Genomic DNA, 115343 nt, shown 5'->3' with positions numbered 1-115343 from the left:
CTTCACCATGGACGCTCTGCCAGGCACGCCGCAGATCCAGAACATTATTCCGACTAGCTTCTTTGGAACTAACGCCTGGGCCGCTCCCTGGCTGGGTTTGATCGGCTCTCTGTTTATCATCGTTGTCGGTCTGGTTTATCTCGAGCGCCAGCGTCGTAAAGCGCAGGCAAAGAATGAAGGGTACGGCACTGAACTGTTAAACGAGCCGGAAACGCCGGATAACATTAACCTGCCGAACCCGATAATTGCTATCTCTCCGCTGATCCTGGTTGGCGTTTTTAACCTACTATTTACCCACTGGATCCCGCAATGGTATGGCGCTACGCATCAACTGGAACTTCCGGGCCTTGCCAAACCGATTACCACCGAAGTCGGTAAAATCACCGCTATCTGGGCGGTAGAAGCGGCGCTGATTTCTGGGATCCTGCTGGTGGTGCTCTTCGGCTATCGCAACATTAAAGGTCGCCTGGCGGAAGGGAGCCGAACGGCGGTTGGCGGCGCGATCCTCGCGGCCATGAACACCGCATCAGAATACGGTTTTGGCGCAGTGATCGCCGCCCTGCCAGGTTTCCTCGTGCTGTCAAAAGCGCTGGCGGCCATTCCCGACCCACTGCTCAATGAGGCTATCAGCATCACCACGCTTGCCGGGATCACCGGCTCGGCGTCTGGCGGGATGAGTATTGCCCTCGCCGCCATGTCTGACACTTTTATTGCCGCCGCCCATGCCGCCAATATTCCCCTCGAGGTCTTCCACCGCGTGGCGTCAATGGCCAGTGGTGGTATGGATACCCTGCCACATAACGGTGCGGTCATTACCCTGCTGGCCATAACCGGTCTTAGCCATCGTCAGGCGTACGGCGGGATATTCGCCATTACCGTAATTAAAAGTCTGGCCGTGCTGTTTGTTATCGGCGTCTTCTACACCACCGGAATTGTTTAAGGAGAATCATCATGAACTTAACGGGAAAAACCGCTCTGGTTACCGGCTCTACCAGCGGTATTGGATTAGGCATCGCACAGGTGCTGGCGCAAGCGGGCGCTACCCTGATCCTTAACGGATTTGGTGATGTGGAAGCCGCCAAAGATGCCATTGCACAATATGGCAAAACGCCAGGCTATCATGGCGCGGACCTGAGCGATGAAGCGCAAATTGCCGACATGATGCGCTATGCCGATAGCGAATTTGGCGGTGTGGATATTCTGGTCAACAATGCCGGGATCCAGCATGTTTCACCGGTGGAGACCTTCCCGGTTGATAAATGGAACGCGATTATCGCCATTAACCTCTCTTCTGTCTTTCACACCACGCGCCTGGCGCTTGCCGGCATGCGTACGCGTAACTGGGGACGCATCATCAATATCGCTTCTGTTCATGGCCTGGTGGCCTCAAAAGAGAAATCCGCCTATGTGGCGGCGAAGCACGGCGTGGTGGGATTAACCAAAACCATTGCGCTGGAGACCGCGCAGACGGGTATTACCTGCAATGCGCTGTGCCCCGGTTGGGTGCTTACGCCGTTGGTCCAGCAGCAAATCGATAAACGTATTGCCGAAGGCGCTGAGCCTGACGCCGCGCGTGACGCCCTGCTGGCGGAAAAACAGCCGTCGCGCGAATTCGTCACGCCGCAACAGTTGGGTGAGCTTGCGCTATTTTTGTGCTCAGACGGGGCGTCGCAGGTGCGTGGTGTGGCGTGGAATATGGATGGCGGCTGGGTGGCGCAATAAAGATATCTGGTGCCGGATAAGACCCCGTCGCATCCGGCACACCTTCTTTACGATTTTAACTGATAATCCAGCGTGATTTCCGCGTTCAGTACCTGTGATACCGGGCAGCCGGCTTTTGCTTTCTGGATGATGCCGTCAAACGTGGCGGCATCTATCCCCGGGACGCTCACCTGACTGTGGAGCGCGACTTTGGTGATAGCAAATCCGGCATCCACTTTATCCAGAGAAACATCGGCAGTGGTATCAATGGCATCTGGGGTAAAACCCGCTTCGCCCAGCATGAGCGAAAGCGCCATTGAGAAGCAGGCTGCATGCGCCGCGCCAATCAACTCTTCAGGATTGGTGCCTTTCGCCCCTTCAAATCGGGTGTTAAACCCATAGGGTTGCTGATTCAACACCCCACTTTCGGTCGATACGGTACCTTTACCGTGCTTAATGTCGCCTTCCCAGTGTGCCTGACCTTTCTTATGGATAGTCATTACCGTTCTCCTGTGTTGTCGTTGGAGTTACAAGTATAGGACGGCTGAGAAAAAGCATGGCACATACGGGATAGTTCTCATTTGCCGCTTAAGCATTGACCTTTCAGCTTAAATGACCGACCATCCAGAAAGCCGCTATTTTCAACATCGGCTTTCTATCAGGTTGTATTTCGTCCGTTCTCATACGGACTCGCCCTTGAAACCAGTAACAGGATTAAGGAGTTAGAATGAAATCGAACCGTCAGGCCCGTCATATTCTCGGACTGGACCACAAAATCTCAAATCAACGTAAAGTCGTGACCGAAGGTGACAAAACCAACGTGGTCAATAATCCTACCGGAAGAAAGCGCCGCGCTGACGCCAAATAGCCTTTCGCACGTCTGACTGAATAACGAGATAAACACCATTGCAACCGCAGTGGTGTTTTTGCTTATAAAACCCCTTAACCCATTCACAATGCTTTATACTTCGGCCGTTTCCCTGGCGGACAGGCCACATACGATCATAAAGAGTGCCAGGGACGGTTATTCAAAAAAGAGTGAGTGACATGGAAAACGAAACTAAAAAACTGCGTTCCCTTTACATCCCCTACGCTGGCCCGGTTCTGCTGGAATTCCCTTTACTGAATAAAGGGAGTGCTTTCAGTGCGGAAGAACGCCGTAACTTCAACCTGCTGGGGTTACTGCCGGAAGTGGTCGAGACGATTGAAGAACAGGCTGAACGCGCCTGGATCCAATATCAGGGATTCAAAACCGAAATCGATAAACATATTTACCTGCGCAACATCCAGGACACCAACGAAACCCTGTTTTACCGCCTGGTGCATAATCACCTTGATGAGATGATGCCAGTTATCTATACCCCAACGGTCGGCGCGGCCTGTGAGCGTTTCTCCGAGATTTATCGTCGCGCGCGCGGCGTGTTTATCTCTTATCAGAACCGCCACAATATGGACGATATCCTGCAAAACGTTCCTAACCACAATATCAAGGTCATCGTTGTCACCGATGGGGAACGTATTTTGGGTCTTGGCGATCAGGGGATCGGCGGGATGGGTATTCCAATCGGTAAACTGTCGCTGTATACCGCGTGTGGTGGGATCAGTCCGGCCTACACCCTGCCGGTGGTACTGGACGTCGGAACCAACAACCAGCAACTGCTCAACGATCCGCTGTATATGGGCTGGCGTAATCCGCGTATCACCGATGATGAATACTACGAATTTGTCGATGAATTCATCCAGGCCGTGAAGCATCGCTGGCCGGACGTGCTGTTGCAGTTTGAAGACTTCGCACAGAAAAACGCCATGCCGCTGTTGACCCGCTATCGCGATGAAATTTGCTCGTTTAACGACGATATTCAGGGTACCGCTGCGGTAACCGTTGGCACGCTGATTGCGGCCAGCCGTGCGGCCGGTAGCCAGTTAAGCGAACAGAACATTGTCTTCCTCGGGGCAGGTTCCGCCGGTTGCGGAATTGCCGAGCAGATCATCGCGCAAATCCAGCGTGAAGGTTTAAGCGAAGAAGCGGCGCGTCAACGCGTGTTTATGGTCGATCGCTTCGGCCTGTTAACCGATAAGATGCCGAACCTGCTCTCTTTCCAGACCAAACTGGTGCAAAAACGCGAAAATCTGCAGCACTGGGATACGCAAGAAGATGTGCTGTCGTTACTCGATGTGGTACGCAACGTTAAGCCGGACATCCTGATTGGTGTTTCCGGACAGACTGGCCTGTTTACCGAAGAGATCATTCGCGAAATGCATAAGCATTGCCCGCGTCCGATCGTCATGCCGCTGTCTAACCCGACTTCCCGCGTAGAAGCCACGCCACAGGATATTATCGCCTGGACCGAGGGTAACGCGCTGGTTGCGACCGGTAGCCCGTTCGCACCGGTACTGTGGAAAGAGAAAATCTATCCCATTGCCCAATGTAACAATGCCTATATCTTCCCGGGAATTGGTCTGGGGGTAATTGCTTCTGGCGCATCGCGTATCACCGATGAAATGCTGATGTCGGCCAGTGAAACGCTGGCGCAGTATTCACCGCTGGTGCTTAACGGCGAAGGACTGGTGTTACCTGAGCTGAAAGATATTCAGACCGTTTCCCGCGCCATCGCGTTTGCCGTCGGTAAAATGGCCCAGCAGCAAGGCGTGGCGGTGAAAACCTCCGCCGAAGCGCTGCAACAGGCGATTGACGATAACTTCTGGCAGGCAGAATACCGCGACTACCGTCGTACCTCTATCTGACGGTTTGCCCGGCGGCACTCTGCTGCCGGGCGCTCAGAACTTGCGTGACTGCGTGACTTACGATTACACTTTCACCATCGATTAACATTTGGAAAATAATAAGGAGGATACTTATGCTGTACTGTGAACGTTTTATCGTTTCACATGCTTTTGGCGATCGCCAGTGCTCAAGCGTTATCGGTATCGTGCTGCGATAACTTCTGCTTGAGCGAAGCTAACTTCTAAATCCCCTTCTCTCGGGCTTACCGGGTTATCGTCAGCGATGTTTGACGAGGCGTTTTTACGCCTGTAACTCTTGAGTAAGCAACAATGAGCACATTACTAACCGCACAATCCTTACACGTTGATACGGCATTCGGCACGCTATTCGACGATCTTTCCTTTACCCTGAAAAAAGGCGACCGCATCGGGCTTATCGGTTACAACGGCTGCGGCAAAAGCACGCTGTTAAAACTGCTCGATGGCACAATTTCGCCGACCAGTGGGGTTATCGCGCAGGCAAATCACTGCCATCTCGCCCGTGTAGAACAACATCTGCCTGACGAAATATTGCCACTCACGCTGCAGGAAGCCGTTCTGGCTCAACTGCCCGAGCATGAACGCGCAGGTCAGCAGTGGCGAGTTGAAGCACTGCTCGCCGAAATGGGGTTCACGCCGGAGAATTTATCTCTGACAGCACACACGCTGAGCGGCGGCCAACACACGCGTCTGTTATTGGCGCGGGCGCTGATGCGAAACCCTGACCTGCTGCTGCTGGATGAGCCGGGTAACCACCTGGATCTGCCAACATTACTGTGGCTGGAACAGTTCTTACAAAACTGGTCTGGCAGTTTTGTGGTGGTTTCCCACGACCCGCAGCTGTTAGACGCGGTGACTCACGGAACCTGGATCCTGCGCGATCGAACTCTCCATGCCTTCGATCTGCCCTGTAGCGCGGCGCGTCAGGCTCTGGCAGAAAGAGACATCAGCGATGCTCTGCGCCATAAGGCTGAGCAAAAGGAGATAGACCGGGTGACCGCCAGCGCCAAACGGCTGGCTACCTGGGGGCGGGTCTACGACAACGAAGATCTTTCCCGCAAGGCCAAGCAGATGGAAAAGCAGGTACAGCGCCTGAAAGAGGTACAGACTGAAGTGACGTCAGGAAGTCAGTGGACACTAACATTGCAGGGAGATGCCCTGCGTGCGGATCGTTTGCTGGAGATGACTAATCTGTCCGTGGCCCCTGCTCCCGACGCCGATACGCTGTTTTCCATTGCCGGTCTCCGGTTAAAAAGCGGCGATCGCGTGGCGATTGTCGGGCGCAACGGTTGTGGGAAATCATCGTTGTTAAGGCTTATCTGGCAACAGTTTCACTCACAACTGGCATCACCTTCACTGGTGTTGCACCCGCGCGTTACGTTGGGGTATTACGACCAGACGCTGCACCAACTCGCAGATAACGATTCGTTATTTGACGCGCTGGAGCCGTTTGCTCCGCAGCCTGATATCCGCAAAATGGCGCTGATTAGCGCGGGTTTTCCGTGGGTTCGTCACGCGCAGCGGATCAGTTCCCTAAGCGGCGGTGAGCGCTCCCGGCTGCTGTTTGTTGGGCTAACGCTTGCGCGCTACAGCCTGCTGATGCTCGATGAACCGACCAACCATCTGGATCTGGAAGGTAAAGAGGCGTTGGCAGAAACGCTGCAAAGCTATAACGGCGGCGTGTTGTTGGTCAGTCACGACCGTCAGCTTATTAGCCAAAGCTGTAACCGGTTTTGGTTGATCGACAACGGCGAACTCAGTGAATGGCACGATCTGGACGCGGTCAATGCGCGTATTCGGGAAACATCCTCGGAGATAACCGTTCCCAAAACGGTGGTCGATGCGAGAGCCGAAATAAACGGTGACAGCGATGGATTGCTGGAACAACTTCTTGAGCTGGAGCAGCGTCTGGCTGACGATCTTGCCCGCAAGCCGAAACATCAAAAGCCGCTGTTACAGGCGCAATGGCGTGAGGAGATTGAGCGCCTGAACTCACAACTGGAGTAAACCGTATTGCCGGATGGCAGGCCTACATCAGCAAAATGCGCGTGTAGGCCCGTCATCCGGCTTATCAAAACATGACATTTTTTTGGCAAAAAAATGGCGCTACTGGTGTAGCGCCATTACGATCAGGGCACGTCAGGAGTTAGTTAACCCCTTCCTCGCTCTCTTTTTTCGCTTCTTGTCGTTCAACTTCGCGATACCAGCGTGGGTGATGTTTCTTCGCCCAGCGACGGCTCACTTTCCCTTCGACCATGCCTTTAATCGATCCTTTCACCCAGAATGCCATATACATGTGGATGAGGATGGCGTGCATCAGGATAATCCCCGCAGCCGCATGGATAAGCAGGCTATAGCGCACGACCTGCATCGGGAAGAACTGCGCAAAGTACGGACGCCAGATAATGATGCCGGTAATCAGCAGCACGAAAATCATGCTCATGATCGACCAGAACATCATTTTCTGTCCGGCATTGTACTTACCCACGTCCGCCACTTTGTGTTCATTGCCTTTCAGCACTTCCACAATATTTTTCAGCCACGGGATATCTTTTTTATCCGGGATGTTGTGGTGAACAAAGCGTACAAACATGAACATCAGCGCCACGAAGATCAGCAGTCCGAAGAACGGGTGCAAAATGCGCCCCATCTGCGGCGTACCGAAGGTCTGCGTCAGCCATTGCAGAGTCGGGAAGAAAAACGAAATCCCCGACAACGCCACCAGGAAGAAGCAGATCACCACCGTCCAGTGACAGGCGCGGTCGATAAACTTCGTGCGCACAATCATTTTCGACTTACTCATGATGATCCTCCTCGTCGTCGTCCACTTCCTTATTCGGACCGATACCAATGTAGTGGTAAATCAGTCCGGCGAAGGTGGCGATAAATCCGGCAGCGGCCAGCGGTTTCAGCGCCCCTTTCCACAGATTGATAGAGGTATCGATCTGCGGTTCTTTCGGCAGGCCGTGATACAGCTCCGGCTGGTTGGCATGATGCAGAACGTACATCACGTGCGTGCCACCCACACCTTCCGGGTTGTAAACACCGGCATGTTCATAACCACGTGCTTTCAGTTTTGCCACTCGCTGTTCGCCCATTTCCAGCATTTCCTGCTTGGTACCGAAATGGATTGCCCCGGTCGGACAGGTCTTCACGCAGGCAGGTTCCTGCCCGACGCTGACGCGGTCCACACACAGCGTACATTTATACACGCGGTTATCCTCTTTATTGAGGCGCGGAATATTAAATGGACACCCGGCAATACAGTAGCCGCAGCCAATGCAGTGCTCTGACTGAAAATCAACAATCCCGTTGGCGTACTGGATGATAGCCCCGGCAGACGGGCATGCCTTCAGGCAGCCCGGATCTTCACAGTGCATACAGCCGTCTTTACGAATCAACCACTCGAGCTTGCCGTTCTGTTCGGTTTCGGTAAACCGCATCACCGTCCAGGACTTGGCGCTAAGATCGGCAGGGTTGTCATACACCCCGACGCAGTGGCCGACTTCATCGCGGATATCATTCCACTCTGAGCATGCCACCTGACAGGCCTTACAGCCTATACAGGTGGAAACGTCGATCAGCTTTGCGACCTCAGCTTTGTAATCACGGGCCTGAGGCGGCGGCGTGATGGCGTTTGTTGCGGACCGTTTGATGATGTCCTGCGTTTCCATAGACATATGTTCGCCTCCCTTACGCCTTCTCGATGTTAACTAAAAACGCTTTGTATTCCGGCGTTTGCGAGTTTGCATCACCGACATTCGGCGTCAGGGTGTTGGCGATATAGCCTTTACGCGCGACTCCTTCAAAGCCCCAGTGGATCGGGATCCCAACCGTTTCAACCTGCTGACCGTTGACGTGCAGAGTACGCAGACGACGGGTAACCACGGCAACTGCGCGAATAAATCCACGCTTGCTGCTAACTTTGACGTGATCGCCGTTGGAGATCCCCTTCGCTGCCGCCAGCGTTTCGCTGATTTCCACAAACTGCTCTGGCTGGGCAATCGCATTCAGCAAAGCGTGCTTGGTCCAGGTATGGAAATGTTCGGTCAGACGATAGGTCGTCCCGACGTACGGGAAGTCCTGTTTCGTGCCCATGCGTAACTTATCCGCTTCGTACAGACGCGCTGCCGGGTTGGAGATCACGTTCGGATGCAGCGGGTTCGTACCCAGCGGCGTTTCCATCGGCTCGTAGTGTTCCGGGAACGGACCTTCCGCCATCTTATCGATAGCGAACAGACGACCCAGCCCTTCCGGCTGCATAATAAACGGATTGGTGCCACTGCCCGGTGCTGCGGTGTTGAAGTCCGGGATATCGTTCCCCGTCCACTTCGTGCCGTTCCACTGGATCAGCATGCGTTTTGGATCCCATGGTTTACCTTGCGGGTCCGCCGAAGCGCGGTTATACAACACGCGACGGTTTAACGGCCATGCCCAGGCCCAGCCCAGCGTATTACCGAGACCTGACGGGTCGGCGTTATCGCGATTGGCCATCTGGTTGCCCTGCTCGGTCCAGCTACCGGTATAAATCCAGCAGGACGATGACGTAGACCCATCATCGCGCAGAAGCGCAAAGCTGCTGAGTAACTGGCCTTTCTTCGCAACCAGCACACCGTTGGCATCATAGAGGTCTTCCAGCGCATAGCCGTTGTTCTCTTTTGCCACTTCCTCGGAGTGCGGTTCGTCCGGCTGCTTATAGTTCCAGCTCATTTTCAGCACGGGTTCAACGGCTTTACCACCTTCAGTGCGATACATGTCGCGCAGACGGTGATAAATACCTGCCAGAATTTCGCCGTCGTTGCGGGCTTCACCCGGGGCATCCTGACCTTTCCAGTGCCACTGCAGCCAGCGACCGGAGTTGGCGATGGAGCCGTCCTCTTCCGCAAAGCAGGTGGATGGCAAACGGAAGACTTCGGTCTGAATAGAAGCCGGATCAACGTCGTTTGATTCGCCGTGGTTCTGCCAGAACGTTGAGGTTTCAGTCACCAGCGGATCGATAACCACCAGATACTTCAGTTTGCTCAGGCACTGCACCACTTTGTTTTTGTCCGGGAAGGACGCGACCGGGTTAAAGCCCTGGCAGATGTAGCCGGTGACTTTCCCGCTATCCATCATGTTGAAGTATTTGATGACGTCGTAGGACTGATCCCACTTCGGCAGCCACTCAAAGCCCCAGTCGTTTTCTTTCTGCGCGGCATTGCCGTAGAAAGATTTCATCAGGCTGACGAAGAATTTCGGGTAGTTGCCCCAGTAGTTCACCTGATCGGCCAACGTCGCTTTTGGCGTGTTAGCGGCCAGATAGGTTTGCAGATCGGCCTGTTTCTCTGACGGCAGCGTCAGGTAGCCTGGCAGACTGGTAGAGAGCAGCCCTAAGTCGGTTAAACCCTGAATGTTGGAGTGACCGCGTAAAGCGTTGACCCCGCCACCTGCCATCCCCATGTTGCCGAGCAGCAACTGGATCATCGCCATGGTACGGATGTTCTGCGCCCCGACGGTATGCTGTGTCCAGCCCAGCGCATACAGGAACGTGGTGGTGCGGTCCGCTGCGCTGGTGGAAGCCAGCACTTCGCAAACTTTCAGGAAGTCTTCTTTTGGCGTACCGCAGATGTTTTCCACCACATCCGGCGTGTAGCGGGAAACGTGCTGTTTTAGCAGATTCCAGACACAACGGGGATGGCTTAACGTTTCATCGCGTTTCGCGTAGCCGTTTTCATCGAACTGGTAGTTCCAGGACGATTTATCGTATTGGCGTTTTTTCGCGTCGTAACCGCTGAACAGACCGTCTTCGAAAGCAAAATCATCCCGCACCAGCAGGCTGGCGTTGGTGTAATGCTTAACGTATTCAGCGTTGATTTTGTTGTTTTCAATCAGATACAGCAAGACGCCGGACAGGAACGTAATGTCCGTGCCGGAACGAATTGGCGCGTAAATATCCGCTACCGAGGCTGTACGTGTAAAACGGGGGTCAACAACAATTAGCGTGGCATCATTGTTGTTTTTAGCTTCCATCGCCCAGCGGAATCCCACCGGATGTGCTTCAGCGGCGTTACCGCCCATCACCATCACGACGTTGGCGTTTTTAATATCAACCCAGTGGTTGGTCATCGCACCGCGACCAAATGTTGGAGCAAGACTTGCTACCGTTGGTCCGTGTCAGACGCGCGCCTGGTTGTCTACTGCCAGCATGCCGAGTGAGCGCACAAATTTTTGCGTCAGCATGCCGGTTTCATTACTTGCCGCAGATGCGCACAGCATCCCGGTAGAAAGCCAGCGGTTTACCGTTACGCCCTGCTCATTCTTCTCAATAAAGTTGGCGTCGCGGTCAGTTTTCATCAGCTTCGCGATACGGGTGAAAGCCTCATCCCAGCTGATACGCTGCCATTTGTCGGAGCCTGGAGCGCGATATTCCGGGTAACGCAGACGGTTTTCACTGTGCACGTAATCCAGTAATCCTGCGCCCTTAGGGCATAATGCCCCACGGCTCACCGGATGATCCGGATCCCCTTCAATATGGTAAATCGACTCTTTGGCGTTTTTTGCTCCATCTCCCAGGCTATACATTAATAGCCCGCAACCTACGGAACAGTATGTGCAGGTGTTTCGGATCTCTTTGGCGCGCAACAGCTTATAGTTTCGCGCCTGAGCCAGTGCCATTTTGGGTGCAAAACCCAGAGCGGCTACTGTTGTTCCCGCCATACCGCCCGCGCAGATTTTAAAAAATTGTCTGCGGCTGACGTCCATTGCTTTCCTCTTTTTTGCAGGGATTCGTACAGGAAATCTCTCAAATTGCGCCAGCGCGGCATGATTGAAAGATGACATGTACAACTTCGCGACGAAACTATCAGCTATATCCATATTTTTTTTGCGTCAAATCAATAACGAAACGGTTCCGCTACTAAATAGTGCACTTCGCTTAACCTTTGTACCCATAAGGGAGTAGACAAAAGGGAATTAATTAGCGCGCTACGGTGTAAAGGTGCTATACATTTCAGCTTAATTTTTGCCAGTACCATGGACAGACAATCAGCATGACAAAACAAAAAGCAACGTTAATTGGGCTTATTGCCATCGTGCTCTGGAGCACGATGGTCGGGCTTATTCGTGGGGTAAGCGAAGGACTGGGGCCGGCAGGCGGCGCGGCGATGATTTTTACATTAAGCGGCCTGTTGCTGATATTTACCGTCGGATTCCCAAATATCAGAAAAATTCCTGTGCGATATTTAATCGCCGGTAGCGTGCTTTTTGTTAGCTATGAAATATGCTTAGCGCTGGCCCTGGGCTATGCCGCCACTCGTCACCAGGCTATTGAAGTCGGTATGGTCAATTATCTCTGGCCAAGTCTGACAATATTATTCGCCATCTTATTTAATGGCCAAAAAACAACCTGGTTGGTGATTCCCGGATTAATCATCGCATTGACCGGGGTTTGTTGGGTGTTGGGGGGCGAAAACGGCCTGAATCCTGGAGAAATTATCAGTAATGTTGCCAGCAGCCCGCTTAGCTATTTCCTCGCCTTTCTCGGCGCTTTTATCTGGGCAACGTATTGCACGGTGACTAATAAATATGCAAAAGGTTTTAACGGCATCACCGTGTTCGTTTTACTAACGGCGGCAAGTTTGTGGGTTTACTATTTTATTACGCCTCAACCGGAAATGGTTTTCAGCACTTCGGTGACGATTAAAATGTTCACTGCAGCATTAACGTTAGGATTTGCCTATGCCGCGTGGAATATTGGCATTTTGCATGGCAACGTGACCGTTATGGCCGTCGGGTCTTATTTTACTCCGGTGCTCTCCTCTGCGCTGGCCGCAGTGTTGCTCAGCGCCCCGCTGTCACTATCCTTCTGGCAAGGAGCGCTGATGGTCTGCGCGGGGTCTCTGCTTTGCTGGCTGGCAACGCGCCGTGCCTGAAAAAAAGTCGGGTTTTATCACAAACAAATAAAATCCGGCTATACTTTAGACAATTTAATGAATAATAATTGTTCATTCCACTGCGGTTTATGTTTATATTTGTTTAATTAAATGTTAAATATATGAAAATTAATTAACACCCGAAAGTATTACTCGGTCATCTATATCTCTTCACATGTATATATTACACCTGAGAAACTAACGCCATTTAAATCATAGCCTGCACAATAGTTCCCCATGTAAATATACCCATTCCGATCTGTCACATATTAAGATTAATACAATCAGCTATATTATGTAGATCTGGATCACACAACTTCAAATATTTCGCAATATTATGAAACTTATTATTGAACTTATACCACTGCGTCATTTAAAAATGGTTTGCCATTGACGAACCCCTTCGTTTAGCAATGGTTTAGGAAACACACCAAGAAATAATTATAAGGATTATTTAGAATGAAACTTAAATTAGTTGCAGTGGCAGTGACTAGCCTGTTGGCGGCAGGTGCGGTAAACGCAGCTGAGGTATATAACAAAGACGCAAACAAACTGGACCTGTACGGTAAAGTTCACGCTCAGCACTACTTCTCTGACGATACCGGCAGCGATGGCGACAAAACTTACGCGCGTCTGGGCTTCAAAGGCGAAACTCAGATCAACGACCAACTGGTTGGTTTCGGTCAGTGGGAATATGAATTTAAAGGCAACCGTTCTGAAAATCAGGGTTCCGACAAAGATAAAACCCGTCTGGCATTCGCTGGTCTGAAATTCGCTGAATACGGTTCTTTCGACTACGGTCGTAACTACGGCGTAGCTTACGACATCGGCGCATGGACCGACGTCCTGCCAGAGTTCGGTGGCGATACCTGGACCCAGAGTGATGTCTTCATGACTGGCCGTACTACTGGCGTTGCAACCTACCGTAACACCGACTTCTTCGGTCTGGTCGAAGGTCTGAACTTTGCCCTGCAGTACCAGGGTAAAAACGATCGTAGCGACGACAAAGAAGCTAACGGCGACGGCTTCGGTCTGTCTACTACCTATGAGTACGAAGGCTTCGGCGTAGGTGCAGCCTATGCGAAATCTGACCGTACTGACTCCCAGAACAACCACAGCGGTCAGTTCAAAGCTGACGGTAAGAACGCTGAAGTTTGGGCTGCTGGCCTGAAATACGATGCGAACAACATCTACCTGGCAACCACCTACTCCGAAACCCGTAACATGACTACCTTTGGTGGTACTGTTAACGGTACTGAGATCATCGGTATTGCAAATAAAGCACAGAACTTTGAAGCTGTTGCTCAGTACCAGTTCGACTTCGGTCTGCGTCCGTCCGTTGCTTACCTGAAGTCTAAAGGTAAAGACATCAACGGTTACGGCGACCAGGATCTGGTTGAATACGTAGACCTGGGTGCTACCTACTACTTCAACAAAAACATGTCCACCTTCGTTGATTACAAAATCAACCTGCTGGATGACAACAACTTCACAAAAGCTGCCGGTGTAAGCACCGACAACATCGTTGCTGTTGGTCTGAACTACCAGTTCTAATTTTGTTGTAGTCTGAATACAAAGCCAGTCCTTCCAGGGCTGGCTTTTTCTCTTAATGTAGACTCGGTCATAAGGAGTATGCCGTGCAGACATTCACTGGTCGTTGTCTTTGCGGGCAGAGTCATTTTACCGTCGACGTCGAAATGCTGGATGTCTATGCCTGTCATTGTACGCTGTGCCAGAAGTGGTCAGGTGGCATCGCTATGTATCTGGAAGCCAGCGCTCAGCCGCTGATGTCGCCAGATTCAGCAGAACCTTCGCACTTCCCATCTTCAAATCGTGGTGAACGTTTCTTCTGTTCCGGTTGCGGGTGCCCGCTGTGGTTTACCCTAACGGGCAGCGATCGTTATTTTGTGCCGTGGACGCTACTGGAACTGAATGAGGTGGATCGCCGCCGCCTGGTTTTAGCGGCAGAGATCTATACGGAAACACAGCCTGCGTTCTGGAGGCTGACGGGGCAATACGCTCGACTGAGTGGGAAAGAAGTCGAAGAGATGGATTACCCCTGTCATTTAGCCCATTAGTTATTGACGCTGTACCTTTGCCAGACTGAACCACATTCCTACCGCTAATACGATAAGCATGCTGCCGGCGCTGCTTAAGGCTACGCTGTGCGACCAGGTAAAGGCTTCTTTAGCAGCCGACAGCAACGCCTCACTCAGCGACGACGGGAGCGAGTGCGCCAGTTGCACCGCCTCCCCCATTGACGATGAGGCTCGTTCTATCTCCTGTGGGTTAAGTCCGACAGGCAGCAGAATCGAGGCTGAAAAGCTACGGCTCAACAACAAACCAAAGATAGCGATCCCAAGCCCGGCCCCCAGTTCATAAGCCATTGTCTCAATGGCGCCCGCGGCTGCGGCTTTTTCTGCCGGGGCTGCCGCCATGATAGCCGCCGTTGAGGCCAGCAGCGCACTGGCGGCGCTGAAACCGAGCAAAGCCATTAATATCCAGGCTTGAATCTGCTGAGTACTGAAATCTGTCATCGCCAGGCCGTAAAAACTGACGGCGCTAAGCGCCATACCCGCCGTTGCCACACAACGTAATCCCAGGCGTGACACCAGCATACCGGCAATGGGTCCGCTGAAGCCGCTTGCCAGCATCACCGGCAGCATAAACAGTCCCGCCTGATACGGTGTTAAACCATGAACAAACTGTAGCTCCTGAGCCATCAGTAACTCGAAACCCACCAGAGTTATCATGGCGGTCATCGCCATCACAACGCCGCTTAAGATGATGCGATGCGTGAACAGACGCATATCAATCATCGGGCGGGAAGCAGCGAGCTGAATGCGGACAAACTGCCACAACAGTAACGCGCCGGTTAACAGCGTCAACGTAATGGCAACGGTCGCCGTATGCCCTTTCAGCGCGGTTTTAGCGCTGTAAACCAGCAGCAGAATGGCGACAATCAGCATTATTGCATGACCGAAATTTAACGATTGATCGCGACGTCCGGCCTGGCGCGGCACTAAACGTGCGGTTAAGGCCATCACCACCAGGACAATCGGTACATTAATTAAGAATACGGATCCCCAGTAGAAGTGCTCCAGCAGCATTCCACCAACCAGTGGGCCAAATGCCGCACCGCCGGAACCCACGGCAGCCCAGACACCGAGCGCCATATTGCGATGCCGTTGCTCAGCGAATGTGGCGCGAATACCCGCAAGCGTTGCCGGAACAATCATCGCCGCCCCAATCGCCAATACGGCCCGGGTGGCAATCAGCCAACCCGCGCTGTGGGCAAAGGCAGCGGCCAGCGATGCGAGGCCAAATAATCCGCCCCCTAACAGCAGCAGACGTTTAAAGCCAATACGATCGCCCAGCGCGCCCATTGGCAATACCATTCCGGCCATTACCAGAGAATAAATATCAATGATCCACAGCAGCTCGTTACCACTGGCACCCAGCGTCATACTCAGCGTGGGCGCGGCAACGTGCAGCACCGTTGCATCAATCGCAACAGGGATGTAGACCAGTACAATAATGACTAACGTTAACCACTGACGAAACATAAAACTCCCTAACGAAACTGAAACTGGACACGTGTCCAGCTTTAGCGATCCTACGGAAATTTGAACGTATGTCCAATTTTTTGTTAGACTGCGTGCTATACGGGTACAGGAGGAAAGATGAGCTATCTGAATCGGGACGAACGTCGGGAAGTTATTCTGCAAGCGGCCATGCGTGTCGCGCTTGAGGAAGGATTTACTGCGATGACGGTGCGGCGTATTGCCACGGAAGCGCAGGTGTCCACCGGGCAGGTACACCATCACTTTACCTCTGCGGGTGAGTTAAAATCCCTCGCTTTTGTGCAACTGATACGGACCCTTCTGGATGCCGAACAGGTCAGTGATAACGCCAGCTTCCGCGAACGACTGCATGCCATGTTGGGCAGTGAAGATGGCGGGTTCGAACCCTACATTAAACTGTGGCGTGAAGCGCAGGTTCTGGCGGATAAAGATCCGGAAATCAAAAGCGCCTACCTGCTAACCATGCGGATGTGGCATGAAGAAACCGCCGCTATCATCACTCAAGGACAGAGTGCAGGTGAATTCTCAGCAATACCGGATGCGGCCGAGGTGGCCTGGCGCTTAATCGCATTGGTTTGCGGCCTGGATGGCATCTATGTCTTAGGCATTGAGGAAATGGCCGACCCTGCATTCGAACGCCATTTGGATCGTATGATTACGTTAGAGTTAGTTAATTGATGTTATAGATGAATTAATAATACATCTTTTATTTTTACAATTGGTAACACTTAAGCAACATGTAATTCCCTCATCACGCCGCGTTATTGCGCTTTTTTATCTATTCTTTCAGTCAATATTCCCAAAACTTTTCAATAGTTTCTAAAAAGAACTCGCGCGGCGCTGTGTGCGTTTATTTCTTTTTCATGAACGGCATGGGCATGGAGAATAATATGTCAGCATCAAATGAGAAAAATAATCGTTATCTTTTAACTGACTGGAAACCGGAGAACCCCGCCTTTTGGGAAAACAAAGGTAAGCATATTGCACGCAGAAACCTCTGGATATCAGTAAGTTGTCTGTTGCTGGCGTTCTGCGTCTGGATGTTGTTTAGCGCCGTGGCCGTCAATCTGAATAAAATTGGTTTTAATTTCACTACTGACCAACTGTTTTTATTAACGGCATTGCCTTCTCTTTCTGGCGCAATATTGCGCGTCCCCTACTCCTTTATGGTACCTATATTTGGTGGGCGCCGGTGGACCATTTTTAGCACGATTATTCTGGTTATTCCCTGCGTCTGGCTCGGTTTTGCCGTGCAAAATAACGCTACTCCGTTTGGCGTATTTATTATCATTGCGCTGATGTGTGGTTTTGCTGGCGCAAACTTTGCCTCCAGCATGGGTAATATCAGCTTTTTCTTCCCCAAAGCGAAACAAGGCAGCGCATTAGGCGTTAACGGTGGTCTCGGCAACCTTGGCGTCAGCGTGATGCAGTTGATCGCGCCGCTGGTGATCTTTCTGCCTATCTTTACCTTTTTGGGCGTACAGGGCGTACCGCAAGCCGACGGCTCGTTATTGTCGCTGGCCAATGCCGCATGGATTTGGGTTCCGTTACTGCTGATAGCCACCTTAGCAGCAGGCATGGGAATGAACGATATTGCCAGTTCGAAGGCCTCAATTGCTTCCCAGTTGCCGGTCCTCAAACGTTTTCATCTGTGGTTATTAAGCCTGCTGTATCTCGCCACCTTCGGTTCATTTATCGGCTTTTCGGCAGGCTTTGCCATGTTGGCGAAAACTCAGTTCCCGGACGTGAATATCCTGCAACTGGCGTTCTTCGGCCCCTTCATCGGCGCTCTTGCGCGATCGGCAGGCGGCGTGATCTCTGACAAATTCGGCGGTGTGCGCGTCACGTTAATTAACTTCATCTTTATGGCGCTGTTTAGCGCCCTGCTGTTTCTCACCCTGCCAGGGTCAGGCGAGGGAAACTTTGTCGCCTTCTACCTGGTGTTTATGGGCTTGTTCCTGACTGCGGGTCTGGGAAGCGGCTCAACCTTCCAGATGATCGCGGTGATCTTTCGCAAAATCACCATATACCGGGTCAAGCTGCACGGTGGTACTGAAGAACAGGCCCAACGTGAGGCGGTAACCGATACCGCTGCCGCGCTGGGATTCATCTCTGCTATTGGCGCTGTGGGGGGCTTCTTCATCCCCAAAGCGTTTGGTTCATCGCTGGCGCTGACCGGCTCTCCGGTGGGTGCAATGAAAATATTCCTCGTGTTTTACATCGTCTGCGTGCTGGTGACCTGGCTGGTCTATGGCCGTAAATCACAAAAAAAATAACAAAATGGATACCGCAGGATCGGACAGTTCGCTAGGCCGGATAAGGCGTTAACCGCCATCCGGCCTACCGTTCGATTCACCGTCGGCAATATTCTCAAAGCAGGAGTTATGTCATGAGTAAACTGTTCGATCGCTTTCGCTACTTTAAACAAAAGGGCGATACGTTTGCCGATGGGCACGGGCAAGTGATGCACACCAACCGGGACTGGGAAGACAGCTATCGTCAGCGCTGGCAGTTCGACAAAATTGTGCGTTCTACCCACGGCGTTAACTGTACCGGCTCATGCAGTTGGAAAATCTACGTCAAAAACGGACTGGTGACCTGGGAAACGCAGCAAACCGACTACCCGCGTACCCGCCCTGACCTGCCAAATCATGAACCCCGTGGCTGCCCGCGCGGTGCCAGCTACTCCTGGTATCTTTACAGCGCCAACCGTCTGAAGTATCCCCTGGTGCGTAAACGTCTGATCGAACTGTGGCGCGACGCCCTGTCCCGCCAGCCCGATCCGGTGCTGGCCTGGGAATCCATTATGAACGACCCGCAAAAATGCCAGAGCTACAAGCAGGTACGCGGGCGCGGTGGTTTTATCCGTTCCAACTGGAAAGAGCTTAATCAGCTCATTGCTGCCGCCAACGTCTGGACGGTGAAAACCTATGGCCCGGATCGCGTGGCCGGGTTCTCCCCGATCCCTGCTATGTCGATGGTCTCCTATGCCGCAGGCACACGTTATCTTTCGCTACTGGGCGGAACCTGCCTGAGCTTCTATGACTGGTACTGCGACTTACCGCCTGCATCACCGATGACCTGGGGCGAACAGACCGATGTTCCAGAATCCGCCGACTGGTATAACTCCAGCTACATCATCGCCTGGGGGTCAAACGTGCCGCAGACCCGTACCCCGGATGCGCACTTTTTTACTGAAGTACGCTACAAAGGCACCAAGACGATTGCCATTACGCCGGATTACTCGGAAGTCGCCAAACTGTGCGACCAGTGGCTGGCCCCCAAGCAAGGGACAGACAGCGCGTTGGCGATGGCGATGGGCCACGTGATTCTGAAAGAATTCCACCTCGACAATCCAAGCGATTACTTCATCAATTACTGTCGTCGCTATACCGATATGCCGATGCTGGTTTTGCTGGATGCCCGGGAAGATGGCAGCTACGTTCCAGGGCGCATGATGCGCGCCTCAGACCTTGTCGATGGTCTGGGCGAAAGTAACAATCCGGAGTGGAAAACCGTGGCCTTTAACACTGCTGGCGAACTGGTGGTCCCGAACGGGTCTATCGGTTTTCGCTGGGGCGAGAAAGGTAAATGGAACCTGGAGCCACTGGCGGCTGGCGCTGAAACAGAACTTTCCCTCTCGCTGCTCGGTCAGCATGATGAAGTGACCGGCGTGGCATTCCCCTACTTTGGCGGCAACGAAAACCCGCATTTTCGCAGCGTGAAACAGGAACCCGTGCTGATTCGTCAACTGCCGGTAAAACATCTTACCCTCGCCGACGGCAGCCGTTGCCCGGTGGTGAGCGTCTATGATCTGGTGCTGGCGAATTACGGCCTCGACCGTGGTCTGGATGACGCTCATAGCGCGCAAGATTACAGCGAAGTGAAAGCCTACACCCCGGCCTGGGGAGAGCAAATTACCGGTGTCCCTCGTCGTCATATCGAACAAATCGCCCGTGAGTTTGCCGATACGGCGCACAAAACCCATGGCCGTTCGATGATTATCCTCGGGGCTGGCGTCAACCACTGGTATCACATGGATATGAACTACCGTGGAATGATTAACATCCTCGTGTTCTGCGGTTGTGTGGGACAAAGCGGCGGCGGCTGGGCGCACTATGTGGGTCAGGAGAAACTGCGTCCGCAAACTGGTTGGTTGCCGCTGGCCTTTGCGCTGGACTGGAACCGCCCGCCGCGTCAGATGAACAGCACCTCGTTTTTCTACAATCACTCCAGCCAGTGGCGTTATGAAAAACTCACCGCTCAGGAACTCCTCTCTCCGCTGGCTGACGCGTCGAAGTTTAGCGGACATTTGATCGACTTTAACGTACGTGCAGAAAGAATGGGCTGGCTGCCGTCCGCGCCGCAACTCAACCTCAACCCTCTGAGCGTCAAAGCAAAGGCAGAACAAGCGGGAGTGTCGCCTGCACAATACACAGCACAGGCGCTGAAATCGGGTGAAATTCGTTTTGCCTGCGAGCAGCCGGATAGTGGTAACAACCATCCGCGTAATCTCTTCGTCTGGCGCTCTAACCTGCTCGGCTCCTCCGGTAAAGGGCATGAATACATGCTCAAGTATCTGCTGGGTACCGAAAGCGGGATCCAGGGGGAAGCGCTCGGTTCAAGCGAAGGTATTAAACCTGAAGAGGTGGAATGGCAGTCCGCGGCGATAGAGGGCAAGCTTGATCTGCTGGTAACGCTCGATTTCCGTATGTCGAGTACCTGCCTGTTCTCCGATGTCGTTTTGCCGACCGCCACCTGGTATGAAAAAGACGATATGAACACCTCGGATATGCATCCGTTTATTCACCCGCTGTCGGCGGCGGTCGATCCTGCGTGGGAATCGAAGAGCGACTGGGAAATTTATAAAGGCATCGCCAAAGTCTTCTCTGAGGTTTGCGTCGGGCACCTTGGGCAAGAAACGGATGTGGTATTGCAGCCGCTGCAACACGACTCCCCGGCAGAACTGGCGCAGCCGTTTGACATTCAGGACTGGCGTAAAGGCGAATGCGATCTCCTCCCGGGGAAAACGGCGCCCAATATTGCCGTTGTGGAGCGTGACTATCCCGCCACCTACGAACGCTTCACTTCGCTCGGTCCGCTAATGGACAAGCTCGGTAACGGCGGGAAAGGTATTACGTGGAATACCCAAGCGGAGGTCGATTTCCTCGGCAAGCTGAACTACACCAAACGCGAAGGTCCGGCGAAAGGCCGACCACTGATAGACACCGCGCTGGACGCGTCTGAGGTGATCCTCACCCTGGCACCGGAAACGAACGGTCAGGTGGCGGTGAAAGCTTGGGAAGCGCTGGGAGCGATGACCGGACGCGACCATACGCATCTGGCGTTGAACAAAGAAGACGAGAAAATCCGTTTTCGCGATATTCAGGCGCAGCCGCGCAAAATCATCTCCAGCCCCACCTGGTCCGGGCTGGAAAGTGAACATGTCTCCTATAACGCAGGCTATACCAACGTCCACGAGCTGATCCCGTGGCGCACCCTGTCCGGTCGCCAACAGTTGTACCAGGATCACGCGTGGATGCGAGCGTTTGGTGAAAGTCTGGTGGCATATCGTCCGCCTATCGATACCCGTAGCGTCAGCAATATGCGCGAAGTTCCGCCTAACGGCTTCCCGGAAAAAGCGCTCAACTTCCTGACTCCGCATCAGAAATGGGGGATCCATTCTACCTACAGCGAAAACCTGCTGATGCTGACGCTGTCGCGCGGTGGCCCCATTGTCTGGATCAGTGAAACCGATGCTAAAGAGCTGGGCATTGAGGATAACGACTGGATTGAAGCCTTTAACGCCAACGGCGCGCTCACCGCACGGGCTGTGGTAAGTCAGCGCGTGCCGCCGGGAATGACCATGATGTATCACGCTCAGGAGCGAATCATGAATATCCCAGGCTCGGAAGTCACCGGTATGCGCGGCGGGATCCATAACTCAGTCACCCGCGTCTGCCCGAAACCCACGCACATGATCGGCGGCTATGCGCAACTGGCATACAGCTTCAACTATTACGGCACGGTCGGCTCTAACCGCGATGAGTTCATCATGATTAGAAAAATGAAAAATATTAACTGGCTGGATGATGAAGGTCGCGATCAGGTACAGGAGGCGAAAAAATGAAAATACGCTCACAGGTAGGCATGGTTCTTAATCTGGATAAGTGCATCGGCTGCCACACCTGCTCCGTCACCTGTAAAAACGTCTGGACCGGACGTGAAGGGATGGAATATGCGTGGTTTAACAACGTTGAGACCAAGCCAGGCATTGGCTATCCGAAAAACTGGGAAGATCAGGAAGAGTGGCAAGGCGGCTGGGTTCGCGATGTTAACGGGAAGATAAGGCCGCGCCTGGGCGGCAAGATGGGCGTTATCACCAAAATTTTTGCTAACCCGGTGATCCCGCAAATCGATGATTATTACGAACCCTTTACCTACGATTATCAGCATCTGCATAGCGCGCCGGAAAGCAAGAATCAGCCCACCGCACGTCCGCGTTCACTGATAGATGGCAAACGGATGGACAAGATTATCTGGGGCCCTAACTGGGAAGAGTTGCTCGGCGGTGAGTTCTCAAAACGTGCCCGCGACCGTAACTTTGAGAAAATGCAAAAGGAGATGTACGGGCAATTCGAAAACACCTTCATGATGTATCTACCGCGCTTGTGCGAACACTGCCTGAACCCAAGCTGTGTCGCCACCTGCCCGAGCGGTGCCATCTATAAGCGTGAAGAAGACGGTATCGTGTTGATCGACCAGGATAAATGTCGCGGCTGGCGCTTGTGCATCAGCGGTTGTCCGTACAAAAAAATCTACTTTAACTGGAAGAGCGGTAAATCAGAGAAGTGCATTTTCTGCTACCCGCGTATTGAGTCCGGCCAGCCGACGGTATGTTCGGAAACCTGCGTGGGACGCATCCGCTATCTTGGCGTACTGCTGTATGACGCCGACCGCATTGAAGAAGCAGCCAGCACCGAGCATGAGACCGATCTCTACGAGCGTCAGTGCGATGTGTTCCTCAATCCACACGACCCGGCGGTCATTGAAGAGGCGTTAAAACAAGGTATTCCGCACAACGTCATCGAAGCGGCCCAACGTTCGCCCGTTTACAAGATGGCGATGGACTGGAAGCTGGCGCTGCCGCTGCACCCGGAATACCGCACCCTGCCGATGGTCTGGTATGTACCGCCGTTGTCGCCGATTCAGTCGGTCGCTGACGCGGGGGGACTGCCGCACAATGGCAACATTCTGCCAGCGGTTGAATCACTGCGAATTCCGGTTCAGTACCTTGCCAACATGCTTAGCGCGGGCGATACCGGTCCGGTACTGCGGGCGCTAAAACGAATGATGGCCATGCGCCATTATATGCGTTCGCAAACCGTAGAAGGCGTTACGGACACCCGCGCGATTGAGGAAGTGGGTCTGACCGTTGAGCAGGTTGAAGAGATGTATCGCTATCTGGCCATCGCCAACTATGAAGACCGCTTCGTGATCCCGACCAGCCACCGTGAAATGGCGCGTGATGCGTTCCCGGAGAAAAACGGTTGCGGATTTACCTTTGGCGACGGCTGCCATGGCTCAGATACCAAATTCAACCTGTTTAACAGCAGTCGCATTGACGCCATCGACATCACCGAAGTGCGCGATAAAGCGGAGGGTGAATAATGCAAATCCTGAAGGTTATCGGCCTGCTGATGGAATATCCCGACGAGTTGCTGTGGGAGTGTAAAGACGAGGCGCTGGCGCTTGTGGCCAGCGATGCCCCAATGCTTACCGAATTTAGCCAGGGGCTGCTCAATGCGCCATTACTGGATAAACAAGCCGAATGGTGTGAGATATTTGACCGGGGCCGGGCCACCTCTCTGCTGCTGTTTGAGCACGTGCACGCCGAGTCTCGCGATCGGGGCCAGGCGATGGTTGATCTGTTGGCGCAGTACGAAAAGGTCGGACTGCAGCTCGACTGCCGCGAACTGCCGGATCATCTGCCGCTGTATCTGGAGTACTTAAGCGTGTTGCCGGAAGCGGAGGCCAAAGAAGGATTGCAGAACGTCGCACCGATTCTGGCGCTGCTGGGGGGGCGTTTGAAACAGCGTGATACGCCGTGGTATCAACTGTTTGACGCCCTGCTACTGCTTGCCGGAAGCCCTCTTTCAAGTGACAGTGTCACTAAACAGGTTGGCACGGAAACCCGCGACGATACCCGACAAGCGCTGGATGCCGTCTGGGAAGAGGAACAGGTGAAGTTTATCGAGGATAACGCCACCGCCTGTGACAGTTCACCGTTACAAAACTATCAACGACGCTTTAGCCAGGACGTGGCACCTCAGTATGTCGACGTCAGCGCGGGAGGCCCGAAATGATACAGTACCTGAACGTCTTTTTTTACGATATCTACCCGTACCTCTGTGGCACGGTGTTTATCCTCGGCAGTTGGCTACGCTATGACTACGGGCAATACACCTGGCGGGCCTCTTCCAGCCAGATGCTGGACAAACGCGGCATGGTGTTATGGTCAAACCTGTTCCACATCGGCATTCTGGGGATCTTTTTCGGGCACCTGTTTGGCATGTTAACCCCGCACTGGATGTATGCCTGGTTCCTGCCGATTGCAGTGAAGCAGCAGATGGCGATGATCGCCGGTGGGCTCTGTGGCGTGCTGACGCTGGTCGGTGGCGCTGGCTTGCTGGTACGTCGTTTGACCAATCCGCGCATTCGTGCAACCTCCTCCACTGCCGATATCCTGATCCTCTGCGTTCTGCTGATTCAGTGTATCCTCGGCTTAACCACCATCCCATTCTCTGCGCAGCATCCTGACGGCAGTGAAATGCTGAAACTGGTAGGTTGGGCGCAGTCGGTGGTGACCTTCCAGGGCGGCGCGTCTGCGCATCTGGATGGCGTGGCGTTGATTTTCCGTGTGCATCTGGTTTTGGGGATGACTATCTTCCTGCTGTTCCCGTTCACGCGCCTGGTTCACGTGTGGAGCGCGCCGTTTGAGTACTTTACCCGCCGCTATCAAATAGTGCGTTCACGCCGATAAATTCGCATTGAAATGTCGGGTGACGACACGCCTTATCCGGCCTACAACCAGGCACCGTAGGCCGGATAAGATAGCGATCATCGCCATCCGGCATTTTGCACGTTATGATGCTTCTCCATTCCAGGGAGAACGTTAATGAAACCACAGGTTTACCACGTCGATGCCTTTACCTCGGTACCCTTTCGCGGCAATTCAGCAGGTGTGGTTTTGCATGCTGACGGACTGAGCGAAGCGCAGATGCAACTCATTGCTCGCGAGCTGCGTCATTCGGAAACCGCTTTCCTGCTGACCAGCGACGACAGCGATGTTCGCATCCGCTATTTCACGCCGACGGTCGAAGTTCCTATCTGTGGGCATGCTACCGTCGCTGCACATTATGTGCGGGCAAACGTGCTTGGCTTGGGCAACAGTACAATCTGGCAAACCTCGCTGGCTGGTCGTCATCGGGTGGATATCGAAGCTACCGGGAATGACTATCGTATTAGCCTTGAACAAGGCGTACCCGGATTTGAACCTCCGCTGGAAGGGGCTGTTCGTAGTGCGATTATCGAGGCCCTACTCCTGAGCGAAGACGATATGCTGGCAGGCTTGCCGATTCAGGTTGCTACCACCGGGCATTCGAAAGTGATGATTCCGCTCAAGCCCGAGGTGGACCTCGACGCCCTTTCCCCTGATTTGCAGGCTCTGACAGCCATCAGCCAACAAATTGGCTGTAACGGCTTCTTTCCTTTTCAAATCCGCCCGGGCGAAAACGCCACCGATGGCCGCATGTTTTCGCCTGCAATTGGGATTGTGGAAGACCCGGTTACCGGCAATGCCAACGGTCCAATGGGCGCGTGGTTGGTTCACCATGGGCTGATGGCGCATGATGGGAAAACGTTACGTGTTCAGGGACATCAGGGCCGTGCGCTCGGGCGCGACGGTATTGTTGATGTGACGGTGACTATCCGTGATAACCAGCCAGAAAAAGTCACCATTACCGGTTCGGCGGTGATCCTGTTTCACGCAGAATGGGCGATAGATTTTTAATTGTTCCCGTAGGCCGGATAAGGCGATTACGCCAATCCGGCACTAATCCCGATGCCCCTATTTCCCCGCGTCCGGATGCGTATCAAACGCCGCCATTACCGTCGCCAGCTCATCCTGGGTAAACCCATGCTTCACGTCATCCACGCCCAGGCCAAACCGCTCCTGCAACAAGGCATACAGACTGGGAACGTCAGGCAGATTAATCTGTTCTACCGCGTGTCCATCCTGATAATGGGTGAAATGAAAATTGGTTAACGTTAATTTCCCGCCGTCGGGCAGATGACGACACATCAGCAAATGATGGCGAAAATGTGATTGCGGCCAGTGAGCGGACCAGAAGTTGCCTATCAGATAATCGCTCTGATGCTGTACGACCAGGTCGAAACGGTACATTGATTGCCAGTGTTCGTGATGACAGAACTGTAGGATCCAGTCTTCACCTTCCTGAATCAGCCGATATTCGCCGTGTGGTGTCTTCTGCTCAATGTTCGCCTGCAGACGAATCGGCGCCGTCAGCGTTTGCCCGCCGAAGCCAACGTCGGCGATCCACTGCTCTCCCTGCAACTCAACCAGCAACAGACGATGCGTGCGTGGTGGCAGGCTTGACGGGTTCGCCAGTACCACACGTCCGAGCAGACTGCGTACGGTAAAACCGATTTCGCGTAGCGCCCGCTCAAATACTCCGTTCTGTTCAAAACAATAGCCGCCGCGACGCGCCGTCACCAGCTTCTCCTCCAAAGACAAATCGTCAAGCTGCATCTCTCTTGGAAGCAATACATCCAGGTTTTCAAAAGGTATGGCGGCGTTGTGCAGTAAATGCAGCGCCCGTAAGGTTTCAATGTTGACCCTGGCCAAATCTGACCAGCCAATACGGGCAAAATAAGCGGTTAAAAAAGGCGTCATACGGAGTTCCTGTTCAATTAATGCAGTACTTATAGCGCATTTTTAATTTTGCGCCGTCGATTTTGTGCGTTGTTCCTCCAGACGAGGCGACAAAATCGCTAATACCGTTAATATCTATGTTTATTGTGGTGTGTTATCTCTCAGCCAAGGAGCATCCATGAGCCATTTTCGTCCGATCGAATTAAAACATGCCAGTCGGTTGCTAAATCACGGCCCAACGATATTAATCACCAGCCGGGATGAGCATACCGAGCGGCGAAATGTGATGGCTGCCGCGTGGTCAATGCCCGTGGAGTTTGAACCACCGCGGATCGCGATTGTTGTCGACAAGACCGCCTGGTCACGTGAGCTCATTGAACGTAGCGGCAAATTCGGCATCGTTATTCCGGGCGTTGCCGCCGCCAACTGGACCTGGGCCGTAGGCAGCGTTTCCGGTCGTGTGGAAGATAAATTCAACTGCTACGGCATTCCCGTGGTGCAGGGACCGGTACTGGGTTTACCGCTGATTGAAGCAAAATGTCTGGCCTGGATGGAGTGTCGCCTGTTGCCTGCCACTGCGGCACAGGAAAAATATGACACGCTGTTTGGTGAAGTGGTCTCGGCTGCCGCTGATGAGCGAGCCTTCGTGGAAGGACGCTGGCAGTTTGATGATGGCAAGCTCAATACCCTGCATCACCTTGGGGCCGGAACGTTTGTCTCCAGCGGAAAACTCATAACAGCAGCTGAATAATGGCACGACAAAACGGGCGGAAAATCCGCCCGTTTTTTCTTACATGCTGTAGCCGGGTTTTTTAATCAACCTGGCCATCTGCGGCGCAATCTCCGCATCCCACACGCCCTGCCACGCCTCGGGCTCAATTTCATTAAGCGCCACACTCACTGAACTGTCTTTGCTTTGCAAATGACGAATAATGACGTCGGTAATATCTGCCGCCAGCGCGGATTTTTGTTCGTCGTTAAGATCGCGAGGAAAACATTTGATATCGACGTGCGGCATAGCAGATTCCTTATTGTTTTGGGATGCAGGTAACTTATGCGGATTCTCGTTCTACCAGGTGAAATCCAACATCAATAATATCGTCTTCACGCGGAATTTGTTCGATACGATCGGCAAGCAGAGAGGCGGCGCGTTGTCCAATAGCCCGTCTGTCGACGCTGACGGTGGTGATGGCAGGTCGGTTACTGGCGGCAAAGTCGAGATCGCCAAAACCGATTACCGCTAATTCCTGCGGCACGCGTAGACCACGGCTTTCAGCTTCCATGATCGCCCCCTGGGCTAACGTATCTGAGCTACAGACGATGACATCAAACGCGCGTTCAGCCAATAGCTGTGCCAACCCGCTACGCCCCAATGCCAGAGAGGCAGGAAGCGGGACATCCACCTGTGCACCAGCCGCAATACCATGACGGCTCAGCGCATCGCACAGTCCTTGTTTACGCTGGCCTGCCCGGCGATCGGCGGTCCATAGCAAACCAGGACGGCGATACCCTTTTTCCTGCAAATAGTCTGCTACCGCCTGCCCGACTTTTTCATGCGAAAACCCCACCAGCATATCGATGGGCGTTGGCGTTAAATCCCATATTTCCACGACCGGGATGGCCGCATTTAGAATCACCTTTTTCAGCTCGGCGGTATGATGGATACCGGTGAGCACTACACCATCCGGGCGACGAGAAAGCAGCGTCGCCACCAGCTCAGCCTCTGTTTGCGGCGTATAACCCGACACGCAGAGCAAGATGTGGTATCCGCGTTCAGCCAGTTCATCGCTTAATGACTGGATGGTATCGACAAACATATTGTTGTTAATTTGTGGGACAACCACAGCAATAAGCTTACTGCGACGCGACGCCAGCCCCCCGGCCAGTGCGTTGGGAATATAGCCAGTGGCGCGTACCGCCTGCATCACTTTTTCTACTGTTCTCGGACGCACCAGTTGCGGGGTATTCAACGCCCTGCTCACCGTCATGGGCGACAATCCCGCGGTACGGGCAACATCTTCCAGCGTGGGTGCGCGCGGAGGTCTGGGATTTTTCACTGTCGATGCCCTTGTCAAAAATCGCTGATTTATCCTGGCATTATTCATCATGATTTCGGCTATTGCCAGCGCCCCTCTACGATAACGCTGAGAAAACAGCAGCTTAGTTAATTAGCGTCATCTGAAATGATAGCGCCATCATAATGACTTGTGCATTTACCCATAAAGTATTGGAATGTGATGCTGTTTACAAGTTACTGCCCTTTTGTCTCAGTATTTGTGAGCGATTGTTCAAAACGCATTCAATTCGCTGGCGCAATGATTGCCCTAACACTAAAAATGTTAGCGCAATCATTTGTTATCACCAGGAGAGATTAAAATGTCATTAAGTGCGAATTCCGATGCCGTAACGTATGCCAAATCAGCCAATGCAAAAACCGCGGCTGAAACCGGCGACCGTATCGAGTGGGTTAAGCTGTCCCTGGCTTTCCTTCCCCTGGCAACACCCGTGAGCGATGCCAAAGTGCTGACCGGTCGCCAGAAACCCCTAACCGAAGTCGCCATTATTATCGCGGAGATCCGCAGTCGCGACGGGTTTGAAGGCGTTGGATTTAGTTACTCCAAACGGGCTGGCGGCCAGGGAATCTATGCTCATGCCAAAGAAATTGCCGATAACCTGTTAGGCGAAGATCCAAACGATATCGACAAGATCTACACCAAGCTACTGTGGGCTGGAGCTTCCGTAGGGCGCAGCGGCATGGCGGTTCAGGCTATCTCCCCTATCGATATCGCCTTGTGGGATATGAAGGCCAAGCGTGCAGGGTTGCCGCTGGCAAAACTATTGGGTGCACACCGGGACTCCGTGCAGTGTTACAACACCTCCGGCGGATTCCTGCATACGCCGCTGGATCAGGTGCTCAAAAACGTCGTTATTTCCCGTGAAAACGGCATTGGCGGCATCAAACTCAAGGTTGGTCAGCCAAACTGCGCCGAGGATATTCGCCGCTTAACCGCGGTGCGTGAAGCGCTGGGCGATGACTTCCCGCTGATGGTCGATGCCAATCAGCAGTGGGATCGAGAAACCGCCATTCGTATGGGACGAAAAATGGAGCAGTTCAATCTGATCTGGATTGAAGAGCCGCTGGATGCCTACGATGTGGAAGGCCACGCCCAACTGGCCACCGCGCTTGATACCCCGATTGCTACCGGTGAAATGCTGACCAGTTTCCGCGAACATGAACAGCTGATCCTCGGTAATGCCAGTGATTTTGTGCAGCCCGATGCACCGCGTGTGGGGGGAATTTCACCGTTTCTGAAAATTATGGACCTGGCGGCGAAACACGGTCGCAAACTGGCTCCGCACTTTGCCATGGAAGTTCACCTGCATCTGTCCGCCGCTTACCCGCTTGAGCCATGGTTGGAACATTTCGAATGGCTGAACCCGTTATTTAATGAACAGCTTGAGCTGCGCGATGGGCGGATGTGGGTTTCCGACCGTCACGGCCTGGGGTTCAGCATCAGCGAGCAGACACGCCGCTGGACGCAATTAACCTGCGAGTTTGGTAAACGTCCTTAATTTATTTGGCGGGTAAGTAATACCCGCCCTCTTCCCTACAGAAACGCTCTCAACCTTATGAAAGGAGTGGGTGATGAACACAATAATAAAGCGCACAAAAGTGCGTTACGGTATTTTGATATTTCTATTTCTTGCCACCGTATTTAATTACGCCGATCGCGCGACGTTATCTGTCGTAGCTCCGATTATGAGCAAAGAATTAGGTTTTGATCCTGAAGCAATGGGGCTGGCCTTTTCTGCCTTCGGTATTTCTTATGTCATTATGCAATTGCCTGGAGGCTGGCTACTTGATCGCTACGGTTCTCGTCTGGTATACGGCTGCGCCCTGATTGGCTGGTCACTGGTGACCATGTTTCAGGGCACCATTTATTTGTACGCCAGTCCACTTGTGGTATTGATTATCTTACGTTTACTGATGGGTGCCATTGAGGCTCCGGCCTTTCCTGCCAACAGCCGATTAAGCGTACAGTGGTTTCCTAATAATGAACGAGGCTTTGTCACCTCAGTTTACCAGGCCGCGCAATATATCTCGTTAGGGGTAATTACACCGTTAATGACGATTATTTTGCATAATCTCAGCTGGCACTTTGTTTTTTATTATATCGGGGCGATTGGCGTTATTCTTGGCATCTTCTGGCTGGTAAAAGTCAGAGATCCTATGCATCATCCGAAGGTAAACCAGCAGGAAATTGACTATATCCGGGAAGGCGGTGGCGAACCGTCGCTGGGAAATAAAAAAGAGCCACAGAAGATTACCTTTGCGCAAATAAAAAGCGTCTGCGTCAACCGCATGATGATTGGCGTTTACATCGGGCAGTTCTGCGTGACGTCAATCACCTGGTTCTTCCTGACCTGGTTTCCTACCTATCTGTATCAGGCTAAAGGAATGTCGATCCTTAAAGTGGGGTTTGTCGCCAGTATTCCTGCCATTGCCGGGTTTATCGGTGGATTGTTAGGGGGCGTTTTTTCAGACTGGCTATTAAAGCGCGGCTACAGCCTGACGGTTGCTCGTAAGCTACCCGTTATCTGCGGAATGTTACTTTCCTGTGTCATCGTTATCGCTAACTACACCTCGTCAGAATTTGTGGTTATCGCGGCGATGAGTCTGGCATTTTTCGCTAAAGGCTTTGGCAATCTGGGATGGTGCGTACTTAGCGATACTTCCCCAAAAGAAGTGCTCGGCATTGCTGGCGGCGTATTCAATATGTGCGGCAATATGGCGAGTATTATCACGCCGCTGGTGATCGGCGTCATTCTGGCGAATACCCAGTCATTCGATTACGCCATTCTGTACGTCGGTTCGATGGGGCTGATTGGCCTGATTTCTTATCTGTTTATCGTGGGGCCGCTGGATCGTATTACGCTGAGCCCGTCCGTCGCGTAATGTAAGCTTATGGCGATAGTTCGCCCGCTGTTCCGGGATTTGCACTCCTGCGGAACAGCGTTTTTTTATTCAAATAATCTTATTATTTTTCAGTACAGTACGCAGTCGCGGGTGCTGGCAAACCGCGTCAGCGATAGCGCTGATATTGGGCGTGTTGTCCTGAAACCAGTCATGCCCCGGCCCCCAGGTGCGCATAACGGCAATATAAACGTCCAGCAGTGTTAGCTGATCGCCGAACGCGTACGGCTCAGCGCTTAGCTGGTCGTTCAGCCACATATAAAGCGATTTGCGGTACTCAATACAGTTCTTTTTCAACTGCGCCGCGGCGTCTGGTACCCAGCGTTGTGGATAATCGGCATAGGTAAACGTTGGATAGACATTTGCCACCAGCCATATCAACAGACGCTGAAACTGCTGGCGCTCAGCGTGCCCAACGGGTGGCGCAAGTTCAGGACAACGATCGAGGATCATCAGGGCGATGGCCGCCGTTTCCGTCATCACGTTACCATTTTCCAGTATCAGTGTGGGCACCTGGCACAGCGGATTCATTTTTTTAAGCAACTCCCGCGAAGGCCCGTCGCGGTCAAAACCATCAACATCAATAAAGCTGTAAGGGATCTCCGCCAGTGTGAGCATCACTTCACTGATGGCCGATCCCCAGCCCGGCACCCCATAGACCTTAATCATGCTGCAACCCCCAAAGTTAAAACCCTAAGTGTAGAGCAGCATTCGTCAGTCTATGCAGACCAGCCTATCTTTCCCTTGAAGTTCACAGCACTTTCGACAAGAACTGCTGGGTGCGCGTGTGGCGTGGATGATTCAGCACCTGCTCGCTGCTGCCCTGTTCGACAATTTTGCCATCGACCATAAACACCACCTGATCCGCCACTTCCCGGGCGAACCCAATCTCGTGCGTGACCACAACCAGCGTGGTTCCCGACTGCGCCAGTGCTTTGATGACATCCAGAACTTCGCCTACCAGTTCAGGATCCAGCGCTGAAGTGGGTTCATCAAACAGCATAACGCGTGGATTTAGCGCCAGCGCACGGGCAATAGCGATACGCTGCTGCTGACCGCCGGAGAGATGACGCGACCAGGCATCGGCTTTATTACGCAGGCCAACGGCATCAAGCAGAGTTAATGCCCGCTCGGTGGCGGCTTTACGCGATGCCAGACCGTGCGCAATGGGCGCTTCAATCAAATTCTCCAGCACTGTTAAGTGCGGAAACAGATTAAAATTCTGGAACACATAGCCGACGTTAACGCGCTGGCGCAAAATTTCCGCCTCTTTCAACTCATACAGCTTGTCTCCCTGCCGACGATAACCAATGTAATCGCCATCGATTTGAATAAACCCTTCATCGACGCGCTCCAGATGGTTGATCGTCCGCAAGAGTGTGGATTTTCCTGAACCGGACGGGCCAAGAATAACCGTTACCGTTCCGGGAGGGATCTCTAGCGACACATTATCCAGCGCTTTGTGGCGACCGAAGTATTTGCTGACGCCGGTAATGGAAATATGGCCTTCAGGCGAGTGGGACATGGACGGCCTCCTGCTGCGGACGTTGACGGTTGCGTTTTTCTGCACGACTCACCCGGGCGGTATTGATTGCTGAACGTCGCTCGCTGCGGGCCAGCGCGCGTTCCACCAGGTGCTGAATTAACGACAGGACGCTGGTGATCACCAGATACCACACCGCACCCACCATCAACAGCGGGATCACTTCCTGCGTGCGGTTGTAGATCATCTGGATGGTGTAGAACAGCTCTGGCATTGCCAGCACGTATACCATCGCCGTCCCTTTCGCCAGACTGATGATTTCATTGAAGCCAGCAGGCAAAATGGTGCGCAGCGCCTGCGGCAGAATAATTCGCAGCGTACGTCGCCATGCGGGTAAGCCCAGCGCTGCCGCTGCCTCGTACTGGCCGTGGTCAACCCCTAAAAATCCACCACGAATAATTTCAGCGGTATAGGCGCTTTGCACCAGCGTCAGGCCAACCACCGCGGTGGAAAACTGGCCGAGCACATTGATGGTCTCAAAACTGCCCCATTGAATGGGAGTAAACGGAATACCAATCGCCAGCGTGTCGTACAAATAGGAGAAGTTGTACAAAACGATGAGCACCACAATCAGCGGTAACGAACGAAACAGCCAGATGTATCCCCATGCCAGACCGTTCAGTAGCCAGGAAGATGAAAGCCGTGCCAGCGCCAGCAGACCACCGATGATAATACTTAACAGCGTACCGATAAGCGTCAGTAGCAGAGTTTGCCCAAGGCCGGACAAGATAACTGGATCAAAGAACCAACGGGCAAACACGCCCCATTCCCAGCGCGGATTAAACGCCACGGACTGGATAATCACCGCCAGGACAAACAAGGCAATGACTGCTCCTGCGGTGCGCATCGGATAGCGCGCCGGTACGACTTTAATACTCTCCGTCGTTTTCATCTTCTCTCCTCAGGCTATTCTGGCCTGACCGGCGATGGTCAACAGTTTGGTAAAGCGCAGCCGGCCATCAAACGGTGGCAGGCTGTACTCTTCGGGATCGCGCGCTGTATCAAATTGCGGATCGTAGCCTTGGCTTAAATAAAGTCGCACGGCCTCCGGCTGGCGAAATCCCGTGGTCAGATAAATCCGGCTGTAGCCCGCCAGCAGCGCCCTGCGTTCCAGCTCCTGCACCACGCGCGCCGCCAGCCCCTGCTGGCGCAGGCTGCTTTTCGTCCAGATGCGCTTAATCTCGGCGGTGTCTTTGTCGTAAGGTTTGTAGGCCCCGGTGGCGATAATCTCGCCGCTGCGCTCCAGTACCACGAAAAGTCCCTGCGGTGCCAGATACCATTCGGTCAGCTCCACTTCAGCGTCGCGAGAAAAATAATCGCCATAGCGGGCGGCATATTCACCGAACAGACCGTTCAAAATTGGCTGCAGCTCGCTGGCTTCAGGTGAGACCACGCGAAATTGATCGCTCACGATGACCTCCTTAGTCGCCTAAACCGGCCGGGTTGATTTCAGATTGCGGAATACGCTCCACCCCTTCTCCCCAGCGGTTCAGCACCTTGTCATAGTCGCCGTTGCCAATTACGCCGTTGAGGGCGGTTTGTACCGGCAGAACCAGACCGCTGTCCTTTTTCAGCGTCACAGCGATGTGTGCCGCTTTTGGCCAACCGCCATCAACGCTGCCCACCCGTTGCGTTTTACCGTTGAGTGCAGCTTTCCACGCGCCGATAACGTTAGGACCGAAGTAAGCATCGGCGCGGCCTGACTGCAGAGCCAGGGTTTGCGCGGCATCATCTTTGGTATACACCGGCGTAAACGGCTGCAACCCTTTCTTCACGTTCTCATCGTTCCAGGCGAGCAGGATGGCTTCCTGATTTGTCCCCGAACCGACGATGATGCGCAGACCGGCGATATCTTCTGCCTGCTCGATTTTCTTCAGCTTACTGCCGGTTTTGACATAGAAGCCAAGGGAGTCCCTACGATACGTCGCGAAATCGAATTTCTCTTTGCGGGCTTTGGTGACGGTAATATTGCTGATCGCGGCATCATATTTGCCGGACGTGACGCCCAGCGGCCAGTCTTCCCATGACGTGGGCACGACGTTGAGTTCCAGCCCCAGACTGTCAGCCACCAGACGAGCGATGTCCGCCTCGCTGCCGATCAGTGTCTTATTGTCATCGGCAAAGACGGTCAGCGGCGGCTGGCTTAACCCGGCAATCGCCACGGTGAATTTACCCGGTACGGCCAGGTGCAGATTCGCGGGCAACTGCGCAATCGCCTGCGGATTTTTTGCCGTATTGATTGGCGTTTTATTGGCTTCCAGGCTTACGCCCGTACCGTTAATAGTCACATCATTTGCCCAGACGTTAGCGCTGAAAGCCAGTGACAGCGCGAGGAAGACTGATTTTTTCTGCATAGCGTTTTTCTCTTATTGTGTGAATTGGTTTGCAGGTGTCGCGAGTCCCAGGCTTGCGCGCAGGGTCGTACCGGGATATTCATGGCGGAACAGGCCACGCGCCTGAAGCACGGGGACAACCTGTTCGACAAAACGCGGGAAGGTATCTGGCGTTCCCCCCTGGATGATAAAACCATCTGCGGCTTTTTCGTCGAACCACTGCTGAAGACCATCGGCAACCTGTTGCGGCGTACCGCTGAAACGTGGGCGTGGACTGGCCGCTTCCAGAGCAACCTGGCGTAGCGTTAAGCCACGCTCACGCGCGTTGCGTTTGATCTCATCAGTCGTACTGCGAAAGCTGTTTTGTCCAAGGGAACCCAAATCCGGGAACGGTGCGTCCAGTGGATATTGGGCGAAATCATGATGTTCAAAATAGCGGCCCAGGTAGTTCAGCGCGTCGGTAATAGAGACCAGCGCAGCGGTAGTCTGATACTGCTGCTCAACATCCTCTGCGCTGTCGCCAACAATCACGCTGACGCCCTGGAATATATGCAGTTGTTCGGGATGTCGCCCGGCGTAGGCCAACTGGCTTTTTACATCCTGATAGAACTCTTTGGCCTCCGCCAGCGACTCCTGATGGGTAAAAATAGCATCGGCATGCTGCGCCGCTAATTTCTTACCATCCTGTGAAGCGCCCGCCTGGAATATAATCGGACGGCCTTGTGGCGTGCGCCCAATATTTAACGGCCCTGCGACCTGAAAATAATCTCCATGATGGTTAAGCGTGTGCAGTTTTTGCGGATTAAAAAATTCTCCGCTTGCCTTATTACGGGTAAAAGCATCATCTTCCCAGGAATCCCACAGTCCTTTCACCACCTGTAAATATTCATCGGCGATACGATAACGCAAGGCATGTTCTGGATGCTGGGCACGGGAATAGTTTTTTGCCGAACCCTCCAGAGGTGATGTGACCACGTTCCATCCGGCTCGCCCCTGGCTGAGATGATCAAGGCTGGCGAACTGCCGTGCGGTAGTAAACGGCTCGCTGTATGACGTGGATACCGTGCCAACCAATCCCAGATTTTGGGTAATGCTGGCCAAAGCAGATAATACCGTCAGCGGCTCAAAGCGATTTAAAAAGTGTGGAATTGATTTTTCATTAATATACAGACCATCGGCGACAAAAATAAAATCCAGCTTCCCTTTTTCCGCAATAAGCGCCGTCTCTTTGACAAAATCAAAATTAATACTGGCATCGGCCTGTGCCGCCGGATGACGCCATGCGGACATATTTCCCGCTGCGCCATGCAGAATAGTGCCGAGCCGTAGTTGCCGATTTTCAGCCATAATAACCCCTACCCAACAGGTAAACTTAAAGATGTGCGAATGCCGTTTTTGCTAGTTGTGCAAAGTAATGCGCGGCAGGTTCAATTAAACGTTCGTCCGGATTAAAGCCCGGGTGATGTAATCCGTATTCACTGGCGCTGCCAATACTGACAAATGCGCCAGGCGTATTTTGCAGATAGACGGCAAAATCCTCGCCGCCCATATGCAGGTCGGCATGATGGGTGGTGTAGCCTGATTGTTTCGCCACGGCGGTGGCGATATCGGCCCAACGTGCATCGTTTACCAACGCGGTCGGCCCTGCATGCCAGATAACGTCGATTTGTGCGCCAAAGGCGTGGGCAAAACCGGCGGCGATGTCATTAACCCGTGCTTTAACCTGCTGTTGCACCGAAGTCCGGTGCGTTCTGAGCGTCCCTTCCAGCTCAACGGATTCTGGCAACACATTCCATGTATTTCCTCCCTGAATACGGGTCACGCTAAGCACCACTGAATCCAGTGTGTTAACGTCTCGACTGGCAACGCTTTGCAACACCGTGACCAGTTGGCTGGCGAGCAGGATGGCATCTCTGCCTTCATGCGGACGCGCCGCATGTGCGCCCTTGCCATTAATACGCAGCACGAAGCGATCGACGTTGGCATAGAACGCGCCGCCGCGTGTGGCAAATTCCCCCACTGGTAAACCTGGCTCATTGTGCATGCCAAAAATAGCCGCAACGTTGTGCAGCGCACCGGCGCGGATCAGCGTTTTTGCGCCACCGAAACTCTCTTCAGCGGGCTGAAACAAAATACGTACTCGCCCCGGTAAGTGTGTTTCCTGTTGTTTAAGCAGCAGCGCGGCGCCCAGCATGACGCTGGTGTGAACGTCATGTCCGCAGGCATGCATCACTCCCGGTGTGAGGGAGCGAAACGGCACATCGGCGCTTTCTTCTATCGGTAGCGCATCGATATCCGCTCGCAGCGCGATGACATCTTCTCCCTGCCCGATTTCCGCGACCAGACCGGTTTTCAGGTCGAACGGCAAAATCTCGACGTCCGCTGCTTGCAGCCAGGCGTGAATGCGCGCCGTCGTTGCTGCCTCTTGCAGGGAAAGTTCCGGGTGCTGGTGTAATTCACGACGCCAGTTGATAAGCGTTGAGGCCAGAGTCATCAGAGCACCTCCACGGCGTTATGGGCTTGCGCCAACAACCGCAGCGATGTCAGACGCGCGTGACCTTCCGCCACTGGCGTGTCGATAATGAACTCCTCAATGCCAAATTGCGTATGCAGGGCATTCAGCTTTGCCATCACCTCCTGAGCCGTGCCGTGTAACAACGCCTGCTCACGACGCGCGATTTTGCGTGGCGGACTGCCGGCCTGCGCGGCGAATGCCAGCGCCTGCTCTTCGCTGGCTACCGTGACACGTTGACCATTCTCCAGCTCCACGCCCCAGATTTGCACGTTTTCCGCAAGCTGCGCGGCGGTATCGCTACTGTCAGCCACAATCACCTGGACGGCAACTATCGTCGGACGTGCGCTGTGGGTCTGCCAGAAGGACAAAACGTCACGCAATAACGCGCGGTCACCGTTGAGGTGTGCCGCGAAGATAAAATGCCAATTAAATTGCGCTGCTAACTGTGCGCTTTGCACACTGGCTCCCAGGACAAATCCTTCCGGCGGTATCGGTGGGATTGGCGTCGGAAATACCGTTTCCCCACTTTCCGTGCCGCTCAGCGTCAGCCAGTCGTTAAGCTGGGAAAGTTGGTCGGCAAAACTGCCTTTTTCATCCTGATGCACTCCTTGCTGTAGTGCCCGAGTCGACAGTGGTAAGCCGCCAGGGGCTTTCCCTACGCCGAGATCGACACGCCCGGGTGCCAGCGAGGCCAGAAGATTGAAGTTTTCCGCCACTTTGTACGGGCTGTAATGTTGCAGCATCACGCCACCGGAGCCAACGCGAATACGCTGGGTTTGCCCGAGGATCCAGGCAATCACCAGCTCCGGTGATGGGCTGGCCAGCTGTGGCGTATTATGGTGTTCCGCGATCCAGAAACGATGGTATCCCCACTCTTCTGCCTGCTGCGCCAGACGCAACGTCCGGGCAAGCGCCATCGCGGCGGTTTCACCTTCCCCGAGGGGGCTTTTATCCAGAATACTCAGGCGATATGACATGTTACGGGCCTATGCTTGTTAACATGTCATTATTATTAAATTATCAGATAACCATGCAGAAACATTTAATTCACATTTGCTCAGCTAAAAAGTAGATAACCAGCCCTGACGCTGTCAGGGTTAAAATTCGGATTGCCTTGTACTGGTCGGAACACGAAACTGAAAACACGCGGAATGTATGGCCTACAAAATATAATAGGGTCGTTGGTCTCACGGGAATAACATCCAAATCATTTCATGCCAGTTTTCTTTTTGCGAAAACGTTTTTTAACGCGATTTACGTTAAGTCAGGTTAAATGACTTAAAACGTTATGCGGTTGTATAAAATGTTTCAGTTTTATGACCCTGAATGAATAATCCACAGAGATTTTTTAATTTAAATACTTCCACAAAAATGATGATTAGTAGAGAATGCAGCGTTTCTTATTAAAACGGTTTAAAACGGCTTTTTAATATTCCTCCCGATTTTATTGCGGGAATTTTTGTATGGATTATACATATCATTATGGGGCCTCTATGAAAAGTAACATGCCCGTTACACAAATTGAGCACGCACTTAACGACAAAGCGACGCTGCTTTCAACGACGGATAAAGAAAGTCATATTACCTACGCTAACTCTGCTTTTATCGATGCCAGCGGATTTAACGAAGATCAATTAATGGGCGAAGCGCATAATATTATTCGCCATCCTGACATGCCTCCCGCTGCATTCGCTGATATGTGGTACACGCTACAGCAGGGAGACAGCTGGACGGGTATGGTGAAAAACCGCCGCCAAAATGGTGACCATTACTGGGTTCGCGCCAACGTTACGCCGGTCTGGCACAATGAAAAACTCACCGGTTACATCTCAGTGCGTACCGTTCCTTCGCGTGATGAAATAACTCACAGCGAAAGTTTATACCAAAAAATGAATAGTCAGCAGTTTAAAAGCTTTCGACTTTTTAAAGGGATTATCATTCGTCGCGGCTTATTGGCATGGACCTCCATGTTTAAATGGCTGAATATCAGCCAGCGCGTCAATTATTCTTTAGGGGTGACGGCCCTGCTCGCTTTGTTATTTATCTTCGCCCCGTTTAATCCCTTTATTCAGTCGGGTGGCTTGCTGGTGTTATTTCTGGCGCTGGCTATTTACCTTAAGTATCAAATTTGTCAGCCAGTTAATACGCTCCTGACGCAAATGAAGAAAGTGGTGTCCGGACGTAAACCTGATAACTGTCATTTAAATCGGGTGGATGAGATCGGAATGCTAATGCGACTGGTTAATCAGTCCGGGCTTAATCTGAATTCTCTGGTCGATGACGTCAGTACGCAAATTTCCGGTATTCGCGCTATCAGTCAGCGGGTGTCAAAAGAAGGTACGGCGCTGCATCAGCGTTCAGAAGAAACCTCTGCCGACCTGCAACAAACCGCTGCGGCCATTGAAGAAATTGGTAGCGCGGTACAGCAAACCGCTGAGACGGCGGCACATACCATGACCATGGCCGATAAAACCAGCGCCAACGCTGCAGAAGGCGGCGATATCATGAAACAAACTATCGCCATGATGCAGGCGATATCGCGTGACAACGGGCAGATCGTTGACATCATTGGCGTGATCGACAGCATCGCCTTTCAGACCAATATTCTGGCGCTCAATGCCGCGGTTGAAGCCGCGCGAGCCGGGGAATCCGGGCGTGGCTTCGCCGTTGTCGCGGCAGAAGTCCGCAATCTGGCCCAACACTCGGCGTCTGCGGCAAAAGAGATCAAACAGCTTATTGAGAAGAACGTCGCCAATGTTAATAGCGGCGTCAAAATGGTGGAGCAAACGGAAACGCATCTCACCGGGATGATTGGGGATGTACTGCAGATGTCGATGATGATCAAAGACATTAGTCTGGCCACGCGTGAGCAAACCCAGGCTTTGGATCTGATTAACGATTCAATTTCACGCGTTGGCACCATGACACACAATAATGCCGAGATGGTGGAGCGCGTCACCGACGCCACCGCCGATCTGACCCAGCGTTCATCACGCTTACAGCAGGCCGTTCAGGTCTTTGGCGTATCGGCATAACGTTACGGCGCTTATTGGGTGAATGTCTCGATAAGCGCACTCCTCTACATGGGGCTCTACGCCGGAACCGCCGAAATTTCCGGTCCGTTGCTTTTAGTGATCTTTCGGTACCTCAATGACTCCATCAGCAATGCCCTGAGCCAGCCTTTCGATCCATTTTGCAAAGCGAAATATCCAGGGTATTGCAGGCATCTGGACTTTTGAAGCGCTGTCCATCACCCGTTTAAAGGCATCCATATAGTCATAACAGCCCTGCAATAATTGAGCATCACCATTATCATGAACTATCTTCGCTAACTGCTGTTGTTCAGCAGTTAAGTCGACCATTTTCTTTCCTCCTTTGGTGCCCCTCGTCATCAGGCACAACAACGATCGTTCCATGAGTCTCGATAGATAATATTACCCTCCATATACTTCCAGGTAATCGCCTCATAACGCAACTCGAGCGTTTCAAGGTGAGTACTACTCATACCGTTAGGTGACAGGTATGGCGCAACCGTTGTGAACTTGACGTTTTCCAGAATGATATTGAAATACTCCGCCTCGATGCCCGATTCCAGGATACGGTACATCTTGATTGTCGCCTTCTTCATGGTTCGGCCTTCACAGACAGCGCGGTACAGGAGCGGTGTTGTCTGATCAAATTCCTTCACTATCGTGATCGGGCTATGAACGCGCGTCCCTGTAAGTTTGCCCCAATTGGGGTCTACTGGAATGGTTACGCCGTGCGAAAATGATTTTAATTCGATGGAACCCAAACGCAGGGGCATTAAACAACTGCCAACAATCGGCGATCCATTTTCATCTTCAAGCCATAAATGAGCGGGAGTAGACATATAATTTCCTTATCAGTGATGATTTAAGTAACTGTGATATTAACGCTGTCACCATTTACAGTAACGCGTGAAAATAACAATCATAACTATGGCGAATACGCCTGTAGGCCAGACAGGGCTGTCAGGGAAAAAATATCCCTGGAGCAATGCGAAAATAATCGTAAAAATGACAGGTCCGTACAGCGATGATAAAAACCTGAGCTGCCACAGTAGAAATTTCTTTAGTGATCGAATCATGGTTATCTGATCATCCGGGTGATGATATGTGCTATACCGGAATCAGATGACCATTGCGCTTCAATTGCGCCCGCGCGCTCAAATACCGGTTCAATCAGGAAATACATCATATCCAGTTGTTGCATGTAAAGTGCAGAGTAATAAGCTGGATACTGGACGTGTAGACGACGAGCACTATCCGCCGCTTTCTGAACCAAGCCGTACGTGGCCACAACCCCCGCAGTCGTACCCGCTGCACGTCCCGTAAGAGCACTGAGTTGCATACTTAGATGCAATCCGATACGGACGCTGGTAGCGACCGCTAAAGCGTACCCCGTACCGGTAAGGGTGCTGGCCGCGATATGAACATTTACAGCCATAAGTGCTTTTTTAATATGCTCTAATTGGGCATTAGTTTTGTATTTGAATACTTCTTCAAAGTAGACACGAAGCATTTCATAGACAACGTCACCATGCTGGATAATGCGAATAACAGCATTCCTGAAGCGCAGATCCTCCGTTTTTTGCTGCTGGCAAACATCATTATATTCATCGGTAAAGCAGGACGTGTAATACAGCAGACGGGTAGCGCCCTTTCCCAAGGTTTCAACTTGATTTGTAACCTGCTGACCGACGGCAGAAACTGCATGATCGAGCTTTAATGCAAGGATCCTGTTAGCCTGTAGGTAACTGATGACTTCATTGTTGTTGTACATAACCGCTCCATGCTAATTTCATTACATCCAGTTTTTCATTACTTTTCTCGGGAAAGCGTCCGATAAAAGGATTCGTCAGCATATAAAAAATGCCTGATCCAGCCTGCGGGCAGATTGTTCTGGACCTTATCACACGCGAAAAAAGCAATCTTGATCGCATCGTCGCCACGCCGGGGCTGAAGGAAATGAGGCAGGGAACGCTGATCCGCAAGTTATGTACATATACAACGGCCAACCCGACAAGACAGGCGATATTTGAATACGATCGGCTGGTTCGCAGTATTTACACGCTGAAGTATCTGCGTGACCCGCAGTTGTAACGCAATATCCGTCGCTCCCAGAATCGCGTTTAATCTTATCACCAGTTACGTGCATCAGTCGCCAAAGTCGGCGGTAAGAAAGAGTTAACAGGGAAAAATGATACTGAAACGGACATCAGTACCCAGTGTGGGCGATTGATCTCCAATGCGATCATTTATTACAACTCCGTGTTCCTGTCACGTTTGCTGGAGAGACTGGAAGCCGAAGATAATACCAAAGGCGTCGAGGCGCTGACCCGGATATCACCGATGGCCTGGCAGCACATTTTACTGAACGGGCATTACACCTTCCAGAGCAGCAATGAACTTATCGATCTGGATACTCTTGTTGCCGGACTTAAACTGGGTTTCGGCGGTTCCGGCGTAGAACCTCTACAGGTATAAATGCCCTTCTCCTTTACTGGCTGAATCGAGGCCACACCGCGCCAGTACCGGCTGCATAAAAATGCTGAATTCTTGTTACCGGGGCTTTGCGGAACCAATCAATTGAATGTAGGATGCTCGGCCGGCAGTTTTCCCCCGTAACACAATGAAGGGTAAGGCTGTTTTCGCCGCAGCAGGTGCGGCAAAAAGGATGTTGTATTTTTGTCAGGTCAACAGGAATCGTAATGAACACAAACAACACGCAAGCCGCGGAACAACATGCGGCGAAACGACGCTGGTTGAATGCTCACGAAGAGGGGTATCACAAAGCGATGGGCAATCGACAGGTACAAATGATCGCCATTGGCGGCGCAATTGGTACCGGGTTGTTTTTAGGGGCAGGCGCACGCCTGCAGATGGCCGGCCCGGCTTTGGCGCTGGTCTATCTGGTATGCGGTATTTTTTCGTTTTTTATACTGCGCGCGCTCGGCGAACTGGTTTTACATCGCCCTTCCAGCGGTAGCTTCGTTTCCTACGCCCGTGAATTTTTAGGTGAGAAAGCCGCCTATGTGGCTGGCTGGATGTACTTCATCAACTGGGCGATGACCGGCATTGTCGATATCACCGCGGTGGCGTTGTATATGCACTACTGGGGCGCGTTTGGCGACGTGCCGCAGTGGGTGTTCGCCCTCGGCGCGCTGGCTATTGTCGGTACCATGAACATGATCGGCGTGAAATGGTTCGCGGAGATGGAGTTTTGGTTTGCGCTGGTTAAGGTACTGGCAATTGTGATTTTCCTGATGGTAGGTACCGTTTTTTTAGGTACCGGAAAGCCGCTGGATGGTAACGCCACGGGTTTTCACCTGATTACCGACAACGGCGGCTTCTTCCCGCATGGCCTGTTGCCTGCGCTGGTACTGGTACAGGGTGTGGTTTTCGCCTTTGCCTCTATTGAACTGGTGGGTACCGCCGCCGGTGAGTGCAAAGATCCGCAAACGATGGTGCCAAAAGCAATCAATAGCGTTATCTGGCGTATTGGTCTGTTCTATGTGGGTTCTGTCGTGCTGCTGGTTCTGCTACTGCCCTGGAACGCCTATCAGGCGGGGCAAAGCCCGTTTGTGACCTTCTTTTCCAAACTGGGCGTGCCGTACATTGGCAGTATCATGAATATTGTGGTGCTCACCGCGGCGCTTTCCAGCCTTAACTCAGGGTTGTACTGTACCGGGCGTATTTTACGCTCCATGTCGATGGGCGGTTCGGCACCGAAATTCATGGCTAAAATGAGCCGTCAACAGGTGCCCTGGGCCGGGATCCTCGCCACGCTGGTCGTGTATGTCGTCGGGGTATTCCTGAACTATCTGGTGCCGTCACAGGTGTTTGAGATCGTGTTGAACTTCGCGTCACTGGGCATTATTGCGTCATGGGGATTTATCATGGTCTGTCAGATGCGTCTGCGCCGGGCCATAAAAGAAGGTAAAACGGCAGACGTCAGCTTTAAACTGCCGGGCGCACCGTTTACCTCGTGGTTAACGCTGCTGTTCCTGCTGAGCGTACTGGTATTGATGGCGTTTGACTATCCAAATGGCACCTATACCATCGCGTCATTACCGCTGATTGCCATCCTGCTGGTCGCGGGCTGGTTCGGTGTGCGTAAACGCGTTGCAGAGATCCACCGCACCGCGCCATAACGGCAGAAGGCCTGACAGGTTAATCCTTCAGGCCTTCTTTTTTAGTTCGCTTCAATCAACTGCGCTACGTCGTTGCTGTTAATTTCCCGCGCATTCCCATCCTGATCGGTATAGCTGGTCATTCCCGTGTCTTTATCCAGTTTTGGCTTACCCTGGGTGGTGATGGTTTGTCCGCTTTTGGTCGTCATGACGTAATCGGTGGTGCATCCTGCCAATGTAAACAGCATTACGCCTGCACAAAGACAGATAAATGGCTTTTTCATGGTATTCCCGTGTTATTCAGTTAGCCGTTGAGGGCGTAGTGTAAGTCCCTGAAGTAGGTCAGGCTACTGGCGGGGTGTAACGAGGCGTATCGGGGGATTTAGAGAAGTGACAGGAGGGGTTTCCCCCTCCGGTTAATTACAGCGCAATACGAATAACATCGTCCGGCTGGGTGGCTTCCTGCTCGCGGGTGGACTTCTGTTTCACGCTCACGTACAGGGTTTTACCGTCGGCGGAGAGCGCCAGGCTATTCGGGAATGTTGGGGTCTCGAACGTTTTAACGACTTTATAGCTTTTCGCGTCGATCACGCTCACTTTGCCGGCCTGACGATGGGTCACGTAGGCCTCGTTACGCGCCGGGTTAAACAGCACGGCCAGGGATTCCGGCGCGGCGACTTTTGCCAGGACGTTGCCATTACGGGTGTCGATTACCAGCACTTCCGCCGCTTTAGAGTCGGTGACAAAGGCGCGGTTGCCCGCCGTGTCCAGACTCAGGTTGATGAAGAAATGCTCTTTTCCATCATCCAGCAGCTTTTTACGGCTGAGAATTTTGTTGGTGGTGGTATCGATGGTGATGAATTCACCGTCCGCATTGGCGGTGTACAGGCGTTTAGCCTTGCTGTCGACAGCCAGAGCGGTGCTCATTCTTCCGGTATTTTGAATGGTGTCCTTCAATTTAATGGCATCGCCGTCCACCACCCAAATCACGCTCTCTTTACCAATACCGCTAATGTATACCGTATTGGTGGCGTCATCGGCGACCAGCTCACGCGGCTGCAGTGGGCGAACGTCTTCAGAACGCTTACGCGCATCCAGCACCAGACGTCCTTTCACCGCGCCCGTTTTGGCATCCATTGCCGTCACCGCGCTGTTTACCGTGTTGCCGAACCACAGCGTTTGCGTGGCGTTGTTGATGGTGGCGCCAAACGGTTTGAGATCGTTATGAATAACCTGAGTCACTTCGAGGGTGACCGGGTCAAGACGGTAAACCACCCCGCCGGTATCCAGTTTGCGGCTCTGCGAGGTCGCCAGCCACAGCGCGTTCTCTTGCTGGCTGTATGCCATTTCATAGGCGCCTTTGCCCACGGCTTTGCGCAGCAGTTCTTCTGCAGCCTGCGTAGTAAAAGATGATGCAACGAGCAGTGAACCTAACAGTAAAGAACCACGCAGACGCGGCGAAAACAGATGACGTAAAGACATGACGACTCCCTTTGATAAATTCGTTTGTTACTGCTTCACATAGCTTCAATGAGCAAAATCATGGTTTTGCCTTTTTTAAGAATGAGAATAGTAATCATTATTCATCTCAAAGTGGAGCACTTCTTCACATATTGACTACAATCGTTGTCATTGCCCGAAAAACTAGCGCAATCCAGCAGCGCTGAAATTCATCTTTTATAAAAAAATTCACGCGCTTATCGCCGGTATTACGGCGTAAGCATCATTAACTGGCCTTGTTCATGACGATTTTTGCATCCCGCTACACTGCACTTCCTGTTTCTTTACTGCCTGTCTTCCTCTCGCCTTATGCCGTGGCAGAAAGTGAGATAAACGATCAAACGCTGATCGTTAGCGCGACACCACAGTCCGTTTCTGAACTGGACACCCCTGCCGCCGTCAGCGTCGTTGACGGAGAAGATATGCGTCTGGCAACGCCGCGAATTAATCTGTCTGAATCCCTGACCAGCGTCCCTGGGCTGCAGGTGCAAAATCGGCAGAACTACGCCCAGGATCTCCAGTTGTCGATTCGCGGATTTGGTTCGCGAACCACTTATGGCATCCGCGGCATTCGTTTGTATGTCGACGGGATCCCGGCAACCATGCCGGATGGGCAGGGTCAAACATCCAATATTGATATCAGCAGCGTACAAAATATTGAGGTTTTACGCGGCCCCTTCTCTGCTCTGTATGGCAATGCGTCTGGTGGAGTGATGAATGTCAGCACTGAAACGGGACATGAGCCGCCAACCCTTGAAGCCAGCAGTTATTACGGCAGTTTTGGCAGTTGGCGCTACGGGTTAAAAGCAACGGGCGCACTGGGAGATGGTACACAGCGAGGGGATGTGGATTACACCGTTTCAACAACCCGGTTTACCACCCATGGTTATCGCGATCGCAGCAGCGCCCAAAAAAATCTGGCCAATGCCAAACTGGGCGTGCGCATGGACGATACGAGCAAACTAACCCTGATTTTCAATAGTGTAGAGAGTAAAGCTGACGATCCTGGTGGTCTTACCGAGTCGGAGTGGCAGGCCAATCCGCAGCAATCTCCCCGCGCTGAGCAATACAACACGCGAAAAACCATCAAGCAGACCCAGGCGGGGTTGCGCTATGAACGCCAGCTTAGCGCGAAGGATGATATCAGCATCATGACTTATGCGGGCGAGCGTGAAACCACTCAGTATCAGTCAATCCCGATGGCCCCGCAGTTAAAACCCTCTCATGCCGGAGGCGTTATTACCCTGCAACGTCATTATCAGGGGATAGACAACCGCTGGACTCACCGTGGCGAGCTGGGTATACCCGTGACCTTCACCACCGGTCTGAATTACGAAAACATGAGCGAAAACCGTAAAGGCTACAACAACTTTCGCCTTGATGATGGCGTGCCAGAATATGGTCAGAAAGGCGACTTACGACGTAACGAACGTAACCTGATGTGGAATGTCGATCCCTATCTGCAAACCCAGTGGCAATTAACGCAGAAACTCTCGCTGGATGCCGGGGTTCGCTACAGTTCGGTGTGGTTTGATTCTAACGATCGCTATATTACGCCTGGTAACGGAGATGACAGCGGTGACGCCAGCTATCACCAGTGGTTACCTGCCGGATCGTTAAAATACGCCATCACCGATGTCTGGAACGTCTACCTGGCCGCGGGACGTGGGTTCGAAACGCCCACCATCAACGAGTTGTCTTACCGCTCCGACGGCCAAAGTGGAATGAATTTTGACCTACATCCTTCCACAAACGATACCGTGGAAATCGGCAGTAAAACGCGTATCGGCGATGGGCTGTTTACCGCAGCGCTATTCCAGACCGATACCGATGACGAGATCGTGGTTGACAGCAGTAGCGGCGGGCGGACAACCTACAAAAACGCTGGAAAAACCCGCCGTCAGGGAGGTGAGTTATCCTGGGACCAACGCTTTGCCGCAAGCTGGCGCGTAAAAGCAGCATGGACCTGGCTGGATGCGACCTACCGCAGCAACGTCTGTGGCGATCAAAACTGCAACGGCAACCGCCTGCCTGGCATTGCGCAAAACATGGGATTTGCTTCGCTGGGCTACGTGCCTGATGAAGGTTGGTATGCGGGAACTGATGTTCGTTATATGAGCAATATTATGGCCAATGATGAAAATACGGCGCAAGCCCCGTCCTATACCGTAGTGGGTTTAAATACCGGCTATAAATTTTATTACCGCAGTCTGATGATCGACCTGTTCGGTCGGGTGGATAATCTGTTTGATAAGTCCTACGTCGGTTCGGTGATAGTGAATGAGGCAAATGGTCGATATTACGAACCGGCGCCAGGACGAAACTATGGCGTAGGGATTAATCTGGCCTGGCGTTTTGAGTAACACTGGCGGGAATGACTCCCGCCATCCGTTTTACGCATCGTCTGCAAGACGAATCACCACTTTACCGAAGTTTTTGCCGGTCAGCAGGCCGATAAAGGTCTGCGGCGCATTTTCCAGACCGTCGGTGATTTGCTCGCGGTAATGGATTTTGCCCTCTTTAACCCAGCGCCCCATCTCCCGCTGAAACTCCTGAATGCGGTGACCATAATCCTGACCAATGATAAAGCCCTGCATCCGGATTCGCTTTTTCAGCAGCGTTGCCATCAGCAAAGGTAATCTATCGGGTCCGCCTGGAAGCGATGTGGCGTTGTAACCGCTGACCAGTCCGCACAGCGGAATGCGCGCAGAGGTATTGAGTAATGGCAGAACGGCGTCAAATACCTTGCCGCCGACGTTTTCGTAGTAAATATCGATCCCCTGCGGACAGGCTTTTGCCAGCTGTTGCGCAAAATCTTGTGCGTGGTGATCGAGGCAGACATCAAAGCCCAAGACCTCGGTGGCATGTCGGCATTTCTCTGCCCCGCCTGCAACCCCGATCACCCGGCAGCCTTTGAGCTTACCAATCTGCCCTACCGTTGCGCCAACCGGGCCGGTGGCGGCGGCCACAACCAGCGTTTCCCCCGCTTTTGGCTGACCGATATCCAGCAGCCCCATATAAGCAGTAAATCCTGGCATCCCCATCACTCCCAGCGCCCAGGAGGGATGTTCAGGATTATCGCCAAGCTTCACCAGCCCGTTACCGTCGGAGATGTCATAGTCCTGCCAGCCGCTGTAGCTCAGCACCCACTCGCCTGGCTGGTAATCAGGATGGTTGGAGGACACCACGCGACTCACGGTCCCGCCAACCATCACGCCGCCAATCTCTACCGGCGGGGAGTAAGACGGCTCATCGCTCATGCGTCCACGCATGTAGGGATCGAGGGAAAGAAAAATGGTGCGCAGCAAAACCTGGCCTTCACCCGGCGTTGCCACCTCATCGTCTTCAAGACGGAAGTTTTCCGGGACCGGCGCGCCATGCGGGCGGGAAGCCAGTACCCAGCGGCGATTGCGATTAGTCTGTTGACCCATGATGTGCTCCTCTGCTTTTGGCATGATTCCATCAATAGTAGCAGCCTGTGCCCGCCAGTTAGCTGACGACATGATTTAACCGCACAACCAGGTAAACGCAGGGTTGTGCGGTTTCATTGATAAACCGACAATCATTCGGCGGACCAAGCTCCAGGCAATCGCCAGCCCGCATTTCATGACGCACGTCCCCTTCCACAAAGACCAATTCCCCCTGCTGTAGCCAGATAAGTTGTCTTGCCTGCACGTAGGAAGAGGCTGGCATCGGGATATCGCTTCCGGCAGGCAATTCTATCTGCACCAGATCAATAGGCAGATCGCTGCGCGGTGAAACGTGGCGGCGCAGATAGTGGCTTTGCGGGTCGTGCCACACAGGCTGATCAGCGAAGCGCAGCAGCTTGCCCTCCTGCATTTCGGCCCGCGCCATCAGCATAGACATGCTGATACCAAAGGCACCGGAGAGCCTGCCCAGCAGCGTGGCCGTTGGGCTGCTCTCACCGCGCTCTATTTTATGGATCATCGCCCGCGACACGCCTGCGCGCTCAGCGAGTTCCGTCAGAGACCAGCCGCGAGATTCCCGCTCAATGCGAATTCTTGCACCGATCCGTTGATTTATGCTGTCTTCAATAGTATTCATATTGTAATACTATAGTGAACAACCCCTGAGGTTCAACATGTCCATTCGATTTGCCAGCAAAGAAGATTGTGCCGCCATTGCAGAAATCTACAACCACGCGGTACTGCATACGGCGGCTATCTGGAACGATCAAACGGTCGATGCCGAAAACCGTATCTCATGGTATCAAGCCCGCCAGTTGATGGGCTATCCGGTGCTGGTGAGTGAAGAGAATGGCGTAATTACAGGGTACGCCTCCTTTGGCGACTGGCGTAACTTTGATGGATTCCGTCATACCGTTGAACATTCGGTATATGTCCATCCTGCTCATCAGGGTAAAGGCCTGGGACGAGCGCTGCTCAGCAGACTGATAGAAGAAGCCCGCGCGTGCGGCAAGCATGTGATGGTTGCGGGCATTGAGTCTCAGAATCAGGCGTCGCTGCATCTGCACAGCACGCTGGGTTTTAAAACCACCGCGCAAATGCCACAGGTTGGCACGAAATTTGGGCGCTGGCTGGATCTGACTTTTATGCAGTTGCAGTTAGACGATCGCCGCGAACCGGATGCCAGCAGATGAACCAGACGCTAACCCTCTCCTTTCTGATTGCCGCAGGTATTGGTCTGGTGGTGCAAAATACCTTGATGGTACGCATCACGCAGACGTCCTCGACGATCCTCATCGCCATGTTACTTAACTCGCTGGTCGGGATCGTGCTGTTTGTCAGCATACTGTGGTTTAAGCAAGGTATGGCGGGGTTTGGGGAACTGGTTTCCAGCGTGCGCTGGTGGACGCTAATCCCTGGCTTGCTGGGATCGTTCTTTGTTTTTGCCAGCATCAGTGGATACCAAAATGTGGGCGCTGCAACCACTATCGCGGTGCTGGTGGCCAGCCAGTTAATCGGCGGACTGGTGCTGGATATTCTGCGCAGTCATGGCGTACCGCTGCGGGCGTTGGTGGGACCGGTCTGCGGCGCGGTGCTGCTGGTCGTTGGGGCCTGGCTGGTGGCGAGACGTTCGTTTTAATTGCGCTTATCCGGCCTGAACATGCAAGCCGGATAAGGTGTTACTTCGCCATCTGGCAACAACGAATTAAAGGATTGTGCCGCCTTTGGTCAACTGTTCGCGACGGGTTTCCATATCCTCTTTATGCTGACGGCCATGATGTGCGATAGCCGTACGCAAACGCTGTTGCTGGGTGTAACGTTCTTCCCGGCTCAGCACGACATCATCGCTGAGTTCAATCAGCAATTCATTCATATGCGTAATGACGCTCTCTTCAATGGCGGCATCAACACGTGCGCTGACCTCATCCAGATGCGACATAACCTCTCCTTAACTCATTAATTTAATTTTGCTTTTGAAAAATCGCTGCCCATCAGGCTAACGCTGTATCCGCTGACGTTGCTGCGCGTCGCGTAAAACGTTTTCCCGTTTGCCAACGCGATCCACGGAGCCTGCTGGTAGAAAATCTCTTGCGACTGCTGGTAAAGCGCGGCGCGTTCTTCCGGTTTACTCACCAGTTTCGCCTTTTGAACCAGCGAATTATACTCTTTATCACACCAGCGCGCGGCGTTAGATCCGGTTTTAATGCTGTCACAGCCCAGCAATACATCGGCGAAGTTGTCCGGATCGCCGTTGTCTGACATCCAACCGAACAACGCGGTGTCATGCTCACCTTTACGCATTCCGGAGAGATATTCGCCCCACTCGTACGACACAATTTTCGCCTTCACGCCAACCTTCGCCCAGTCGCTTTGGATCATCTCGGCAATCCGTCGGGAGTTCGGGTTGTATGGGCGCTGAACCGGCATTGACCACAGCGTCGCTTCAAAGCCGTTTTCCAGTCCCGCCTGTTTAAGCAGATCTTTCGCTTTCTGCGGGTCGTAAGCGTAATCCTGCAGATCTTTATTGAACCCCAACATATTCGGCGGAATTGGCGATTTTGCCACCGTACCGGAACCTAAAAAGACGGCGTTAATAATGGCCTTTTTGTCTGTCGCGTAGTTAAGCGCCTGACGCACCAGCACGTTATCAAACGGTTTTTTCTCGGTATTAAACGCCAGATACCCGACGTTCAGCGCTTCAACCGAATGCAGCGTCAAATCTTTATTCTTCTTAATCTCGTCAAACTGTACGGGCGCAGGCGCCGGAATTATCTGGCATTCATTGGTTTGCAGTTTCGCCAATCGGGTCTGAACGTTTGGCGTGATTGAGAAGATCAGGTGCTTCGTGGGGACGGCGCCGTCCCAGTAGTTGGGGTTGGCGAGATAGCGGATTTGCGAATCCTGCTTGTACTGCTGCAACACGTATGGCCCGGTGCCAATTGGCCAGTTATCGACGTTTTCCGGGGTGCCTTTTTTCAGCATCACGTCGGCATATTCTGCAGAGAGGATGGAGGCAAAATCCATTCCCCAGTCGGCAAGAAACGCGGCGTTAGGTTCATTAAGGATAAACTGAACGTGATAATCATCGACCTTCTTCACTTCTTTAATCAGTTTATCCAGACCGACATCATTGAAGTATTCGTAGCTTCCCTGAGAAATTTTGTGGTACGGATGATCGGCATCTTTCTGTCGTAATACCGAGAAAACCACGTCATCAGCGTTGAAGTCACGGGTTGGTTTGAAGAATTTATTACTGTTGAATTTCACGCCCTGACGCAGGGTAAAAGTGTAGGTCTTACCGTCCGGCGAAATCGTCCAGTCCGTTGCCAGAGACGGAACTGGCGTATTTTTTACCGGATCAAAATTGATGAGTCGGTTGTAGAGCACCTGTGAGCTGGCCACAAACGATGGACCGGAACTGGCGATTTGCGGGTTAAATGACTCTGGCGACGCTTCTGAGCAGTAAATGAGAGTGTCAGTATTGGCCGCGAACGCCGCGCCTGATGGTAAGACGGCGCTGAGCGCCAGCGCGAGTAACGTTTTCCTTGCAATCATGGTTATAAGCCTTCTTATTTTATTATTAACCGGGATATCAGAGCATAGCTGACAAAAACTGACCAATAACAAATCACTATCAGGTTATTCTAATCCGGTGTATTTCGCTGAATAATTCATCACCCTAAGCGAATTAATTTCCCTTAAGTCTTTTTCAAAACGTCAAGATTTTTCCCGGCACTCTATGCCATGAAAATTCGCCCCTTTTTGCCTCTCTTCCACCGTTTGCTCGTTTTTATAAAACGTAAAGTAGATACGTGAAGAAGTCTAAGGGGTAACAACGTGGCAAAAACTCTCTTGCGCAGCGGCAATTTGGATGACTATCAGGCCGTGGGCGGCGGTGGTCAGGCCGTGTTTGATTCAGCATTGCAAATTCGTGAAACGCTTCGCCTGCGTAAACAGCAGGCGATGGTGGATTGTCTGGCGATCCCACAAATTAACGACAACGGCGATCGCGTTGACTGGTATTCGCCGATTGAAGGGAAAGCCGTTGCATGGAAAGCCGCTGATGAAGAGGCCCGTTTTCGTGCGCTGCGCTATCTGGGGAGCACGCTGGAAAATGCGGCGGCGCTGAGCCGTAAAAGTCTGCAATCGGGTAAAACCTCTCTGCAACTGTTTGGCTCACTGCTGGAAAAAGCCATCCAGTTTCCTGGTGAGAATCACGTGTTTCTGGTTGAAGGTAAACCCGTTATTACGTTCTGGGGTTTCGTCAATCTGAATGAAAATCCTCGCGACGATGTGCTCGATTGCCTGCGCCTTGCCGATATTCCTCCGGTCGTCACCGTAGCAGAGCCTGAGCCGGAAGAAGAAATCACTGCCCAAATCACCTTCGCCGAGGCCGAGACGCCTTTGCTGACTCCAGTGGTTGAGCTACCTAAACCGGCTGAACCTGAACATGAACCACAACCCCCGGTCGTTGTTAACGAACCGGAAGTCTCGCCGCCGCTCGCACAGAAGAAACCCGCACGCCGCCTGCCGTTGTGGAGCCTGCCCGTTGCCGCGGTGATCATTGCAGCCATGGTTGGACCGCTGCTGTGGAAGCAACAGCCCACCCCGCCCGTACCCGCTGTTCCCCCTGCAGACGTCGCTAAGGCAGATATGGCACCGCTGCCAGAACTGACATCTGCACTGCCGCTGCATCGGGCTGAAGTGGTTCCGGCTGCCAAAAAAGAAAAACCTGTCGAAGGACCGGTCGTGATCGCCGCGATTCCGAAAGATGCGCTGGTGATGGATGCCAACCAGATGAAGGCAGGAACGACGCGTTTTCTCAACGGTAACTGGCGCGTAATGGTTGATGTTAAAGATCCGGTTAGCGGTAAAGCGCCGTCGCTGCGCTATCAGATCCAGGCCAATAAAGGCACGGCGCGCGTGGTTCATGGCGACAATATTGTTTGTCGTGCCGAGATTTTCTCCGGTTTGCATCAGTCAGGTGAATTAATGATTAAGAGTCGCGGGAATGCCCGTTGTACGGACGGGTCACGTTATCCGATGCCGGAAATTACCTGCAAAGCGGGAACCAATGACGTCGCCGCCTGTACCGCACGTTATGACGATCACGCGGAAATCCCTCTGACGATCAAAAAGATAGGTGCCTGATTTTATGTTGGTGAATCTGTGTGACTACAAACAGAGCGTGACGCTCATCGCCAATAGCGGTGTGCAATTTCTGGATTTTGGCCTGACGCCGCAGGAATCAGCGCATCATGGCCGCTTTGTGCGCAAAACGGCAAACGGTCCCCTGCTGCGGCTGGATTTCGATCTGACAACCGGACGTTATACCTTACCAGGCAGCACCGGCGGTCAGCCCGAAGTGGTGAAGCCGGAAAGCACCCAGAAGCTGCATTATTCGCTGGACGTGCTCGACGGTGTCTGGCTGCCGCTGCCGTTCCTGCGCTTCAACCCGCCGCGTACGTTTGTTGAAGGCCCGGATAACTGGGCGCGCGTACAGGTGCGAAAGCTGGCGCAACCTGACAGCGCGGGCAACACCCACCGCGTCACCGTGGCGCTGGACAGCCAGCTCACTGAAAATGCCCCTGCGGCGTTAACCCCCAACGAAAATGACCTGCTGAACGGTACGCGATTTGCGCTGGCCTGGCATGACAACGAAATTGCCGATTTCCTCGACCAGACCTGGATTGACGGCTGGTTGCGCGAATCCTTTATGCATCATGTCACACAGCATGAGAACCGCTCAGAACAAGAGATCCAGCAGGCGCTGCGTAACTTTGAATATCAGGCGCACTGGCTAAATGTGCTGACCCTGTTAGGCGAGCAGCTTTCCGTCCCGGAAGTGAAACTGGTCACGCATACCCTCAGCACGCCCGCCATTCCCGTTGATCTTATCCTGGATATCGGTAACACCCATACCTGTGGCGTCCTGATTGAAGATCACGGGGATGCCAATGACGGACTGCGCCAGACAGCCGAATTGCAGGTGCGTTCGTTAAGCGAGCCACAGTTTCTCAACGATCCGTTGTTCACCAGCCGACTGGAGTTTTCCGAAGCGCGTTTTGGTAAGCAGCACTTTTCCGTGGAGAGCGGCCGTGATGATGCCTTTATCTGGCCGTCGATTGTCCGCGTTGGCGATGAAGCCCGAAAGCTGGCGATGCAGCGCATGGGCACTGAAGGCAGCAGTGGGATCTCCAGCCCGCGCCGTTATCTGTGGGACGAAACGCCGGTGTTGCATGACTGGCGCTTTAGCCAGATGAATGGCAAAACCCAGCGCGAACCACTGGCTACCGCCTTCCCGCTGATGAACCTGATGAATGATGACGGGCAACCGCTGTTCAGCCTGCCGCAGGATGATCGTCTGCCGGTATTCTCACCGCAATACAGCCGCAGTACGCTGATGACGCATATGTTGTGCGAAATACTGGCCCAGGCGCTGGGGCAAATTAACAGCGTGGCGACGCGTTTGCGCCTCGGATTCCCGGCATCTCCTCGTCAGTTGCGTACGCTGATCCTGACCCTGCCGTCGGCGATGCCCAAACAGGAGCGCGAGATTTTCCGCCTGCGCATGTTTGAAGCTATTGCGTTGGTCTGGAAAGCAATGGGCTGGCACCCGCAGGATGAAGACTTCACCACCCGTAAACAGCAGGAAAAGAGCGTGGTTCCCGTACCTGAGATCCAGATGGAATGGGATGAGGCCAGCTGCGGGCAACTGGTGTGGCTGTATAACGAAGCTATCTCTCACTACGATGGCCACACCGAATCGTTCTTTAACGCCCTTGCCCGCCCGGACCGTTTGCCGGAGCCTGGTGAGACTAAAGGTCGTGCGCTGCGCGTGGCATCGATCGACATTGGCGGCGGGACAACGGATATGGCCGTCGTCCACTACCAGCTTGATGACGGCGTGGGTACAAACGTCAAAATTACCCCGCATCTGCTGTTCCGTGAAGGCTTTAAGGTTGCGGGCGATGACATGCTGCTGGACGTGATTCAGCGTTGCGTGTTGCCTGCGCTGCAAACCCGTCTGCAACAGGCTGGCGTGACCGACGCCGCCGCATTGCTGGCTACGCTATTTGGCGATTCCGGGCGCATCGACACCCAGGCGATTTTGCGTCAACAAACGGCGTTACAACTCTTTATGCCGCTCGGTCATGCGGTACTTTCAGCCTGGGAACAAAGTGATATTAACGATCCGGTAGCGGGTCTGCATGCCACCTTTGGCGAACTCCTGAGCCAGCAACCAACGCGCAACGTACTGAATTACATCCAGCAGGCTATCGATCATGCGTTACCTGCGGGATCGCCAGCGTTTGATGTGCTGAGCGTGCCGTTACAGGTGCAGTTCAGGCAGTTACAAGAAGCGTTACTGGCGGGCCAGTTTACCCTGACCTCCCCACTGCACGCGGTCTGTGAGGCCATTTCACACTATCGCTGCGATATTTTATTAGTGACCGGCAGACCCGCCTGTTTACCTGGCGTACAGGCGTTGATCCGCCATCTGCAGCCCGTTCCGGTTAATCGTATGATCTGGATGGATAACTACCGCGTACATGAGTGGTATCCGTTCAGCCAACAAGGGCGGATTGGTAACCCCAAATCCACCGCAGCAGTTGGTGCCATGTTGTGTAGCCTGGCGCTGGATCTACGCTTGCCGCGTTTCAACTTTAAAGCTGCCGATATCGGCGCTTACTCGACCGTACGTTATCTCGGCGTGTTGGATAATACGGTCAATACGCTGCGCGATGAGAACATCTGGTATCACGATATCGATCTGGATAAGCCCGGCGCGAAACTGGATGCCCGCCTGCACTTCCCATTGCGCGGCAACGTTACGTTAGGTTTCCGTCAACTGGCCAACAGCCGTTGGCCTGCCACACCGCTGTATACGCTCAGCATAAATTCTGCCGAACTGGCAAAAACCATCGCCGGAGATGGCGTGTTGAATGTACGGCTGCAGCTACGCGGTGGTAGCAAAGAAAGCGGCCCGGAATTCTTCGTACTGAGCGATGCGTGGTTACAGGATGGCACTCCCGTTGCCGCCAATGCCTTAACGTTAAAACTGAATACGCTGGCAGACCGACGCCATAGCGGGAGCCATTACTGGATTGATAGCGGGAGCGTGTACCTGAAATGAGTAAGATGTTAAACACCGCGCAGGCCGCCATCGAGTGGGTAACTGATACCCGTCAGCGTGCGGCGCGTCTTGATGATGAAGCGGATGCCCTGTTGGCACAGCTCACCCTGGCCACTGTTAATGAATCTGCGTTGAAGACGACCTTTTCATCGCGAGGATGCGTTGGGCTTTACGGACATTCGCAATCGGCAAAAGCGCACCTGCTCACAGCATTGTGCAGCAACGCCAATGGCAAAGTGAATATCGTTACCCCGGATCGCAGCTTTGATTACTTTTCACATATTAATCCTGGTCATGCGCCAACCAATATGGCGATCCGCTTTACGCGTGATGAAAATCCGCTCGATGGTGAATGGCCGTTGCGCCTGCGGCTACTCAGTGAAGCCGAACTGGTACAGCTATTTATTACCCAGTTCTGTGCGCTTGCGGACAACCGCCAGGTCGAGAAATCGATTATTGAGGCGCGCCTGGAAAAATGGCAAACGTTGCGCCAGCGTCATCCGGTGCCGGGCATTACCGCGCATGATGTCGCGGCAATTGGTCGTTTCTGGCGCGCCTGCGTACCGGCCAGACAACAGCAATTTGACGACGCGCTATGGCATCAGTTTGCCACGCTGCTACCCGCTCTGGATCTGACTACCCGGGCAAACGCCTGGGCGTTACTGTGGGGAGAACAACCAGAGTTGACGCAACAGTGGTTGGCGCTGGCGCATACGCTGCAACAAACCGGGAGCGCGCAAGAACTCGCGGCTCCGCTGAGCCTGCTGGTTGACCATTTTGGTTTACCTGCCGAGAGTTTCCTGACTCAGGTAGCATTGAACGGGAATGAGGCGCAAAGCGATGTGGTGGTTCATCCAATAGAAAATGATCAGTTGCTCAATGCGGTCAGCCTTTCTCAGGCTTCGCTGGCGCTGCTCACGCGCGAGCTGGTCCTGACGGTTGAAGACGCGGTACTGGAGAATGTCGATCTGCTGGATATTCCCCTCGCCCCGGATGTTCATCCCCATCCATTGTGGCAGGCCAAATTAGGCTGGATGCTGGAACATTATCGCCAGCATCTGCAACCGGATGTACTTTTAATCTGTAATGCGGTATCTACCCGCTCCCAGACGCCCGCCATCACCCGCAAACTACTGGGCTGGGTTAACGACACTCAGCCCGTACATGACGCCGCATTGCCGGGAGTGGTCTGGGCCATTACTCCGCAGGATGCGCGGTTTAGCACTCAGCAAAATCTTGATGAATCTGTGCAGCAATTAATGGGCAAGCCCGGACTGCACTGGGGCACGCTGCAGGCGCTGGATAAACACAGCTTACAACGCCTCGTCGAATGGCTGACTCAGGCAACCTCGCCCCAGCAACGCCAGGCGAGATTGACCTCCCTGCGTGAGCAGCACCAGCAGCGCGTACGCGAAACCCTGATCGGCTGGATTAATCCCGTTGAAACCGAATCGGGTAGCAATGAGTCGGTGATCCGCCAGCTCCAGGCCCAGGCGGCAAAGCATGGCGAACTCCTGGACGGTTTGCTCCCGCCGATGCGCCTCTTTGAGTCGCTGCTGCGTGTTCAGCAGCCGCGCGAGGAACAGGTGAGCGGATTATTTAATGAAGAGATTGACCTGTTTGCCGAGGTGCGTGACACACCGCACTCGCCGGAAAGCAAAGAGACCGGGTATCAGGCGCACAAAATGTGGGTTAACCACGTGCGCCAGTGGTGTCGCGATGAAAATAATGCGCGCCGTTTACGTCTCGAGCCGCGTACGCTAAGGCAGGTTGCCGATATCCTCGTCACCACCAGCTATCGGCTGGAGATGCCGCAACGCTTACAGCGCATTATGCAGCGAGAAAACGTCTGCGCCGCGCAGCTTCACGCCGATATTGGGGATTTTATTACCTGGCTTGGATTTGCCAGCGTGGCAGAGGAACAGCGTCCGGCCAGCAGGATCCAAAAAGGATCGGCTATTTTTAGTGCCCCGGCGCAACAGCCGATGTTACGGTTGACGAAACTGGATGAACAACCTTCGCATGGCGCAAGCCGTTACGTTTACGACTGGCTGGTCGCTTTGTATACCCGCGCCAATGAAAACGTGGGATATCAGCATCCGCAGGATGTTTGCGCAGCCGACAAAAAACGATTAGATGCCCTGCTTTCCTCCTGAAACGGCGTTTACGCCGTCATCAGAAGAGAGAAAACATTAACGCGACGGGAAAACTCATCGGCCAGGTCGCCCCGACTAATACCGCGCTGAGAAAACGAATCCGCTTTTTATCGCGGGAAAGAAACCAGGTGATGATTGCCGTGATAGCGGCCATCACCGCATAAAAAACCAACATTTTTTGGTACAGAGACATGTCAGGCATCCGGGCCGAAAGGTAAAATCGCGCGCAATATGCTCTTTTTCATGACCCACATCAAGTTTTATTAATTATTTTAAGAGAAACGCCGGTAAAACAAGCCGTTTTCATTATGTTCAGAATCCGTACTATTGCGGATAGTTATAACCCGTACTATACCCATAAGGGTTAAAACGAAAGGTGGCACAAATGAATGTTTCCAGTAAAACTGTGGTGCTGATAAATATATTTGCTGCTGTAGGACTTTTCAGTCTGATTTCCGCAAGGTTTGGCTGGTTTGCTTGATGTCGTTCTTCTTGATTAATTGCAGCGTCCGCTGGCAGAGAGGCTCTTCTCTCTGCCATTAGTACACGATTTTCCCACTCTCCTGCCACCCGGTAAATTATCCTTAGTATGTAATCCCCCTAATCCTTCTGCGGCATTATATTGCCCGCATAACGGCTCGGTGTTGTGCCGGTATGCTGATGGAAAAAAGCGATAAAAGCACTGTCACTGACAAATTCCAGATATTGCGCCACCTGGCTGATCTGCCCCCCGTCAGCCAGCATCTCCATGGCTTTTAATAGTCTAAATTGCTGCCGCCAGCTCTGATAATTCATCCCGGTATCCCTGGTAAATATTCGACTGATCGTCCTGTCACATGCCCCAACCCGTTGGGATAATTGATTTAGTCGTGGTGGCAATTCGCCCATGCGTACTCCTTCAAGCCACACGTTCAGCCGTGGATCTGAGGGAAACTGCAACGTCCAGTTTTCACTGTGGGCGGCCCGCATTTCCTCACAGAAAACGGTGATAAGGCTGGCCTGCTGCGCGGCAGGCATTTCCCACGGCCAGAAAGCCATACGTTCTATTACTTCAAAAAAGAGAGGATTAACGTCGACTATCTGCAGCGGTAACTTAGATAACGGCAATGTAGTTGAAAAATACAACGAACGATAAGCCATCACCCCGCGCATTATGGCGCGATGTACCGTACCAGCCGGGATCCAGACCGCGCGCCGTGGCGGTAGCAGACACAGGGCATGCTCCAGCTCAATTGTAATGCTTCCCGCTGCCGAAAAAAGTAGCTGATGACGAAGATGGCTATGCCGGCCGGAATCGTGTACGCCCATCTCGGAGGCAATCCCGATTACCGGTTTATCAAAGCTATCCGCATCGAAATCATCATCCGGGGCAATTTCCATTATCTGTCCGATAGTTGATATTTAAAGTCTTGATAATGGTAATGCGACACCTCCCTTTCAGCAATAATGCTCGCCAGTTTTCTGTCTCTCTGGATATTGCTATGAACACTCTTCGCCGCCCGCCGCTATGGCTTCTTACTTTGCTGATTATGTTTCCGCAACTGGTGGAAACCATTTATAGCCCGGCATTGCCAGGAGTCGCCACGTCTTATCACGTAAGCAGTGAGCGCGCGGCGCAAACACTCTCCGTTTATTTTATTGCCTTCGCCATCGGCGTGGCGATATGGGGTTGGCTGAGCGACTGCATCGGTCGACGTTGGGCGATGCTGGCAGGACTTATCTGCTATGGGTCAGGTTGTGCCCTGGCCGTGGTTGCCACTGACTTCAGCGTTTTGCTGCTGGCGCGGATGATCTCAGCCATCGGCGCGGCTGCCGGGTCAGTGGTGGTACAGACCATGTTACGGGACACTTTTGAATCAACTGCGCTATCCCGCGTCTTTTCCGTGATGGGCGCTGCGCTGGCATTGAGTCCCGTTTTCGGCCTGCTAAGCGGAGGTTGGTTGGTTAGCCTGTATGGTCATACCGGTGTATTTATTGCCCTTGTGCTGCTGGCGCTGCTACTGCTGCTACTGACTGCGACCATGCTGCCAGAAACCCGGCCCGAAAATACGCTCAGCCCCAGCCTTGCTGCACTGCTCACCCGCATGATGCGTGACCGCGAGCTGTGGAAAAATACCATGCTGGTTGCGCTGCTGAATACCATGCTGTTTAGCTATTACAGCCTGGCTCCGTTTCTTTTCGGGCAATTGGGATGGAGTTCCAGAGCCTTTGGCTGGACGGGGGGACTACTTGCGTTTGCTTCGCTGTCGGGCAGCCTGCTGAACCGGAGATTATTGACGACAGACCTGACGTCGGAACAGAGGGTACGTTATGCCTGTGCGCTGGCAGCATTGTCAGGCCTCGCCGCGTGGTGGTTACAGCACTCCGCGTGGATTCTGATACCGGTTTTCGGCGCGGTGATTGCCTATGGCATCGCAATCCCTAATGTGCTGAGTCAGGCCCTACGCCACTATCGTGAACAGGCCGGGGCCGCCGGTGCATTATTCGGATTAAGCTATTACCTGTTGCTGGGAATGATGCTGGGGGTGGCAGGCATGGTGCAACAACTGGGGCTGGTTCTGAGCGTCTGTGCGCTACTCGCCTGGATTTGCAGCTTGCGCCGCGGATAACCGGATGACGATCCTGAAAGCACAAAGCCCTGACATTAATAAGCCGGGGCTTTGTTGTATTAATAGCCTGACCTCGCGGATATTTCCAACTTACCGCCGTCCGATGGCGACGAGGCCAGTGGCGCGAATAATATAGACACACGTTTGCCAGTATTTAGCTATCCGTGCCGCATTTATCGCTCGCGCTTAATACATTACTCATGCTTGATCATGACATGGCGAACAATCGTGTAATCTTCCAGCCCGTAAACCGACATATCCTTGCCATAACCAGACTGTTTTTGTCCACCGTGCGGCATCTCGCTGACCAGCGTGAAGTGGGTATTGACCCAGGTGCAACCATACTGCAGGCGAGCGCTAAATCGATGCGCGCGCCCCACATCCCGAGTCCAGACGGAGGATGCCAGGCCGTATTTCGAATCGTTAGCCCACGCCAGCACCTGATCTTCATCCTCAAATACGGTGACGCTGACCACCGGACCGAAAACTTCCCGCTGCACGATAGCATCTTCCTGTTTCGCCCCGGCCAGCAGCGTCGGAGCAAAGTAGTAGCCTGCGCCGTCCACTTTTTTACCACCGGTGATGACTTTGATATGCCCCAGTGCTTTGGCTTCATCGACCGCTTTAGTCACGCGATCGAGATGCGCCTGCGAGCTTACCGGCCCCAGCTCCGTCGATTCGTCATTCGGTGCGCCGATTTTCAGGCTGGCAACCGCGGCACCAAGTTTCTCAACCAACGCGTCATAAATGCCTTTCTGGGCATAGATTCGACAAGCGGCGGTACAGTCTTGTCCGGCGTTGTAATACCCAAAGGTTCGCACGCCGCTCACCACTGCATCCAGATCGGCATCATCAAAAATGATGACCGGGGCTTTGCCGCCCAGCTCCATATGTGTGCGCTTAATCGAAGGCGCGGTGTGCTGGATAATGTGTTCACCGGTCGCAATGGAGCCGGTCAGGGAAACCATCCGGACTTTTTCATGACCGGTCAGCGGGTCACCCACCGTTTTGCCACGGCCAAACAGCACGTTGATAACGCCAGGCGGATAAATATCTTTGGCAAATTCAGCCAGTTTAAGTGCCGTTAGCGGGGTAATTTCTGACGGTTTAATCACCACACAGTTACCCGCCGCCAGCGCCGGTGCCAGTTTCCACGCCGCCATCATCAGCGGGTAGTTCCACGGCGCGATAGAGGCCACCACGCCCAGCGGATCCCGACGAATCATCGACGTATGCCCTTCCAGATATTCTCCGGCCGCCTGTCCTTGCAGGGTACGAGCTGCCCCGGCGAAGAAGCGGAAAACGTCGACGATTGCCGGAATTTCATCGTTAAGGACACAGTGCAGCGGCTTACCACAGTTAAGCGATTCCAGCTCAGCGAAGGTTTGCGCGTTATCGGCGATAGCATCCGCCAGTTTCAGCAGCAGTTCGGAACGGACTTTCGGTGTGGTTTGTCCCCAGGTGGCAAATGCGCTGTCTGCTGCACGTACCGCCGCATCAACCTGCCCGGCTGACGCCTCGGCAATCTCCAGAATGCGTTCTCCAGTGGCAGGGTTATAGACTGGCTGCTTTTCACCTTCACCGTTGACCAGCTCGCCATTAATCAGTAATTGATGTTGCATAGCAATTTCCCATATCGTCGTTTATTTACCGTTTCCGGCGAGAGAGTCGCCTTCACGCGTTAGCCACCAGGCCCCTAAAATTGGCAGTGTTGTCACCAGCATTACCAGCAATGCCACAACGTTGGTGACAGGCACATCTCGTGGTCGACCCAGTTGATTGAGCAGCCACAAAGGAAGTGTTCTTTCATGTCCGGCGGTGAACGTTGTCACGATGATTTCATCAAACGACAAAGCAAACGCCAGCATCCCTCCCGCCAGCAGTGCCGATGCCAGGTTTGGCAGCACGACATAACGAAAGGTTTGCCAGCCGTTGGCGCCAAGATCCATAGACGCTTCAACCAGACTCCATGAGGTACGGCGAAAACGCGCCACGACGTTGTTAAATACCACCACCACGCAAAACGTCGCATGGCCGACCACGATGGTGAGAAAACCGGGTTCCAGGTTGATAGTTTTAAACGCCGTCAGTAGCGCCAGACCGGTAATAATCCCCGGCAGCGCGATCGGCAACAGCAGCAACAGCGATATTGCGCTTTTACCAAAAAAGTCCCTGCGCCACAGTGCGGCAGCGGCCAGCGTCCCCAGAACGAGAGCAATGGCCGTCGACAATGCAGCGATTTTAAGTGACAACGTCACCGATTCCAGAATATCGCTACGTTGCGCCGCAACGCTAAACCACTTCAGCGTTAACCCCTGCGGTGGAAAACTAAAAGCAGCCTCCTCAGTATTAAAAGCATAGGTGGCGATGATGAGGATGGGAAAGTGCAGGAAAATAACCCCGCCCCATGCCGCCAGTTTGAGTAACCAGGGTGCGCGTTCAGAGTGCATCAAAAGCTCCCAGACGCTTCACGAACGCCAGATACAGTGCGATTAACACAATCGGCACCAGAGTAAATGCCGCCGCCATCGGCATGTTGCCGATCGCCCCTTGTTGCGAATACACCATATTGCCGATGAAATAGCCTGGCGGTCCCACCAGTTGCGGCACGATAAAATCGCCCAACGTCAGAGAAAAAGTAAAGATCGACCCCGCCGCGATACCGGGTATCGCCAGTGGCAGGACCACGTAGCGGAAAGTCTGATGCGGACGAGCGCCCAAATCAGCGGAGGCCTGTAAGAGCGAAGGCGGAAGTCTCTCCAGCGCGGCCTGTACCGGCAGGATCATAAACGGCAGCCAGATGTAGACGAACACCAGAAAACGCCCTAACCCTGAAGTCGACAACGTATTGCCGCCGACCGCTGGCAGCGTCAGGAACGAAAGCAGCAGAGGCTCCAGTCCCAGATGAGTTAAAAACCACTGCGCCACCCCGTCTTTAGCCAACAGTAACGTCCATGCGTAGGCTTTAACAATGTAGCTGGCCCACATCGGCAACATCACAGCAATGTAAAAAAAGGCTTTCATTTTGCCACTGGTATATCGCGCCATATACCACGCCATCGGAAACGCCAGAATCGCGCTGGCAATGGTGACTGCCACCGCCATCGTCAGGGTACGCAAAATGATGTCGTAGTTGGCGGGATTAAACAGCGCCTGCAAATTCGCCAACGTCAGATCGGGCGTGACCGACATGGTGAAATCATCGAAGGTATAAAAACCTTGCCACAACAGCGTCAGTAATGAGCCGAAGTAGACGATCCCAAACCACATCAGCGGTCCGAGGAGCAGCAAAAACAGCCCCAGTCCCGGATTACGCCAGAAGAACCCTGAGATCCGGTTCAGACTTGTCGACTGTGGAGGCGAATGTAAGACATTCATAGCCATTCACCTCTCCTCAACCAGCGGTACCATCACGTCGCGTGACCACGATGCCATCACCTGTTGACCTGGCGACAGCGTTGTTGGCAGCATTTCTCCCGTCAGGTTCGCCTGGCTAACCAGCAATTTTTCACCGCCAACAAGTTTCAGCTCAAAACGTGTTGCGGCGCCCTGGTACTGCACCGCCTGGATAACCCCCCGGGCCTGGACTTCACCACTGGTATCATTCAAGCGAATGTGTTCCGGACGCAGGGAAAACATACCCTGTAGCCCGCAAACGTTCGCTGACATCGTTTCATCAAAAACATTTGACGTCCCGACGAAACTTGCCACAAACGGTGTGCGCGGACGCATGTACAGTTCACGCGGAGAATCCACCTGTTCGATGCGACCATTATTAAACACCGCCACACGATCGGACATCGACAGGGCTTCACCCTGATCGTGGGTGACAAAAATGAAGGTGATACCCAGGGATTGCTGTAACTTTTTCAGTTCCAGCTGCATCTGCTCACGCAGCTTAAGATCCAATGCCCCGAGCGGTTCATCCAACAGCAGGACGCGCGGTTCATTGACCAGCGCGCGGGCAATCGCTACGCGTTGCCGCTGACCACCGGAGAGTTGCGATGGTTTGCGTTCATAAACAAAACCGAGCGCAACCTTATCCAGCGCTTCACGTGCTTTGGCGTGACGCTGTTTTTTGTCAATACCTTTGACCATCAGCCCGTAGGCGACATTGTCGAGAATCGACATATGCGGGAATAGCGCATAATCCTGAAATACCGTATTGACGTCCCGTTCCCAGGGCGGCAATTCGCTGGCCTGCTTACCAAAAATGGTGATTGCGCCGCCTGACAGTTGCTCAAACCCTGCAATAAGGCGCAGACAAGTGGTCTTGCCGGAGCCGGATGGCCCCAGCATAGAGAAAAACTCACCGTCGTTAATCGCAATACTCACCCCATCAACTGCACGAACATCCCCGTACAGACGCGAGACGTTATGAAACTCCACTGCGTACGTCATAAAACCCCCAGCGGAATTAACGACCGCCCATAATGGCGATGTAATCCTGCGTCCAGCGACTGTAAGGAACGAATTTGCCACCTTCTGCGATCGGCGTTTTCCAGAAGGCAATTTTGTCAAAGTAGCTATAGCCGTTGGTTTCACAGCCCTTTTCACCCAGCAGCGGGCTGGCTTTACAACCTTCAGGCACGACTGGCAGAGAACCAAACCAGGCTGCGACGTCGCCCTGAACTTTCGGGGTTAATGACCAGTTCATCCATTTGTAAGCGCACACCGGGTGTTTGGCTTCGCTGTGCAGCATGGTGGTATCAGCCCATCCGGTAACCCCTTCTTTTGGGAAGACCGTGGCAATAGGCTGGCCTTCTCCTTTCAGGGCGTTCGCCTGATAAGGCCAGGCGCTGGACGCCACCACACCTTCGTTTTTGAAGTCGCTCATTTGCACGGTGGTATCGTGCCAATAGCGATGGATCAGCGCGTGTTGATCGTTCAGGACTTTGATCACCGCCTGATACTGTTGTTCGGTGAGTTGATAGGGGTCGGTAATGCCCAGTTGCGGCTGAGTCGCCTTAACGAATAATGCAGCATCGGCAATATAGATCGGGCCATCGTAGGCTTGAACGCGCCCTTTATTGCTTTTTCCGTCCCCAAGTTTTTGCTCAACAAATACCACGTTCCAGCTATCCGGCGGCGTTGGGAAGATTTTGGTGTTGTACATCAGCAGGTTTGGCCCCCACTGGTACGGTGTGCCGTAAACTTTTCCGCCAACGTTAAACCACTCGCCTTTGACCACGCGCGGATCGATGCTTTTCCAGTTAGGGATCAGCGCGGTATTAATCGGCTGAACGCGTTTTCCCATAATCAGACGCAATGAGGCATCACCGGAAGCGGTAACCAGGTCGTAGCCGCCTTTTGCCATCAGGCTGACCATTTCATCAGAAGTGGCCGCTGTTTTAACATTGACCGCGCAGCCGGTCTCTTTCTCAAACTGCGAGACCCAATCATATTGTTTATCGGTCTGTCCACGTTCGATGTAGCCCGGCCAGGCAATAATATCCAGACGGCCTTCCGGTTTATCTAAGGATGTCGGGGGTTCGGCTGCCTGTGCAGTCATCAGTGTCATACTGAGTGCGCACAGGCTACTGAGGGCAAACTGCTTGCTCATAACGTCTTACTCCTGTCTAAAAAATATTGAGCGGCAGCCTTGCCGTAAATATATGTCCTTTCCTAAAAATAGTCGGGGTGTTGTAAGCGTTCCTGCTGGCGCAAGGAAATTTAATCAGGTTGTGAGCTAACGCTCATTACGCTACTGACGCTGATCGGGAGCTTTAATCTTCTGGAGTATAGACAAGGAGTTAGGTGCAACGGTGGCAATAGTAAGAACTATTGATTTTTTGTATGGTAGCACCCGATATAAATAACATCGGGGTTAGGTATTCTCTATTTCGAAAATAAGAACGCGCTATTCTTTTATATTGAATAGCGCGTTACGTTTTATTTCATCATCTCGCGAATTAATTTTCCCAGCTGTTTCACTGCCTGTTCCTCACGCTCTCCCCAGTGCCATGCGGTATTAAAGCGAAAAAAACGAGTCCAGCTCCCCGAGGTCGAAAACATTTTTCCCGGTGCAATGCTGATATGGTGCGCCAGTGCCTGGGTGCTGAGCGCGCCTGCATCAAGCGGTTCAGGCAGTTCCAGCCACAGAAAATAGCCGCTGTCGTTATGGTGAATTTTGACTTCCGCCGGAAGATGACGCAGCAACGTTTGCCAGGCCTGCTGTTTGCGTTCCGCCAGTTGACGGCGTAAGCGGCGCAGATGCGCGTCATAGCGCCGGGTTGACAGATAATCCACGAGCGCAAGCTGCATGGGGGAACTGGTGGATAACGTGCTCATGAGCTGGAGTCGCTGAATACGTCGAGCATGCTTCCCGGCCGCCACCCAGCCCACGCGAAATCCGGGCACCAGGCACTTCGAGAAGGATGAACAATGCAAAACGCTGTCGGCGCGATCCCAGGCTTTGGCAGGCAGTGGTTTTTCGCGACCAAAGTACAGCTCGCTGTAGACATCATCTTCTATCAGCATTACATGATATTTTTCCAGCAATGCGACCAGGTGCGCCTTTTTCTCTGGGCTGAGCGTAAAACCCAGCGGATTTTGGCTGTTGGTCATCAGCCAGCAGGCTTTTACCGGATACTCCTGCAACGCTTGCTCCAGCGCGGTAAGATCGATCCCCTCTTTCACGTCGGTGGCAATTGAAAGCGCCTTCAGCCGTAATCGCTCCAGGGCCTGCAACGCCCCATAGAAACAGGGATTTTCGACAATCACCCAGTCTCCCGGTTCGGTAACTGCCTGCAGGCTCAGGTTGAGGGCATCCAGCGCACCGGTAGTGATGACAATTTCATCAGGTGAAATGGTCATCCCCTGTTGAGCATAGCGGCGGGCAATGGCATGGCGCAGCTCATCATTTCCCGGCGGCAGGTTTTCTATCACGCTCATGGCGGTCGCGGTTTTACTGACCTGCGCCAGCGAGCGGTTCAACTGCTGGAGGGGAAACAGACGCGGGTCAGGGAATGCAGAGGCAAATGGCATCACTGACGCATCCCGGCTGGCCTGCAGCATATCAAAAATATAGGTGTTGATATCCACCGCTTCATCGCGCATCACCTGCGCCTGCGGCGCTGCCAACTCACGTTCAGGGCGCGCGGCAACATAGTAACCCGACTGCGGTCGGGCGATAATCCGACCCTGACTTTCCAGCAACTGATATGCATGTCCGACGGTCATAAAACTCATGCCACTGCTGACCACCTGCTCGCGCAAGGATGGCAAGCGATCGCCGGGCTGCCATACGCCAGACGCGATTTGATCGCGAATTTGCTCAGCCAGTCGCTGGTATTTTTTCATTTTTCGTCCTGATAATTGGTGTCGGTGACAAGCACTGTATATATCAGTTTACATAATCAAGGTGTTTTTTATAACTGTTATAGTTAACAGTTTTACAACATCGTTACTGACAGCTCCTTGCCTAAGGCGCGTGCAGCTATTTGCACAGCATCAATTTTTGTCGCGTGCTTTAAATCGAACAAACGGGTAATTTCCTGCTTAGGCCTGCCAATCCTGTTTGCCAGCTCCTGCTGGGTGATTTTTGATTCAAGAAAGGCATTTAACAAAAGAACCTTCGACGCAATGCTCAGGGGGATTTCCACATAGTCACCTTCAGTGCCAACCGCCGAAGGTAAAGGAATCGGTTCGTTATCGTCGAAATAGAATTCAAAAGCGGTCACCAATGCAGACTGCGCAGCCTGCAAAGCCCCATGACGGGTTTCGCCCTGGGTTAATGCTTCAGGAATATCCGGGAAAGAAACCACGAATCCACCTTCCACGGCGGGGATTAGATTAACGGGATAACGCATGATTTTTTCAAAATCTCTCATATAATTAACCTCATATTGATGATGACTGTAAGCCAAGCTGCTTCAGGATCGATTTTCGCAAGGCTTCTTTTATTTCATCACCAGGATGCCTGGGCATAACGCTACGCCTTCCCTGATACCTCAACTTCAGATGATTTGAGCCGTTTGTAACAGCCACTCCCTGAGATTCAAGCCAGCGTCTGAACTCACTTTGCTTCACTGCGCCTCCCTGTCGTCTATTATACGCACAAAGTAAACATTTATGATTACCTTTTCATTACCTCGCTAGTGATAGCGTAAAATCACTCGCATGGGGAGGACGCGATTCAATAACAGGAATCCAGGTTCCAGATTTCATATCAGCCAGGCCAACCTATAACAGCACGACAACTGTTATGGTTAAAAAGAACTGTTCTGTTTCTGCCTTCCATTGCTTCGCAGCCTTAGAATTGCGCTAAATCAATTTTGCCTGCGGAGCTAAGCATGTTCGGTCTTGACGCGTTTCACCTGGCGAGGATCCAGTTCGCGTTTACGGTATCCTTTCACATCATCTTTCCGGCGATTACCATTGGCCTCGCCAGTTATCTGGCGGTGCTCGAAGGGTTATGGTTAAAAACGAAAAATCCGACCTGGCGCTCGCTATACCATTTCTGGTCGAAAATATTCGCCGTAAACTTTGGTATGGGCGTGGTTTCCGGGCTGGTGATGGCTTATCAGTTCGGCACGAACTGGAGTGGTTTTTCTGAGTTCGCCGGTAGCATCACCGGGCCGCTGCTGACCTATGAAGTATTAACCGCCTTCTTCCTCGAAGCGGGCTTCCTCGGGGTAATGCTGTTTGGCTGGAACCGGGTTGGCCCAGGACTTCACTTCTTCGCAACCTGTATGGTTGCGCTGGGTACTATTATTTCTACCTTCTGGATCCTCGCCTCCAACAGCTGGATGCAAACGCCACAGGGCTATGAAATTGTTAACGGGCAAGTTGTTCCCGTCGACTGGTTCGCCGTGATTTTCAATCCGTCATTCCCTTATCGTTTGCTGCATATGTCCGTTGCCGCCTTCCTGAGCAGCGCGCTGTTTGTCGCGGCATCAGCCGCATGGCATTTATTGCGCGGTAATAGCACGCCAGCAATTCGCGCTATGTTTTCAATGGCGCTGTGGATGACGTTAATCGTCGCTCCGCTGCAGGCCTTAATTGGCGATATGCACGGGTTGAATACGCTGAAGCACCAGCCTGCAAAAATTGCGGCGATTGAAGGACACTGGGAAAATCCGCCCGGTGAACCGACCCCGCTGCTGTTGTTCGGCTGGCCGGATATGGAGCAGGAGCGCACCCGCTATGGGCTGGAAATCCCGGCGCTGGGCAGCCTGATCCTGACTCATAGTCTGGATAAACAGGTCCCGGCGTTAAAAGAATTTCCGAAGGAGGACAGGCCCAATTCCACCATCGTGTTCTGGTCGTTTCGCATTATGGCAGGGTTAGGCATGCTGATGATCCTGCTGGGCGCGTTTGCCCTGTGGCTGCGTTATAAGGAGCGGCTATACACCTCACGTCCTTTCCTGCGTTTTGCATTGTGGATGGGGCCCTCCGGTCTGATTGCCATCCTTGCTGGCTGGGTGACCACCGAAGTTGGCCGTCAGCCGTGGGTGGTTTACGGTTTGCAACGTACGGCGGATGCGGTTTCCGCACATGGTGATTTACATATGAGCATCAGCCTACTGTCTTTCTTTGTGGTGTATAGCTCGGTGTTTGGCGTGGGTTACAGCTACATGATCCGCCTGATCCGTAAAGGACCACAGGAAGATGAGCCGACCATTCCACCAACAGGCACGCCGGCGCGGCCGCTTTCTGCTGTCGTTCTCGATTCTCAACCGGAGGCACACCGCTAATGGGTATCGATTTATCAGTTATCTGGTTTGTAATTATCGTGTTCGCCACGCTGATGTATATCGTGATGGACGGTTTTGATCTCGGGATCGGTATTTTATTCCCTGCGATTTCGGATGCGGATGACCGCGATGTGATGGTCAACAGCGTCGCCCCGGTATGGGACGGTAATGAAACCTGGCTGGTGTTGGGTGGCGCCGGATTATTCGGCGCTTTTCCCCTGGCCTATGCGGTGATTGTCGATGCGCTGACGATCCCATTGACCCTGATGCTCATCGGCCTGATATTTCGCGGCGTCGCGTTTGAGTTTCGCTTCAAAGCCACGCCGGCGCATCGACCATTCTGGGATAAAGCTTTTCTCGGCGGTTCAATCCTCGCGACATTCACTCAGGGTATTGTGGTCGGTGCCGTACTCAATGGATTTTCCGTCACCGGACGCAGCTACAGCGGCGGTCCTTTCGACTGGCTGACCCCCTTTACCCTGTTCTGCGGCGTGGGCCTGGTTGTAGCCTACGCCCTGTTGGGGGCAACATGGCTGGTGATGAAAAGCGAAAATCCGTTGCAGGATAAAATGCGCTGCGTGGCAAGAAAACTGCTGCTGGCGATGCTGGTTGTCATTGCCATTATCAGCCTGTGGACGCCGCTGGCGCACAGCGCCATTGCCGAGCGTTGGTTTAGCCTGCCCAATCTGTGGTTCCTGATGCCGGTTCCGCTCCTGGTTGCGCTGATTAGCCTCTGGCTGTGGCGCTCGCTGGGTCAGCAAAACAGCCATACGCTGCCTTTTGTATTGACGCTGGGGCTGATTTTTCTCGGGTTCAGCGGGCTGGGGATCAGTATCTGGCCCCACATCATTCCACCGTCCATTACGCTGTGGCAGGCGGCAGCTCCGGCGCAGAGTCAGGGCTTTATGTTGGTTGGCGCGCTGCTGATTATCCCGATAATCCTGGTGTACACCTTCTGGAGCTACTACGTTTTCCGCGGCAAAGTTCAACATGGTGAGGGGTATCATTGATGCAACAAACAATCTGGAAACGCCTGATGTGGCTGGTGATCCTCTGGGGCGGCAGCGTGCTGGCCCTGGCCGCCGTTGGTATGTTCTTTCGTCTCCTGATGACGGCCGCCGGATTTAAATCCTGATTCTCTCCCTGATAACAACCGGGCAGCGCTGCACTGCCCGGTTGTGACAAATCCCAACGTTATCTAAACAAAAATGTAAAAAACATCGAAATGACAAAACAGAGATTGTCATTAACCCGATTAAAATATTGAATAGTCACCTGGCGAAATTATCGTCAATTCCGCAGCTAACGTACCAGAGGGTGCATGATGTTTAAGAAAGGGTTAACGGTGTTATTGCTGGCCAGCGCGCTTTTTTCCGGTCAGCTTCTCGCTACCAATCAGGGACATGAATATATTCAGGTGCAGGATGCCGATCACTTATTACGACACACGGCCGACAGCGATGAGCTACGAATGACGGCGGAAGAATCCGCCGCCGATCTTCGCGAACACCATTACTGGCAAAAATCACGCAAACCCGATACACATCAGAGCTAACAGTTAGCTTTTACGCTTTGGCAACGTTTTCAGCAGTTCTTCAGGGCTGACGGAAGCCACCACGCTGCCCGGCAACGGCATCTTCAGAATGTGATGTTTCATCTTGCCGATCACGTGCATTTCGCACGGTCGGCAATCAAATTTCAGCGTCAGGACCTCATCGCCGTTAACCAGCTGCATCGGCGTGGCTTTCCAGCTTTTGATATTTCCTTTCGCCTGTTTCGGACACAGGTTAAACGCAAAACGCAGGCAATGTTTGGTGATCATCACCGGCACATCGCCCTTTTCTTCATGCGCCTCATAGGCGGCATCAATCAACTGCACGCCATAACGGTGATAAAACTCTCGCGCTTTATGGTTGTAGACGTTAGCCAGAAAGCTCAGATGCGTTTGCGGGTAAACCGGCGCCGGCTGGGCAACCGGTTTACGGCGACCGCGCTGATAGTTTTGCAAACGAGCTGCATCCAGCATATCGACCGCTTCACGTCGCAGCTGATTCAGTTGACCGTTCGGCACGAACAATGCTCCCGGCAGATTCACCTGAATATTACGGGCGTAATACAGCGTTTGTCCCAGTTTTGCCAGACCATCCTGCAGGTTGCTCAACGCTTTTTCTGCATTGTTCGCTTCCTCAAACTGGCCGTCCAGCGTATGGGTGATACTCACCCCCTCCTCACTGGTGAGCGTCAGGATCAACTGTTCCTGCCAGCCGCCCAGCTCAATATCGACCGCGACGCGGCGTTCGCTGGAGGTTTTGGTCAACGCTTGCTGCCAGTTATGATCGAGATTGCGGTTCAGCGGATGGTTGGCGCGCACTTTGTGCAGGTCGGCGGGCATTTCATTCGGCCACACCCGATAACGATTGTGCCCCGTTTTTTCAACGGTGTTGGCGCGAAATCCGACGACCTCACGCTTGATTAACACGTTCAGACCATCCCCGTTGGCCAGCGGTTCTGTTACCTCAACATCGAGATGATCTTTTGCCACCTTCAGGACTTCGCCAACCGGCAGACCGATGAACTTTGGTGAGTCGAATGCGCCGATATCCCCCTTACGGGCATTCACAAAATAATCGGTGCTGCCGCGATGGAAGGTCTTTTCCGTGGATGGAGTAAAGAAATGTTCGGTACGCCCGGCTGAAGAACGGGCAAGATCGCCGCGCTCTTCAATAATGGCGTCCAGCATCTGACGATAATGCGCGGTAATATTCTTCACATAGCTCATGTCTTTATAGCGCCCTTCAATTTTGAAGGAGCGCACGCCTGCGTCAATCAACGCGCCGAGGTTGGCGGTCTGATCGTTATCTTTCATCGACAGCAGATGTTTTTCATAGGATACGACGCGCCCCTGATCGTCTTTCAGGGTATACGGCAGGCGACAAGCCTGAGAACAGTCACCGCGGTTAGCGCTACGTCCGGTTTGCGCATGTGAAATATAACACTGGCCTGAATAGGCCACGCACAGCGCACCGTGAATGAAAAATTCAATAGTTGCATCCGTAGCCTGATGAATGGCGTGTATCTGCTCAAGGCTTAGTTCGCGCGCGAGGACAATTTGGGTGAATCCGACGTCAGAAAGAAACTTCGCCTTCTCGACGCTGCGAATATCACATTGGGTGCTGGCGTGCAGCTCAATGGGAGGGATATCCAGCTCCAGAATCCCCATATCCTGCACAATCAGGGCGTCAACGCCGGTCTGATACAGATCGGTAATTAATCGCTGTGCGGGCTCCAGCTCATCATCATGCAAGATTGTATTCAGCGTCACAAAGATTTTCGCCCCGTAACGATGCGCAAACGGCACCAGTTCGGCGATATCTTTCAGGCTGTTACTGGCGTTATGACGCGCGCCAAAACCCGGTCCGCCAATGTAAACGGCGTCAGCACCGTGCAAAATGGCTTCACGTGCAATGGCGGTATCCCGGGCCGGGCTTAACAATTCAAGGTGATGAGGCTGCTGGCGCATACAGTTGTTACCATCCACAAGTGGTAAAAATGGCGGCTATTGTAGTCACAAGCGCGGATTTTCGGAATAGTTTTCCCGACTAACCGCGCGGGTAATGGATCAGGGAATGAAAGTGAACCGTTTGTTCGCTACTGTTACGGTAGCTATGCGCCCTGTCTCCCGCAAAACGCACCCCCTCGCCGGATTTCATGGTGCGCCACTGCCCCTCAATACACATATCCAGCAGCCCATTTATCACCACCACGTGCTCTATAACGCCGGTTTCATGCGGAGTCGATTCACTGAGTGCGCCGGGTGCCAGCTGTATCGAAAAATGATCGAAGCACAGCTGTGGGTCCCACGGAAACAATGGCGTGACGACCATCGCCTGCTGCTGGGGATCGAATGTTGGCGCGCCGTCTGACTCTGGCGGTGAAATAAACGTCGAGAACGGCACGTTCAGTCCGGTGGCAATTTTCCACAATGTCGCCACCGTTGGGCTGGATTCGTTGCGCTCAATCTGCCCCAACATGGCTTTTGACACGCCGGTTTCCTCCGCCAAACGTGACAGGCTCCATTCCCGCTGGTGACGTAGCGTGCGGAGCGTTGTGGCCAGATAGTGGGTTAAGTTTTCCATTTTTCGCCTTCCTGACTCTCCTTTCTCAAGGCTACAGCTTAGCACTTGTACGCTATAACGCACAGTGCTACATTGATTGACCGTTATAACGCACACGGAGTGACTATGCGCGCATTTTCTATCCCACTGCCCACCGTATTATCGGGTTTTGTGGCTGTCCTGGTCGGTTACGCCAGCTCGGCTGCCATTATCTGGCAAGCGGCCCTGGCCGCAGGTGCGACCACCGATCAAATCGCGGGCTGGATGACCGCGCTGGGGATTGCAATGGGCGTCAGTACGCTGGCGCTGACGTTATGGTATCGCGCTCCTGTGCTCACGGCCTGGTCAACACCTGGCGCCGCGCTGCTGGTTACGGGTCTGCACGGGGTATCGATTCAGGATGCTATCGGCGTTTTTATCGTAGCTAACGCGTTGATTGTGCTGTGCGGCATAACCGGATTGTTTGCCCGTCTGATGAAAATAATCCCCCACTCACTGGCATCAGCCATGCTGGCCGGGATCCTACTGCGCTTTGGTCTGCAGGCCTTTAATAGCCTCAACAGTGAGCTTATTTTGTGCGGTAGTATGCTGGTGGCATGGCTGGTATTTAAAGTCACAGCCCCACGGTACGCGACGATCGCCGCGATGCTGGCGGGTGTCGCTATCGCGCTAATAAAAGGTGACATTGTCACAAGTGGAGTGGCTTTGTCGCCGGTCATGCCTGCGTTTATTACCCCACACTTTTCATTTGCCCACAGTATCAGCATTGCGCTACCGCTGTTTCTGGTTACCATGGCTTCGCAAAATGCCCCAGGTATTGCCACTATGAATGCGTCGGGCTATTCATTACCCGTTTCACCGCTCATTATCTTTACCGGCCTGCTGGCGCTGATGTTTTCGCCGTTTGGCGTCTACTCCATCTGCATTGCCGCCATAACCGCCGCAATTTGCCAAAGTCCCGAAGCGCATCCTGATGCCAAACGACGCTGGCTCGCCGCCGCCGCGGCTGGCGTCTTCTATCTTCTGGCAGGGGTGTTTGGCGGTTCAGTCACAGGACTAATGGCGGCACTACCCGTAAGCTGGATCCAGATGCTGGCCGGTCTGGCCTTGCTCGGGACAATTAGCGGTAGTTTGTATCAGGCGTTGCATAATGAAGCGGAACGCGATGCAGCCATCGTTACGTTTTTGGTCACGGCCAGCGGCCTGACGTTATTGGGGATTGGATCTGCATTCTGGGGGCTGGTCGTAGGCGGTATCTGCTACGCCGTGTTGACGTTATTTCGCCGCACGTAGCTGCGTTGGCGTTTTACCGGTTACCTGTTTAAACCGGTTACTAAAATGGCTTGCCGAACTGAATCCGCAGGTCATCGCAATATCTGACAAACTGCGCGAAGTGTAACAGACCAGATGCTGCGCCAGCGCCATACGACGTTGCATCACATACTGATGCGGTGCCATATTCATCGACTGGCGGAACATTCTGGCAAAATGGAATTCGCTGAGCGCCGCCTCGCTAGCCAGGTCGTTCAGGGTGATTGGATACGCCAGATGCGCGTCAATATAGGCCAGCACGTTACGCAGGGTGACGGGCGCGAGTCCCCCGGTGACGGTGGGCAGTCGCCATTGAACGTTGCTGTAATGCTGGATCAGATGCGTTAACAGTAGCGAAGATGCCGCGCTGAGCGTGAGATGATTGGCCGGTTGCTGCCAGTCGTTATCAAGCAGAAACTGACGGTAAACCGCCGTGATCCCCGGGTCACTGCCAAACGTGTGCTCGTCCAGCGTGAAGCTATAGGGGCTTTTATCCCAGACTTTTTCCCCCACTTCGCGCAGATGTGCGTCGGTACAATAGAGATGAACAAAGGAAAGATCGTCGCGGATATCCCAACTTGACTCGCTCTCTTTCGGCATCAGGCAAAAACGGTCCGGTCCGCCGCCATTCTTCCAGCCCCCCGCCGTTTTGTGGTAACTCTCGTAGCCATCCGCGATATATAAACTGAGCGTATGGTGATCGCAATACTGGGTGATGGTATCGCGCTTGTTTGACCAGGCCGCCAGTTGGATCCCTGAATGTAACGCAACCGATTCATGCAGCACGGCATTATGTTTGCGTAAGTTTTCAAAGGCATCGTAGGGCTGAGGCATACCATCACATTCAAAATAAGTTAGCAGGCTTTCAGTCTATAACAGCCACATATTGTTAACAGCTTCCTTTTCGCTTTTACGCTAAAAAAGCGCAAGATTTTGCAAGTCCGCCGCAAACCGATGAAAGCCTCCTGCCGCCAGACATGACACAGTGTGAACCTGAATCCAAAAAAGAGAGAGTTGTATGAACGCACTGTTGTACTGCCTGGTGGTGGTAATTTGGGGAACGACATGGATTGCGATTTATTTGCAGCAGGGCCCGGTTTCTGCGCCGGTTTCTATCTTTTGGCGCTTCGCCGTTGCCAGTTCGCTGATGATAGTGATCCTGCTGGTTAGCGGTAAATTACGCAAACTGTCTGGTCGCGATCATCTGTTTTGTCTGTTACAGGGGGGATGCGTTTTTTGCTTCAACTTCTGGTGTTTTTATACGGCTGCGGCCTGGATTAATACCGGCCTGGAGTCGGTGATTTTCTCAATGGCCGTCCTGTTCAATGCGGTCAATAGCTTCATCTTTTTTGGGCAAAGACCACCGCTGCGTTTCTATATCGCAGCCGGTCTCGGACTGACGGGCATTGTGACTCTGTTCTGGCAGGATTTGCTCAACAGCGGATTCAATCATTCCTTGCTGCTGGGTATCGGCTTAAGCGCCCTTGGAACCTTCGGTTTCTCATTGGGTAATATGATCAGCATGCGTCACCAGAAAAAAGGGCTGGAAGTGTTAACGACCAACAGTTGGGCCATGCTGTACGGCACGCTGTTGATCGCTGCCATTGCGCTGATGCGCGGGGACAATTTTACGCCACAGTGGACATTCAGCTATCTCAGCGCGCTGTTATATCTGGCTATTTTTGGCTCAGTGATTGCTTTCGGCGCTTATTTCACACTGGTAGGTCGCATTGGTCCCAGTAGGGCGGCATACAGTACCCTGCTTTTCCCGCTGGTTGCGTTAACGCTGTCAACATTGTATGAAGGATACGTCTGGCAGGTTAACGCTATTGCCGGATTGGTATTGATTTTACTGGGGAATATGGTGATGTTTGCCCGACCAGAAGTGCTGATGGGTAAACTATTCTATCGACGCCGGGTGGCATAAAATAAATATCCTCCGGCATAGCCGGAGGTTTTTCGGATGCGCCTATAAGGCTCTGTTACCAGCCGCGCCCTAACAGGCGCATACGATCTGACATTTGCATCAGACTTCGTTACTTACGGCCCGTAAACGGGCTACCCGCATAAGGGATCGATAACTGCTCACCCATTTTATCTTCTGCAAGCTGGTGCTTTATGTATTCCTGTATCTTCACCGTGTTCTTACCCACCGTATCTACGTAGTATCCCCGGCACCAGAACTCTCTATTCCTGTACTTGAATTTCATATCCCCAAACTGTTCATACAGCATCAGACTGCTTTTCCCTTTCAGATACCCCATAAAGCCGGATACGCTCATTTTGGGTGGGATTTCCACAAGCATATGAATATGATCTACACAGCATTCCGCTTCCAGGATCCGCACGTTTTTCCACTCACACAGCTTTCTTAAGATGCTGCCTATCGCCCTGCGTTTCTCACCGTAGAATGCTTGTCTTCGGTATTTGGGCGCAAAAACTATGTGATATTTACAGTTCCATCGGGTGTGCGCTAAGCTCTTTTCGTCCCCCATTGGGACCCCCTTTTGATTTCTTGTTAAACATTTGCAGTTGCCAGACCGCAATGTGTTTTAACAAATCAAAAGGGGTTTTAATAACTGGCCCAAAGCTGAAAGCTTTCCGGAACCCCCAGCCTAGCTGGGGGTTTTCTGTGCACAAAAAACGCACCATCCTGAGATGGTGCGTTGATTATTATTGTGGTTTTTTGTTCACGTCAAACATGGTGGCATCCGTCGCCATGTCATCAATAACTTTCTTCAACGTTTCGAACGCCATCGGCGTGCTTTCGTTGCTCAGATCTTTACCTTCACCCTTACGTACAACTTTAATTACCGGTTTATTGGTCGCAGCATCAATCAACTCACCCTCGAAATAGAGGTTGGTATCCATGGTACGGTGACCCGTTGCCATTTGTGTTCCCGCAACGAGTAGCGCAACCGGGATCACTTCATAGAACTGCAGACCTTCTTTGCTTGTTGCAACACCGGTAATCGCTCCGCGGAAAATCAGGCTACGTGGCCCAGGGGTAGTAACCAGGGGCTTACGCTTGCTGATGGCGGATTTCAACTGGGTATTGGTGTAGGTCAGCAGTTGATCAAGAACCTGCTGCCCTACCTGCGTGGTAGGTTTAGGAACCGGATAATACGTTACCGGGTTATATACAATGTTGTCATATTTGGATTCGTTGTAGCTCGGATCAACCCAACGGAGTACGGTTTGTCCCGATGCTGATTGTGTTTCCTTCAAATCAGAGTAATTTTTTAAAAAACCAGAATATTTATCCGGCGCAGTCACTTTTGACGCACAGCCGGATAATGCCAACAAGCCAGTAAGCACTGCAACTTTAAATAAAGTTTGAGTACGCATGAAACGATCCCTTTAGTTTTCGCAATGATGCTTAAAAAGGATAGCAAAACAGTTTCATTTTGGATGTACTAAAAATGGTAAACACCGCACAATTTTCTCTCTGCGCCCGGCACAAAAAATGCTGAGCGCAGAAAGAGTTAACCCAGGCGGGAGGTTCAGGCAGTTTTGCGTGCCAGCATTGTGGCAAAGCGCAGTTTAATTCGATTACCGTTTTCATCCGTACGATGAAGTTCACCCACGTCTTCGTTATATTTCAGCAGATCCCATCCGCTGTAATAATTGCGCAATTCTCCGGTTTTAAACGCGAACGGGAAACCCACGGTACACGGAAAATCATCGGTATCCATCGCCGCGACAATTAAGTTATATCCGCCCGGTTTAGTGCAACGCTGCATATTTTCAATAAGGCCAGGGATAGTTTTGGCTTCAAGGAACATCAGCACAACGGTAGAAAGAATAAAATCATATTCGCCATCAAAGCGTAATGCGTTGAGATCCGCGACGTTCGCGTGCAGATTGGTCAGCCCTTCCGCCGCTTTGATACGCTCAAGGTTAGCGATGCTCATGGGATTTTTATCCCATGCTGTCACGTCATAACCGTTTGCCGCAAGGTACAGGCTGTTACGACCGTTACCGCAGCCCAGGTCTAACGTTTTACCTGGCTTAACAATTTTTGCCGCTTCAACAACATCGGAATGCGTACGAGTTAAATCGTATTTCTCAGTAAAGTAGTTTTCGTCGCAAAGGGTCATTATTTATCCTCAGATTTCAGTAATGCAGCACGCTCCGTGCGGATGAGCAGTTTCCCCTGCATCAGCAATGCAAACGTACGTACCAGTAATAATGCAATGATAAAATTGGTAAAAATAAACAGTGGGATCGACAGCGTATGAAAAAATCCTGACTCGCTACCGTGGCCCAGATGCAGCCCTGTTGTTGCCAGAGCCGACACGCCAAACGAGAAGCTCCAGAAAGACGCATTAAATGGCTGTGACAAATACCACGGCATGAGCCGCAGCATGAACAGCAGTTGCAGCAGACCATAGCCGAACAACATTTTGGCTAACGTATCGCCCTCGCCGCCGTTAACGCTAAGCCAGGCACTGCAGGCGACCAGCGCAGGCGCCAGTTGAATGCCAAGTGAAGTACGTAACACCGCAGGCAACTCGCCGCAGCTACGTAAACGTTGCAGAATCACCGGCTCCAGGCTGAGCCAGGAAAAAACCCCGGCGCCTAAAAACACCAATCCTGCGTCGTTGAAACCCAGTGCGCCACAGGCCATCGCACTGATAAAGTTATTGGCGACGGTCGGCAGATACAGACCCGGCGTGGTGGCTTCCTCTGGATGCGATCCACGCCACAACCCTGCCGTTTGCCAGGCGGCGTAGGCCAGCTGTATCACCACGCCAATGCTGAACAACCCAATCGCCAGCGGTCGATACCACGGGACAAAACCAATCGCGACCAGCATCGTTGTGGCCGGAAACAGACTGACAAAGCTGCTCATCACCGGGTGACGAATTTCCGCCAATACGCTATGCGGAAAACGCAGTAAACGGCTCAGAAAAGCCAGCGTCAGCAGCCCCCAAATGACCATTGCGAGGATCACTAAACCGTCGCCAATCAAGTGACTCACTGGCCACACCTGACTGGCATAACGCCACGCAAACCCCATCCCAATGATGCCCAGTACCATGCCAAAATAACCGGCCGGAAGATTGAGGACCCGCTCACTCTGCTTGTTCTTACTCATTTTGTTTATTTTTTAAAGTATATTTGAAATGCATTTTATGGAATTTCCGCTGATTTAGCCAGTGCGGATAACTTTGCTACGTTTAACTAAGGTGCGCAACATGGAAATGAGCTATGACCAAATATCGTCTCAGCGATGAGTCTCGATCCTTTAGTTACCAGGATAATGGCAATAAAAAAAGCGTATTACTACGCCAAATCATTGCGCTCACTGATTTTAATGATGTCCAGGCCGGCACGCCCGGTGGCTGGATCGACAATGAAAGCGTGCTGTCACAAAGCGGTGATTGCTGGATTTACGATGAAAACGCGCTCGCATTTTCCGGCGCGACGATTACAGGAAACGCCCGCATTACTCAGGCAAGCGTGGTCAGAGATGGCGCGCAAATTAGCGATGACGTGTGGATTGACCGGGCTGAAATCAGTCATAACGCGCAAATACGTGACAACGTCACCATTCAGGATTCTGTGGTTCGCGGCGAGTGCCTTCTCTTTGGTGATGCGCGCGTGATGTGTGACTCTGAAATCATCGCCGCCAGGGGGCTAACCCGTGAAAACGACCAGCTCCTGCAAATTTATGATCGGGCTTTTGTCAGCCACTCACGAGTGGTGCATCAGGCGCAGATCTATGGCAATGCGAAAATCAACTATGCCTTTATTGAACATCGGGCGGAAGTTTTTGATTTCGCACAGGTGGAAGGTAATGAAGAGAACAATGTCTGGATTTGCGATTGCGCCAAAGTCTATGGATATGCGCGCGTCATCGCCGGGAGCGAAGAAGATGCCATACCTACCCTACGCTACAGCTCGCAGGTGGCGGAGCACGCGGTAGTTGAAGGTAACTGCGTGCTGAAACACCACGTGTTGGTCGGCGGTCATGCGCAATTACGCGGTGGACCGCTCCAGTTAGATGACCACATCCTGATTGAAGGCCACGTCTGCGTGCTGGGCGAAGTGCTGATCGAGCATCACATTGAGATAACCGGTCAGGCGCATATCCAGGCGTTTGATGGCGATACCATTCACCTACGCGGACCGAAAGTGATTAACGGTGAACAGCGCATTACGCGCACGCCTATCGCAGGTTTATTCTGAAGAGCCATCAATGATGCGGGCGTAGAGATTCACATCATAGTAATCACCATTAAGGAATTCCGCCTGTTGCATACATCCTTCCAGTTGGAAGCCATTACGTAGCGCCACCTGGTTACTCTCAACGTTTTCTACGCGACATTTAATCACGAAGCGGCGAATCTCCTGACGCTGCGCATAATGATGAATTAAGGCCTGTAGCGCCTGGGACATGATGCCTTTACCCTGATGCTCCTCATCCAGCCAGTAGCCGATATAAGCCGCTTTGTTCAGCGGTTCTATCTGGTTAAACGAGATAACCCCGACCACATTTTCTTGCGCAAAAATCAGGAACATTTTGGCGTAACCGCGCTGGTGCAACATCATATTGCCCTGCACATTCTTGCGGGTGTCCTCCTCAGAGGCAACAAACTGCGGCCAGTTCAGCGACTGCTGGAGCCAGCTTTTATTTTTAAGCACCAACTGATGCAGAGGCGTGACGTGTTGCTCTTCTACGGCACGCAGTTCCAGCGTGTCATTGATGGTAATCACTTCTGACATTTTCATTCCGTTATGATGGTTAAGCAGGCCACCCTGCTCAATCAAATAAAAACAGGAAGGGCTCCCTTTTGGAAGCCCTTTTACACAGCAAGCGCCGTTTTACTTAGCTCTCACTGACACTCTCTTTTTGCAATATTTTGAGCAGATCTTCCTTCAGGTGGAGTTTCTGTTTCTTAAGGCGAACAATGTCCAAACTATACCCCCGACCATCCGAACCTTCCAGTCTGGAGATCTCATGATCAAGGCTGTTGTGTTTTTCGAATAAGGACAGAAAGCGAGGGTTCTCGGATTTCAGTCGGGAAATAAGGTCTCTGTATTCTGGAAACATACTTTCTCCCTGTTAGTGGAAAAGGACGTGTATAAGAAATACACACCTCCAGAGTACCCACTTGACTTACAGAAAAATGCGAACGGGATCGAGTAAATAGTGTACAGAATGGTTGTGAAGAGGATTACAGATTCGGCCCCCCATTCGGAGAGCCGTAAAGGGAGTGATTAACGCATCTCGCGGTCGTCAACGTACTGACGTTTATCCGGCGCTGGCGGGAAGTACTGATACAGCCAGGTTTCACTGATGGCGTCGCCCTGACAACGCAGGAACATACGCATATCTACCGGATCGGTTGAGTCAGAGGTCGGATACCAGTCAAACTGAATGCGATAACCGTCGATAGGTTCCACGTAAAGGATCTCAATCTGTTTCGCTTCACCGCTGGAGAGCGTAATCACCGGTTCAATACCCTTCGGCGCTGCGGCTTTTAGATCGCCACCAACGAAATCAACAGCAAAACGTCGCGCCCATTTTTCCGGGTAGTGCTCGCCCGGCGCCCATCCTTCCGGGAAGCCGCCCATGCCTGTTCGGGTCGCCATCACGCGAGCCAGCGGTGAACGCACCGGCGGCTGAGCACTCCAGTACAGGCGATATTTGAATTCCAGATCATCGCCCGCTTTGATCGACCTTTCAGGCTGCCAGAAGCAGACGACGTTATCCAGCGTTTCGCCGGTCGTCGGGATCTCCATCAGGCCGATAGTCCCCTTGCCCCACTGGTTACGCGGTTCGACCCACAGGCTCGGACGCTTGTTGTACCAGCCCATGATATCCTGGTAATGGGAGAAGTCGCGATCGAGCTGCAGCAAGCCAAACCCTTTCGGGTTGTTATCGGTATAGGCGTTGAACTGCAGTTTTTGCGGGTTATTCAGCGGGCGGCAGATCCACTCGCCATTGCCCCGCCACATCGCCAGACGGTCGGAATCGTGAATTTGCGGGTGAATGGTGTCGCACATCCGACGTTCATTGTTGCCGCAGCTAAACATGCTGGTCATCGGTGCAATACCGAGCTGCTTGATGTCTTTGCGCGCATAGATGTGGTTTTGTACATCCATGATCACCTGCGTTTTCTCGCAGTGGATCACGAACTTAAATGCACCGGTTACGCTGGGGCTGTCGAGAAGCGCATACACGGTAAAGGAGGTTGCGCCCGGTTTGACCGTTTCAAACCAGAAAGAGGTGAAATCAGGAAACTCTTCTTTGCTGTCGGTGTAGGTATCTACCGCCAGACCGCGGGCCGATAAACCATACTGATAGGTGTCATCCACGGCGCGGAAATAGCTGGCGCCCAGGAAAGAAACGATATCGCGACGGGCTAATTCTGGCGCTTTAAACACGCGGAACCCGGCGAACCCGAGGTCAGTCTGCCCTTCCAGCTGTTTGGTATCCACACCCGCATCATTGTATTTAAACAGTTCCGGACGGAAGTGGATTTCGCGCGCCATATGCGTGCTGCCATCAACCGAGAACATGCGTACGCGGCGACGGAAGCCCATTCCCACGTGGAAGAACTGCGCATCAAGCTGACGATTTTCAACATTGTTCCACAGAGACTGCTCTGCGTCATATTGAATGCTGTTGTAGGCCTGAGGCGTCAGTTTGGCCAGCGTGTCAGGTAACGCGCGCGGTGCGCCGCCCCAGGGCTTCTGTGCTAAGTCATGGACCATCGATTGCAGAACGGAAAAATCAAAACGTACGGTTTTTCCGTCTGCAATGTCAGACTCTGCCGCAAAGGCGGCGCTGGAAAAGAGTGATGCAATACCACTGGTTCCGCACACGGCGGCCATTGCCATTGAACCTTTAATAAATCGTCTGCGATTCATGCCTGAAAGTAAGTCCTTCTGGTCGTGTAAATGGTCCCGCGCCGGCCATAATCAGCGGCAAGAGAGTGCACATTTCTGACCGCTCACTCTAGACAAAATTCATTAATAATCCAATTGTTGGTCGCCGATTATCTGTACAAAATCGAAAATATTTTATGTCGATGGGAACAGACCGAATCCCATGTAAATTCAATTAAAGTAAACCACACCGACGTTTACTTCGATCTTGCGCCTCCTGATACAGCGCAAACTCATCATAAACCGCACACCCCAGCGCCTGTTCAAACGCGTCGCGGCTGGAATTACCGTGGCTACGGGCCTGAGTTTCATTCCCCAAATTAGACTGGAAAATCCCCGCGGCGCTCACCGGTAAAAAATCTTCGTAGGTAATGGGCTGAGCAACCAGCCAGCCCCGCTCAATGAGCGGTTGCGGGTCGTCATCCGGGCGAATCGCCTGTCGATGCGCCTCGCCCGACGGCGTCAGCCGGTAGCGGAACCAGGCAAGCCCCTGCTGGCGCAGCAGAAATTCGCTGTCCGGGAATGCTTTGAACACCTCCTGCAAATGCAGCTGATGCGTCAGGTTGTCTTTTCCCGTTCCCGCTTTATTCAGCAATTCGTCGTACAACGCTCTGCCTTTCGGCGTCAGGGCCACGCCGCGCTGTTCGATTTCACCAAAACGCGCCGTGTGAGTGCCACGCATTTCACCGGCAAATAACACCGGCTCTTCCAGCGCTTTAAAACTGGTCTGGCGCAATAAAATGGGCACCTCGCGGCGCGGCGGCCCTTCAATCAGTATTTTGGGTTCAATGCCGCACTCCGGCATCATCGACTGAACCCGGTCGATATCCAGCGTACGCGGCGTCAGATGGTTAATATGACACCCAGGGAAACACACCACATCAGCAATCAGCCGGTGCTCATTGTGCAATGCGTGATAGGTCGCCTCATCGACCGTGGCATGCTGATGCCAGCGGAAAGTTTCCAGCGCTTCTTGCACAAACTCCTGCGCCTGCTCAGGCGTAAAACTGCCCTGCACATCAAACTCATCCAGCAGCTCGTGACAACGACGGGTGAAAATATCGCGTTTCGCGAGGATCTCCGCGGCTTTTTGCCGTAGCGCGGCGTTTTCGATTAATTCGAGCCGCAATAACGAGGTGAATACCCGAAACGGGTTGCGCGAAAGCGACGCATCGTCAATGGGACGAAACGCGGTGGAATGCACGGGAACACCGGCCTGGGAGAGATCGTAATAACTCACCGGATACATGCCCATAATGGCAAACATCCGGCGTAGCGTAGAAAGCTCCTGCGCAGTGCCCACCCGAATGGCGCCGTGGCGCTCAACGTTTAGCCGGGCCAGCTCATCTGCATTCGCCAGTTTTTCATGCAGCGTAGGATTATTTTCCAGTACCGCCAGATTCACATCAGCGACAAGTTCCAGCAACGTGCCATATTGCGGGACTTCCTGCTGGTACATTGCTGACATTGCCTGCGAAAATTGTTCCCGAATCTCATCTGCCGTGATGGTGTTCGCCATAATGTCATGCCTCCAGTGAATATTACCTGGAGTGTAGAAAACGCCGCTGACTCCGGTGGGAAGAATTTACAAAGTGTGACCCCGCGTAAATTTCCCACCCCTACAGACGGTGAACAGAACCTACTGGCGTGGTTTTAAATGACTTTCCAGCCAGGGCAACATCTGTTTTTTACGGCTGAGCATCCCCTCCACCTTACAGGGCTGCGGGATGTCTGACAGCTCTGGACCGGCAAACCACAGGCTGGTGTCGCCCAGATTGATATCGGTGAGCATCAGTACAACCAGAGCGGCATTCTTTTCCTCTGCATAGCGCGCCATTTCCAGACGGAGATCGTCCAACACCGCATCCACCTGTTGCAGCGCATACAGTTCAAGCTGCGCCACACAAACAGAATGTCCATGAATGGTGAAGGTTTTAATGTCTTTCTGCAGAAGCTCGCGAGCGCTCATGCCTTCCACGCTTGTTTTAGCAGACAGCAGGTCGCGACTAAACGCCTCGAGATCCACACCGGTTTTTTGGGCCAGGGCCTCCACCGCCAGGCGATCGTCAGAGGTGGTCGTTGGCGAACGAAGCGTGACAGTGTCACTCAATGCGGCACCCAGCAATAAAACGGCCTCAGCGGCAGACAACTGGCTGCGCTCCTCTTCCGTCATCAGTTGCCATAACAGCGTCGCGCTACTGCCGACTGGCTTCACCCACACTTCAGGTGGCAGACGAGTGACTAATCCACCGAGTCGGTGATGATCGATAATTCCCACGACGTTACTTTCTGCCAGCGATGCCGGCCCCTGGGCAGGCTCGGTGAAATCGACCAGCCACACATCACGATCGGTCAGTTCAAACGTCAGCCGTTCGGGCATCGTCAGTCCTGCATGCTCAAAGATAAATTGCGTTTCGCGGTTAGGTTCGCCCAGACGCCATGCCGTCGCCTGCTGGCCACGTAAAGTAAGCCAACGCGCCGTCATGGCGGCGGTACAAATGGCATCGCTATCGGGGTTAAGGTGCCCTATTACATCTATCATTAATCAGTACCTTGTGAAGAGAATGGTTCAAAAGCAAACAATAACGAAAGTATATCGGCTGGACGCATTCTCTTCCATGATCCCACCACCCGGCAGCGCTGTACAAAACATAAGCAAAATAAATCATTTGTAAGTAAAATGGGATAAATGTTAATAATATTTTGCTATCAAGTTATCAAAATCAAACAACTTCACTTGTCACCGATACGACTCTGTTTTTAACATCGCTTATGGAAAAAAATGTTCTGTTCAATCAGCGCATTCGCTTGCGCCACCTTCATACTTTTGTCGCCGTTGCACAGCAGGGAACGTTGGGCCGCGCGGCTGAGACCCTTAACCTGAGCCAACCAGCCCTCTCCAAAACGCTGAATGAACTGGAGCAACTGACCGGTACCCGGCTCTTTGAGCGTGGCCGCCTTGGCGCACAATTAACGCTGCCCGGAGAACAGTTTCTTACCCACGCAGTCAGAGTGCTGGATGCGCTCAACACCGCCGGACAAGCCTTAAACCAGCGCGAAGAGTCACAGACGGATGTCGTACGGATTGGCGCCTTACCCACCGCGGCCCTGGGCATTCTGCCGGCGGTCATTGGCCCGTTCCATAAGCAGCAAATGGAGACCACGCTGCAGGTTGCCACCATGAGTAATCCCATGATCCTGGCGGGTTTAAAGTCAGGGGAAATTGATCTCGGCATTGGCCGTATGGCCGATCCGGAATTGATGGTTGGTCTGAACTACGAGCTGTTATTTCTGGAATCGCTCAAACTGGTCGTGCGCCCTAACCACCCGTTGTTGCAGGAAACCATTACGCTGAGTCGGGTGATGGAGTGGCCGGTGGTGGTTTCACCAAAAGGAACCGCCCCTCGCCAGCACGCAGAGGCGTTGTTGCAAAGTCAGGGCTGCAAAATGCCGCCGGGCTGTATTGAAACGCTGTCAGCATCGCTCTCCCGCCAACTGACGGTCGATTACGACTATGTGTGGTTTGTCCCTTCAGGCGCAGTTAGAGAAGATTTACGCCAGGCGACGCTGGTGTCGTTGCCGATACCCACCCACGGTGCGGGTGAACCCATCGGCATTCTTACCCGTGTCGATGTGCAGCTCTCTCAGGCCGCGCAGATCCTGATCGCCGCAATACGCAAAACCGTACCGTTTTGATGCCAAAAATTAAGGGACCATCAGGTCCCTTAATTGATTTTATTGTTAAAACGTTTCCCAGTTATCGCCACTGGCAGTTGCCGCCTGCGGGCGTGAATGGTCAGGCTTTGTCGTCACAGGCGCGCGTTTAATAGCACTTGTCCCTGTTAAACGGAATGTGCCAACAGCTTCCGTTAAGCGCGCCGCCTGCTCTTCCAGCGATGCCGCAGCGGCAGAGGCTTCTTCAACCAGCGAGGCATTTTGCTGCGTTACCTTATCCATTTCTGAAATTGCCTGACTCACCTGGACGATACCCCGGCTCTGCTCATCAGAGGCCGCTGCAATTTCCAGCATAATGTCGGTGACGCGTTTTACCGCATCGACAATATCCGTCATCGTATTGCCCGCAGCGACCACTTCTCCGGATCCCTGGTCAATCAGTCGGACTGATTCGCTGATCAATCCTTCAATCTCTTTTGCCGCCTGAGCGCTGCGGCTTGCCAGCGTGCGCACCTCACTGGCAACCACGGCAAACCCACGGCCCTGCTCTCCTGCCCGCGCCGCTTCAACCGCTGCGTTCAGCGCCAGAATATTGGTCTGGAAAGCAATGCTGTTAATAACGGCTGTGATTTCGGAGATTTTCTTCGAACTCGTTGAGATATTGCCCATGGTTTTGACCACGCCAGAAACCATCTGACCGCCCCGACTGGCCTTGCCGGAGGCATCTTCTGCCAGCTTGCTCGCATGATGCGCGTTGTCGGCGTTTTGCTTCACCGTCGCCGTCAACTCTTCCATGCTGGCCGCCGTTTGTTCAATCGCCGCAGCCTGTTGTTCGGTACGTGAAGACAGATCGGTGTTCCCCGCCGAAATCTCACTGGTACCGCGATAAATCTCTTCTGCGCCCTGACGCACCGTGCCTACCGTTGTCCCCAGCGAACGTTGCATTGTTTGCAGATGGCGGCTCAGGCGACCAATTTCGCTGCGCCCGGTCGGTTCCTCCGGCATGGTGAGATCCCCCGCTGAAATTTGCTCAATGCGCTGGGCGGCACGCAACAGAGGATGAATGACGGTACGACGCAGAACAATGAACGTCATCACGGTCAGCGCCAGCGCAAGAACGAATGCGCCCAGCATAAAAGCCATACCAAGCTGTGTACGCTGATGCGCCTGTTCGCTTAACTGATTCGCCCTGGTGGTACGAATGTCGATCGCCTTTAACAGCACCTTGTTGTACGCAGAGTCCAGCGGTCTGGCCTGTTCATTTTCATGGTTGATGATCGCTTCAAACATGCCGTTTTTAGCGTACTTCAGCATCGGCTGTAAGCCGTCGGTATAGGCTTTGAAGCTGGCGCTCAGTTCAGCGTCTAACGCTTCATCGGCAGACGTTTTTACCGCGCGTGACATATAAGCATTGAAACCGTCCTGCGATTGCTTAATCCGTTTTTCTGCCTCGGCGATATTGGCCTTCATGTCATCCATTTCGGCAATACGGCTCGCCGCGCCGGCGTGGATCATGTTGATACGCGCGGTACGCAAGTGGTTAGAGCTGTTAGATAACCCCATCCTGACCTGAATCTCATCGGTTACGTCGCGCTGATCGCGATCGGCCTGCATAAGAAAATAGCTTGCCAGCCCGGAACTTAAGGCGAACAGCAGAAGGATGCCACCGAGAATGGAGGAAAACAGCGGAACCAGCCGGATTTGATGCAGAAAGCCCAGTTTATGCTGGGCTTGCATCGATGTAGTGTTGTCCATGACCGTCGACTCTCTTTTAGGGTTTATGCGTGAAAACACGCCCGTTAGATAGTCATCGGCAATCCGGGAAGTTTACTTACCGTGAAAAGCGCCGGATTCGTCACACTTTCACAACATAATTCTAAAAAATTCAGGAAAGTGCCAGCGGAGAAATCCGCTGGCCAATGAATCAGTTATCGCCAAAGTGGATAACGGTACGGATGGATTTACCCTGATGCATTAAATCGAACGCGTCGTTAATCTGCTCCAGCGGTAAACGGTGGGTAATAAACGGATCCAACTGAATTTTCCCGCTCATCGCATCTTCAACCATACCAGGAAGCTGAGTACGCCCCTTCACGCCGCCAAACGCGGAACCGCGCCAGACACGCCCGGTAACTAACTGGAACGGGCGTGTTTTGATCTCTTGTCCGGCTCCTGCCACGCCAATAATGATGCTTTCGCCCCATCCTTTATGGCAGCATTCCAGCGCCGCGCGCATCACGTTAACGTTACCGATACATTCGAAACTAAAGTCCACGCCGCCATCGGTAAGCTCGACAATCACATCCTGAATCGGTTTGTCGTAATCCTTCGGATTGATGAAATCGGTCGCGCCCATTTCACCTGCCAGCGTAAATTTTTCCGGATTGGTATCAACGGCCAGAATACGCCCGGCTTTCGCCTGCGCCGCGCCCTGAATCACCGCCAGGCCAATACCACCCAGACCAAATACGGCGACGGTATCGCCTTCTTTCACTTTTGCGGTGTTATGGACCGCTCCGATACCGGTGGTCACGCCACACCCCAGCAGACACACTTTGTCCAGCGGAGCCTGCGGGTTAACCTTCGCCAGAGAGATCTCCGCGCAAACGGTGTATTCGCTGAAGGTGCTGGTGCCCATATAGTGATAAATCGGCTCGCCGTTATACGAGAAACGGGTTGTGCCATCCGGCATCAGACCTTTGCCCTGGGTCGCACGTACGGCCTGACACAGGTTAGTTTTACCCGATTTACAGAACTTACACTCGCCACATTCTGCGGTGTATAGCGGGATCACATGATCGCCCGGTTTCAGGCTGGTAACGCCTTCACCCACTTCAACCACAATGCCGCCACCTTCATGGCCGAGCACCGCCGGGAAAACCCCTTCCGGATCGTCGCCTGAGAGCGTAAAAGCATCAGTATGGCACACGCCTGTGTGGGTAATTTTAACCAGCACTTCACCTTTCTTTGGCGGTGCGACATCGATTTCGACAATTTTTAACGGTTGGCCGGGGCCGAATGCAACTGCTGCACGTGATTTCATTTGTCTCTTCCCATTATTGCGAGGTGATGGTGTTATTTTAGATAAGCACGCAGAAGATGGCCGATTTCAGCCATGCGCACGGCACGCTGGTCTGGGGTTGTTTCCCCGCTGACCAGTTCGTCTTTCAGGTGGATCTCAACCATTTCGCCCATCAGGCCATTGGATGCGCCGCGCACGGCGGCAATTTGTTGCAGGATAGCCAAACACGGCTCGCCGGACTCCAGCGCGCGCTCAAGCGCATCAACCTGACCGCGAATACGGCGTACACGGGTGAGAATGCGTTTTTTATCTTCGGGTGAATGCGGCATACGCCCTCCAAATACTATAGGGGGGTATACTATCAGTTTTTTTAACTAATTGTAAAATTAATAACTTGTTATTATTTAATACGTTGCACAAACAGCACATTTAGACATATGTGGGCATATAACCGTGTTAAGCGGTTTTAGAGTCGCAGTCCAACACCGAGCGCTTTTCGATGTATTCTGCATCGCTGAACAGTCCGGATTTTTTCTGGAGCAGCGTAACTGGATTGTCACTCGCAAAGAGCAGTCAGTTGAAGACTCATGTAATTATGAACAATACGAATACCCCCGACTACAAACCGGGGGTTTCTATTTTTTAATACGCTATATATATAATAATTAATTACTTATTCCGTAACTGCACACTCTGGCACGCGAATTTCCTTAATGAGCCTGGAAAAACTTTTTAACGAACACATTCCCTGACTATTTTTCTCTTCACATGCAATTAATTTTAAATCAACTTTGCCGGCAGGTTTTTCTAACGACAACGGTTGTATATCCCTCATATCTCTCAGCGTCTGATAAACAAATGAAACCTGAACCCAATCCGTATTATCACTGGTTCTTTTCCACTTTTCGAATACAAGCTCCCCACCAGGAGGGGTATTATCGGGTTGACCGGGTAGCGACCAGTTAAGATCTAAAGCCCCGCTTAAATTTGCAAGATTGGTATCATGACCAGCAATAAACAACAGAGATACGGGTAATTTTATGCCATACCTGTTTTCTGTTGTACCATTTGTCAATAATGCAGTGTCTATCATATCGAGTAATGGTGTGGCTCTACTACGGGCAACTTCTGGAGTTCTTTGCAAAAGATCAAACTGAGCGTTATGCAGACTTAACAAATCTCTCCATTCTTTTTCCCCCGTAATACGCCCCCAGGCTACCTGTGGCATTCCCTGGGCCTCTTGCAACAGAAATATCTCAGTCAGCGTGGAAGAAAGGCTCCAGGCACCAGGTAATGATACATTGTCAGGAGTTACCTTAAGTTCAGACGGTAAAGCCTCTGGTAATGTGCATTTCGTAGACTTTTCTGTAGTCTTACATGTCTCCGATTGTGAGAAATTTAAAACATTTTCCAGGGTCCGAAATGAAGATTGATAGCGTTGGGTATACAGTTCAATATTTCCTCCGGCCCGTTCCAGAATAGCGTTTTTAACCTTCAATGTGTTAAACGAACATGTCCCCATTTTTACTGGATTAAAAAGAGGATCAGTTTTTTCTTCATCCTTCTGATAATGCACTTGAATTTGACATTTTGGTGCTAACCCAGCCAGAAACGCCTCACCCGTTTTACGGGTGCGTTGATCCGTGTCTGCAATAACAGCAACCTGCCCTGGAGATGGGCACGTTTGATTATTCAACAGACCTTTGCTCGTGAACCATAAACGTTGATACTGACCTAATTCAGAAACAAGTTCTCCCCCACGAGGCGTTAGCCATCCTAACGGCACATCCCATTGTGGCCATTGATCGGGTGTGACATCTTTCATTATTGGAGTGAACTTCGTAGGTGCTCTTACTCCATGGCGGCTCACTATCACAACCCGCTCAAGTTTCATACCGTTCTGCTCTTCAGCATGTATTGAGAAAGAACCGCATAAGAGAGAAAAAAATAATAAACGAATGATGAATGTACTCATTACCAGCACCACCTTTTCGTAAGTGAAAAACAAACAACTCGTATAAGCCAGTTCGATAACTGGTTCTATCAGATAGAAATAATCCTACTCCTGAGTTCACAACAATCCAACTTTTTGCATATCAACTTTGTATCTTATCGAAGTATTAAAGGAGCGCTAATTTAGCCGCGCTGGAAAGGTATCCAAGGTTATGGAATCGTTGGCAATTTACAACGTCCTGTCATTGAAAGGATAATTGATCCGGTATAAATAAGGTGGGCGGAAGCCTTGTTTGGCTATCAATTTACCCGCAGCAAATCACTGTATCTTGTTGTATAACGTGGTGAAAGCATGTCTCGCTTCATCGCCCACGGCTGCTGTATCCCTTGCCCGGCAAAGTAGAGCGTTCCTTTCCCCTTTTCAGCATTAAGAGTATCCAGTAGGTCCATCAATTTATCGCTGTTACGCCGCGGGGCGTTATTATCAAAAAGATTCAGCTGTGCAACGCCAGAGCTAAAAAAATCCCCCAGCATAACGCCCGCTTTTTGATAACGTAGCCCCTCTCGCCAAACGGCGTCCAGGCTGCGCGTGGCTGCTGTAATAATGTCCCGGCTATCCTGAGTTGGCGTCAGCAGTTTTATCGATGCGCTGTTACCGTAATAAGGTTCATTCAGGGCAAACGGACTGGTTTTGATAAACGTAGAGATAAACCGGCAGTACTGGTGTTCTCTGCGCAGCTTTTCCGCAGCACGTGAAGCATAGGTGCAAATGGCCTCTCTCATGGCGTTGTAATCCGTGAGTTTTTCACCAAACGATCTTGAGCAGATAATTTCCTGCTTATCCGGCGCAAACTCTTCCAGCGCCAGACAAGGCTCACCGCGCAATTCCCGGACGGTTCGCTCAAGCACGACGCTGAAATGTTTACGAATGAAGCGAATATCGGTACCCGCGAGGTCGAGAACCGTTTTAATGCCCATGACGTCCAGTTTCTTGCCGATACGGCGTCCGATGCCCCAGACTTCATCAACCGGGAGTGCTGCCATCAGCTTACGCTGGCGTTCAATATTTGAGAGATCCACGACTCCGCCCGTCTGTTCCTGCCACTTTTTGGCCGCATGGTTCGCCAGTTTGGCCAGGGTTTTGGTCTGAGCAATGCCGACCCCAACCGTGAGACGTGTTTTCTGCAAAATGGTTGCTCTGATTTCCTGACCAAAATCCGTAAGATCCCTGCAGTTTCGCACGCCCGTTAAATCACAAAAGGCTTCATCAATACTGTATATCTCCACGCGTGGCGACAACTCCTCCAGAATCGACATCACCCTGCTGCTCATATCCGCATACAGTTCGTAGTTCGAACTAAAACAGAACACGCCATAGCGCCTGAACAGATCTTTCTGTTTGAAGTACGGAGCGCCCATATTAACGCCAAGCGCCTTTGCCTCTACGCTACTGGCAATAACGCAGCCATCGTTGTTTGAAAGAACGACAACGGGCTTCCCTTTCAGATCAGGCCGGAATGCCGACTCACAGCTGGCATAAAACGCGTTAACATCCACCAGTGCAAACATCATCAGCCCGCTGCTTTAATGATAAATGTCACCACGCCAAATATATCCAGCGTGTCCTCGCTGCTAATCATGATCGGCGCGTAGGCGCTGTTCTCTGGCTTCAGCATCACAACCGGATGTAATTGCAGGCGTTTAACGGTGAATTCGCCCTCAACGGCGGCAATAACGATGTCTCCATGGGCAGGTTTTCTGGCGCTGTCGACAATCAGTAAATCGCCCTCGCCGATCCCTGCCCCCCTCATGGAGTCGCCAGATGATTTAACAAAATAGGTTGCGCTGGGATGCCGTACCAGCAGGTCATTGAGGTCGATACGTTTCTCAACGTAGTCCTGCGCAGGAGATGGAAAACCGCAGGGCACAAGATCGCTAAATAACGGAAAGTGTTTAATTTCGCGGTGTTCCGCAGGCTGGAAAAACAACATAATAATCTGCCTCTCATTTACTGTATTTATATACAGTAGTTTTAATAAGAGCAGCAATCAAGTAGCGAGTGTGATGAACTGGACGTTGTTTAACCATCTTGCCGGTAAGTTTTTATGATGTCTGGAAAAATAATCGGCTAAAAAAATACCCCGCATTTGCGGGGCATTACATCAGGAGCGTTTTCGCGGCATCATGCGCAGCAGCGTATTGTCCTTCCATAAATAGTGGTGCATCAGGGCCGCAGCGGCATGCAGAGCAATAACAAAATAGCCCAGATTTGCCAGCGTCACGTGCCAGGACTTCAGCATATCCACTACATCAAAATTGGCCTCTGCCGCATGCGGCATAACGATGCCGAATGCAATCCACGGGTTACCCCGGTTGTACATCATCACCAGTCCAATAATCGGCAGAACAATAAACAGCAGATAGATAACCAGATGCCCCAGATGCGCCATTCCGGTCATCATCGGCTTCGGTTTTGGCACAATCGGCGGTGCCGGATATTTTAGCCTGACCAGCAGACGCGCCACCATCAGCGTTAAAATAGTGATGCCACAGGATACGTGCACCATGTTAAATAAGGGACGATAGCTGCGCGGGAAAAATCCGCGAAACTCCATAGCGCTGTAGGCCACAATGACCAACAAAAAGACCAGCCAGTGAATGCCAATTTGCAGGCCAGAATACTTATTCCCCATAACACTTCCTGAATAAAAACAATAATGCGTCACCATAACGGGCTTTTGTTAAAAATTCATTAACTTTTGCTCACCCGGCTTATTCTTATGGATCGCCAGCAAAGTGTGAGAATTGCGCCGGGTGGCGTACTGGCTCACCCGGCGAAAAATTAGGACTGCAGATACACCACCTGCGTTTGCAGATATTCGTTCAGACCGTGTTTACCGTCAGCTCCGCCAATCCCGGACTTGCGCCAGCCAGCATGAAAGCCTTGCATCGCCTCGAAGTTTTCACGATTAATATAGGTTTCGCCAAACTTCAGCCCTTTAATCGCTTTCATCGCCGTATTCAGATTCTGCGTATAGATCGATGAGGTCAGACCGTAATCGCTGTCATTGGCCATCGTCAGCGCCTGTTCCAGCGTATCAAACGCTACCACCGGTAGCACCGGACCAAACGTCTCCTCGTGCATAATCGCCATCTCCTGGCGCACGTCTAACAGTAACGTCGGAGGATAGTAATACCCTTTGCCGGAAACGGCCTTACCGCCCAGCACCACTCTGGCGCCTTCCTGCACCGCTCGTGCAACTTTCTGCTCTACACGCTCCAGCGCAGCGGCGTTAATCAGCGGCCCCATTGCAATATCATTGCGCTCAGCCGGATTGCCAAACTGCACGGCTTTCATCGCCTCGCCCAGACGATTGACGAATTGGTCATAAATACCTTTCTGAACGTACACGCGCTCGGCACAGTTGCATACCTGTCCGGTGTTGATCACCCGCGAGTCAACAATTGCCTTTACGGCCAGTTCAAGATCGGCATCATCCATCACAATAGCCGGGGCCTTGCCACCCAACTCCAGACAAACTTTGGTGATATTTTTAGCCGCCGCAGCCATAATTTTCTCACCCGCCCCGACGCTACCGGTCATGCTCACCATGGCCACCTTCGGGTTTGCGGCCAGCGCCTGACCGACCGTTTCACCACGTCCCAGTACCAGATTAAATACGCCGCGCGGCAAGCCAATATCATCAACAATTTTGGCAAAGGCGATGGCGTTATTCGGTGTAAATTCACTCGGCTTAATGACAATGGTATTACCCGTCAACAGTGCGGGAGCCAGTTTGCGGGCAATCAGGAAAAATGGAAAGTTCCACGGCAGAATGCCCGTAGTCACGCCCAAAGCGCGCTTAAACAGCAGAATATTCTCGCCCGGACGATCGCTTTGCAGGATCTCACCTTCATAGCGACGCGCCCACTCCGCCATATAATCGATATAGTCGGCGGTAAACGAGACTTCGACCTCAGCCAGTTGCTGTATTTTTCCACCCTCCGCCACAATCAGCGCGCTGATTTCACTGGCTCGCTGACGGATACCCGCAGAAATTTTGCGTAACCAGTTCGCCCGTTCAATGGCGGGCAGCGCTTCCCATTGCGGCTGAGCGCGCTGTGCAGCATCGATCGCTTTACACGCATCCTCGGCACGTCCATCGGGAATACGCGAGATCACCTCTTCCGTGGCAGGATTGACGACATCAATCCAGGCATCATCGTGCCAGGTCACAAACTGCCCATCGATATACATAGGATGTTGTACGGGTACTGACATGCGGCTCTCCTGTGATTGATTTGTTTTTAACAAGTAAAACTATTGTTAATTAATATCAATCATGCAGGTCGTATTATGGCTGGAGTGGCTGTTCTGTGAGCGGCTTCATAAAAGCGTCTGGCAAAGTGATGATGAAGGGAAAAAACAGGTGTGATTTTTGCCCGTTTGCCGCAAAACGCCGACAAACGGGCAACAGGAATTACAGAGAGCGGCTCTCCAGTAAGTCAGTCAGCACGATGTCATTTTGCAACTGCTGCCAGGCTTGCTCAACGTTCTGAGGAATATCAACATGGGCAATAAAATCGCGGCCACAAGGCCCATAACCGGTGGCATCATCACGCAGGCGAGGAAGTTCACCGGTTATGAGAGACAGATAGCGATCCACTGACCACAAACCTTCTGCTGCTGGCACAAAATCCACGCCGTCTTGCTGTGGGGCCAGCTCAGGGATGAATCCAGGGAAACTCAACCAGCGCGGCGCATGCGGCTCATCGCGGGTTACGCGCTGAAAGGTTGCCATCGTGCGACGTTGCATAGTGGGATCCTGTACCACAATGACGGTATGAATACTTTCCGTCGCCTGATTCAATAATGCACAGCTAAAACGGGCATTCTCACCGCAGTTTGTTGACTGGTCTTCCACCCAAATCTTCTCCCCCGGGATTTGCCAGAACTGATGTGCGATATCGGCAAGGATCGCCGCTTCCGCGCGTCCGGTGGTACGAATGATGTTGTAACGAGGATGCTCTGCAATCGCGTCATACAAAAATCGTGTGGAGTGACCGATGCCACCGCTAATCAACAAGGGAACCTGTTGCTCTTTCGCGATCCGGCAGGCGGCGTCGATGGTCGGAATAACCGCGTTCCCTGCCAGAATCACGCAATCTGACTGAACGGTGATATTCCCCGTAAAATCATTCTGCGCCAACCATCGCCCTACAGTATTGATCGCCGCAAGCGTGGTTGCGGAAAGTGTCGGAAACTGGCTCATACTCATGACTCCTGATCTTAATACTTTATCGGGTTGCATACCGGGCGGTGACGTCACCTTACCCGGTATGCTGTCTGGTACCGATTTATCCCGAAATTTGCTCCATCGCCTGCAAAATACGTTTATCGGAAATCGGATACGGCGTACCAAGCTGCTGGGCAAAATAGCTGACGCGCAGCTCTTCTATCATCCAGCGGATCTCTTTGACATCGTCATCTTCACGGCGAGCGGGAGGCAGTTTATTGAACCACTGCTGCCAGGCCTGCTGCACGCTATCCACTTTCAGCATCTGCGCACGGTCACGATGCGGGTCGATAGCCAGTTTTTCCAGACGCTTTTCGATAGCCTGCAAATAACGCAGCGTATCGCCCAGACGCTTGAAACCATTGCCGGTAACAAATCCACGGTACACCAGCCCGCCCATCTGCGATTTGATATCCGCAAGCCCCAGCGCCATGGTCATATCCACGCGCCCTTTCAGACGTTTGTTGATATTAAACACTGCGGTCAGAATTTGTTCGACCTGCTTAGCAATATCCACCACCGTATCATTCAATTCAGCCCGCACTTTCTCATGCAGCGCCGCAAAGCCTTCTTCGGTCCACACCGGACCACCGTTGGCGTCGATCAGTTGATCCACACCACAGGATATACAGTCGTCAATCAAATCCAGCACTTTACCGTACGGGTTAAAATACAGCCCCAGCTTGGCTTTGTTGGGCAGTTTCTCATGCAAATATTTGATTGGTGAAGGAATATTCAGCAACAACAGGCGGCGTAAACCGCACCACATCGCCTGCTGTTGCTCCAGCGGGTTATCAAACAGTTTGATGGCAACGCTGTCACGCTCATCCACCAGCGCTGGCCAGGCTTTTACCTTATAGTTACCGCGTTTTTGCTCGTAACTCTCCGGAAGCTGACCGAAGCTCCAGATGTGCAACCCGCTCTGTTCGATACCGTCATCCGCCACCGCAGACAATGTTTCCTGCACTTTACCCTTCAGTGCGTCTTTCAGATCCTGTAGCGAACGTCCTTCCTGCAGCTTTTTGTTCTTATCATCCACTACCCGGAAGGTGATTTTTAGGTGATCGGGCACCTGATCCCAATGCCAGTCTTCACGGTCAACGGTCACGCCGGTCATGCGGCGCAGTTCACGCTCCAGCGAGTCGAGCAGCGGCAGTTCCAGCGGCGTGACGCGGCCTAAAAACGCTTCCGCATAGTTCGGCGCGGGCACAAAGTTGCGTCGTACCGGTTTCGGCAGAGACTTAATCAGGGCGATAACCAGTTCACGGCGCAGCCCCGGAATTTGCCATTCAAAACCGCTCTCTTCGATCTGATTGAGCACCGGGAGCGGAATATGTACGGTCACACCGTCCGCATCGGCTCCGGGTTCGAACTGGTAACTTAACCGTAGTTTGAGATTGCCCTGATGCCAGAAGTTCGGGTAATCCAGCTTACTGATTTTTTCCGCGCCCTCTTTGATGAGCATGCTCTTTTCAAAGTTGAGCAGATCCGGCGTTTCACGGCTGATCTTTTTCCACCAGCTGTCAAAGTGACGCGCGGAGACTACATCATGGCTGATGCGTTGGTCGTAAAACTCAAATAGCGTCTCATCATCAACCAGAATGTCGCGACGGCGCGATTTGTGCTCTAACTCTTCCACCTCAGCGCGTAACTTCAAATTGTCACGGAAAAACGCATGGCGCGTTTGCCAGTCGCCTTCCACCAGAGCATGGCGGATGAACAGTTCACGCGACAACGCGGGATCGATCTGGCTGTAGTTCACCTTACGGGCTGCAACAATCGGTAAACCGTAGACGGTAACCTTTTCTGTTGCCATCACTGCGCCCTGCGCACGTTCCCAGTGCGGTTCACTGTATGAACGTTTGATCAGATGCTGGGCAACCGGTTCGACCCACTCAGGATCGATGCGTGCAGCAATACGTCCCCACAGGCGGCTGGTTTCCACCAGCTCCGCTACCATCGTCCACTTCGGCGGTTTTTTAAATAGACCAGAGCCTGGGAAGATCGAGAAGCGAGCGTTACGCGCCCCGGTAAATTCCTGTTTATCGGCATCTTTCATCCCGATATGTGACAGTAAACCGGTCAGCAACGCGACGTGGATCTCTCTGTATTCGGCGGGTTCGCTGTTAACAGGAATCCCCAACTCTTTCACCACCTGGCGCAGTTGCGTGTAGATATCCTGCCATTCACGCACGCGCAGGTAGTTCAGAAAATCAAGTTTGCACTGACGACGGAACTGGTTTGACGACAGCGCTTTCTGCTGCTCGCCGAGATAGTTCCACAGATTCACAAATGCGAGGAAATCAGACTCTTTGTCGTGGAAACGGCGATGCTTCTCGTCGGAGGCCTGCTGCTTGTCCATCGGGCGCTCGCGCGGATCCTGAATAGACAGCGCCGAGGTGATAATCATCGCCTCACGTACGCAGCCATGTTTTTGCGCTTCCAGCACCATGCGCGCCAGGCGTGGATCCACCGGCAGTTGCGAGAGCTGACGGCCCAATGGCGTCAGTTTGTAAGCGGTTGCCTGTTCGTCGGTGGTTATCGCCCCCAGTTCTTCGAGCAGGCGTACACCGTCCTGAATGTTACGTTTATCCGGCGCTTCAACAAACGGAAACGCCGCGATATCGCCCAGCCCCAAGGCAGTCATCTGCAAAATAACGGACGCCAGGTTGGTACGCAGGATCTCCGGGTCGGTAAACTCCGGGCGCGACAGGAAATCGTCTTCGGAATACAGACGAATACAGATCCCCTCCGAAACACGACCGCAACGGCCTTTACGCTGGTTGGCAGAGGCCTGCGACACCGGTTCAATCGGCAAGCGCTGAACTTTGGTGCGGTAACTGTAACGGCTGATACGCGCAGTACCCGGATCAATCACATACTTGATCCCCGGAACGGTCAGCGAGGTTTCCGCCACGTTGGTCGCCAGCACGATACGGCGACCGCTGTGCGACTGAAACACACGGTTCTGCTCGCTGTTGGAAAGACGCGCATACAGCGGTAGCACTTCGGTATGGCGCAAATCCAGCTTATTCAGCGCATCGGCGGTATCGCGGATTTCGCGCTCGCCGCTCATGAAGATCAAAATGTCTCCCTGACTTTCACGGCCTAACTCATCTACGGCATCAAAAATTGCCTGCAATTGGTCACGCTCGGTGTCATCTGCGTCTTCAACAATTGGACGATAGCGAACTTCCACCGGATAGGTTCGACCAGAGACTTCGATAATCGGTGCATTATTGAAATGCTTTGAAAAACGCTCCGGATCGATGGTCGCCGAAGTGATGATAATTTTTAGATCCGGACGGCGCGGCAGAAGCTCTTTCAGATAGCCGAGCAGAAAATCGATATTCAGGCTGCGCTCATGCGCTTCATCGATGATGATGGTGTCGTACTGCATCAGCAGCCGATCCTGCTGGATTTCCGCCAGCAGGATACCGTCCGTCATCAGCTTAACCATGGTGTTGTCGCTGACATGATCGCTAAAACGGACTTTATAACCGATACAACCGCCCGGCTCGGTTTGCAGCTCTTCTGCAATACGGTTCGCCACAGTACGCGCCGCCAGACGACGCGGCTGGGTATGGCCGATCAGCCCTTTTACCCCGCGCCCGAGCTCCATACAGATTTTGGGTAACTGAGTGGTTTTCCCTGACCCCGTTTCCCCGGCGACAATCACCACCTGGTTATCGCGTATCGCTTCCAGAATATCCTGTTTTTTCTGACTGACGGGCAGGTTTTCCGGGTAGCTGATGACCGGACGCGCGGCTTCACGCAGCACAACTTTACCTGCAGCGTGATCAATCTCTTTTGCCATCTCCTGGTAAATGGCCTGTTGTGCATCAGGATTTTTAACCTTCTTCACGCCCTGCAGGCGGCGGGCAAAACGCTGTCTGTCACGCAGCATCAGTGAATCCAGCTGTTGCTGCAACATGTTGAAGGTTAATTTTTGTTGTTCTGTCATAGCGTTAAAAGGCAGTGCTCTGCCGGGTTAAATCTCTTTTAGATGATAGGTATAGAGTACCACATCAGCGCTTTTCATGTGTTGTTCAATAATTTCGAACATAGGATTCGATATATTGCGCTATCACTGCGACAGGATTGTGAATAAAGTGTCAACAAGCAACGGGGCACTCCCCCTTCAAACACATAAAAGGAAACACCCATGAGCAAGGTATTAGTTCTTAAATCCAGTATTCTGGCAGGGTACTCTCAGTCTGGTCAGTTGTCTGATTATTTTGTTGAACAGTGGCGTGAAAAGCACTCCGCTGATGAAATCACCGTCCGTGACCTGGCTGCAAATCCTGTTCCGGTACTGGATGGCGAACTGGTGGGTGCGCTGCGCCCGAGCGATGCACCGCTGACACCGCGTCAGCAGGAAGCGCTGGCGTTGTCCGATGAGCTGATTGCTGAGCTGAAAGCGCATGATGTGATTGTTATCGCCGCGCCGATGTATAACTTCAACATCCCAACCCAGCTGAAAAACTATTTCGATCTGATTGCCCGTGCAGGTGTGACTTTCCGTTATACCGAGAAAGGTCCGGAAGGTCTGGTGACGGGTAAACGCGCAGTCGTGTTGACCAGTCGTGGTGGTATCCATAAAGATACGCCGACCGACCTGATCACGCCGTATCTGAACGTATTCCTGGGCTTTATTGGCATCACCGACGTGAACGTCGTCTTTGCTGAAGGCATTGCGTACGGCCCGGAAGTGGCGTCCAAAGCGCAGTCCGATGCGAAAGCCGCTATCGACAGCGTCGTCGCTGCCTGATAATTCACCCTCTCACCATCCGGTGGGAGGGTTTCTCCAGCATTTACTTCTTTACCTGCACCTGTTTGCCGTGAATGCGGTTAATATCACGCCAGATGGTTGCATAATCTCTGCACTTCGCCAGATTCTCTTCCCAGCAATGCAGCAAAAATTGTTCTGGCTCGGCAACATCCCGGCTTAACAGCTTGAATATCCAACGATTCCAGACATACCACTTGAAAAGCCACATGATTTCACTCCGCAACGCGACCGGTGTTGAACTATATCAGCCTCAGTTTGATGCCGTGTGGCAACTATTGCGATGTCGATGAATAAGTCAGATGAATACTACAGTAGCAGCACCAACCAGAAAGCCCACAGAACTGTAACAAGACAGAGCGTTTTTCGACATTGTCGCAATGCACCTGACTGGCGTTCAGCCAGCGTCAGGGCTTTCAGCCGTTCGCGTCGCCAGATAAAGTACAACGCGTTTCCGGCCTGCTTGTTGTTTTGCTTATTAATCAGCGAAAAATAGCGCTGGTCGAGCCACAGTCGCCAACAACCAAACCAGACCACAGCGCACAGCAATGCAATGACGGCGCGCACGACACCAGGTGAAGCAACAAACAGCGCCCACACCATCGGCGGGAGGGAAAAAAGCAGAATGAAGCGCCAGCTTGCCAGCGTGTGCCGTAGCAAAGCGTGCTGAAGCACCTCAGCATCTGTTACATTGTCACTTTCCGTTGCCATTGTTGCAGCATCTCCAGATGTTTATCAGTCAGCACCACATGTGGTCGACTTGCTCGAATTTGCACCACGGCGTGCTCTACCGTCGGCGCATGGCCATAACGCAACAGCCACGCTGCGACCACCATTGCACTGCGCGACAATCCTAAGGCACAGTGCACCAGCACAGTTCCCTGCCCCACACGCAGAGTTTCCAGACTGTCCACCGCCTGCTGTAGCTCGGCTTCATGTGGGATCACTAAATCCAGCATCGGTACACAATGATAAGTGTGCGAGGCTGTCGCCCGTCCACGCGAAAACTCAAAGGTTAAGTCGAGCACCGCCTTTTGCGCCGGCGCGCAGCGCGGAAAACTGCCGAGATATACGCCAGCCACAATCGGACTTACTGCCGGTATACGGCGGGTGAACCAGAGCATCGACAGCCACATTCCTGAACGCCACGGTAATGATAGCCAGTAAACAGAGGGAGGCAGTCGACCCTGTAAATCTTTCGCCGTCACCACCGCGCCGAATCCAGCGTAACCGCAGCCGACCATCAACAAGGCCAGCGCTGGCCATAACAACCATGGCGTCAGCAACGCTGCGGTAAAAAAACATAATGCCGAGCCCAGAAGGTAGCGGCGCATCAGCCTCAGACAGGCTACATCCGGTTTGCACCAGCGCCAGCGGCATTGTTCCGGTACCATCCAGTCAATCAGCATGCCAGCCACCAGCCCGGTAATAATATCGATAAAGTGATGCTGCCAGGTGGTCAACACCGATAGCGCGATCAGTAAAGACCAGCCATCGCACAGTCTGCGCCAGCCGCCGGACAGATGGCGACTGAAATGCCGCCACAGCAGCCAGCAGAGAATGATATGCAGCGACGGCGACTGGTTATAGGGCAGATCGAACTGTTCGAGCTGTGCAAACAGCCAACCCGCCGCGCCCGTCACTTCGGGGCGGGTAAAGCTAAACTGTAACGGGAACAGTAAAAAACCGCCGCAGGCAATCAACGATGCCAGTACCAGTCTGAGCACCAATCGACGCTGCTCGAAACGCGTGGTGCAAACAAACAGGGATAACCCGTAAAACAGATCCAGACTCCAGTACGGGATGATGGTCCACGGAATAAAAGGAATAGCAGATTCCCAACCAAAGACGATGCTACCTACGTTCTGATACTGAGCATCTTGCCAGGCGGTAAACTGATTCACCTTGCCGTACGTAAGGAAAAAAAATGGTGCCAGCAGCAGTAACCAGCCCACCGCCTGCACCATAACTTTACGCTGTTCAGGAAGCACGGCGTACCGCCATAGAAACGGTGAAAATCCCCCATTCATCAATCAGTTGGGTGCACTTCTCAAAGCCTGCCTCGCGAATCAACGCATCCATTTCACCCTGCGTACGCACGCGCATAACCCATGCTTTGCCGTCTTTATGACTGGTCAGCGACCAGGCTATTGTTTTAAGCTGCGGATGCCACGGCTGCCCGGTGTATATCAATAGGCCCCCTGGCGCTATCGCATCTGCAAGCCCGGCCAGAGAGTTTTTAACCAGCAAATTATCTGGAAAAAGCTCGTACAAACCAGAGACAATCCCCAGAGTAGGACGAGGTTCCAATGCCGCCAGTTCTTCACGGTTGAAGGCATCGCCTTGTTCAAAGCGTGCAATGTCAGTCAGACCTCTGCTGGCGATCATTTCCCGCCCTATATTCACATTCAATTTACTGTAATCGCGCAGTAAAATTGAGCGTACCGCCGATTCGCCAGCCAACGCATCGAACACATAACGCCCGTGTCCGGCAGCAATATCCACCACATGTACCGGCGTGCCCTGCTCCGCCAGTTGTGCAACCGCCTGGCTAATCAACATCTGCAGATGAATCTTACGTTGACGGATCCCTTTCCAGCCCACGCTGTTGAGGTAGTTTTTGTCAATCAAACGCCCCAGCGCGCTGCTGCCCTGCGGCTGATTACGATAGACGTAATCCAGCGTACTCCCCGAATCGAAGCCGGTTTCAAATCCCAGACGAACGCCTGTCGATTGTGTCCCGAGAAGCTTCATGCCATAGCGCAGGCCACGATACGCAATGTCGTCGAGAGAATATGGCGCGGGTCCCCCGCTGAGCATCCGCCAGGTATCAGCGCCAGGGCTCCAGCGATCTTCGTTGCTGTAATCAAAACGCTGCAGTGGCATAGCATATAAGGTGGTAATGAAATTACGCATTTTGTCGAACGCCAGATGCCGGTCTTTCTCCCCCAGCGTATCGTGATAAAACCCCGGCAACACGTGCAGCTCCTTGAGAGGATTTCTCAGGCGCTGATAAAAATCAATTTGCGGCTGGCGATGCACGACAAAATCATCCCCGGACACCAGCAATTGCACAGGCATCGTAATGGCGGCAGCATCGCTGACAATGCGTTCTGCCGTTTTGTAGAGATCCAGCAGAATGTTCACCGCAATGGCACGGGTGATCTGGGTATCAAGGTTAAAGCTCGCTACACGATCGACATCGTGCGTCAGGTATTTTCCTTTAACATAAGAGTTAACGAAAAACAGACCGCGCAGTCGTTGCATCAGCGCCAGTCCAGGACGGGCAAACGGCACATACAATTTTACTTTGAAAGCCGGTGATGCCAGTACTAATCCACGAATAGCGGGGGCATAGTCATGAGCCCAGGTTGCGGCCAATACCGCGCCAACGCTCTGAGCCACGATCACCACATCTTCCATTGCGGCATGACTGTCAGCAGCGGCGAAACGCACAAACTCTTCAACATCCTGTACCGAACGCGCCAGAGAAGGGCTATAACCGCGCTGGCCTGGAGAGTGGCCGTGACCACGAGCATCCCAGGCATAGAATGCGGTGTCCGGCATCGCCAGCTCATCCACAATATGCTGCAACCGTCCGGAATGTTCGTGACCGCGATGGAACATGACGATCACTTTCGTCGTCGCACCCGGCGCCGTAGCCGGCCAGTGGCGGAAAAACAGTTCAGTGTTGTCGCTGGTCACAAAATGTCGTTCGTCAGGTATTCGTGTATTACTCATGCGAATGTAATCCTTTAGTTTGTTGCTCCAACAGCAACAGTTGCTGTCTGAGTCCGTTCATAAAGAGGTGTTTATCCCCATGAAAATGCAACGTTCTGCCAATATTGACGTCAATAAACAGCGGCAGCGGTATACGGTTCCCTTTCGCCATCACAGATTCTGTGCCACGTAGCCAGACGGGAATGATCGGTACCTCCGGTACATGCTGGCTCAGATGCCACAATCCAGATTTCAACGATGACAATTTTCCAGGTTCACCCCGCGTACCTTCCGGAAAGAGGATCAGAATCTTTCCGTCGCGTAATGCCTGTTCACACTGCGCTAACGGATTAGTTTCTCCGCCTTTTCGCGAAATGGGAATAATGTTGATAATATTTAGCGCAAACCAGGCCATTGCTTTATTACGCAGGAAATAGTCAGCGGCAGCCACCGGATGGACCGACGACTGGCGGCGCAGCGGAAAGAGCGAAAGCAGCGCAAAAACATCCATATGGCTGTTGTGATTGGCAACGATAATTGCCGGACCGCATGCAGGTAAACGTTCCCGGTGCTTGATACGTAACCCCAGCCACAGCCAAATCACCGGCCAGACAATACACAGCGTAAACAGCGTTCGCAGAATTGAACTCAGCATAAGTTAGTAGCAAAAGTAACGAATGAAATGGAAAAATACCGGCGCGGTGAAGATCAGAGAATCCAGCCGGTCAAGGATCCCACCATGACCCGGCAGCAATGTTCCGCTGTCCTTCACGCCGATATCGCGTTTGATTGCTGACATCACCACATCCCCACAAAAGCCACTGATGCCGATAATAAAACCCGCCAACAATGACAATGGAATGCTTAACGGCGTCATCAGTGGCCCAAGCAGCGCCGCCATCAGCGTGGTGGTCGCTACGCCGCCGACCAGTCCCCCCAGCGTCTTATTAGGACTGACTTTGGGCATGACTTTGATGCGCCCAATTGATTTACCCCAAAGGTACTGCGCAATATCGTTGAATTCCGTTAAGCCAACCAGGAACAGTACCAGCAATGCACCGGTTTGTTTGCCGTCATCAGGCAAAACCAGCAAAAAAGCGACATGGCTGAAGGCAAACACGGTAGTCATCAGGCTCCAGTGATGCTGCGAGGCGTAGCGCAAGAAGCCATGAGTATCGCCCGCAATGACCATCCGCACGGGTAAGAATAAAAAAGCGTAGACCGGGATAAACACCACAAACATACCGTACCAGTTAATGCCAATCAGCCAGTAGTTAATCGGAATAGCAATGAACATCCACAGCAACGGCATGCGATCGGTCTGACGCGACGGCACCAGCGTTAAAAACTCCTTTAACGCCATGAAGCTGACCAGCGCGAAAAAGATCAGTGCCAACCAGTGTGGGCTTAAAATCGCCAGAGAAAACAGGATGATGATTAGCCACCAGGTGCGAATACGTAACGTCAGTTCCCGCCAGTCTTTATCCGGCCGTCGCCACACCAGTAAGCCATTCACCACCGTTGCAACCAGCAGCAGTGCAAAAATGACCGCAAGTGACTGCTCCAGCAGCATCATTTCGTCCCCTCTTCGCATAATGCGCTCTTACAGCGATTAACCACCGTCCATAGCAGCAGGAGGGTAGCAATACCCCACAACACGTTGTTCCACTGTACAAGCTGCGGCCACAGAGTCAGTGCCAGGCCCCATGCGCCAAATACCAGCGCCCGGTCACTTTTGCCCAGCGGTCCGGCATAGCAGCGAACACCATTAATCGTTTGCGCCAGAACGCCGCAAAACTCCGTCATTACCGCACAAAACAGCATCACCATAACCAGTATTACGTTACTGTCAGGGAGAAGCATAAACGGCAGATAAAGCGCTATATCAGAAAGAATATCCCCGCTTTCGTTTAGAATAGCCCCAAGGCGCGATTGTTGGTGACATTCACGCGCCAGCATGCCGTCGAGCGCATTAAGCACCATTCGGATAAACAGCACGATGGGCAGAAGAACAAAATATTCGGGTTGGGGGAAAATCACCAGTACGCCACCGGTCACAAAAGAAAGCGCCATTGCGGCGAGAGTTACGTGATTCGCCGTGACGCCATTCTTATGTAGCCAAAACATCAATGGGCGTAAAAGTGTCTGAAAGGCGGGCTTGATCTGATAAAGCGTCATCATCACTCCTTGATAATTTACGGTCTTGACTATAGTGAATTAATTATCAATACCCGCCTAATACTTTCCTTTGGTGTAAAAACAAATCGGATTCTATCTACAACTTCGTCATTATTTTCTCAACCACTTACCATTGATGCCCTGGACGTACTCCCCTGGTTTAGCCCGAGCGACCAGCTTTTGTCCGGCCATTTTCGCCACTTCATCTGGAGGAATGTTATTGCTCTCAGCCAGTTGCTGATAGCTGGCGCTGCGTGCTTTATTAATCTCTCTCACCAGCGCCTGCGTTTCGGCGTCGGTTTGCAATGCCACCAGATAACCATTAAGCGTTTCGCCCACCCGCCCCTGGGATCTGGCTTCATTCAAGGTCAATGCCCACCCATTGCCACTGAATAAACTCAATGCCACCAGGATCACTGCAAGCTGTTTTTTCATCGTGACCTCAGAACAAATCGCTGCGCGATTTTAATAAGCTCTCAACGTCTTTATCGACTTTGATATGGATCTCATGCTCGATTTTGACGTTCATATTAATAGTGATCGGCTCTTTAGGCGCAGCCACTTCGATTCTGGGTGTGCACCCGATCAGCAGAGATGAAGCCAGCAGACCCAGCATGGCAGCTATCGTTTTCATTGTTGTTCCTCACATTCCTTGCCTTCCGGGCAATGGGATTCCGGCAGCGCTGCATTTTGTTCAAGCCATGCCTGTAAATTGTCGCCAAAACGCAAACTACGCCATAGCGTAAAGACGTTTTCCTCATGGGTGTAATTCAAATTAACCGTCCCCACTTTGCCATCCACCCGGCTATTGCCAGTTACGGTTGCCTGCATGGTTAAGACACCGAGATTATCCAAATTTATTTTCGTCCAGGAATGGCTTATTTCCATATAACGCAGCCAGTTAATGGCTGCACCGGCTGCCATATTATCTTTGACGACGGCATCCGCCGTGTCTTTATCAATACGCAGCGTCATAGGCCCCGGGTTGGTCAGCCAGCCGTCTTTAATGATCCACTTTTCGTTATCCAGCCATAACGGCAACGCACCGCTGACCGGGCCAGACATGGCGAATTGCTTGGGATTAACCGCGCTGATAAGCTCGCTGGAAGAGATATTCTGCACCCGTAATAATGCCGGATCGTGCTGCGGCATCCGCAGTTGTTGCATGATGACTTTGCCCCCCAGCAGTTCGGCGCTGACATCGCTTAACAGTAACGGATTGTCTTCACTCCAGGGATACGCCCCCTGTAGATCGGCGGCGATATTTTTCACCGTCACCTGATTCACCACTTCCGCAATACGCAGTGAAATAGGTCCACGCGTACCCAGTTGCCATGCGCCTTCACTAAACCGGAAAGGCAACACAAAATCGACGCCATTAATTTGGTTATCGGGCATCCAGGCGCTACCGCCTTTTAATACCCCATGGCCGCCCGCTTCAAAGCCCTGTTCCGGGGCAGCGGAAAACGCAACCTGCGCATACAGTTCACCTTCACGTAGCTTCATTTTCCAGTCTGGTGGGATGAGCGGTTGGAATACGGTGAGCGATTGTTTTGGCCACCAGGCCTGTCCGCGCAGGCGGATCCCGTCCCAACGGCCATTTACCTGTACTGGACCTATCGCGCCCGCGTGAAGCTGGCCTTTAAACTGGAAAATCGTCGGGTCGGTGCCTTCCACGCTGAACTTCAAGGTTGACGGCGGTAACACGCTCCCCCCGGTAAAGGTGGTGTTCCCTGCGTCCAGCGACAGCGCGCCGCTAAAAGTCGGTTTGTTGGCATCCCGTACCCAGACGATCGGCTCGTCCATCACCAGGCGCGGGCTTTCCACCTTCATGGTGCCGTATTGCAGGTGGTCAAATCCGGTGGAGAGATCAAAAAGCTTCAGGGTGTTGTCATGCCATTCGCCCTTACCCGCCACGTCCCAACGCGCATGCATTGGCGTAAAGCTGCCTTTGCCCCAGTACCGCCACTGCCAGCGACCCGCGTCAGGGAGAAAATCATTTGCCAGACCATCCAGATGCAATTCAAAACCGCCCATCTGGTTTTCATGCGCGCGCAATATAGCCTGCAGACGGCCATCTACGCCGCGCTGCGTTACTTTTACGCCCGCCAGCGGCCAGCGAATTTCGTCAATATCCAGCGAGTCAATCACCCGTCCACGCGAACGCAGCAGCGCTCCTGGCTCGAAAGCCAGCTGCGGGTCGTTCAGGCTTCCGGTGAGTCTGGCGGGTAATTTGGCGTAGAAGATCAGGTCACCCTGTTTCGCCTCGCCTATCAACTGTAACGGCATATCACTACTATCCACACCCAGCTTACCCGGCCCCAGCGTTAATACGGCGTTTCCTTTACCTGCATCGCCTTGGGTCAGTATGTTCAGACGCCCGCTCACCACCGCATTTTCCAGCCCGGCCTGCCAGTTTTCAACTTTCATACCCAACCGCCCGCTGAGCGGGAATCCCTGATAAGGCCAGTTCCAGCGACCGTCGCTGATGGTTAATTGCTGGCGGGTTATTTCCCACGGAAGATCGAGCAACGGATCGGCATTGTCCCGCGCCATAACGATCAGTTGTCCGCTGTTTTCTTGCCACTCCAGTTCGGCGTCCACCAGTGAGGGCTCCTGCGGCAAGCTCAGAGTAGCAACCGCATGACCGCTCACCGGTAGTCCATCAGGAACCAGCGGCATGGTAAATTCACCAACCAGTTTTACCGGCGGTTGCCCTTCAAACGCGGCTATATCCAGCTCATTTACCGTGAGATTTTGCCCGTGCAGACGCCCCTGGAATTTCACTTTTTCACCCTGGTAGCGCAGTTGCTGGGTCGATGGCGTTAGCGAAAGAGACAGTTTTCCCTGCCACTCCTGCCAGGGGGAGAGAATAACTTTGTCGATGTTAATCCAGGTATTGGGCAGCATCGATTGCCATTCAGCCAGCGTTTTGGGCGCTGCCGGAGACGCTTCTGTCTGCGGTAATTTAGCCAGGCAAGCGGAATCCAGCTCAATTGTCCCGACATTAAGCAACCAGCGGCTGGGATGGGAAAGATCGGCCTGAGTAATGCGCGCTAGCGGGCAATCATCGACCAGATAGCGGAGTTCCGGGATATGCAGCCCATGCCGTGTCAGCCGTGGGCTCTCATCCAGCGCGATGCGCGTGCCAACAGGTAACCAGACGCCCACCAGCGTAGGAACCCACAGGCCAAGCGTCATGACCAACGTCAGCGGCACGAGAATCAATAATAAGAGAAGTGCCAGAGCGGCTTTATATTTACCCTTCATGGGTAGTTAATATCCTGATTTAGCGAAAATTTAAGCCGGTTTAGGCCAGTATTGTGGCATGTTTAACAGGATATGCCCACATTAAGAATAAATTCCCATGAAGTATATGCACTATTTATCAATCAACGAGAATCAATAAAACAATAATTAATT

At 52.6% G+C, this 115343-nt stretch carries 102 protein-coding genes and 2 pseudogenes (1 of these 104 only partly in view); 38 read left to right on the top strand and 66 right to left on the bottom strand.

Annotation, left to right across the window (positions count from 1 at the left end; translation table 11 throughout):
• On the top strand, nt 1-940 hold the 3' portion of the coding sequence (locus O6D90_RS11690) for a GntP family permease (protein WP_196615732.1). Its footprint begins 455 nt before the window's first position; the window shows 940 of its 1395 coding nt (coding positions 456-1395); its start codon lies off the left edge, out of view; it ends in the stop codon at nt 938-940.
• A gap of 11 nt (nt 941-951) precedes the next feature.
• Nucleotides 952-1722, top strand: a complete 771-nt coding sequence (locus tag O6D90_RS11685) for a 3-hydroxybutyrate dehydrogenase (RefSeq protein ID WP_016156541.1) — start codon at nt 952-954, stop codon at nt 1720-1722.
• A 47-nt stretch (nt 1723-1769) separates the two neighbouring features.
• On the opposite strand, the gene O6D90_RS11680 is transcribed toward O6D90_RS11685, so the two are convergent.
• Nucleotides 1770-2201: an OsmC family protein gene (locus O6D90_RS11680; protein WP_016156542.1), complete on the bottom strand. Its 432-nt coding sequence runs from the start codon at nt 2199-2201 to the stop codon at nt 1770-1772.
• A gap of 227 nt (nt 2202-2428) precedes the next feature.
• On the opposite strand from O6D90_RS11680, the gene sra reads away from it, so the two are divergent.
• From sra to O6D90_RS11665, 3 genes are all read left to right on the top strand, one after another.
• The gene (gene sra / locus O6D90_RS11675; RefSeq protein WP_016153103.1) at nt 2429-2569 is read left to right on the top strand and encodes a stationary-phase-induced ribosome-associated protein; all 141 of its coding nucleotides are present in this window, start codon (nt 2429-2431) and stop codon (nt 2567-2569) included.
• Nucleotides 2570-2748: 179 nt separating this feature from the next.
• Nucleotides 2749-4446 carry a malate dehydrogenase gene (gene maeA / locus O6D90_RS11670; protein WP_016153104.1) on the top strand — a complete coding sequence of 566 codons (1698 nt, stop codon included), beginning with the start codon at nt 2749-2751 and terminating at the stop codon, nt 4444-4446.
• 309 nt (nt 4447-4755) lie between these two features.
• Nucleotides 4756-6471 carry an ABC-F family ATP-binding cassette domain-containing protein gene (locus O6D90_RS11665; RefSeq protein ID WP_016156543.1) on the top strand — a complete coding sequence of 572 codons (1716 nt, stop codon included), beginning with the start codon at nt 4756-4758 and terminating at the stop codon, nt 6469-6471.
• Between the two features lie 139 nt (nt 6472-6610).
• Here O6D90_RS11665 and fdnI read toward each other — a convergent pair whose 3' ends face one another.
• From fdnI to fdnG, 3 genes are read right to left on the bottom strand one after another with little or no spacing between them, the layout of a single operon-like run.
• Nucleotides 6611-7267 carry a formate dehydrogenase-N subunit gamma gene (gene fdnI / locus O6D90_RS11660; RefSeq protein WP_016153106.1) on the bottom strand — a complete coding sequence of 219 codons (657 nt, stop codon included), beginning with the start codon at nt 7265-7267 and terminating at the stop codon, nt 6611-6613.
• Nucleotides 7260-8144: a formate dehydrogenase N subunit beta gene (gene fdnH, locus O6D90_RS11655; RefSeq protein WP_016156544.1), complete on the bottom strand. Its 885-nt coding sequence runs from the start codon at nt 8142-8144 to the stop codon at nt 7260-7262. The genes fdnI and fdnH overlap by 8 nt, the downstream gene beginning before the upstream one ends.
• 13 nt (nt 8145-8157) lie before the next feature.
• Nucleotides 8158-11205 (bottom strand): formate dehydrogenase-N subunit alpha, encoded by a 3048-nt coding sequence (gene fdnG, locus O6D90_RS11650; protein WP_085951054.1) that lies wholly within the window; start codon nt 11203-11205, stop codon nt 8158-8160.
• A 287-nt stretch (nt 11206-11492) separates the two neighbouring features.
• Between fdnG and yddG the strand changes: the two genes are divergently transcribed.
• The 3 genes from yddG to O6D90_RS11635 all read left to right on the top strand — a co-directional run bounded on the left by yddG (nt 11493) and on the right by O6D90_RS11635 (nt 14452).
• Nucleotides 11493-12374: an aromatic amino acid efflux DMT transporter YddG gene (gene yddG, locus O6D90_RS11645; protein ID WP_016156546.1), complete on the top strand. Its 882-nt coding sequence runs from the start codon at nt 11493-11495 to the stop codon at nt 12372-12374.
• Nucleotides 12375-12833: 459 nt separating this feature from the next.
• Nucleotides 12834-13928, top strand: a complete 1095-nt coding sequence (gene ompD / locus O6D90_RS11640; protein WP_016156547.1) for a porin OmpD — start codon at nt 12834-12836, stop codon at nt 13926-13928.
• A 143-nt stretch (nt 13929-14071) separates the two neighbouring features.
• Nucleotides 14072-14452, top strand: coding sequence for a GFA family protein (locus tag O6D90_RS11635; protein ID WP_087121860.1), 381 nt, complete (start codon nt 14072-14074; stop codon nt 14450-14452).
• Here the strand turns inward: O6D90_RS11635 and O6D90_RS11630 are convergent, their stop codons facing one another.
• Complete coding sequence (locus tag O6D90_RS11630) at nt 14453-15940, bottom strand: MFS transporter (RefSeq protein WP_016156548.1); 1488 nt, start codon at nt 15938-15940, stop codon at nt 14453-14455.
• A gap of 117 nt (nt 15941-16057) precedes the next feature.
• On the opposite strand from O6D90_RS11630, the gene O6D90_RS11625 reads away from it, so the two are divergent.
• From O6D90_RS11625 to O6D90_RS11595, 7 genes are all read left to right on the top strand, one after another.
• Complete coding sequence (locus tag O6D90_RS11625; RefSeq protein WP_016153113.1) at nt 16058-16636, top strand: TetR family transcriptional regulator; 579 nt, start codon at nt 16058-16060, stop codon at nt 16634-16636.
• Nucleotides 16637-16848: 212 nt separating this feature from the next.
• Nucleotides 16849-18234, top strand: coding sequence for a NarK family nitrate/nitrite MFS transporter (locus O6D90_RS11620; protein ID WP_047358146.1), 1386 nt, complete (start codon nt 16849-16851; stop codon nt 18232-18234).
• A 113-nt stretch (nt 18235-18347) separates the two neighbouring features.
• Nucleotides 18348-22088: a nitrate reductase subunit alpha gene (locus O6D90_RS11615; protein ID WP_271143312.1), complete on the top strand. Its 3741-nt coding sequence runs from the start codon at nt 18348-18350 to the stop codon at nt 22086-22088.
• The gene (gene narH, locus O6D90_RS11610) at nt 22085-23629 is read left to right on the top strand and encodes a nitrate reductase subunit beta (RefSeq protein ID WP_016156550.1); all 1545 of its coding nucleotides are present in this window, start codon (nt 22085-22087) and stop codon (nt 23627-23629) included. The genes O6D90_RS11615 and narH overlap by 4 nt, the downstream gene beginning before the upstream one ends.
• Nucleotides 23629-24324: a nitrate reductase molybdenum cofactor assembly chaperone gene (gene narW, locus O6D90_RS11605; protein ID WP_016153117.1), complete on the top strand. Its 696-nt coding sequence runs from the start codon at nt 23629-23631 to the stop codon at nt 24322-24324. The genes narH and narW overlap by 1 nt, the downstream gene beginning before the upstream one ends.
• A complete protein-coding gene (narI, locus tag O6D90_RS11600) occupies nt 24321-25001 on the top strand; it encodes a respiratory nitrate reductase subunit gamma (RefSeq protein WP_003833047.1) in 681 nt (226 codons plus the stop codon). The genes narW and narI overlap by 4 nt, the downstream gene beginning before the upstream one ends.
• 135 nt (nt 25002-25136) lie before the next feature.
• Nucleotides 25137-26030 carry a PhzF family isomerase gene (locus tag O6D90_RS11595; protein WP_016156551.1) on the top strand — a complete coding sequence of 298 codons (894 nt, stop codon included), beginning with the start codon at nt 25137-25139 and terminating at the stop codon, nt 26028-26030.
• A gap of 57 nt (nt 26031-26087) precedes the next feature.
• Here the strand turns inward: O6D90_RS11595 and nhoA are convergent, their stop codons facing one another.
• Complete coding sequence (gene nhoA / locus O6D90_RS11590) at nt 26088-26933, bottom strand: N-hydroxyarylamine O-acetyltransferase (RefSeq protein WP_016156552.1); 846 nt, start codon at nt 26931-26933, stop codon at nt 26088-26090.
• A gap of 157 nt (nt 26934-27090) precedes the next feature.
• Here nhoA and O6D90_RS11585 point away from each other — a divergent pair, with 157 nt between their 5' ends.
• The gene (locus O6D90_RS11585) at nt 27091-27663 is read left to right on the top strand and encodes a flavin reductase family protein (RefSeq protein ID WP_016156553.1); all 573 of its coding nucleotides are present in this window, start codon (nt 27091-27093) and stop codon (nt 27661-27663) included.
• Between the two features lie 39 nt (nt 27664-27702).
• Here the strand turns inward: O6D90_RS11585 and pptA are convergent, their stop codons facing one another.
• Together pptA and O6D90_RS11575 are read right to left on the bottom strand one after the other, a co-directional pair.
• Nucleotides 27703-27930 carry a tautomerase PptA gene (gene pptA, locus O6D90_RS11580; protein ID WP_016156554.1) on the bottom strand — a complete coding sequence of 76 codons (228 nt, stop codon included), beginning with the start codon at nt 27928-27930 and terminating at the stop codon, nt 27703-27705.
• Nucleotides 27931-27964: 34 nt separating this feature from the next.
• Entirely contained in the window at nt 27965-29017 is a 1053-nt protein-coding gene (locus O6D90_RS11575; protein ID WP_369707201.1) for a LacI family DNA-binding transcriptional regulator, read from the bottom strand.
• Between the two features lie 271 nt (nt 29018-29288).
• Between O6D90_RS11575 and O6D90_RS11570 the strand changes: the two genes are divergently transcribed.
• Together O6D90_RS11570 and O6D90_RS11565 are read left to right on the top strand one after the other, a co-directional pair.
• Nucleotides 29289-30485, top strand: coding sequence for an L-talarate/galactarate dehydratase (locus O6D90_RS11570; RefSeq protein WP_016156556.1), 1197 nt, complete (start codon nt 29289-29291; stop codon nt 30483-30485).
• Nucleotides 30486-30558: 73 nt separating this feature from the next.
• Nucleotides 30559-31869: an MFS transporter gene (locus O6D90_RS11565; RefSeq protein WP_016156557.1), complete on the top strand. Its 1311-nt coding sequence runs from the start codon at nt 30559-30561 to the stop codon at nt 31867-31869.
• A 69-nt stretch (nt 31870-31938) separates the two neighbouring features.
• Here O6D90_RS11565 and O6D90_RS11560 read toward each other — a convergent pair whose 3' ends face one another.
• The 7 genes and pseudogenes from O6D90_RS11560 to O6D90_RS11530 form a co-directional block, all read right to left on the bottom strand.
• Complete coding sequence (locus tag O6D90_RS11560) at nt 31939-32556, bottom strand: glutathione S-transferase family protein (RefSeq protein ID WP_016153128.1); 618 nt, start codon at nt 32554-32556, stop codon at nt 31939-31941.
• An 82-nt stretch (nt 32557-32638) separates the two neighbouring features.
• On the bottom strand, nt 32639-33412 hold the full coding sequence (locus tag O6D90_RS11555) for an amino acid ABC transporter ATP-binding protein (RefSeq protein WP_016153129.1): 774 nt from the start codon (nt 33410-33412) through the stop codon (nt 32639-32641).
• Nucleotides 33396-34322, bottom strand: coding sequence for an amino acid ABC transporter permease (locus O6D90_RS11550; protein WP_016153130.1), 927 nt, complete (start codon nt 34320-34322; stop codon nt 33396-33398). Before O6D90_RS11550 ends, O6D90_RS11555 begins: the two co-directional genes overlap by 17 nt.
• A 9-nt stretch (nt 34323-34331) precedes the next feature.
• Complete coding sequence (locus O6D90_RS11545) at nt 34332-34841, bottom strand: GNAT family N-acetyltransferase (RefSeq protein ID WP_016153131.1); 510 nt, start codon at nt 34839-34841, stop codon at nt 34332-34334.
• Between the two features lie 10 nt (nt 34842-34851).
• Nucleotides 34852-37110: pseudogene (locus O6D90_RS11540) on the bottom strand (NtaA/DmoA family FMN-dependent monooxygenase).
• A gap of 25 nt (nt 37111-37135) precedes the next feature.
• On the bottom strand, nt 37136-38257 hold the full coding sequence (locus O6D90_RS11535; protein WP_016156559.1) for an amidohydrolase: 1122 nt from the start codon (nt 38255-38257) through the stop codon (nt 37136-37138).
• Complete coding sequence (locus tag O6D90_RS11530) at nt 38257-39255, bottom strand: MsnO8 family LLM class oxidoreductase (RefSeq protein WP_016156560.1); 999 nt, start codon at nt 39253-39255, stop codon at nt 38257-38259. Before O6D90_RS11530 ends, O6D90_RS11535 begins: the two co-directional genes overlap by 1 nt.
• 516 nt (nt 39256-39771) lie before the next feature.
• Between O6D90_RS11530 and O6D90_RS11525 the strand changes: the two genes are divergently transcribed.
• Nucleotides 39772-41313: a methyl-accepting chemotaxis protein gene (locus O6D90_RS11525; protein WP_032931561.1), complete on the top strand. Its 1542-nt coding sequence runs from the start codon at nt 39772-39774 to the stop codon at nt 41311-41313.
• Between the two features lie 93 nt (nt 41314-41406).
• Here O6D90_RS11525 and O6D90_RS11520 read toward each other — a convergent pair whose 3' ends face one another.
• The 3 genes from O6D90_RS11520 to O6D90_RS11510 form a co-directional block, all read right to left on the bottom strand.
• On the bottom strand, nt 41407-41640 hold the full coding sequence (locus O6D90_RS11520) for a hypothetical protein (RefSeq protein ID WP_016156562.1): 234 nt from the start codon (nt 41638-41640) through the stop codon (nt 41407-41409).
• A 29-nt stretch (nt 41641-41669) separates the two neighbouring features.
• Nucleotides 41670-42149, bottom strand: coding sequence for an Hcp family type VI secretion system effector (locus O6D90_RS11515; protein ID WP_016156563.1), 480 nt, complete (start codon nt 42147-42149; stop codon nt 41670-41672).
• Between the two features lie 239 nt (nt 42150-42388).
• Nucleotides 42389-43081, bottom strand: a complete 693-nt coding sequence (locus O6D90_RS11510; protein WP_016156564.1) for a hypothetical protein — start codon at nt 43079-43081, stop codon at nt 42389-42391.
• Between the two features lie 69 nt (nt 43082-43150).
• Between O6D90_RS11510 and O6D90_RS11505 the strand changes: the two are divergent.
• A pseudogene (locus tag O6D90_RS11505) lies at nt 43151-43785 on the top strand (Tn3 family transposase); the annotation flags it as partial.
• Between the two features lie 224 nt (nt 43786-44009).
• On the top strand, nt 44010-45452 hold the full coding sequence (gene ansP / locus O6D90_RS11500; protein ID WP_016156567.1) for an L-asparagine permease: 1443 nt from the start codon (nt 44010-44012) through the stop codon (nt 45450-45452).
• A gap of 41 nt (nt 45453-45493) precedes the next feature.
• On the opposite strand, the gene O6D90_RS11495 is transcribed toward ansP, so the two are convergent.
• The gene (locus tag O6D90_RS11495; RefSeq protein WP_003020157.1) at nt 45494-45715 is read right to left on the bottom strand and encodes a YgdI/YgdR family lipoprotein; all 222 of its coding nucleotides are present in this window, start codon (nt 45713-45715) and stop codon (nt 45494-45496) included.
• 136 nt (nt 45716-45851) lie between these two features.
• On the bottom strand, nt 45852-46913 hold the full coding sequence (locus O6D90_RS11490; protein ID WP_016156568.1) for a YncE family protein: 1062 nt from the start codon (nt 46911-46913) through the stop codon (nt 45852-45854).
• A gap of 260 nt (nt 46914-47173) precedes the next feature.
• Between O6D90_RS11490 and pqqU the strand changes: the two genes are divergently transcribed.
• Complete coding sequence (gene pqqU / locus O6D90_RS11485; RefSeq protein WP_016156569.1) at nt 47174-49294, top strand: TonB-dependent receptor PqqU; 2121 nt, start codon at nt 47174-47176, stop codon at nt 49292-49294.
• 30 nt (nt 49295-49324) lie between these two features.
• On the opposite strand, the gene O6D90_RS11480 is transcribed toward pqqU, so the two are convergent.
• Both O6D90_RS11480 and O6D90_RS11475 read right to left on the bottom strand, forming a co-directional pair.
• Entirely contained in the window at nt 49325-50362 is a 1038-nt protein-coding gene (locus O6D90_RS11480; RefSeq protein ID WP_016156570.1) for an NADP-dependent oxidoreductase, read from the bottom strand.
• Between the two features lie 58 nt (nt 50363-50420).
• Nucleotides 50421-50996, bottom strand: coding sequence for a helix-turn-helix domain-containing protein (locus O6D90_RS11475; RefSeq protein WP_016153140.1), 576 nt, complete (start codon nt 50994-50996; stop codon nt 50421-50423).
• Nucleotides 50997-51033: 37 nt separating this feature from the next.
• Between O6D90_RS11475 and O6D90_RS11470 the strand changes: the two genes are divergently transcribed.
• Nucleotides 51034-51552, top strand: a complete 519-nt coding sequence (locus O6D90_RS11470; protein ID WP_016156571.1) for a GNAT family N-acetyltransferase — start codon at nt 51034-51036, stop codon at nt 51550-51552.
• On the top strand, nt 51549-51998 hold the full coding sequence (locus O6D90_RS11465; protein ID WP_016156572.1) for a DMT family transporter: 450 nt from the start codon (nt 51549-51551) through the stop codon (nt 51996-51998). The genes O6D90_RS11470 and O6D90_RS11465 overlap by 4 nt, the downstream gene beginning before the upstream one ends.
• A gap of 66 nt (nt 51999-52064) precedes the next feature.
• On the opposite strand, the gene O6D90_RS11460 is transcribed toward O6D90_RS11465, so the two are convergent.
• Nucleotides 52065-52298 carry a YdcY family protein gene (locus O6D90_RS11460; protein ID WP_016153143.1) on the bottom strand — a complete coding sequence of 78 codons (234 nt, stop codon included), beginning with the start codon at nt 52296-52298 and terminating at the stop codon, nt 52065-52067.
• 17 nt (nt 52299-52315) lie between these two features.
• Nucleotides 52316-53914, bottom strand: coding sequence for an ABC transporter substrate-binding protein (locus O6D90_RS11455; RefSeq protein ID WP_016156573.1), 1599 nt, complete (start codon nt 53912-53914; stop codon nt 52316-52318).
• 282 nt (nt 53915-54196) lie between these two features.
• On the opposite strand from O6D90_RS11455, the gene O6D90_RS11450 reads away from it, so the two are divergent.
• Genes O6D90_RS11450 through O6D90_RS11440 form a run of 3 tightly spaced genes read left to right on the top strand, consistent with a single transcriptional unit; the run spans nt 54197 to nt 60652 of the window.
• Nucleotides 54197-55510: an SrfA family protein gene (locus O6D90_RS11450; protein ID WP_016156574.1), complete on the top strand. Its 1314-nt coding sequence runs from the start codon at nt 54197-54199 to the stop codon at nt 55508-55510.
• 4 nt (nt 55511-55514) lie between these two features.
• Nucleotides 55515-58496 carry a virulence factor SrfB gene (locus tag O6D90_RS11445; RefSeq protein ID WP_046275606.1) on the top strand — a complete coding sequence of 994 codons (2982 nt, stop codon included), beginning with the start codon at nt 55515-55517 and terminating at the stop codon, nt 58494-58496.
• Nucleotides 58493-60652, top strand: a complete 2160-nt coding sequence (locus O6D90_RS11440; protein ID WP_016156577.1) for a virulence factor SrfC family protein — start codon at nt 58493-58495, stop codon at nt 60650-60652. The genes O6D90_RS11445 and O6D90_RS11440 overlap by 4 nt, the downstream gene beginning before the upstream one ends.
• A gap of 19 nt (nt 60653-60671) precedes the next feature.
• On the opposite strand, the gene O6D90_RS11435 is transcribed toward O6D90_RS11440, so the two are convergent.
• Nucleotides 60672-60845, bottom strand: coding sequence for a GhoT/OrtT family toxin (locus tag O6D90_RS11435; protein ID WP_016153148.1), 174 nt, complete (start codon nt 60843-60845; stop codon nt 60672-60674).
• 192 nt (nt 60846-61037) lie between these two features.
• Here O6D90_RS11435 and yncL point away from each other — a divergent pair, with 192 nt between their 5' ends.
• The gene (yncL, locus tag O6D90_RS11430; RefSeq protein ID WP_071524268.1) at nt 61038-61133 is read left to right on the top strand and encodes a stress response membrane protein YncL; all 96 of its coding nucleotides are present in this window, start codon (nt 61038-61040) and stop codon (nt 61131-61133) included.
• Between the two features lie 119 nt (nt 61134-61252).
• Here yncL and O6D90_RS11425 read toward each other — a convergent pair whose 3' ends face one another.
• The gene (locus O6D90_RS11425) at nt 61253-62032 is read right to left on the bottom strand and encodes an AraC family transcriptional regulator (protein ID WP_016156578.1); all 780 of its coding nucleotides are present in this window, start codon (nt 62030-62032) and stop codon (nt 61253-61255) included.
• Between the two features lie 101 nt (nt 62033-62133).
• Here O6D90_RS11425 and O6D90_RS11420 point away from each other — a divergent pair, with 101 nt between their 5' ends.
• Nucleotides 62134-63261, top strand: a complete 1128-nt coding sequence (locus tag O6D90_RS11420) for a multidrug effflux MFS transporter (protein ID WP_016156579.1) — start codon at nt 62134-62136, stop codon at nt 63259-63261.
• A gap of 194 nt (nt 63262-63455) precedes the next feature.
• Here the strand turns inward: O6D90_RS11420 and patD are convergent, their stop codons facing one another.
• The 8 genes from patD to O6D90_RS11380 form a co-directional block, all read right to left on the bottom strand.
• Nucleotides 63456-64883, bottom strand: a complete 1428-nt coding sequence (gene patD, locus O6D90_RS11415) for an aminobutyraldehyde dehydrogenase (RefSeq protein ID WP_016156580.1) — start codon at nt 64881-64883, stop codon at nt 63456-63458.
• 21 nt (nt 64884-64904) lie between these two features.
• A complete protein-coding gene (locus tag O6D90_RS11410; RefSeq protein WP_016156581.1) occupies nt 64905-65711 on the bottom strand; it encodes an ABC transporter permease in 807 nt (268 codons plus the stop codon).
• Nucleotides 65701-66645: an ABC transporter permease gene (locus tag O6D90_RS11405; RefSeq protein WP_016153152.1), complete on the bottom strand. Its 945-nt coding sequence runs from the start codon at nt 66643-66645 to the stop codon at nt 65701-65703. The genes O6D90_RS11410 and O6D90_RS11405 overlap by 11 nt, the downstream gene beginning before the upstream one ends.
• Nucleotides 66646-67662 carry an ABC transporter ATP-binding protein gene (locus tag O6D90_RS11400; RefSeq protein WP_016156582.1) on the bottom strand — a complete coding sequence of 339 codons (1017 nt, stop codon included), beginning with the start codon at nt 67660-67662 and terminating at the stop codon, nt 66646-66648.
• 16 nt (nt 67663-67678) lie between these two features.
• On the bottom strand, nt 67679-68824 hold the full coding sequence (ydcS, locus tag O6D90_RS11395; protein WP_137379725.1) for a putative ABC transporter substrate-binding protein YdcS: 1146 nt from the start codon (nt 68822-68824) through the stop codon (nt 67679-67681).
• A 329-nt stretch (nt 68825-69153) separates the two neighbouring features.
• The gene (locus tag O6D90_RS11390) at nt 69154-70563 is read right to left on the bottom strand and encodes a PLP-dependent aminotransferase family protein (RefSeq protein ID WP_016156583.1); all 1410 of its coding nucleotides are present in this window, start codon (nt 70561-70563) and stop codon (nt 69154-69156) included.
• Nucleotides 70564-70655: 92 nt separating this feature from the next.
• The gene (locus tag O6D90_RS11385) at nt 70656-71072 is read right to left on the bottom strand and encodes a type II toxin-antitoxin system HicB family antitoxin (protein ID WP_131382557.1); all 417 of its coding nucleotides are present in this window, start codon (nt 71070-71072) and stop codon (nt 70656-70658) included.
• Between the two features lie 31 nt (nt 71073-71103).
• Nucleotides 71104-71292 (bottom strand): type II toxin-antitoxin system HicA family toxin, encoded by a 189-nt coding sequence (locus O6D90_RS11380; RefSeq protein WP_049259794.1) that lies wholly within the window; start codon nt 71290-71292, stop codon nt 71104-71106.
• A 263-nt stretch (nt 71293-71555) separates the two neighbouring features.
• Here O6D90_RS11380 and O6D90_RS11375 point away from each other — a divergent pair, with 263 nt between their 5' ends.
• From O6D90_RS11375 to O6D90_RS11360, 4 genes are all read left to right on the top strand, one after another.
• A complete protein-coding gene (locus O6D90_RS11375) occupies nt 71556-72959 on the top strand; it encodes a cytochrome ubiquinol oxidase subunit I (protein WP_016153156.1) in 1404 nt (467 codons plus the stop codon).
• Nucleotides 72959-73969, top strand: a complete 1011-nt coding sequence (cydB, locus tag O6D90_RS11370; RefSeq protein ID WP_016153157.1) for a cytochrome d ubiquinol oxidase subunit II — start codon at nt 72959-72961, stop codon at nt 73967-73969. The genes O6D90_RS11375 and cydB overlap by 1 nt, the downstream gene beginning before the upstream one ends.
• Nucleotides 73969-74094, top strand: a complete 126-nt coding sequence (locus O6D90_RS11365; RefSeq protein ID WP_003020230.1) for a DUF2474 domain-containing protein — start codon at nt 73969-73971, stop codon at nt 74092-74094. Before cydB ends, O6D90_RS11365 begins: the two co-directional genes overlap by 1 nt.
• Nucleotides 74095-74283: 189 nt before the next feature.
• Nucleotides 74284-74514: a DUF2554 family protein gene (locus tag O6D90_RS11360; protein ID WP_016156585.1), complete on the top strand. Its 231-nt coding sequence runs from the start codon at nt 74284-74286 to the stop codon at nt 74512-74514.
• 3 nt (nt 74515-74517) lie between these two features.
• On the opposite strand, the gene O6D90_RS11355 is transcribed toward O6D90_RS11360, so the two are convergent.
• Nucleotides 74518-76479 carry a peptidase U32 family protein gene (locus tag O6D90_RS11355; protein WP_046275600.1) on the bottom strand — a complete coding sequence of 654 codons (1962 nt, stop codon included), beginning with the start codon at nt 76477-76479 and terminating at the stop codon, nt 74518-74520.
• 79 nt (nt 76480-76558) lie between these two features.
• A complete protein-coding gene (locus O6D90_RS11350; RefSeq protein WP_016153160.1) occupies nt 76559-77095 on the bottom strand; it encodes a helix-turn-helix domain-containing protein in 537 nt (178 codons plus the stop codon).
• A gap of 105 nt (nt 77096-77200) precedes the next feature.
• On the opposite strand from O6D90_RS11350, the gene O6D90_RS11345 reads away from it, so the two are divergent.
• Nucleotides 77201-78367, top strand: a complete 1167-nt coding sequence (locus O6D90_RS11345) for a benzoate/H(+) symporter BenE family transporter (RefSeq protein WP_146111729.1) — start codon at nt 77201-77203, stop codon at nt 78365-78367.
• Here the strand turns inward: O6D90_RS11345 and O6D90_RS11340 are convergent.
• The gene (locus O6D90_RS11340) at nt 78350-79219 is read right to left on the bottom strand and encodes an AraC family transcriptional regulator (protein ID WP_016156588.1); all 870 of its coding nucleotides are present in this window, start codon (nt 79217-79219) and stop codon (nt 78350-78352) included. The two genes, O6D90_RS11345 and O6D90_RS11340, sit on opposite strands and share 18 nt — an antisense overlap.
• Nucleotides 79220-79403: 184 nt before the next feature.
• Here O6D90_RS11340 and O6D90_RS11335 point away from each other — a divergent pair, with 184 nt between their 5' ends.
• The gene (locus tag O6D90_RS11335; RefSeq protein ID WP_016156589.1) at nt 79404-80312 is read left to right on the top strand and encodes a DMT family transporter; all 909 of its coding nucleotides are present in this window, start codon (nt 79404-79406) and stop codon (nt 80310-80312) included.
• Nucleotides 80313-80421: 109 nt separating this feature from the next.
• Here the strand turns inward: O6D90_RS11335 and tnpA are convergent, their stop codons facing one another.
• From tnpA to tehA, 4 genes are all read right to left on the bottom strand, one after another.
• Nucleotides 80422-80880: an IS200/IS605 family transposase gene (gene tnpA, locus O6D90_RS11330; protein WP_016155868.1), complete on the bottom strand. Its 459-nt coding sequence runs from the start codon at nt 80878-80880 to the stop codon at nt 80422-80424.
• Nucleotides 80881-81058: 178 nt separating this feature from the next.
• The gene (locus tag O6D90_RS11325; RefSeq protein ID WP_016156591.1) at nt 81059-81733 is read right to left on the bottom strand and encodes a DUF3313 domain-containing protein; all 675 of its coding nucleotides are present in this window, start codon (nt 81731-81733) and stop codon (nt 81059-81061) included.
• A 155-nt stretch (nt 81734-81888) separates the two neighbouring features.
• Nucleotides 81889-82485 carry a tellurite resistance methyltransferase TehB gene (gene tehB / locus O6D90_RS11320; protein ID WP_016156592.1) on the bottom strand — a complete coding sequence of 199 codons (597 nt, stop codon included), beginning with the start codon at nt 82483-82485 and terminating at the stop codon, nt 81889-81891.
• Entirely contained in the window at nt 82485-83486 is a 1002-nt protein-coding gene (tehA, locus tag O6D90_RS11315) for a dicarboxylate transporter/tellurite-resistance protein TehA (protein WP_016156593.1), read from the bottom strand. Before tehA ends, tehB begins: the two co-directional genes overlap by 1 nt.
• A 113-nt stretch (nt 83487-83599) precedes the next feature.
• Between tehA and ydcK the strand changes: the two genes are divergently transcribed.
• Entirely contained in the window at nt 83600-84580 is a 981-nt protein-coding gene (gene ydcK, locus O6D90_RS11310) for a YdcK family protein (RefSeq protein ID WP_016156594.1), read from the top strand.
• On the opposite strand, the gene rimL is transcribed toward ydcK, so the two are convergent.
• From rimL to O6D90_RS11285, 5 genes are all read right to left on the bottom strand, one after another.
• Nucleotides 84572-85117, bottom strand: coding sequence for a 50S ribosomal protein L7/L12-serine acetyltransferase (gene rimL, locus O6D90_RS11305; RefSeq protein ID WP_016156595.1), 546 nt, complete (start codon nt 85115-85117; stop codon nt 84572-84574). The genes ydcK and rimL overlap by 9 nt on opposite strands.
• A 103-nt stretch (nt 85118-85220) precedes the next feature.
• Nucleotides 85221-85445, bottom strand: a complete 225-nt coding sequence (locus O6D90_RS11300) for a YdcH family protein (protein ID WP_003833168.1) — start codon at nt 85443-85445, stop codon at nt 85221-85223.
• 167 nt (nt 85446-85612) lie between these two features.
• The gene (locus O6D90_RS11295) at nt 85613-87268 is read right to left on the bottom strand and encodes a glucan biosynthesis protein D (protein ID WP_271143311.1); all 1656 of its coding nucleotides are present in this window, start codon (nt 87266-87268) and stop codon (nt 85613-85615) included.
• A 193-nt stretch (nt 87269-87461) separates the two neighbouring features.
• Nucleotides 87462-88805 (bottom strand): 2-oxoadipate dioxygenase/decarboxylase HglS, encoded by a 1344-nt coding sequence (hglS, locus tag O6D90_RS11290; protein ID WP_016156596.1) that lies wholly within the window; start codon nt 88803-88805, stop codon nt 87462-87464.
• Between the two features lie 120 nt (nt 88806-88925).
• Complete coding sequence (locus O6D90_RS11285) at nt 88926-89828, bottom strand: manganese-dependent inorganic pyrophosphatase (protein ID WP_088582967.1); 903 nt, start codon at nt 89826-89828, stop codon at nt 88926-88928.
• Nucleotides 89829-90058: 230 nt separating this feature from the next.
• Between O6D90_RS11285 and pcaQ the strand changes: the two genes are divergently transcribed.
• Nucleotides 90059-90982, top strand: coding sequence for a pca operon transcription factor PcaQ (gene pcaQ / locus O6D90_RS11280; protein ID WP_003020288.1), 924 nt, complete (start codon nt 90059-90061; stop codon nt 90980-90982).
• A gap of 45 nt (nt 90983-91027) precedes the next feature.
• On the opposite strand, the gene O6D90_RS11275 is transcribed toward pcaQ, so the two are convergent.
• The 10 genes from O6D90_RS11275 to hrpA all read right to left on the bottom strand — a co-directional run bounded on the left by O6D90_RS11275 (nt 91028) and on the right by hrpA (nt 105197).
• Nucleotides 91028-92716 (bottom strand): methyl-accepting chemotaxis protein, encoded by a 1689-nt coding sequence (locus O6D90_RS11275; protein WP_016156598.1) that lies wholly within the window; start codon nt 92714-92716, stop codon nt 91028-91030.
• 169 nt (nt 92717-92885) lie between these two features.
• A complete protein-coding gene (locus tag O6D90_RS11270) occupies nt 92886-94004 on the bottom strand; it encodes an S-(hydroxymethyl)glutathione dehydrogenase/class III alcohol dehydrogenase (protein WP_016153173.1) in 1119 nt (372 codons plus the stop codon).
• A gap of 32 nt (nt 94005-94036) precedes the next feature.
• Entirely contained in the window at nt 94037-94312 is a 276-nt protein-coding gene (locus tag O6D90_RS11265) for a metal/formaldehyde-sensitive transcriptional repressor (protein ID WP_003833178.1), read from the bottom strand.
• Nucleotides 94313-94656: 344 nt separating this feature from the next.
• A complete protein-coding gene (locus O6D90_RS11260) occupies nt 94657-95958 on the bottom strand; it encodes an AppA family phytase/histidine-type acid phosphatase (RefSeq protein WP_016156599.1) in 1302 nt (433 codons plus the stop codon).
• Nucleotides 95959-96236: 278 nt separating this feature from the next.
• Nucleotides 96237-97505, bottom strand: coding sequence for a Y-family DNA polymerase (locus O6D90_RS11255; protein WP_032931970.1), 1269 nt, complete (start codon nt 97503-97505; stop codon nt 96237-96239).
• 2 nt (nt 97506-97507) lie between these two features.
• On the bottom strand, nt 97508-97927 hold the full coding sequence (locus tag O6D90_RS11250) for a translesion error-prone DNA polymerase V autoproteolytic subunit (RefSeq protein ID WP_016156601.1): 420 nt from the start codon (nt 97925-97927) through the stop codon (nt 97508-97510).
• Nucleotides 97928-98098: 171 nt separating this feature from the next.
• Nucleotides 98099-98629 (bottom strand): cytochrome b561, encoded by a 531-nt coding sequence (cybB, locus tag O6D90_RS11245; RefSeq protein WP_016156602.1) that lies wholly within the window; start codon nt 98627-98629, stop codon nt 98099-98101.
• A 149-nt stretch (nt 98630-98778) separates the two neighbouring features.
• Complete coding sequence (gene aldA / locus O6D90_RS11240) at nt 98779-100218, bottom strand: aldehyde dehydrogenase (RefSeq protein ID WP_016153178.1); 1440 nt, start codon at nt 100216-100218, stop codon at nt 98779-98781.
• Between the two features lie 199 nt (nt 100219-100417).
• Nucleotides 100418-101209 carry a YdcF family protein gene (locus O6D90_RS11235; protein ID WP_016156603.1) on the bottom strand — a complete coding sequence of 264 codons (792 nt, stop codon included), beginning with the start codon at nt 101207-101209 and terminating at the stop codon, nt 100418-100420.
• A gap of 85 nt (nt 101210-101294) precedes the next feature.
• Entirely contained in the window at nt 101295-105197 is a 3903-nt protein-coding gene (hrpA, locus tag O6D90_RS11230) for an ATP-dependent RNA helicase HrpA (protein WP_088582968.1), read from the bottom strand.
• A 201-nt stretch (nt 105198-105398) separates the two neighbouring features.
• Between hrpA and azoR the strand changes: the two genes are divergently transcribed.
• Nucleotides 105399-106004, top strand: coding sequence for an FMN-dependent NADH-azoreductase (azoR, locus tag O6D90_RS11225; protein WP_006684422.1), 606 nt, complete (start codon nt 105399-105401; stop codon nt 106002-106004).
• A gap of 43 nt (nt 106005-106047) precedes the next feature.
• Here the strand turns inward: azoR and O6D90_RS11220 are convergent, their stop codons facing one another.
• From O6D90_RS11220 to O6D90_RS11175, 10 genes are all read right to left on the bottom strand, one after another.
• Entirely contained in the window at nt 106048-106233 is a 186-nt protein-coding gene (locus tag O6D90_RS11220) for a hypothetical protein (protein WP_016153181.1), read from the bottom strand.
• A 98-nt stretch (nt 106234-106331) separates the two neighbouring features.
• Nucleotides 106332-106733: a hypothetical protein gene (locus O6D90_RS11215; RefSeq protein ID WP_016156605.1), complete on the bottom strand. Its 402-nt coding sequence runs from the start codon at nt 106731-106733 to the stop codon at nt 106332-106334.
• Nucleotides 106709-108013, bottom strand: coding sequence for a phosphatase PAP2/dual specificity phosphatase family protein (locus O6D90_RS11210; RefSeq protein ID WP_016156606.1), 1305 nt, complete (start codon nt 108011-108013; stop codon nt 106709-106711). The genes O6D90_RS11215 and O6D90_RS11210 overlap by 25 nt, the downstream gene beginning before the upstream one ends.
• Nucleotides 108003-109763: a bifunctional alpha/beta hydrolase/class I SAM-dependent methyltransferase gene (locus O6D90_RS11205; protein ID WP_016156607.1), complete on the bottom strand. Its 1761-nt coding sequence runs from the start codon at nt 109761-109763 to the stop codon at nt 108003-108005. The genes O6D90_RS11210 and O6D90_RS11205 overlap by 11 nt, the downstream gene beginning before the upstream one ends.
• Entirely contained in the window at nt 109756-110397 is a 642-nt protein-coding gene (locus tag O6D90_RS11200; protein WP_016156608.1) for a lysophospholipid acyltransferase family protein, read from the bottom strand. Before O6D90_RS11200 ends, O6D90_RS11205 begins: the two co-directional genes overlap by 8 nt.
• Nucleotides 110398-110400: 3 nt before the next feature.
• A complete protein-coding gene (locus O6D90_RS11195; RefSeq protein ID WP_016156609.1) occupies nt 110401-111318 on the bottom strand; it encodes a phosphatidate cytidylyltransferase in 918 nt (305 codons plus the stop codon).
• Nucleotides 111315-111920: a CDP-alcohol phosphatidyltransferase family protein gene (locus O6D90_RS11190; RefSeq protein ID WP_016156610.1), complete on the bottom strand. Its 606-nt coding sequence runs from the start codon at nt 111918-111920 to the stop codon at nt 111315-111317. The genes O6D90_RS11195 and O6D90_RS11190 overlap by 4 nt, the downstream gene beginning before the upstream one ends.
• Before the next feature lie 111 nt (nt 111921-112031).
• Complete coding sequence (locus tag O6D90_RS11185) at nt 112032-112355, bottom strand: YdbL family protein (RefSeq protein WP_271143310.1); 324 nt, start codon at nt 112353-112355, stop codon at nt 112032-112034.
• Between the two features lie 7 nt (nt 112356-112362).
• Complete coding sequence (locus tag O6D90_RS11180; protein ID WP_016156612.1) at nt 112363-112554, bottom strand: YnbE family lipoprotein; 192 nt, start codon at nt 112552-112554, stop codon at nt 112363-112365.
• Entirely contained in the window at nt 112551-115190 is a 2640-nt protein-coding gene (locus O6D90_RS11175; protein WP_088582969.1) for a YdbH family protein, read from the bottom strand. Before O6D90_RS11175 ends, O6D90_RS11180 begins: the two co-directional genes overlap by 4 nt.
• Between the last annotated feature and the right edge of the window lie 153 nt (nt 115191-115343).

Source organism: Citrobacter sp. 21OH12SH02A-Citro (assembly GCF_027919895.1).
Lineage (GTDB): Bacteria > Pseudomonadota > Gammaproteobacteria > Enterobacterales > Enterobacteriaceae > Citrobacter > Citrobacter braakii.
The sequence above is the reverse complement of the archived record's forward strand: the minus strand, read 5'-3'. Positions and strand labels throughout refer to the sequence as shown.

What these genes read in the sequence shown, in the direction of transcription:
- O6D90_RS11685 (WP_016156541.1), top strand. Translation starts at nt 952, where the DNA reads ATGAACTTAACGGGAAAAACCGCTCTGGTTACCGGCTCTACCAGCGGT.
- O6D90_RS11680 (WP_016156542.1), bottom strand. Translation starts at nt 2,201, where the DNA reads ATGACTATCCATAAGAAAGGTCAGGCACACTGGGAAGGCGACATTAAG.
- sra (WP_016153103.1), top strand. Translation starts at nt 2,429, where the DNA reads ATGAAATCGAACCGTCAGGCCCGTCATATTCTCGGACTGGACCACAAA.
- maeA (WP_016153104.1), top strand. Translation starts at nt 2,749, where the DNA reads ATGGAAAACGAAACTAAAAAACTGCGTTCCCTTTACATCCCCTACGCT.
- O6D90_RS11665 (WP_016156543.1), top strand. Translation starts at nt 4,756, where the DNA reads ATGAGCACATTACTAACCGCACAATCCTTACACGTTGATACGGCATTC.
- fdnI (WP_016153106.1), bottom strand. Translation starts at nt 7,267, where the DNA reads ATGAGTAAGTCGAAAATGATTGTGCGCACGAAGTTTATCGACCGCGCC.
- fdnH (WP_016156544.1), bottom strand. Translation starts at nt 8,144, where the DNA reads ATGTCTATGGAAACGCAGGACATCATCAAACGGTCCGCAACAAACGCC.
- yddG (WP_016156546.1), top strand. Translation starts at nt 11,493, where the DNA reads ATGACAAAACAAAAAGCAACGTTAATTGGGCTTATTGCCATCGTGCTC.
- ompD (WP_016156547.1), top strand. Translation starts at nt 12,834, where the DNA reads ATGAAACTTAAATTAGTTGCAGTGGCAGTGACTAGCCTGTTGGCGGCA.
- O6D90_RS11635 (WP_087121860.1), top strand. Translation starts at nt 14,072, where the DNA reads ATGCTGGATGTCTATGCCTGTCATTGTACGCTGTGCCAGAAGTGGTCA.
- O6D90_RS11630 (WP_016156548.1), bottom strand. Translation starts at nt 15,940, where the DNA reads ATGTTTCGTCAGTGGTTAACGTTAGTCATTATTGTACTGGTCTACATC.
- O6D90_RS11625 (WP_016153113.1), top strand. Translation starts at nt 16,058, where the DNA reads ATGAGCTATCTGAATCGGGACGAACGTCGGGAAGTTATTCTGCAAGCG.
- O6D90_RS11620 (WP_047358146.1), top strand. Translation starts at nt 16,849, where the DNA reads ATGTCAGCATCAAATGAGAAAAATAATCGTTATCTTTTAACTGACTGG.
- O6D90_RS11615 (WP_271143312.1), top strand. Translation starts at nt 18,348, where the DNA reads ATGAGTAAACTGTTCGATCGCTTTCGCTACTTTAAACAAAAGGGCGAT.
- narH (WP_016156550.1), top strand. Translation starts at nt 22,085, where the DNA reads ATGAAAATACGCTCACAGGTAGGCATGGTTCTTAATCTGGATAAGTGC.
- narW (WP_016153117.1), top strand. Translation starts at nt 23,629, where the DNA reads ATGCAAATCCTGAAGGTTATCGGCCTGCTGATGGAATATCCCGACGAG.
- narI (WP_003833047.1), top strand. Translation starts at nt 24,321, where the DNA reads ATGATACAGTACCTGAACGTCTTTTTTTACGATATCTACCCGTACCTC.
- O6D90_RS11595 (WP_016156551.1), top strand. Translation starts at nt 25,137, where the DNA reads ATGAAACCACAGGTTTACCACGTCGATGCCTTTACCTCGGTACCCTTT.
- nhoA (WP_016156552.1), bottom strand. Translation starts at nt 26,933, where the DNA reads ATGACGCCTTTTTTAACCGCTTATTTTGCCCGTATTGGCTGGTCAGAT.
- O6D90_RS11585 (WP_016156553.1), top strand. Translation starts at nt 27,091, where the DNA reads ATGAGCCATTTTCGTCCGATCGAATTAAAACATGCCAGTCGGTTGCTA.
- pptA (WP_016156554.1), bottom strand. Translation starts at nt 27,930, where the DNA reads ATGCCGCACGTCGATATCAAATGTTTTCCTCGCGATCTTAACGACGAA.
- O6D90_RS11575 (WP_369707201.1), bottom strand. Translation starts at nt 29,017, where the DNA reads ATGAATAATGCCAGGATAAATCAGCGATTTTTGACAAGGGCATCGACA.
- O6D90_RS11570 (WP_016156556.1), top strand. Translation starts at nt 29,289, where the DNA reads ATGTCATTAAGTGCGAATTCCGATGCCGTAACGTATGCCAAATCAGCC.
- O6D90_RS11565 (WP_016156557.1), top strand. Translation starts at nt 30,559, where the DNA reads ATGAACACAATAATAAAGCGCACAAAAGTGCGTTACGGTATTTTGATA.
- O6D90_RS11560 (WP_016153128.1), bottom strand. Translation starts at nt 32,556, where the DNA reads ATGATTAAGGTCTATGGGGTGCCGGGCTGGGGATCGGCCATCAGTGAA.
- O6D90_RS11555 (WP_016153129.1), bottom strand. Translation starts at nt 33,412, where the DNA reads ATGTCCCACTCGCCTGAAGGCCATATTTCCATTACCGGCGTCAGCAAA.
- O6D90_RS11550 (WP_016153130.1), bottom strand. Translation starts at nt 34,322, where the DNA reads ATGAAAACGACGGAGAGTATTAAAGTCGTACCGGCGCGCTATCCGATG.
- O6D90_RS11535 (WP_016156559.1), bottom strand. Translation starts at nt 38,257, where the DNA reads ATGACTCTGGCCTCAACGCTTATCAACTGGCGTCGTGAATTACACCAG.
- O6D90_RS11530 (WP_016156560.1), bottom strand. Translation starts at nt 39,255, where the DNA reads ATGTCATATCGCCTGAGTATTCTGGATAAAAGCCCCCTCGGGGAAGGT.
- O6D90_RS11525 (WP_032931561.1), top strand. Translation starts at nt 39,772, where the DNA reads ATGAAAAGTAACATGCCCGTTACACAAATTGAGCACGCACTTAACGAC.
- O6D90_RS11520 (WP_016156562.1), bottom strand. Translation starts at nt 41,640, where the DNA reads ATGGTCGACTTAACTGCTGAACAACAGCAGTTAGCGAAGATAGTTCAT.
- O6D90_RS11515 (WP_016156563.1), bottom strand. Translation starts at nt 42,149, where the DNA reads ATGTCTACTCCCGCTCATTTATGGCTTGAAGATGAAAATGGATCGCCG.
- O6D90_RS11510 (WP_016156564.1), bottom strand. Translation starts at nt 43,081, where the DNA reads ATGTACAACAACAATGAAGTCATCAGTTACCTACAGGCTAACAGGATC.
- ansP (WP_016156567.1), top strand. Translation starts at nt 44,010, where the DNA reads ATGAACACAAACAACACGCAAGCCGCGGAACAACATGCGGCGAAACGA.
- O6D90_RS11495 (WP_003020157.1), bottom strand. Translation starts at nt 45,715, where the DNA reads ATGAAAAAGCCATTTATCTGTCTTTGTGCAGGCGTAATGCTGTTTACA.
- O6D90_RS11490 (WP_016156568.1), bottom strand. Translation starts at nt 46,913, where the DNA reads ATGTCTTTACGTCATCTGTTTTCGCCGCGTCTGCGTGGTTCTTTACTG.
- pqqU (WP_016156569.1), top strand. Translation starts at nt 47,174, where the DNA reads ATGACGATTTTTGCATCCCGCTACACTGCACTTCCTGTTTCTTTACTG.
- O6D90_RS11480 (WP_016156570.1), bottom strand. Translation starts at nt 50,362, where the DNA reads ATGGGTCAACAGACTAATCGCAATCGCCGCTGGGTACTGGCTTCCCGC.
- O6D90_RS11475 (WP_016153140.1), bottom strand. Translation starts at nt 50,996, where the DNA reads ATGAATACTATTGAAGACAGCATAAATCAACGGATCGGTGCAAGAATT.
- O6D90_RS11470 (WP_016156571.1), top strand. Translation starts at nt 51,034, where the DNA reads ATGTCCATTCGATTTGCCAGCAAAGAAGATTGTGCCGCCATTGCAGAA.
- O6D90_RS11465 (WP_016156572.1), top strand. Translation starts at nt 51,549, where the DNA reads ATGAACCAGACGCTAACCCTCTCCTTTCTGATTGCCGCAGGTATTGGT.
- O6D90_RS11460 (WP_016153143.1), bottom strand. Translation starts at nt 52,298, where the DNA reads ATGTCGCATCTGGATGAGGTCAGCGCACGTGTTGATGCCGCCATTGAA.
- O6D90_RS11455 (WP_016156573.1), bottom strand. Translation starts at nt 53,914, where the DNA reads ATGATTGCAAGGAAAACGTTACTCGCGCTGGCGCTCAGCGCCGTCTTA.
- O6D90_RS11445 (WP_046275606.1), top strand. Translation starts at nt 55,515, where the DNA reads ATGTTGGTGAATCTGTGTGACTACAAACAGAGCGTGACGCTCATCGCC.
- O6D90_RS11440 (WP_016156577.1), top strand. Translation starts at nt 58,493, where the DNA reads ATGAGTAAGATGTTAAACACCGCGCAGGCCGCCATCGAGTGGGTAACT.
- O6D90_RS11435 (WP_016153148.1), bottom strand. Translation starts at nt 60,845, where the DNA reads ATGTCTCTGTACCAAAAAATGTTGGTTTTTTATGCGGTGATGGCCGCT.
- yncL (WP_071524268.1), top strand. Translation starts at nt 61,038, where the DNA reads ATGAATGTTTCCAGTAAAACTGTGGTGCTGATAAATATATTTGCTGCT.
- O6D90_RS11425 (WP_016156578.1), bottom strand. Translation starts at nt 62,032, where the DNA reads ATGGAAATTGCCCCGGATGATGATTTCGATGCGGATAGCTTTGATAAA.
- O6D90_RS11420 (WP_016156579.1), top strand. Translation starts at nt 62,134, where the DNA reads ATGAACACTCTTCGCCGCCCGCCGCTATGGCTTCTTACTTTGCTGATT.
- patD (WP_016156580.1), bottom strand. Translation starts at nt 64,883, where the DNA reads ATGCAACATCAATTACTGATTAATGGCGAGCTGGTCAACGGTGAAGGT.
- O6D90_RS11410 (WP_016156581.1), bottom strand. Translation starts at nt 65,711, where the DNA reads ATGCACTCTGAACGCGCACCCTGGTTACTCAAACTGGCGGCATGGGGC.
- O6D90_RS11405 (WP_016153152.1), bottom strand. Translation starts at nt 66,645, where the DNA reads ATGGCTATGAATGTCTTACATTCGCCTCCACAGTCGACAAGTCTGAAC.
- O6D90_RS11400 (WP_016156582.1), bottom strand. Translation starts at nt 67,662, where the DNA reads ATGACGTACGCAGTGGAGTTTCATAACGTCTCGCGTCTGTACGGGGAT.
- ydcS (WP_137379725.1), bottom strand. Translation starts at nt 68,824, where the DNA reads ATGAGCAAGCAGTTTGCCCTCAGTAGCCTGTGCGCACTCAGTATGACA.
- O6D90_RS11390 (WP_016156583.1), bottom strand. Translation starts at nt 70,563, where the DNA reads ATGAAAAAATACCAGCGACTGGCTGAGCAAATTCGCGATCAAATCGCG.
- O6D90_RS11385 (WP_131382557.1), bottom strand. Translation starts at nt 71,072, where the DNA reads ATGCGTTATCCCGTTAATCTAATCCCCGCCGTGGAAGGTGGATTCGTG.
- O6D90_RS11375 (WP_016153156.1), top strand. Translation starts at nt 71,556, where the DNA reads ATGTTCGGTCTTGACGCGTTTCACCTGGCGAGGATCCAGTTCGCGTTT.
- cydB (WP_016153157.1), top strand. Translation starts at nt 72,959, where the DNA reads ATGGGTATCGATTTATCAGTTATCTGGTTTGTAATTATCGTGTTCGCC.
- O6D90_RS11365 (WP_003020230.1), top strand. Translation starts at nt 73,969, where the DNA reads ATGCAACAAACAATCTGGAAACGCCTGATGTGGCTGGTGATCCTCTGG.
- O6D90_RS11360 (WP_016156585.1), top strand. Translation starts at nt 74,284, where the DNA reads ATGTTTAAGAAAGGGTTAACGGTGTTATTGCTGGCCAGCGCGCTTTTT.
- O6D90_RS11355 (WP_046275600.1), bottom strand. Translation starts at nt 76,479, where the DNA reads ATGCGCCAGCAGCCTCATCACCTTGAATTGTTAAGCCCGGCCCGGGAT.
- O6D90_RS11350 (WP_016153160.1), bottom strand. Translation starts at nt 77,095, where the DNA reads ATGGAAAACTTAACCCACTATCTGGCCACAACGCTCCGCACGCTACGT.
- O6D90_RS11345 (WP_146111729.1), top strand. Translation starts at nt 77,201, where the DNA reads ATGCGCGCATTTTCTATCCCACTGCCCACCGTATTATCGGGTTTTGTG.
- O6D90_RS11340 (WP_016156588.1), bottom strand. Translation starts at nt 79,219, where the DNA reads ATGCCTCAGCCCTACGATGCCTTTGAAAACTTACGCAAACATAATGCC.
- O6D90_RS11335 (WP_016156589.1), top strand. Translation starts at nt 79,404, where the DNA reads ATGAACGCACTGTTGTACTGCCTGGTGGTGGTAATTTGGGGAACGACA.
- tnpA (WP_016155868.1), bottom strand. Translation starts at nt 80,880, where the DNA reads ATGGGGGACGAAAAGAGCTTAGCGCACACCCGATGGAACTGTAAATAT.
- O6D90_RS11325 (WP_016156591.1), bottom strand. Translation starts at nt 81,733, where the DNA reads ATGCGTACTCAAACTTTATTTAAAGTTGCAGTGCTTACTGGCTTGTTG.
- tehB (WP_016156592.1), bottom strand. Translation starts at nt 82,485, where the DNA reads ATGACCCTTTGCGACGAAAACTACTTTACTGAGAAATACGATTTAACT.
- tehA (WP_016156593.1), bottom strand. Translation starts at nt 83,486, where the DNA reads ATGAGTAAGAACAAGCAGAGTGAGCGGGTCCTCAATCTTCCGGCCGGT.
- ydcK (WP_016156594.1), top strand. Translation starts at nt 83,600, where the DNA reads ATGACCAAATATCGTCTCAGCGATGAGTCTCGATCCTTTAGTTACCAG.
- rimL (WP_016156595.1), bottom strand. Translation starts at nt 85,117, where the DNA reads ATGTCAGAAGTGATTACCATCAATGACACGCTGGAACTGCGTGCCGTA.
- O6D90_RS11300 (WP_003833168.1), bottom strand. Translation starts at nt 85,445, where the DNA reads ATGTTTCCAGAATACAGAGACCTTATTTCCCGACTGAAATCCGAGAAC.
- O6D90_RS11295 (WP_271143311.1), bottom strand. Translation starts at nt 87,268, where the DNA reads ATGAATCGCAGACGATTTATTAAAGGTTCAATGGCAATGGCCGCCGTG.
- hglS (WP_016156596.1), bottom strand. Translation starts at nt 88,805, where the DNA reads ATGGCGAACACCATCACGGCAGATGAGATTCGGGAACAATTTTCGCAG.
- O6D90_RS11285 (WP_088582967.1), bottom strand. Translation starts at nt 89,828, where the DNA reads ATGATAGATGTAATAGGGCACCTTAACCCCGATAGCGATGCCATTTGT.
- pcaQ (WP_003020288.1), top strand. Translation starts at nt 90,059, where the DNA reads ATGGAAAAAAATGTTCTGTTCAATCAGCGCATTCGCTTGCGCCACCTT.
- O6D90_RS11275 (WP_016156598.1), bottom strand. Translation starts at nt 92,716, where the DNA reads ATGGACAACACTACATCGATGCAAGCCCAGCATAAACTGGGCTTTCTG.
- O6D90_RS11270 (WP_016153173.1), bottom strand. Translation starts at nt 94,004, where the DNA reads ATGAAATCACGTGCAGCAGTTGCATTCGGCCCCGGCCAACCGTTAAAA.
- O6D90_RS11265 (WP_003833178.1), bottom strand. Translation starts at nt 94,312, where the DNA reads ATGCCGCATTCACCCGAAGATAAAAAACGCATTCTCACCCGTGTACGC.
- O6D90_RS11260 (WP_016156599.1), bottom strand. Translation starts at nt 95,958, where the DNA reads ATGAGTACATTCATCATTCGTTTATTATTTTTTTCTCTCTTATGCGGT.
- O6D90_RS11255 (WP_032931970.1), bottom strand. Translation starts at nt 97,505, where the DNA reads ATGTTTGCACTGGTGGATGTTAACGCGTTTTATGCCAGCTGTGAGTCG.
- O6D90_RS11250 (WP_016156601.1), bottom strand. Translation starts at nt 97,927, where the DNA reads ATGTTGTTTTTCCAGCCTGCGGAACACCGCGAAATTAAACACTTTCCG.
- cybB (WP_016156602.1), bottom strand. Translation starts at nt 98,629, where the DNA reads ATGGGGAATAAGTATTCTGGCCTGCAAATTGGCATTCACTGGCTGGTC.
- aldA (WP_016153178.1), bottom strand. Translation starts at nt 100,218, where the DNA reads ATGTCAGTACCCGTACAACATCCTATGTATATCGATGGGCAGTTTGTG.
- O6D90_RS11235 (WP_016156603.1), bottom strand. Translation starts at nt 101,209, where the DNA reads ATGAGCCAGTTTCCGACACTTTCCGCAACCACGCTTGCGGCGATCAAT.
- hrpA (WP_088582968.1), bottom strand. Translation starts at nt 105,197, where the DNA reads ATGACAGAACAACAAAAATTAACCTTCAACATGTTGCAGCAACAGCTG.
- azoR (WP_006684422.1), top strand. Translation starts at nt 105,399, where the DNA reads ATGAGCAAGGTATTAGTTCTTAAATCCAGTATTCTGGCAGGGTACTCT.
- O6D90_RS11220 (WP_016153181.1), bottom strand. Translation starts at nt 106,233, where the DNA reads ATGTGGCTTTTCAAGTGGTATGTCTGGAATCGTTGGATATTCAAGCTG.
- O6D90_RS11215 (WP_016156605.1), bottom strand. Translation starts at nt 106,733, where the DNA reads ATGGCAACGGAAAGTGACAATGTAACAGATGCTGAGGTGCTTCAGCAC.
- O6D90_RS11205 (WP_016156607.1), bottom strand. Translation starts at nt 109,763, where the DNA reads ATGAGTAATACACGAATACCTGACGAACGACATTTTGTGACCAGCGAC.
- O6D90_RS11200 (WP_016156608.1), bottom strand. Translation starts at nt 110,397, where the DNA reads ATGCTGAGTTCAATTCTGCGAACGCTGTTTACGCTGTGTATTGTCTGG.
- O6D90_RS11195 (WP_016156609.1), bottom strand. Translation starts at nt 111,318, where the DNA reads ATGATGCTGCTGGAGCAGTCACTTGCGGTCATTTTTGCACTGCTGCTG.
- O6D90_RS11190 (WP_016156610.1), bottom strand. Translation starts at nt 111,920, where the DNA reads ATGACGCTTTATCAGATCAAGCCCGCCTTTCAGACACTTTTACGCCCA.
- O6D90_RS11185 (WP_271143310.1), bottom strand. Translation starts at nt 112,355, where the DNA reads ATGAAAAAACAGCTTGCAGTGATCCTGGTGGCATTGAGTTTATTCAGT.
- O6D90_RS11180 (WP_016156612.1), bottom strand. Translation starts at nt 112,554, where the DNA reads ATGAAAACGATAGCTGCCATGCTGGGTCTGCTGGCTTCATCTCTGCTG.
- O6D90_RS11175 (WP_088582969.1), bottom strand. Translation starts at nt 115,190, where the DNA reads ATGAAGGGTAAATATAAAGCCGCTCTGGCACTTCTCTTATTATTGATT.